At 44.5% G+C, this 115,343-nt stretch carries 106 protein-coding genes, 3 tRNA genes and 5 pseudogenes (1 of these 114 running past the window's edge); 64 read left to right on the top strand and 50 right to left on the bottom strand.

Annotation, left to right across the window (positions count from 1 at the left end; translation table 11 throughout):
- A protein-coding gene (locus RT422_RS08845) for an insulinase family protein (protein ID WP_313422002.1) crosses the window boundary here: on the bottom strand, positions 1–824 show its start. 2,143 nt of this gene lie to the left of the window's left edge; 824 of the gene's 2,967 nt are visible here — the first part of the coding sequence; the start codon lies at positions 822–824; the stop codon falls past the left edge of the window.
- 284 nt (positions 825–1,108) lie between these two features.
- On the opposite strand from RT422_RS08845, the gene RT422_RS08840 reads away from it, so the two are divergent.
- Positions 1,109–2,122: an adenosine kinase gene (locus RT422_RS08840; RefSeq protein WP_313422001.1), complete on the top strand. Its 1,014-nt coding sequence runs from the start codon at positions 1,109–1,111 to the stop codon at positions 2,120–2,122.
- A 106-nt stretch (positions 2,123–2,228) separates the two neighbouring features.
- Here RT422_RS08840 and RT422_RS08835 read toward each other — a convergent pair whose 3' ends face one another.
- From RT422_RS08835 to RT422_RS08785, 11 genes are all read right to left on the bottom strand, one after another.
- Entirely contained in the window at positions 2,229–3,404 is a 1,176-nt protein-coding gene (locus RT422_RS08835) for an isovaleryl-CoA dehydrogenase (protein WP_313422000.1), read from the bottom strand.
- A gap of 13 nt (positions 3,405–3,417) precedes the next feature.
- Positions 3,418–4,353 (bottom strand): hydroxymethylglutaryl-CoA lyase, encoded by a 936-nt coding sequence (locus RT422_RS08830; protein ID WP_313421999.1) that lies wholly within the window; start codon positions 4,351–4,353, stop codon positions 3,418–3,420.
- Complete coding sequence (locus RT422_RS08825) at positions 4,350–6,434, bottom strand: acetyl/propionyl/methylcrotonyl-CoA carboxylase subunit alpha (RefSeq protein WP_313421998.1); 2,085 nt, start codon at positions 6,432–6,434, stop codon at positions 4,350–4,352. The genes RT422_RS08830 and RT422_RS08825 overlap by 4 nt, the downstream gene beginning before the upstream one ends.
- Positions 6,435–6,544: 110 nt before the next feature.
- Positions 6,545–7,339 (bottom strand): enoyl-CoA hydratase/isomerase family protein, encoded by a 795-nt coding sequence (locus RT422_RS08820; RefSeq protein ID WP_313421997.1) that lies wholly within the window; start codon positions 7,337–7,339, stop codon positions 6,545–6,547.
- Between the two features lie 103 nt (positions 7,340–7,442).
- Positions 7,443–9,059, bottom strand: a complete 1,617-nt coding sequence (locus RT422_RS08815; RefSeq protein ID WP_050325262.1) for a carboxyl transferase domain-containing protein — start codon at positions 9,057–9,059, stop codon at positions 7,443–7,445.
- Positions 9,060–9,147: 88 nt separating this feature from the next.
- Positions 9,148–10,884, bottom strand: a complete 1,737-nt coding sequence (locus tag RT422_RS08810; RefSeq protein WP_100274279.1) for an AMP-binding protein — start codon at positions 10,882–10,884, stop codon at positions 9,148–9,150.
- A 442-nt stretch (positions 10,885–11,326) separates the two neighbouring features.
- Positions 11,327–11,719 (bottom strand): hypothetical protein, encoded by a 393-nt coding sequence (locus RT422_RS08805; RefSeq protein WP_198510440.1) that lies wholly within the window; start codon positions 11,717–11,719, stop codon positions 11,327–11,329.
- A gap of 32 nt (positions 11,720–11,751) precedes the next feature.
- Positions 11,752–12,117 carry a SirB2 family protein gene (locus RT422_RS08800; protein WP_076775523.1) on the bottom strand — a complete coding sequence of 122 codons (366 nt, stop codon included), beginning with the start codon at positions 12,115–12,117 and terminating at the stop codon, positions 11,752–11,754.
- A gap of 89 nt (positions 12,118–12,206) precedes the next feature.
- Complete coding sequence (locus tag RT422_RS08795) at positions 12,207–12,542, bottom strand: BolA family protein (protein WP_284034896.1); 336 nt, start codon at positions 12,540–12,542, stop codon at positions 12,207–12,209.
- A 203-nt stretch (positions 12,543–12,745) separates the two neighbouring features.
- Complete coding sequence (locus tag RT422_RS08790) at positions 12,746–13,201, bottom strand: DUF441 domain-containing protein (RefSeq protein ID WP_007116215.1); 456 nt, start codon at positions 13,199–13,201, stop codon at positions 12,746–12,748.
- 277 nt (positions 13,202–13,478) lie between these two features.
- Positions 13,479–14,303: a M48 family metallopeptidase gene (locus RT422_RS08785; protein ID WP_409520122.1), complete on the bottom strand. Its 825-nt coding sequence runs from the start codon at positions 14,301–14,303 to the stop codon at positions 13,479–13,481.
- Positions 14,304–14,661: 358 nt separating this feature from the next.
- Here RT422_RS08785 and RT422_RS08780 point away from each other — a divergent pair.
- Positions 14,662–14,737: transfer RNA gene (locus RT422_RS08780), tRNA-Gly, on the top strand.
- Between the two features lie 380 nt (positions 14,738–15,117).
- Positions 15,118–17,070, top strand: a pseudogene (locus tag RT422_RS08775) (ATP-dependent helicase); the annotation flags it as partial.
- 201 nt (positions 17,071–17,271) lie between these two features.
- Here RT422_RS08775 and RT422_RS08770 read toward each other — a convergent pair.
- Both RT422_RS08770 and RT422_RS08765 read right to left on the bottom strand, forming a co-directional pair.
- A complete protein-coding gene (locus RT422_RS08770) occupies positions 17,272–17,526 on the bottom strand; it encodes a hypothetical protein (protein ID WP_036599476.1) in 255 nt (84 codons plus the stop codon).
- Positions 17,523–18,152 (bottom strand): AAA family ATPase, encoded by a 630-nt coding sequence (locus tag RT422_RS08765; RefSeq protein WP_313421995.1) that lies wholly within the window; start codon positions 18,150–18,152, stop codon positions 17,523–17,525. Before RT422_RS08765 ends, RT422_RS08770 begins: the two co-directional genes overlap by 4 nt.
- A gap of 196 nt (positions 18,153–18,348) precedes the next feature.
- Between RT422_RS08765 and RT422_RS08760 the strand changes: the two genes are divergently transcribed.
- The 11 genes from RT422_RS08760 to RT422_RS08710 all read left to right on the top strand — a co-directional run bounded on the left by RT422_RS08760 (position 18,349) and on the right by RT422_RS08710 (position 26,034).
- On the top strand, positions 18,349–19,182 hold the full coding sequence (locus RT422_RS08760) for a protein phosphatase 2C domain-containing protein (protein ID WP_313421994.1): 834 nt from the start codon (positions 18,349–18,351) through the stop codon (positions 19,180–19,182).
- Positions 19,183–19,199: 17 nt separating this feature from the next.
- Entirely contained in the window at positions 19,200–19,709 is a 510-nt protein-coding gene (locus tag RT422_RS08755; RefSeq protein ID WP_284035299.1) for an opioid growth factor receptor-related protein, read from the top strand.
- Between the two features lie 13 nt (positions 19,710–19,722).
- Positions 19,723–20,487: an ADP-ribosylglycohydrolase family protein gene (locus tag RT422_RS08750; RefSeq protein WP_219300714.1), complete on the top strand. Its 765-nt coding sequence runs from the start codon at positions 19,723–19,725 to the stop codon at positions 20,485–20,487.
- A 93-nt stretch (positions 20,488–20,580) separates the two neighbouring features.
- Positions 20,581–20,727 carry a hypothetical protein gene (locus RT422_RS08745; protein ID WP_313421993.1) on the top strand — a complete coding sequence of 49 codons (147 nt, stop codon included), beginning with the start codon at positions 20,581–20,583 and terminating at the stop codon, positions 20,725–20,727.
- Between the two features lie 99 nt (positions 20,728–20,826).
- Entirely contained in the window at positions 20,827–21,039 is a 213-nt protein-coding gene (locus RT422_RS08740) for a hypothetical protein (protein ID WP_313421992.1), read from the top strand.
- A 12-nt stretch (positions 21,040–21,051) separates the two neighbouring features.
- On the top strand, positions 21,052–21,315 hold the full coding sequence (locus RT422_RS08735; RefSeq protein ID WP_036594453.1) for a hypothetical protein: 264 nt from the start codon (positions 21,052–21,054) through the stop codon (positions 21,313–21,315).
- 27 nt (positions 21,316–21,342) lie between these two features.
- Complete coding sequence (locus RT422_RS08730) at positions 21,343–22,206, top strand: Sir2 family NAD-dependent protein deacetylase (protein ID WP_313421991.1); 864 nt, start codon at positions 21,343–21,345, stop codon at positions 22,204–22,206.
- A gap of 56 nt (positions 22,207–22,262) precedes the next feature.
- Positions 22,263–23,036, top strand: a complete 774-nt coding sequence (locus RT422_RS08725) for a hypothetical protein (protein ID WP_036601676.1) — start codon at positions 22,263–22,265, stop codon at positions 23,034–23,036.
- A gap of 2 nt (positions 23,037–23,038) precedes the next feature.
- On the top strand, positions 23,039–24,274 hold the full coding sequence (locus tag RT422_RS08720; protein ID WP_313421990.1) for a PD-(D/E)XK nuclease family protein: 1,236 nt from the start codon (positions 23,039–23,041) through the stop codon (positions 24,272–24,274).
- Positions 24,271–25,356, top strand: coding sequence for a helix-turn-helix transcriptional regulator (locus RT422_RS08715; RefSeq protein ID WP_051500498.1), 1,086 nt, complete (start codon positions 24,271–24,273; stop codon positions 25,354–25,356). The genes RT422_RS08720 and RT422_RS08715 overlap by 4 nt, the downstream gene beginning before the upstream one ends.
- A 33-nt stretch (positions 25,357–25,389) precedes the next feature.
- Positions 25,390–26,034, top strand: a complete 645-nt coding sequence (locus RT422_RS08710; RefSeq protein ID WP_036601674.1) for a metallophosphoesterase family protein — start codon at positions 25,390–25,392, stop codon at positions 26,032–26,034.
- Between the two features lie 204 nt (positions 26,035–26,238).
- On the opposite strand, the gene RT422_RS08705 is transcribed toward RT422_RS08710, so the two are convergent.
- Complete coding sequence (locus tag RT422_RS08705; RefSeq protein WP_219300724.1) at positions 26,239–26,463, bottom strand: hypothetical protein; 225 nt, start codon at positions 26,461–26,463, stop codon at positions 26,239–26,241.
- Positions 26,464–26,851: 388 nt separating this feature from the next.
- Positions 26,852–28,156 (bottom strand): ATP-binding protein, encoded by a 1,305-nt coding sequence (locus RT422_RS08700; RefSeq protein ID WP_036601673.1) that lies wholly within the window; start codon positions 28,154–28,156, stop codon positions 26,852–26,854.
- Between the two features lie 250 nt (positions 28,157–28,406).
- Between RT422_RS08700 and RT422_RS08695 the strand changes: the two genes are divergently transcribed.
- Positions 28,407–29,108 carry an IS1 family transposase gene (locus tag RT422_RS08695; protein WP_313421989.1) on the top strand — a complete coding sequence of 234 codons (702 nt, stop codon included), beginning with the start codon at positions 28,407–28,409 and terminating at the stop codon, positions 29,106–29,108.
- A 38-nt stretch (positions 29,109–29,146) separates the two neighbouring features.
- Here RT422_RS08695 and RT422_RS08690 read toward each other — a convergent pair whose 3' ends face one another.
- The 4 genes from RT422_RS08690 to RT422_RS08675 all read right to left on the bottom strand — a co-directional run bounded on the left by RT422_RS08690 (position 29,147) and on the right by RT422_RS08675 (position 32,178).
- On the bottom strand, positions 29,147–30,445 hold the full coding sequence (locus tag RT422_RS08690) for a type II toxin-antitoxin system HipA family toxin (RefSeq protein WP_313421988.1): 1,299 nt from the start codon (positions 30,443–30,445) through the stop codon (positions 29,147–29,149).
- Positions 30,442–30,753, bottom strand: coding sequence for a helix-turn-helix domain-containing protein (locus RT422_RS08685; protein ID WP_036601666.1), 312 nt, complete (start codon positions 30,751–30,753; stop codon positions 30,442–30,444). Before RT422_RS08685 ends, RT422_RS08690 begins: the two co-directional genes overlap by 4 nt.
- 110 nt (positions 30,754–30,863) lie before the next feature.
- Positions 30,864–31,919: an ATP-binding protein gene (locus RT422_RS08680; protein WP_264755055.1), complete on the bottom strand. Its 1,056-nt coding sequence runs from the start codon at positions 31,917–31,919 to the stop codon at positions 30,864–30,866.
- Positions 31,920–32,037: 118 nt separating this feature from the next.
- Positions 32,038–32,178 (bottom strand): hypothetical protein, encoded by a 141-nt coding sequence (locus RT422_RS08675; protein ID WP_157819391.1) that lies wholly within the window; start codon positions 32,176–32,178, stop codon positions 32,038–32,040.
- Between the two features lie 814 nt (positions 32,179–32,992).
- Between RT422_RS08675 and RT422_RS08670 the strand changes: the two are divergent.
- A pseudogene (locus RT422_RS08670) lies at positions 32,993–34,537 on the top strand (ATP-dependent helicase); the annotation flags it as partial.
- 25 nt (positions 34,538–34,562) lie between these two features.
- Here the strand turns inward: RT422_RS08670 and RT422_RS08665 are convergent.
- Both RT422_RS08665 and RT422_RS08660 read right to left on the bottom strand, forming a co-directional pair.
- The gene (locus RT422_RS08665; RefSeq protein ID WP_313421987.1) at positions 34,563–35,705 is read right to left on the bottom strand and encodes a glycerate kinase; all 1,143 of its coding nucleotides are present in this window, start codon (positions 35,703–35,705) and stop codon (positions 34,563–34,565) included.
- 38 nt (positions 35,706–35,743) lie between these two features.
- The gene (locus RT422_RS08660) at positions 35,744–37,096 is read right to left on the bottom strand and encodes a GntP family permease (RefSeq protein ID WP_138018328.1); all 1,353 of its coding nucleotides are present in this window, start codon (positions 37,094–37,096) and stop codon (positions 35,744–35,746) included.
- A 179-nt stretch (positions 37,097–37,275) separates the two neighbouring features.
- On the opposite strand from RT422_RS08660, the gene RT422_RS08655 reads away from it, so the two are divergent.
- Positions 37,276–39,207: an acyl-CoA synthetase gene (locus tag RT422_RS08655; protein WP_313421986.1), complete on the top strand. Its 1,932-nt coding sequence runs from the start codon at positions 37,276–37,278 to the stop codon at positions 39,205–39,207.
- A gap of 58 nt (positions 39,208–39,265) precedes the next feature.
- Here the strand turns inward: RT422_RS08655 and RT422_RS08650 are convergent, their stop codons facing one another.
- Positions 39,266–40,216, bottom strand: coding sequence for a GlxA family transcriptional regulator (locus tag RT422_RS08650; protein ID WP_313421985.1), 951 nt, complete (start codon positions 40,214–40,216; stop codon positions 39,266–39,268).
- Between the two features lie 151 nt (positions 40,217–40,367).
- On the opposite strand from RT422_RS08650, the gene RT422_RS08645 reads away from it, so the two are divergent.
- The 15 genes and pseudogenes from RT422_RS08645 to urtE all read left to right on the top strand — a co-directional run bounded on the left by RT422_RS08645 (position 40,368) and on the right by urtE (position 57,361).
- Entirely contained in the window at positions 40,368–41,630 is a 1,263-nt protein-coding gene (locus RT422_RS08645; protein ID WP_313421984.1) for an aminopeptidase P family protein, read from the top strand.
- Positions 41,631–41,707: 77 nt separating this feature from the next.
- The gene (locus tag RT422_RS08640) at positions 41,708–43,015 is read left to right on the top strand and encodes an MFS transporter (RefSeq protein ID WP_313422011.1); all 1,308 of its coding nucleotides are present in this window, start codon (positions 41,708–41,710) and stop codon (positions 43,013–43,015) included.
- A 160-nt stretch (positions 43,016–43,175) separates the two neighbouring features.
- A complete protein-coding gene (locus tag RT422_RS08635; RefSeq protein ID WP_313421983.1) occupies positions 43,176–44,138 on the top strand; it encodes an EamA family transporter in 963 nt (320 codons plus the stop codon).
- Positions 44,139–44,266: 128 nt separating this feature from the next.
- A complete protein-coding gene (locus RT422_RS08630; protein ID WP_144918403.1) occupies positions 44,267–45,220 on the top strand; it encodes an urease accessory protein UreD in 954 nt (317 codons plus the stop codon).
- A gap of 50 nt (positions 45,221–45,270) precedes the next feature.
- Entirely contained in the window at positions 45,271–45,573 is a 303-nt protein-coding gene (locus tag RT422_RS08625) for an urease subunit gamma (protein WP_036599279.1), read from the top strand.
- A gap of 24 nt (positions 45,574–45,597) precedes the next feature.
- Positions 45,598–47,703: an urease subunit alpha gene (ureC, locus tag RT422_RS08620; RefSeq protein WP_313421982.1), complete on the top strand. Its 2,106-nt coding sequence runs from the start codon at positions 45,598–45,600 to the stop codon at positions 47,701–47,703.
- A gap of 242 nt (positions 47,704–47,945) precedes the next feature.
- Complete coding sequence (gene ureE / locus RT422_RS08615; RefSeq protein WP_313421981.1) at positions 47,946–48,509, top strand: urease accessory protein UreE; 564 nt, start codon at positions 47,946–47,948, stop codon at positions 48,507–48,509.
- A gap of 5 nt (positions 48,510–48,514) precedes the next feature.
- A complete protein-coding gene (locus RT422_RS08610; RefSeq protein ID WP_313421980.1) occupies positions 48,515–49,342 on the top strand; it encodes an urease accessory protein UreF in 828 nt (275 codons plus the stop codon).
- A gap of 36 nt (positions 49,343–49,378) precedes the next feature.
- A complete protein-coding gene (gene ureG, locus RT422_RS08605) occupies positions 49,379–50,080 on the top strand; it encodes an urease accessory protein UreG (RefSeq protein ID WP_100285263.1) in 702 nt (233 codons plus the stop codon).
- 27 nt (positions 50,081–50,107) lie between these two features.
- Positions 50,108–50,764 (top strand): HupE/UreJ family protein, encoded by a 657-nt coding sequence (locus RT422_RS08600; RefSeq protein WP_313421979.1) that lies wholly within the window; start codon positions 50,108–50,110, stop codon positions 50,762–50,764.
- A gap of 570 nt (positions 50,765–51,334) precedes the next feature.
- Positions 51,335–52,588, top strand: a complete 1,254-nt coding sequence (gene urtA / locus RT422_RS08595) for an urea ABC transporter substrate-binding protein (protein ID WP_060996033.1) — start codon at positions 51,335–51,337, stop codon at positions 52,586–52,588.
- A 312-nt stretch (positions 52,589–52,900) separates the two neighbouring features.
- A complete protein-coding gene (gene urtB, locus RT422_RS08590) occupies positions 52,901–54,538 on the top strand; it encodes an urea ABC transporter permease subunit UrtB (RefSeq protein WP_284035060.1) in 1,638 nt (545 codons plus the stop codon).
- 18 nt (positions 54,539–54,556) lie between these two features.
- Positions 54,557–55,606 (top strand): annotated as a pseudogene (gene urtC, locus RT422_RS08585) (urea ABC transporter permease subunit UrtC); the annotation flags it as partial.
- A 228-nt stretch (positions 55,607–55,834) separates the two neighbouring features.
- Positions 55,835–56,653, top strand: a complete 819-nt coding sequence (gene urtD, locus RT422_RS08580) for an urea ABC transporter ATP-binding protein UrtD (RefSeq protein WP_138018347.1) — start codon at positions 55,835–55,837, stop codon at positions 56,651–56,653.
- Between the two features lie 9 nt (positions 56,654–56,662).
- Positions 56,663–57,361 carry an urea ABC transporter ATP-binding subunit UrtE gene (gene urtE, locus RT422_RS08575; RefSeq protein ID WP_007116004.1) on the top strand — a complete coding sequence of 233 codons (699 nt, stop codon included), beginning with the start codon at positions 56,663–56,665 and terminating at the stop codon, positions 57,359–57,361.
- A gap of 116 nt (positions 57,362–57,477) precedes the next feature.
- Here the strand turns inward: urtE and fumC are convergent, their stop codons facing one another.
- A complete protein-coding gene (gene fumC, locus RT422_RS08570; protein ID WP_219333375.1) occupies positions 57,478–58,893 on the bottom strand; it encodes a class II fumarate hydratase in 1,416 nt (471 codons plus the stop codon).
- A gap of 398 nt (positions 58,894–59,291) precedes the next feature.
- Here fumC and RT422_RS08565 point away from each other — a divergent pair, with 398 nt between their 5' ends.
- Entirely contained in the window at positions 59,292–60,668 is a 1,377-nt protein-coding gene (locus RT422_RS08565) for an MATE family efflux transporter (protein ID WP_007116001.1), read from the top strand.
- Between the two features lie 80 nt (positions 60,669–60,748).
- On the opposite strand, the gene RT422_RS08560 is transcribed toward RT422_RS08565, so the two are convergent.
- The 6 genes and pseudogenes from RT422_RS08560 to RT422_RS08535 all read right to left on the bottom strand — a co-directional run bounded on the left by RT422_RS08560 (position 60,749) and on the right by RT422_RS08535 (position 67,182).
- A complete protein-coding gene (locus tag RT422_RS08560) occupies positions 60,749–60,883 on the bottom strand; it encodes a hypothetical protein (protein ID WP_313421978.1) in 135 nt (44 codons plus the stop codon).
- A gap of 145 nt (positions 60,884–61,028) precedes the next feature.
- A complete protein-coding gene (locus tag RT422_RS08555) occupies positions 61,029–61,685 on the bottom strand; it encodes a trimeric intracellular cation channel family protein (RefSeq protein ID WP_065253869.1) in 657 nt (218 codons plus the stop codon).
- Between the two features lie 271 nt (positions 61,686–61,956).
- Positions 61,957–62,694 (bottom strand): peptidase, encoded by a 738-nt coding sequence (locus RT422_RS08550; RefSeq protein WP_313421977.1) that lies wholly within the window; start codon positions 62,692–62,694, stop codon positions 61,957–61,959.
- A 45-nt stretch (positions 62,695–62,739) separates the two neighbouring features.
- Positions 62,740–63,591, bottom strand: a complete 852-nt coding sequence (locus RT422_RS08545) for a transglutaminase domain-containing protein (RefSeq protein ID WP_159676788.1) — start codon at positions 63,589–63,591, stop codon at positions 62,740–62,742.
- Between the two features lie 798 nt (positions 63,592–64,389).
- A pseudogene (locus RT422_RS08540) lies at positions 64,390–65,802 on the bottom strand (circularly permuted type 2 ATP-grasp protein); the annotation flags it as partial.
- A gap of 531 nt (positions 65,803–66,333) precedes the next feature.
- Positions 66,334–67,182, bottom strand: a complete 849-nt coding sequence (locus RT422_RS08535; protein ID WP_313421975.1) for a LysR family transcriptional regulator — start codon at positions 67,180–67,182, stop codon at positions 66,334–66,336.
- 180 nt (positions 67,183–67,362) lie between these two features.
- On the opposite strand from RT422_RS08535, the gene RT422_RS08530 reads away from it, so the two are divergent.
- The 5 genes from RT422_RS08530 to RT422_RS08510 all read left to right on the top strand — a co-directional run bounded on the left by RT422_RS08530 (position 67,363) and on the right by RT422_RS08510 (position 72,479).
- Entirely contained in the window at positions 67,363–67,767 is a 405-nt protein-coding gene (locus tag RT422_RS08530; RefSeq protein ID WP_060995992.1) for a DoxX family protein, read from the top strand.
- A gap of 54 nt (positions 67,768–67,821) precedes the next feature.
- Positions 67,822–68,628, top strand: a complete 807-nt coding sequence (locus tag RT422_RS08525) for a class III extradiol ring-cleavage dioxygenase (protein WP_313421974.1) — start codon at positions 67,822–67,824, stop codon at positions 68,626–68,628.
- Positions 68,629–68,976: 348 nt separating this feature from the next.
- On the top strand, positions 68,977–70,842 hold the full coding sequence (locus tag RT422_RS08520) for an ABC transporter ATP-binding protein (RefSeq protein ID WP_076774733.1): 1,866 nt from the start codon (positions 68,977–68,979) through the stop codon (positions 70,840–70,842).
- A 145-nt stretch (positions 70,843–70,987) separates the two neighbouring features.
- Positions 70,988–71,860, top strand: coding sequence for an alpha/beta fold hydrolase (locus RT422_RS08515; protein WP_076774735.1), 873 nt, complete (start codon positions 70,988–70,990; stop codon positions 71,858–71,860).
- Position 71,861: 1 nt separating this feature from the next.
- Positions 71,862–72,479: an alpha-ketoglutarate-dependent dioxygenase AlkB family protein gene (locus RT422_RS08510; protein ID WP_076774737.1), complete on the top strand. Its 618-nt coding sequence runs from the start codon at positions 71,862–71,864 to the stop codon at positions 72,477–72,479.
- 28 nt (positions 72,480–72,507) lie between these two features.
- On the opposite strand, the gene hisA is transcribed toward RT422_RS08510, so the two are convergent.
- Complete coding sequence (gene hisA / locus RT422_RS08505; RefSeq protein ID WP_050325620.1) at positions 72,508–73,257, bottom strand: 1-(5-phosphoribosyl)-5-[(5-phosphoribosylamino)methylideneamino]imidazole-4-carboxamide isomerase; 750 nt, start codon at positions 73,255–73,257, stop codon at positions 72,508–72,510.
- A 146-nt stretch (positions 73,258–73,403) separates the two neighbouring features.
- Between hisA and nhaD the strand changes: the two genes are divergently transcribed.
- The 5 genes from nhaD (at position 73,404) to rplS (ending at position 77,421) form a co-directional block, all read left to right on the top strand.
- Positions 73,404–74,867, top strand: a complete 1,464-nt coding sequence (gene nhaD / locus RT422_RS08500) for a sodium:proton antiporter NhaD (RefSeq protein ID WP_313421973.1) — start codon at positions 73,404–73,406, stop codon at positions 74,865–74,867.
- Positions 74,868–75,168: 301 nt separating this feature from the next.
- A complete protein-coding gene (gene rpsP / locus RT422_RS08495; RefSeq protein WP_007115987.1) occupies positions 75,169–75,426 on the top strand; it encodes a 30S ribosomal protein S16 in 258 nt (85 codons plus the stop codon).
- Positions 75,427–75,460: 34 nt separating this feature from the next.
- Positions 75,461–76,018 (top strand): ribosome maturation factor RimM, encoded by a 558-nt coding sequence (gene rimM / locus RT422_RS08490; protein WP_201665363.1) that lies wholly within the window; start codon positions 75,461–75,463, stop codon positions 76,016–76,018.
- A 127-nt stretch (positions 76,019–76,145) separates the two neighbouring features.
- Positions 76,146–76,916, top strand: a complete 771-nt coding sequence (trmD, locus tag RT422_RS08485; protein WP_313421972.1) for a tRNA (guanosine(37)-N1)-methyltransferase TrmD — start codon at positions 76,146–76,148, stop codon at positions 76,914–76,916.
- Between the two features lie 124 nt (positions 76,917–77,040).
- Positions 77,041–77,421, top strand: a complete 381-nt coding sequence (rplS, locus tag RT422_RS08480; protein ID WP_007115984.1) for a 50S ribosomal protein L19 — start codon at positions 77,041–77,043, stop codon at positions 77,419–77,421.
- Positions 77,422–77,562: 141 nt separating this feature from the next.
- Here rplS and RT422_RS08475 read toward each other — a convergent pair whose 3' ends face one another.
- From RT422_RS08475 to argH, 4 genes are read right to left on the bottom strand one after another with little or no spacing between them, the layout of a single operon-like run.
- Complete coding sequence (locus RT422_RS08475) at positions 77,563–78,861, bottom strand: MFS transporter (protein WP_284035040.1); 1,299 nt, start codon at positions 78,859–78,861, stop codon at positions 77,563–77,565.
- Positions 78,862–78,902: 41 nt separating this feature from the next.
- Positions 78,903–79,190 carry an oxidative damage protection protein gene (locus RT422_RS08470; protein WP_007115982.1) on the bottom strand — a complete coding sequence of 96 codons (288 nt, stop codon included), beginning with the start codon at positions 79,188–79,190 and terminating at the stop codon, positions 78,903–78,905.
- A gap of 21 nt (positions 79,191–79,211) precedes the next feature.
- Positions 79,212–79,556, bottom strand: coding sequence for a gamma-glutamylcyclotransferase family protein (locus tag RT422_RS08465; RefSeq protein WP_313421971.1), 345 nt, complete (start codon positions 79,554–79,556; stop codon positions 79,212–79,214).
- Position 79,557: 1 nt separating this feature from the next.
- Complete coding sequence (gene argH / locus RT422_RS08460; RefSeq protein WP_313422010.1) at positions 79,558–80,934, bottom strand: argininosuccinate lyase; 1,377 nt, start codon at positions 80,932–80,934, stop codon at positions 79,558–79,560.
- 81 nt (positions 80,935–81,015) lie between these two features.
- On the opposite strand from argH, the gene RT422_RS08455 reads away from it, so the two are divergent.
- From RT422_RS08455 to RT422_RS08440, 4 genes are all read left to right on the top strand, one after another.
- Positions 81,016–82,194: a histidine kinase gene (locus tag RT422_RS08455; protein ID WP_065253853.1), complete on the top strand. Its 1,179-nt coding sequence runs from the start codon at positions 81,016–81,018 to the stop codon at positions 82,192–82,194.
- 270 nt (positions 82,195–82,464) lie between these two features.
- Complete coding sequence (locus RT422_RS08450; protein WP_313421970.1) at positions 82,465–83,202, top strand: LytTR family DNA-binding domain-containing protein; 738 nt, start codon at positions 82,465–82,467, stop codon at positions 83,200–83,202.
- Between the two features lie 168 nt (positions 83,203–83,370).
- On the top strand, positions 83,371–84,330 hold the full coding sequence (gene hemC / locus RT422_RS08445) for a hydroxymethylbilane synthase (RefSeq protein WP_284035043.1): 960 nt from the start codon (positions 83,371–83,373) through the stop codon (positions 84,328–84,330).
- A 19-nt stretch (positions 84,331–84,349) separates the two neighbouring features.
- Positions 84,350–85,138, top strand: coding sequence for a uroporphyrinogen-III synthase (locus RT422_RS08440; protein ID WP_284035044.1), 789 nt, complete (start codon positions 84,350–84,352; stop codon positions 85,136–85,138).
- Here the strand turns inward: RT422_RS08440 and mutY are convergent.
- Entirely contained in the window at positions 85,121–86,362 is a 1,242-nt protein-coding gene (gene mutY, locus RT422_RS08435) for an A/G-specific adenine glycosylase (protein ID WP_409520123.1), read from the bottom strand. The genes RT422_RS08440 and mutY overlap by 18 nt on opposite strands.
- A 201-nt stretch (positions 86,363–86,563) precedes the next feature.
- Positions 86,564–87,304 carry a dienelactone hydrolase family protein gene (locus tag RT422_RS08430; protein WP_007115153.1) on the bottom strand — a complete coding sequence of 247 codons (741 nt, stop codon included), beginning with the start codon at positions 87,302–87,304 and terminating at the stop codon, positions 86,564–86,566.
- 204 nt (positions 87,305–87,508) lie between these two features.
- Here RT422_RS08430 and RT422_RS08425 point away from each other — a divergent pair, with 204 nt between their 5' ends.
- The 4 genes from RT422_RS08425 (at position 87,509) to RT422_RS08410 (ending at position 91,300) form a co-directional block, all read left to right on the top strand.
- On the top strand, positions 87,509–87,982 hold the full coding sequence (locus RT422_RS08425; RefSeq protein WP_101964392.1) for a YcgN family cysteine cluster protein: 474 nt from the start codon (positions 87,509–87,511) through the stop codon (positions 87,980–87,982).
- Between the two features lie 156 nt (positions 87,983–88,138).
- Positions 88,139–89,038 carry a CBS domain-containing protein gene (locus RT422_RS08420; RefSeq protein WP_201665372.1) on the top strand — a complete coding sequence of 300 codons (900 nt, stop codon included), beginning with the start codon at positions 88,139–88,141 and terminating at the stop codon, positions 89,036–89,038.
- Between the two features lie 52 nt (positions 89,039–89,090).
- Positions 89,091–90,665 (top strand): apolipoprotein N-acyltransferase, encoded by a 1,575-nt coding sequence (gene lnt, locus RT422_RS08415; protein ID WP_313421968.1) that lies wholly within the window; start codon positions 89,091–89,093, stop codon positions 90,663–90,665.
- A gap of 146 nt (positions 90,666–90,811) precedes the next feature.
- Entirely contained in the window at positions 90,812–91,300 is a 489-nt protein-coding gene (locus RT422_RS08410; RefSeq protein WP_065253848.1) for a hypothetical protein, read from the top strand.
- A 75-nt stretch (positions 91,301–91,375) separates the two neighbouring features.
- Here RT422_RS08410 and RT422_RS08405 read toward each other — a convergent pair whose 3' ends face one another.
- The 5 genes and pseudogenes from RT422_RS08405 to hisF all read right to left on the bottom strand — a co-directional run bounded on the left by RT422_RS08405 (position 91,376) and on the right by hisF (position 95,178).
- Positions 91,376–91,903 carry a dihydrofolate reductase gene (locus RT422_RS08405; protein WP_007115148.1) on the bottom strand — a complete coding sequence of 176 codons (528 nt, stop codon included), beginning with the start codon at positions 91,901–91,903 and terminating at the stop codon, positions 91,376–91,378.
- 43 nt (positions 91,904–91,946) lie between these two features.
- A complete protein-coding gene (locus tag RT422_RS08400; protein WP_313421967.1) occupies positions 91,947–92,807 on the bottom strand; it encodes a thymidylate synthase in 861 nt (286 codons plus the stop codon).
- Positions 92,808–92,838: 31 nt separating this feature from the next.
- Positions 92,839–93,738 carry a prolipoprotein diacylglyceryl transferase gene (lgt, locus tag RT422_RS08395; RefSeq protein ID WP_096489700.1) on the bottom strand — a complete coding sequence of 300 codons (900 nt, stop codon included), beginning with the start codon at positions 93,736–93,738 and terminating at the stop codon, positions 92,839–92,841.
- 95 nt (positions 93,739–93,833) lie between these two features.
- Positions 93,834–94,385, bottom strand: a pseudogene (locus tag RT422_RS08390) (cold shock domain-containing protein); the annotation flags it as partial.
- 34 nt (positions 94,386–94,419) lie between these two features.
- Positions 94,420–95,178 carry an imidazole glycerol phosphate synthase subunit HisF gene (gene hisF, locus RT422_RS08385; RefSeq protein ID WP_007115145.1) on the bottom strand — a complete coding sequence of 253 codons (759 nt, stop codon included), beginning with the start codon at positions 95,176–95,178 and terminating at the stop codon, positions 94,420–94,422.
- A 92-nt stretch (positions 95,179–95,270) separates the two neighbouring features.
- Here hisF and RT422_RS08380 point away from each other — a divergent pair, with 92 nt between their 5' ends.
- From RT422_RS08380 to RT422_RS08365, 4 genes are all read left to right on the top strand, one after another.
- Positions 95,271–96,257 (top strand): homoserine kinase, encoded by a 987-nt coding sequence (locus RT422_RS08380; protein WP_313421966.1) that lies wholly within the window; start codon positions 95,271–95,273, stop codon positions 96,255–96,257.
- 203 nt (positions 96,258–96,460) lie between these two features.
- Positions 96,461–96,724 (top strand): hypothetical protein, encoded by a 264-nt coding sequence (locus RT422_RS08375; RefSeq protein WP_313421965.1) that lies wholly within the window; start codon positions 96,461–96,463, stop codon positions 96,722–96,724.
- 18 nt (positions 96,725–96,742) lie between these two features.
- Positions 96,743–97,627, top strand: a complete 885-nt coding sequence (locus RT422_RS08370) for a class II glutamine amidotransferase (RefSeq protein ID WP_313421964.1) — start codon at positions 96,743–96,745, stop codon at positions 97,625–97,627.
- A 1-nt stretch (position 97,628) separates the two neighbouring features.
- On the top strand, positions 97,629–98,531 hold the full coding sequence (locus RT422_RS08365) for a histone deacetylase (RefSeq protein ID WP_284035052.1): 903 nt from the start codon (positions 97,629–97,631) through the stop codon (positions 98,529–98,531).
- A 90-nt stretch (positions 98,532–98,621) separates the two neighbouring features.
- Here RT422_RS08365 and RT422_RS08360 read toward each other — a convergent pair whose 3' ends face one another.
- The 5 genes from RT422_RS08360 to RT422_RS08340 all read right to left on the bottom strand — a co-directional run bounded on the left by RT422_RS08360 (position 98,622) and on the right by RT422_RS08340 (position 101,708).
- Positions 98,622–99,752, bottom strand: a complete 1,131-nt coding sequence (locus RT422_RS08360; RefSeq protein WP_313421963.1) for an aminotransferase class V-fold PLP-dependent enzyme — start codon at positions 99,750–99,752, stop codon at positions 98,622–98,624.
- Positions 99,753–99,883: 131 nt separating this feature from the next.
- Positions 99,884–100,429 carry a YchJ family protein gene (locus tag RT422_RS08355; RefSeq protein ID WP_313421962.1) on the bottom strand — a complete coding sequence of 182 codons (546 nt, stop codon included), beginning with the start codon at positions 100,427–100,429 and terminating at the stop codon, positions 99,884–99,886.
- A 1-nt stretch (position 100,430) separates the two neighbouring features.
- Positions 100,431–101,150: a metal-dependent hydrolase gene (locus tag RT422_RS08350; protein WP_313421961.1), complete on the bottom strand. Its 720-nt coding sequence runs from the start codon at positions 101,148–101,150 to the stop codon at positions 100,431–100,433.
- A gap of 371 nt (positions 101,151–101,521) precedes the next feature.
- Positions 101,522–101,597: transfer RNA gene (locus RT422_RS08345), tRNA-Glu, on the bottom strand.
- 35 nt (positions 101,598–101,632) lie between these two features.
- A tRNA-Ala gene (locus tag RT422_RS08340) sits at positions 101,633–101,708 on the bottom strand.
- Positions 101,709–101,912: 204 nt separating this feature from the next.
- Here RT422_RS08340 and RT422_RS08335 point away from each other — a divergent pair.
- The 8 genes from RT422_RS08335 to glmS all read left to right on the top strand — a co-directional run bounded on the left by RT422_RS08335 (position 101,913) and on the right by glmS (position 110,494).
- Positions 101,913–102,539 carry a DedA family protein gene (locus RT422_RS08335; protein ID WP_060994646.1) on the top strand — a complete coding sequence of 209 codons (627 nt, stop codon included), beginning with the start codon at positions 101,913–101,915 and terminating at the stop codon, positions 102,537–102,539.
- Positions 102,540–102,716: 177 nt separating this feature from the next.
- Positions 102,717–104,213: a glutamate--tRNA ligase gene (gene gltX, locus RT422_RS08330; protein ID WP_313421960.1), complete on the top strand. Its 1,497-nt coding sequence runs from the start codon at positions 102,717–102,719 to the stop codon at positions 104,211–104,213.
- A gap of 158 nt (positions 104,214–104,371) precedes the next feature.
- Positions 104,372–104,887 carry a 6,7-dimethyl-8-ribityllumazine synthase gene (ribE, locus tag RT422_RS08325; protein WP_007115135.1) on the top strand — a complete coding sequence of 172 codons (516 nt, stop codon included), beginning with the start codon at positions 104,372–104,374 and terminating at the stop codon, positions 104,885–104,887.
- A gap of 9 nt (positions 104,888–104,896) precedes the next feature.
- The gene (gene nusB / locus RT422_RS08320) at positions 104,897–105,457 is read left to right on the top strand and encodes a transcription antitermination factor NusB (RefSeq protein WP_313421959.1); all 561 of its coding nucleotides are present in this window, start codon (positions 104,897–104,899) and stop codon (positions 105,455–105,457) included.
- A 54-nt stretch (positions 105,458–105,511) separates the two neighbouring features.
- Complete coding sequence (gene thiL, locus RT422_RS08315) at positions 105,512–106,477, top strand: thiamine-phosphate kinase (protein WP_284035057.1); 966 nt, start codon at positions 105,512–105,514, stop codon at positions 106,475–106,477.
- 14 nt (positions 106,478–106,491) lie between these two features.
- Positions 106,492–107,070 carry a phosphatidylglycerophosphatase A gene (locus RT422_RS08310; RefSeq protein WP_284035058.1) on the top strand — a complete coding sequence of 193 codons (579 nt, stop codon included), beginning with the start codon at positions 106,492–106,494 and terminating at the stop codon, positions 107,068–107,070.
- 44 nt (positions 107,071–107,114) lie between these two features.
- Complete coding sequence (glmU, locus tag RT422_RS08305; RefSeq protein ID WP_144918438.1) at positions 107,115–108,473, top strand: bifunctional UDP-N-acetylglucosamine diphosphorylase/glucosamine-1-phosphate N-acetyltransferase GlmU; 1,359 nt, start codon at positions 107,115–107,117, stop codon at positions 108,471–108,473.
- 182 nt (positions 108,474–108,655) lie between these two features.
- Complete coding sequence (gene glmS / locus RT422_RS08300; RefSeq protein WP_313421958.1) at positions 108,656–110,494, top strand: glutamine--fructose-6-phosphate transaminase (isomerizing); 1,839 nt, start codon at positions 108,656–108,658, stop codon at positions 110,492–110,494.
- A 57-nt stretch (positions 110,495–110,551) separates the two neighbouring features.
- Here the strand turns inward: glmS and RT422_RS08295 are convergent, their stop codons facing one another.
- The 3 genes from RT422_RS08295 to RT422_RS08285 all read right to left on the bottom strand — a co-directional run bounded on the left by RT422_RS08295 (position 110,552) and on the right by RT422_RS08285 (position 114,530).
- Positions 110,552–112,339 carry an FMN-binding glutamate synthase family protein gene (locus RT422_RS08295; RefSeq protein WP_076774798.1) on the bottom strand — a complete coding sequence of 596 codons (1,788 nt, stop codon included), beginning with the start codon at positions 112,337–112,339 and terminating at the stop codon, positions 110,552–110,554.
- Between the two features lie 154 nt (positions 112,340–112,493).
- The gene (gene fghA, locus RT422_RS08290) at positions 112,494–113,378 is read right to left on the bottom strand and encodes an S-formylglutathione hydrolase (protein ID WP_076774800.1); all 885 of its coding nucleotides are present in this window, start codon (positions 113,376–113,378) and stop codon (positions 112,494–112,496) included.
- Between the two features lie 42 nt (positions 113,379–113,420).
- On the bottom strand, positions 113,421–114,530 hold the full coding sequence (locus RT422_RS08285) for an S-(hydroxymethyl)glutathione dehydrogenase/class III alcohol dehydrogenase (RefSeq protein ID WP_284035062.1): 1,110 nt from the start codon (positions 114,528–114,530) through the stop codon (positions 113,421–113,423).
- 267 nt (positions 114,531–114,797) lie between these two features.
- Between RT422_RS08285 and RT422_RS08280 the strand changes: the two genes are divergently transcribed.
- Positions 114,798–115,046, top strand: coding sequence for an AMP-binding protein (locus RT422_RS08280; RefSeq protein ID WP_007115126.1), 249 nt, complete (start codon positions 114,798–114,800; stop codon positions 115,044–115,046).
- The last annotated feature ends 297 nt before the right edge of the window (positions 115,047–115,343 follow it).

Below are 115,343 nucleotides of genomic sequence, written 5' to 3'. Positions count from 1 at the left end.
ATTGGCGCGGTCAATGATTTTTCGAGTCGTGAGGCGTGTTTTTGCCCTTTAGCAAACGCTTTGCCTGCCACCGCCAATGCATCCTCATGGATACGGGCTTGGGTCTCTGCTACAGGGATATTGCCAAAGCTCATCACCACCGCATTGCTTGGGTGATAGTGACTTTGATGAAACTTGACCAAATCAGCGTGAGTCAGCTCGGTAATGGCAGCAGGCTCACCGCCAGAATTGTAGTGATAAGTGGTTGTGGGGAATAAATGACGCGCTAACGTATGATACAACTGGTCAATCTCGCCACTCATCGCGCCTTTCATTTCATTAAACACAATGCCCTTATATTGTGGTTTGCCGTCATTATCAAGCTCTACGCGAATCCCTTCTTGGGCAAAATCGAGCGGATTTAAACTTGGGAAAAATGTCGCATCTAAATACACCGACAACAAGTTAAAATAATCTTGACGGTTTTGGGTGGCAAACGGATACGCCGTCCAATCTGCCGCAGTAAACGCATTCATAAAAGTATTGAGCGAGCGCTTAATCATGCTAAAAAACGGGTCGCGCACGGGGTATTTTTCAGAGCCACATAGACTGGTATGCTCCAAAATATGCGCCTCACCACGGTCGGTCATCGGCTGGGTGCGAAAGCCAATCATAAAGGCATTTTCATCACTCGGGTGGGCAAGATGATAGTGGATTAAGCCTGTGGCGTTATGTTCGCTCACCAGCACATCAAGCGATAACGCATCGATGCGCTCATGTGAGCGTAGGGTAAAATCAGGGTGTAGGGTCAAATCTAAAGCAGAGTCGTGAGAAGTTGCGGGCATGAAGTTACCTGTGTGTCATCATAATATTTGTCAGAATTTATCAGCAAAACCAACTGTAAAAAAACAGAAAGTATAGCAGTTTTGTCGGATTTATTTTGAGTTAAATGGGGTCAAAACCTGCTTTATAAAGGCAAAAAAACACAGATACCACAGATAACACAGCGCCACTCATTTGCCCGTGTCAGCCAATTTTCAGATATTAACTTTGACGGTTTTAATTTACAATGACACCACGTTGAATTTAACTCATCTATTTTTTCCAAAATCGTTAAAAAGGAACCACAATGGCAAAAATCGTCGCCATCGGCAACGCGTTAGTTGACAGTGAATTTGTCGTCACCGATGCACAGCTTAACGCCACAGGCCTGACCAAAGGTAACATGACCCTAGCCAGTCACAGTGAGCAAGCTGACCTCATCGCCTCGCTCACCACGCAAAACATCACCGCGACCAAACAAGCCGGCGGCGGCTCGGCTGCCAACAGTATTTATGCCGCAGCAAGCCTTGGCGGCGATACTTTTTACGCTTGCCGAGTCGGTGAAGACGAGGCAGGGCGTTTTTATTTGGCGGATTTAAATGCCGCAGGTATCAAGACGTCTACCAAGTCATTTGCTGATGGTACTACAGGCAGTTGTATGGTGATGGTGACACCAGATGGCGAGCGCACCATGCAAACGCATTTGGGCACTTCAGCAGAAATCAGCGAAACCGATATTGAGTTTGATGCGCTCAATGATGCTGATTGGTTGTATCTTGAAGGTTATCTTGCCATGTCAACCTCGGTACAACAGGCCATTGCCCAGCTAAAACAACAAGCCAAAGACAAAGGGGCTAAAATCGCAGTCAGTTTTGCCGACCCTGCCGTGGTCAAGTTTGGTCGTGAAGGACTTGATGCGATGCTAGAAGGTGGCGTGGATGCGGTGTTTTGTAACTGTGATGAAGCCCAGCTATTTACCAACCAAACCAGTCATTCGCAAGCGGCAGCAGCGTTATTGTCAGTTGCCAATATCGCAGTGGTGACCAATGGCGCAGCAGGGTCAATCATTGCCGTGCGAGACGATATTTCACGTGAAACAAAATTGATTGACGTGGCATCGCTAGTCGTTGATCAAGTGCTAGATACCAATGGCGCAGGGGATAATTTTGCGGGAAGTTTTTTATACGCGCTATCGCAAGGTCATGCGTTGGCAGATTGTGGCAAATTAGCCAGTAGCGTCGCAAGCCAAATTATTCAGCAGTTCGGACCCCGTCTCAAACCGGCACAATACCAAGCGATTTTACAATCAACCTTAACATAGCGCACAGCTGATCAGGCGGATTTTGACAACCTATTTTGACAATCTAATAAGAAAGCCCTAGTTTTAGCTAGGGCTTGTGCTGATAAAGCTAACCTAATCAATTAAGCTAAGCGGTTTCGTTGAACAGCTCACGACCAATCAGCATGCGCCGTACTTCGCTAGTACCTGCGCCAATCTCATATAGCTTGGCATCACGCCAAATACGACCCAGTGGGTACTCGTTGGTATAGCCATTGCCGCCAAAGATTTGGATACCTTCTCCTGCCATCCAAGTGGCTTTTTCCGCTGTCCACAAAATTACGCTGGCGCAGTCTTTGCGTACTTGGCGCACATGGTCTGAGCCTAACATATCCAAGTTTTTGCCCACGGTGTAAAGAAAGCTACGCCCTGCCTGTAACGTGGTATACATGTCCGCCACTTTACCTTGAATCAACTGGAATTCACCGATGGCTTGACCAAATTGCTTGCGGTCGTGGATATAGGGAATGACATTGTCCATTACCGCTTGCATCAGCCCGATAGGACCTGCAGCCAGTACCGCACGCTCGTAGTCTAAGCCACTCATCAAGACTTTGACACCATTATTTAGCCCGCCCAAGATGTTGTCGCTTGGCACTTCGACATTGTCAAACACCATCTCGCCTGTGTGACTGCCGCGCATACCGAGTTTGTCGAGTTTTTGCGCGGTGTAAAAGCCTTTCATGCCTTTTTCTACCAAAAACGCGGTGATACCTTTTGCCCCAAGCTCTGGGTTGGTTTTGGCGTACACCACCATCACATCGGCATCAGGTCCATTGGTAATCCACATTTTTGAGCCGTTTAATACATATACGCCACCTTTGTCTTCGGCACGTAGTTTCATGCTGGTCACGTCTGAGCCGGCACCGGGTTCACTCATCGCCAAGGCACCAATGAATTCACCGCTGATGAGTTTTGGCAAGTATTTTTGTTTTTGGGCGTCTGTACCGTTGCGTTTGATTTGGTTGATACATAAGTTGGAGTGCGCGCCATAGCTTAGCGCCACTGAGCCTGATGCGCGGCTGATTTCTTCCATGGCGACCATGTGCGCCACATAGCCCATATCCACGCCGCCGTAGGTTTCGGGTACGGTGATGCCATGTAGCCCAAGCTCACCCATTTTTTGCCACAAGTCCATTGGGAATTGGTCGGTGCGGTCAAGTTCGGCAGCGCGTGGGGCGATTTCAGCATGGGCAAAGGCTTTGACGGTTTCGCGTAGGGCGTTGATGTCATCGCCAAGTTGGTAATCGAGTCCTAAGTTCATAGTCATTCCTTGTTTATTCACTGACTGTTAGAGCTTTACGTTTATTTAAAATTGCTGTTGCCACCTTTGAGCCGTTTTGCCTGCCCAAAAACGCGCTGATTTTTTGTCCAACATCGACCAGTTTATCGAGGTCAATGCCCGTTTCAATACCCATGCCATGTAGCAGATATACCACATCTTCAGTGGCAACATTGCCGGTTGCGCCTTTGGCATATGGACAGCCGCCAAGCCCTGCCACCGAGGTATCAAACTGCCATACACCCATTTGTAATGCCGCTAAGGTATTGCTAAGTGCTTGACCATAGGTGTCATGAAAATGCCCAGAGATATTGTCAATATCAATATAACGTAAGGCAGCATCCAACGCTTTTTGCACCTTGATGGGTGTGCCCACGCCGATGGTGTCAGCAATGCCAATATGTTCAGCACCAATGGCAACGAGTTTTTCTGTCACATAGGCGACTTTATCGGGGTGAATCTCGCCTTCGTACGGGCAGCCTATGGTACAAGAGATGACACCGCGCACCTTGATGCCATGCGCTTTGGCGGCGTAAGCCACCGGGGCAAAACGCTCAATGCTCTCAGCGATGCTACAGTTGATGTTTTTTTGGCTAAAGGCTTCACTCGCTGAGCCAAAAATCACCACCTCATAATTGGCAAATTGGTCACGGTGGGCAAGGGCGGCATCAAAGCCTTTCATATTGGGTGTCAGCACCGAATAGACCACGTCATCGCGTTTGACAATGCCGTTTAATACGGCATCATTGTCCGCCATTTGTGGTACCCACTTTGGCGACACAAAACTGGTGGCTTCAAGCTTGCGCACCCCTGCATCAATCAAGCCGTTAATCAACTCGATTTTGACGTCGCTTGGCACAGTTTGTTTTTCGTTTTGTAGTCCGTCTCTTGCGCCCACGTCGATGATTTTGACAAAATTTGGATAGTTCATGATTGGCTGCCCGTATCAAGTTTTAATAGCTCATCGCCATCGGATACCAAATCCCCTGCTTTAAACAGCAACTCTGCCACCGTACCATCACTAGGGGCATTGATGGTATGCTCAATTTTCATCGCTTCAATCACTGCCAAGGCTTGACCTTTTTTTACTTCATCGCCCACATTGACCCGAAACGCCACCACTTGACCTGGCATGGGTGATTTGAGGCTACCGCCATCTTGGGCTTCCTCGCCCACATGCGCCATGCTATCCACCAAGGTGATGACATCACTGGCATGATTTGAGAACACATATACTTGCTCATTATGTCGCCATGCCTGCATCTGTTGGCGCTTGCCGGCTGTTTCTCCGTCATTTAGCCATAGCGTGAAGGTATCATCGGCAGTGGGCAAATAACGAACATCGCCTTGATAGATGGGCGTGACAACGTCCTCGCCTTGTTTTTCCGCTTTGGCAATGGTGTTAATCGTTAGATGAAATGCTTGCTCGTTAATTTGGCTGATAACCGCCCGCAATGGCTTATCGTGATACACCAAATCAAACGGACGCTCATACTGGCTATACGCGCGCCATGCATCGGTTTTGCTAAAGGGGTCGTGGTTTTGGATTTGCGCTTCTTGGGCAAGCTCTTTGACAATCGCGGTGGCTACCAGCCAAGGTAGCTCACCACGCTGCTGCCCAAACAGTACGTCTTTTTCACGTTCAATCAATGCTGTATCAAGATTGGCGTATTTGAACGAATCTGATTGCACCACGTGACGCAAAAACGCCACGTTGTTGGGCAGACCGACAATACGGGTTTCTGCAAGTGCTTGGTCTAGTTTGGCAAGCGCTTGCTCACGGGTTGGCGCATGGACGATGAGTTTGGCAATCATCGAGTCATAGTAAGGACTGATGACATCGCCTTCGCGTACCCCATCATCCACGCGCACATCTGACACACTAAACTCGCTGTGCGTTGGCGTGCGGTAAATATTTAGCGTACCTGTGGTGGGCAAAAAGTTGTTGTCTGGGTTTTCAGCATTGATACGCGCTTCAATCGCATGACCGTTGATGGTCAAGTCTGCTTGTTGTTTTGGTAACGGCTCGCCGCTGGCAACACGCAGTTGCCATTCGACAAGGTCAGTACCGGTAATTGCTTCAGTGACGGGATGTTCTACTTGCAGGCGGGTATTCATTTCCATAAAGTAGAAATTCATACCACCAAATTTGTCTTCGGGTGAACACTCACGTTGCTCTACGATAAATTCAACCGTACCCGCCCCTACATAATTGACCGCTTTTGCCGCCGCTATCGCCGCTGCGCCCATCGCCTCCCGCATTGCCACGCTGACATCGGGGGCAGGGGCTTCTTCGAGCACTTTTTGATGGCGGCGCTGTACCGAGCAATCACGCTCAAATAAATACACATAGTTGCCGTGGCTGTCGCCAAAGACTTGAATTTCAATATGGCGCGGACGTAGGGCGTATTTTTCGATCAATACGCTGTCATTGCCAAAGCTGCTAATGGCTTCACGTTGACATGAGCCTAGTGCATCAATAAAGTCTTCGGTTTTTTCAACTAACCGCATCCCTTTGCCGCCGCCACCAGAGCTGGCTTTGATTAGCACAGGGTAGCCAATTTTGTCGGCCTCGCTATGCAAAAATTCGGGGTCTTGGTTGGTGCCATGATACCCTGGAATGAGCGGTACATTGGCAGCTTCCATCAAGCGTTTGGATTCGGCTTTAAGCCCCATCGCGGTGATGGCAGACGCTGGGGGGCCAATGAACACCAAACCCGCATTCACGCACGTTTGGGCAAATTCGTCGTTTTCACTCAAAAACCCGTAGCCTGGGTGAATCGCTTGTGCGCCTGTCTGTTTGGCAGCCTCCAAGATACGCTCCCAACGCAGGTAGCTGTCTTTGGGCGCAGAACCGCCTATATAAATGGCTTCATCACACACGGCTACGTGCTTGGCAAAACGGTCAGCGTCTGAATATACCGCAACGGTACGCACGCCCAGTTTTTTGGCGGTGGCTGCCACGCGGCAAGCAATCTCACCCCGATTGGCTATTAAGATTTTTGAAAACATAATCGTCCCTTTTTATTTTTTCAAGACCGCATCACCGCGAATCTAACTTGGCATACTTATAAAATTTGGCTTATAAAATCCAGCTTTTTACCTCAGTTATTTTACCTGCGTCATTCAAGCCAGCTTGGTTGACGTTTTTGCAAGAATGACTGTACGCCTTCTTTACCCTCGGCAGATGCGCGGATATCAGCAATGCCTGCAACGGTATCTTTGATTAACTGCTCATTAATCTCCGCAAATGCCACATCCTGCACCAGTTTTTTACATACTTTGACAGCATTTGGGCTAGCATTAACCAAGTGTTTGACCAAGTTATCAAGGCTTTGTGTAAACTCTTCTTCATCCACCCGCTCATGGATAAAACCGATTTTTTTGGCTTCTTTGGCATCAAATACTTCAGCGGTTAAGAAGTACCGATGTGCGGCTCTTGCACCCATCGCACGAATCACATACGGGCTAATGGTCGCAGGAATCAAGCCAAGTTTGACTTCACTTAAGCAAAAATTGGCGTTTTTTACGCTAATGGCGATATCACAAGCCGCGACTAGACCCATACCACCGGCATACACATCGCCTTGAATGGCAGCGACAGTCGGTTTTGGACAGTGGTAGATGGTGGCTAGCATTTGCGCAAGCTTGCCAGCGTCTGCCAAGTTTTCATCGTGGCTATAATCCGCCATCGCGCGCATCCAGTTTAGGTCTGCCCCGGCACAAAAGGCTTTGCCATTGGCAGTCAATACCACCACACGCACTTCGTCTTGCTGAGCGCAAAATTGAAACACATCGGTCAGTTCTTGGATGACATCGTCATTAAAGGCATTGCGTTTGTCTGGGCGATTGAGGGTAATGGTCGCTACGTGCTGGTCAATGTCTAACAGTAGGCTGTCATAAGTCGGTAATTTCATCGTGTTTTTCCTTTTTCTTGTTGGGTAAAGTTGAAGCGTTTTTGATACTTGCTCAATGGTGACAGAACAAACAACCAAGACTTCTGATTTTACACGCTGAAAATTACATTCTAAATACACCAAAAGTGGTGTCTTCAATCGGTGCGTTATAAGCGGCACTTAAGCCGAGTGCCAATACTTTTCGGGTATCGGCTGGGTCAATCACCCCATCATCCCACAGTCTAGCCGAGGCATAATACGGATGACCTTGCTCATCAAATTGCTGACGCACTGGCGCTTTGAACGCTTCCTCGTCCTCGCTTGACCAGTGCTCACCTTTGGCATGGTACTGGCTGCGTTTGACCGTTGCTAATACCGACGCGGCTTGCTCGCCACCCATCACCGAGATACGCGCATTCGGCCACATCCACAAGAAACGTGGACTGTACGCACGACCACACATACCGTAGTTGCCTGCACCGAATGAGCCGCCGACAATCACGGTAAACTTCGGCACTTTGGCATTGGCAACCGCCATCACCATTTTGGCACCATGACGGGCAATCCCTTCATTTTCGTATTTGCGCCCGACCATAAAGCCTGTGATATTTTGTAGAAACACCAGCGGAATTTTACGTTTGCAGCATAGCTCGATAAAATGGGTAGCTTTTTGCGCTGATTCGCTAAATAAAATACCGTTGTTAGCGATAATACCCACTGGCATACCTTCAATATGGGCAAAACCACACACCAGCGTCGTGCCAAAACGGGCTTTAAACTCATCAAACTCACTGCCATCGACAATGCGAGCGATGACTTCACGGATATCAAAGGGCTTACGGGTGTCAGTTGGGATGATACCGTACAATTCTTTGGCATCGTATTTGGGGGGGCGCGGGGTTTTTTGCGCGGTAGCGTGGTGGATGGGTGTTTTTTGTTGGTTTAAATTGCCGATGATGTTGCGCGCCAGTGATAACGCGTGCAAATCGTTTTGGGCAAGGTGGTCAACCACGCCTGACAGACGGGTATGCACATCGCCACCGCCTAAGTCTTCCGCGGTCACTTCTTCACCTGTGGCAGCTTTGACCAGCGGCGGTCCGCCCAAAAAAATCGTCCCTTGATCTTTGACGATAATCGACTCGTCACTCATGGCGGGCACATAGGCACCACCTGCGGTACAGCTACCCATGACGACGGCGATTTGGGGTATGCCTTCGGCGCTCATATTGGCTTGGTTAAAAAAGATACGACCAAAGTGGTCTTTATCTGGGAATACTTCATCTTGGTTGGGTAAGTTCGCACCGCCAGAGTCCACCAAATAGATACATGGCAAGCGGTTTTCTCGCGCGATTTCTTGCGCCCGTAAATGTTTTTTGACCGTCATCGGGTAGTAAGTGCCGCCTTTGACGGTGGCATCGTTACACACAATCATACAATCAATGCCAGCGACGCGACCAATGCCAGCAATCACGCCTGCAGCAGGGATATCGGCATCATACATGCCATACGCTGCCATCGGTGAGACTTCTAAAAATGGCGTACCGGCATCTAGCAAGCGCTCGACACGCTCACGCGGCAATAGCTTACCCCGAGCCACATGTTTGGCGCGAGCAGACGCTGAACCGCCCTGAGCAATGACCGCAAGTTTGGCTTTGAGGTCATCAACGATAGTTTGCATGGCAGCGGCATTGGCTTGAAATTCCGCGCCATTTGGGCTTAATTTACTTTGGATAACCGTCATTGTAAATCCTAATTCTGTCAAAGGGTGCAGCTAAATTGCTATTAGATGCCCTCTGTATTTATGTTAAGTTTTTGCTGAAGTTGAAAATTTAGAGTCCCAATTCTTGTGTCATCGCTTCCACGATTTTGAATTTTTGAATTTTACCCGTGACGGTCATTGGGAACTCGTCGACAAACTTCATGTAAGTCGGTACTTTATAGTGTGCAATGTGATCTTTACAGAAATCACGGATGTCTTGTTCGGTTAAGTTGCTGTCTTTTTTGGGGATAATCCAAGCGGCGAGGACTTCACCAAATTTTTTGTCGGGTACGCCCACGATTTGGACGTCACGGATTTTTGGGTGGCGATATAGGTAGTTTTCGATTTCAACAGGGTAAATGTTTTCACCACCACGAATCACCATGTCTTTACTACGTCCGACGATTTTGACATAGCCTTCTTCGTCCATGGTTGCCAAGTCACCGGTATACATCCAGCCATCGACAATGGCTTCCGCCGTTTTATTGGTGTCATTCCAATAGCCGAGCATGATTGAGTAACCTTTGGTACACAGCTCACCTGTCTCACCGATGTCAAGCGTTTCACCCGTTTCTGGGTTGACGATTTTGACTTCTAGGTTAGGCTGTACCAGACCTACGGTTGAGACTTGTTTTTCAAGTGGCGTGTGCTGGTTGGTTTGACAAGATACCGGCGATGTTTCGGTCATGCCATAGGCAATGGTGAGTTCTTTCATGTGCATTTGGTCAATCACGCGGCGCATGACCTCAATCGGACAGCTTGAGCCTGCCATGATGCCGGTACGCAAAGTCGATAAGTCATAATTGGCAAAGTCTGGGTGGTCAAGCTCGGCGATAAACATGGTCGGTACCCCATGCAGACCTGTACATTGTTCTTTTTGCACGGTTTCAAGTACGGTGATGGGGTCAAAGCCATCATTGGGATACACAATCGTGCCACCGTGGGTCAAAATGGCAAGGTTGCCCAGTACCATGCCAAAGCAGTGGTAGAGCGGGACAGGGATACACAAACGGTCATCGGCAGTTAAGTTCATGGCTTCACCGATGAAATAACCGTTGTTTAAAATGTTGCGGTGGGTAAGCGTCGCGCCTTTGGGCGTGCCTGTGGTACCACTGGTAAATTGGATATTGATGGGGTTATTGGGGTTAAGTTTTTTGGCACGTTCCGCCACTGCCGGATCATCGGCATCGCCTTCGGCAATCCACGCTGAGAATTTTTGCATATAGCTAAAATCCTCAGTGGACTCTGGGCTGTCAATCCAGATGACCCGTTTGAGATTGGGTAATTGCACGAGCTCTAAATTTTGGTAGCTTTGGTGACGCGCTTCAGGTGCAAGCTCTTGAAGCATCACCGCATAGTCGCTAGATCTGAAGTGGCGCATCAATACCAGCACTTGGCAGTCGACTTTGTTGATGGCGTATTCAAGCTCAAAGATACGATAAGCGGGGTTAATGTTGACCAGTATAATACCGGCTTTGGCAGTCGCCAATTGCATGATGACCCATTCAACGTTGTTGTGTGACCAAATACCCACGCGATCGCCTTTTTGCAGACCCATACGAATCATGCTGCTGGCTAGCTGATTGACTTTACGCTGTAGTTCGCGGTAGGTGAGACGAATGTTTTGGTGCGCGGAAATTAAGGCGTCTTTATCGGGGTGTTGTTCCACCATCTGATCGAAAAAATCACCAATGGTCAATTCTATCAGTGGCGTGACCGGTCCTTTATCATAGCTTTGGGTGAGCGGGGCGTTGGCAGATTTCGCACCCATTACGATGCGTGGCAGGGTTAGCACGTCTTTGGTCATGGTAGCATCCTTACTATCGTGTTTTTTAGCGTGTTTTTCTATCGTTTTTTTGGGGGGTTTACTAAAGGTATTGACGAAAGCTAGTGAAAACTTCGTGTTTACCTGAGTAAAAATTTTTACCCACTGATTAATACCCAAGTATTCCTTGACTTAAAGTATTGTTCTCACACGCATTTTAATTCATTTTTTTAAAATTTTTACCGTGTTTAACCATCAATATGTGACATATTAATCAATAAATTATGGACTTGTCAATCTAAAACGAGACAATCTTTATCGAAATAAAAATTATCTTTAAGCTAAAAAAATATTCGATACATATTCAATAGGTATTCAATGACACTTACTACCCCTAAGCCAGCCACTGATTTGGTTGACCATAAAAAAACCCATCTCACTATGAAAGATGGGTTCTACACTCAACAGGGTAAAATGGGATAAATTATTTTTCGCTATAGAGTTTGATGCCGGTAGCAAAGGGACATTGTTTTAAGCGAGCGGCTTGTACCATCGCATCTCGTTGTCCCATAGCAATCGATAGATTATGACGGTTGCCGCCATTGATTGAGCCTAAGCCGACACTCACGGTAGGATAAATACCATGGCGATTGCCCGATACACCAATCCCGATACCTGAAGCTTGCAAGCCCGTGCGCTGATTGGCATTGGCATCAATGTATTGATTGACGCGCGTGTATTCATTGGCAAGCGCAACACAGTCATAGCTTTGGTAATTGTTGGCGGATACGTATTCAGGGGTAGGCGTGGTCATACACCCTGTCAAACCTGCCGTGGCGGCCGTCGCTAAAAGTATTGAGATAGCTAATTTTTTCATTATCCTACTCCCTTATGTTCACTGCTTTAGCCTTAAAATAGGTTGAGCGGTTTAACAAACGCCAGCGTCAAAATACCCATATAGGCAATAAAAGCAATCAACATACCTATTTTGGCTTGATTGGGCGTAGTCGTCTGGCGCGTGGCTTTGACAGTCGCCGAAATGGCAACAATGAGTAATACCATCTTGGCAATCAACCAGTGCGGCACTATACCTGCGCCAAACAATGGCATCGCCGTCACCGCGCCTGTTAAAATCACCAAGGCATACATCAGGTGTGCGCCGATTTTGGCAGATTTTGGCAAGCCTTGTCCTTTTGGTGCGGTAAATACCAACACGGCTTGCCACAAGAATAAGGCAATTAAAATCAATGCCATCAGCATATGTGCGTGTTTCATACATCAACCTTTTTTATAATAATATAGCGTAAATTAACTCAAGAGGTCTGTGGTTTTAGCTTATGTTGACACTCTTTTTTATCTGTATATTACCCTGCGTTTTGTCCTGCGCAATTGGGACTTTCGGGAGATTGTCCAACCGCTTGCCATTCTGCTTGTGTATAAGCATGAATTGAAAACGCGTGAATTTGCCCACCGCCTTGTGACAGTAACGCATGGATAAGTCCATATACCAACTGATGACGCTGTAACAAGCGTTTGCCTGCAAATGCCTCACTGACAATGGTCAGTTTAAAATGGGTTTCTTTGCCTTCAAAATAGCCAGCATGGCGCATCGACTCGTTTTCTAGCTGATAGACACTGGGCTGTAACGTTTGCAAACGCGCTGTCACGGCATCGGCAATCGGGGTAGCAAGTTGACTCATGTCGTCCTCGGTTCACTGATTTTATTCATCAAAAATGGGTAGTCAATGACAAACCTAACTGGTCACCACTTACCGCATTTTAGCCATTTTAGCATAGTTTTAAGGTAGCCTAATCTATCAAATTGGCTCGACTGGCAAAAATAATCTTGTGTCAATACCGCTCAAATTTTCTCTATGTTTGATGGCTCACTAGCTTCTATGGCTCACTTGGACCAATATAGCAAGGATAAAATACCCGCGGCAATTAACGGACCCACCGCCACCCCGCGAAACAATACCACCCCTGCTACTGTGCCAATCATCAGCCCCGTGACCACGTTGGGGTCAACTTTCATTAAATTCACCCCTCTTGCGCCCAGCCAAGTCACCAGCAATCCCACGGCGATGGCCAATAATGAGCGCCAACTGGCAAAAGAGGTCATCAAGGCTTTGCTACTGACTTGCTCGGAGGCGATAGGCGCAATGACCGCAATGGTGAGCAGCAAAATACCCAAGTTGAGTCCATATTGTTGAATATAAGAAAAGATAGGTTGGTTGTTGGGTAAAAATTTGATGATAATTAGCGCAGTCGCACTGACCCAAATCGTGGGATTGTGCACAAAAATACCGCAGCCCAAAATGACGAACAAGACTAGCAAATTAATATCAAGCTGATTCATGGATTTACCCTATAGCTGTGACCAAACGCTTATTATGCCACTGACAATGCCGCTGTGCTGTTGAGATATTTAAAAAACTTCAATCAATCGGTTTTTTGACAACTTGTTAGGCTTGCTAGATAAATTGATGGGTAGGTAAATTGTTGAGTAAATTGATGGGCAATGGATTATTGTGGATAAGCAAATTTTTAATCAACCCCAGGTTTTGATCACTAAATTTGCTCACTAAAAAAGCCAATATCAGCTAGATATTGGCTTATGACTTACGAAGTTAAAATTAACGGTAACGGCTTTGTTGGTACAACGGCATCACACGTGGTAATAATGATTGAATGGTGGCAATACGTGTTGAGCTCACCGGGTGGGTGCTTAAAAATTGAGGTGGCTCGCCGCGACCGCCCGCACTCTGCATTTTACGCCATAGGCTAACTGCTGCATTAGGGTCGTAACCTGCCCGTGCCATTAACTCTAGCCCCATCAAATCGGCTTCCGTTTCTTGGGTACGGCTATTGGGACGAGAAATACCCAAATCCCCAGCTAAGCCTGCTAACTGTGCCTGACCTTGAGATAAGCCTAAGACGCTCGCGGCAATACCAATCCCTGTTTGGGTTGCCACGTCACGCGATAGACGCTCACGGGTATGCTCACGTAATGCATGCGCCATCTCATGACCCATAATCGCAGCAATCTCAGCATCGGTTAGACTCAAGCGATCGATAATACCGGAGTAGAAGACAATTTTACCACCTGGTAATACGTGCGCATTGAGCTCATTACTTTTAATGACATGCACTTCCCAAGACCATTGTCTTGCATCGCTGCGATAGGCACCTGTCTGTGCAATCAGACGCTGAGAGATTTTCTCTAAACGTGCCAATTGGGCAGGATTAGTATCAAGCAGACCTTTGGCACGGGCAGCGGCAATTTCTTGTTGAAAAGCTTGATTTGAAAGTTGTTGCACCTGCTGGTTGGATACTACCAACAACTGATTGCGGTCAACGCCAATCGCACCCGTGTCAGTGGTGGTTGAGCAACCGGTGGCACCTACCGCAATGACCGATGCCGCCAGACTTGACATCATGAGTTTTTGTGAAATTTTCATCTTATCGTTATCTCCAAAAACAGCAAAAAAAACCAAGAAAAATAGGAAGTTTAGACGCATTATAGCGAAGTCGTTAAAAAACAATCTGCTGAGATTTGCAGTAATTGCGTAACGATAGATACATAGTGTGTTTCAGAGTGTGATGAAACAGGCTAATAATTATGGTTAGGAAGGGAAAAGGTCATACGAAAATAGGCAGCTAAAAAAGCTACTTTGCATTAAAAAAATAGTTAAAATTAAAAAAACGCATTTTTTTAAATTTTTTTTGCAAAAATGCTTGACGCAGTGTCAAAAATCCTTATAATACGCATCCACAACGACGCAACAAACATTAAAAATTGCTAGTTGACCACCTAATGCGGGAATAGCTCAGTTGGTAGAGCACGACCTTGCCAAGGTCGGGGTCGCGAGTTCGAATCTCGTTTCCCGCTCCAAATTCAAAAAAGCCACTTTACATTGAAGTGGCTTTTTTATTGTCTAAAAATCAATGACTTACCATTCATACTTCAAGATTTTTTCATTAATTTCAATGACTACTTTTTCTAAATTTGTCACACAAAAAAATCTGTGTGACAAAATTGTGCCAAATTTGTGCCAAGCCTAAATTTGAACCCCAAAATTTGTGACCCCGACCGTGAAATTATTGTTTAGTACTACTTTAAAAGGTACTAAACTGCTTTTTTATATGTGAACTAATTAGTCACAGCCTTAAATTATTAAAAAAACTATAGGTTATCTAAAAGTTTCTAAAACATTAGACAGTCTTTAAATAATTTGCTAGCTTAAAATCAAGCTATCAACTCCGAATTCTTCTATGACCATCAACAACCTCCTTGCCGAACTTAACCCAGCCCAGCGCAAAGCTGCCACCACTAATGCACAAAACACCTTGGTATTAGCAGGGGCGGGTAGTGGTAAGACCAAGACTATTGTGGCTCGGGCTGCCTATCTGATTAGTCAAGGCGTCCCTGCTAACGAGATTCAGATTGTCACCTTTACTCGCCGAGCCGCATCTGAGATTGTTAGCCGTGTTGAAAACCATCTAGGCGCACAAGCCGAAGGACTACGAGCCTCCACTTTCCACACCTTTTGTTTAAGTATCTTACGTCGCTATCCAAAAGTATTTGACTTAAAAGGCTTTAACGTCATTGACCGTGATGACCAAATCATGATGTTCAAACTGTTACGTGGCAAACTCGAAGACAAACGTAATAGTCAAACTACGTCAACCGGTAAAACCATCACCTTTCAAAATCGACGTCAGCAATCTGTGGGTGAAAAGCTGCCCAAGGCTAAAGAACTGGCTGACTTATACTCCTATGCCCGCAATACCCAAACCAAATTTGAAGATGCGCTGTATAAGCAGCTACCCGACTATCAGCCAGTGATGGATGAGATAAAACTTATCATGGCAGGCTATCAAAAACAAAAGCAAGAACGTCACTATCTTGATTATGACGATATCCTAGAATATGTCGCTAAATACTTAAATGCTGATGAATGGTTATTAGAAAAAGTAACCCAAACGACCAAATATCTACTGGTTGATGAAATGCAAGATACCAACCCGTTGCAGTGGTTACTGCTGCAACCCTTTATTGGACGCACGCAGCTATTTTGTGTTGGAGATGATGCTCAGTCGATTTATGGCTTTCGCGGGGCGGACTTTGAAAATATTCATAGTTTCAAAGAAAGAGTACCTGATGCCGAAGTGCTAACACTGGATTTAAATTATCGCTCTACCCAAGAAATTCTAGATTTATCCAACTGGCTGCTGGATCGAAGTGAGCTTGATTATAAAAAACGGCTTACCGCACATCGTGGTGAAGGGATTAAACCGGTACTGCATAGTTTTGGCAATGAGTTCGATGAAGCGCGTTGGCTAGTCAAAGATTTACAACAGCGCTATAACAAAGGCAATCCGTGGCATCATCATATGATATTACTGCGTTCCGCTTTTTCTGGCAGACAGCTAGAAAGTGCTTTGATTGAAACCAATATTCCTTATGTCTTTATCGGGGGTACTAAGTTACTGGAAGCGGCGCATGTGAAAGACTTAATTAGTTTGCTACGAGTGACGGTGAATTACCTAGATGAACTTGCATGGATACGTTTTCTCACCCTTTGGGATGGTATCGGTGATGCTGGCGCAGGTAAGCTCGTTAATGAGTTTTTAACCCAGCCTGATTTAACCGCTTGTATCGATATTCTAGATAAAAAAAGCAAAGTACCCAAACCTGCCATTGACGCGTTAAAGCAACTAAGCGAATTACAACACTTACCTGAGCAAAGTATTGATATTGCCTTTGCGGCGTTACATGACCAACTGCAAAAGAACTATGAAAAACGCGATTGGGAAGCGCGGGTAAGGGACTTTGATTTGGTTAAACAACTGGCTAGACGTCATGATACGTTAGCGGATTTTATCGAAGCTTATATTCTTGAACCTATTTCCCACAGTGAAGTCACTAAACAAGACAATGATGATTTGGTGACGCTGATTACCATTCACTCTGCCAAAGGCGCAGAGCGGGAAGTATGCTACATTATCAATGCTTCGGTCGGACAGTATCCGCATATGCGAGCGCAAGACAGCTTTGACGAAGTGGAAGAAGAACGCCGTGTGCTGTATGTAGCGATGACCCGTGCCAAAGATGAGCTGATTATCACCCGGCAAAACCTAAATACGTGGGCGACGAGTCGTGTGGATAGTCAAAACCGCATGATTGAAAGTTACTTTTTAAGTGATGTGCCTACTGACTTGCTACCGAATGATATGGGTATGCGTTCATTTACAGATAGAAGGGATAGCTTTGAAAGCCATCGACCGCTTAAGAATAGACCCGTGATTGGGCTGGATTTAGGCGATGACTCTGATGATGTTCCTTTTTAAGTGATTTTATCCAAAAATATACTATCTAATTTTAAAACCAATAGATAACTAATTTAGTTCTAAATTGAAATCTAATTAATTATCTTTTAATGCCAACTGCTTAAGTGCATAACGAATAATACCGCTATGGGTTTGCCCATATTTATCCGCAAGCTCAACCAACAAATTATACTCATACTCATTTAACGGCAGCGTATGTGACTTAAACTTACGCGGTGCTTTTGGGTTTGGTGCAGAATCTTTCTCATTTTGAGGGATTTCATTTGCAGCAATCCCATTAATAAAATCATCTTCAGAAATTGGGGCATCACTCACTCGACGTTTAATCATAATGATAACTCCTGCATCAAGGCTTTAAATTCAGTCGCCGCTTTGGCATTATTGGCTTCAATCACCCCTTTACCCTCAGCTAAAACATCACGGTAAATCTTACGATCATGAATCACCGTGGCTAACGGTTTTAATATAGGAAAGTCTGATAAGTAATCGTTAGCTTGTCCAATTTCTTTATTGGCTTTATTGGTGGGTGCTAAAGTTAGTAAGCCATAAGATTTTAACTTGTCATTAAAACTGCTAGCCTGATCAATCACTTCCGTCAAATGCGGCAGCGTATCTAAATCAAGCTGAGATGGTCTAAAAGGCACAATCAACATATCTGCTACTAACATCGCTGTGCGTAGTTCTTTGCTATCATGCCCTGCCACATCAACGACCACATATTCATAACGCTGTTTTAAATCTTTGAGCGTGCTTTTAATATCGCCATAGCGCTGAATACAGTGAACCTTTGGCAAAGTTGTTTCGTCTCTATCTCGCACCCAATTGGCAGCGTTTTGCTGAGGGTCGGCATCCACCAATATGACATCACAGCCTTTTTGTGCTAAACCGCAAGCTAAATTAATGGCAATGGTGGATTTGCCACAGCCACCTTTCTGACTGCCTAATAAAATAATCATGGTATAAATACTCTTAAAGCAATACTGATTTAGAACTAAATTAATATCACATCAGTAGTTAAACAATGTTGTAATGCAACTAATTATATACTGCTTAAAAAGTTAATCAAACATTTTTATAAACTTGATGAGATAGAAATTATTTTTCTAGGTAAGTTTGTATAATGAAATGACAAGACTAAAAGAAGGAAGATTCATGCCTCTATTATCTGCCCAACTTTGTGCAATTAGCTTTCAAGGCAATGCCAGTAATGGTTTGCAGCAAGATGCATTTTTTCTGATAGATGATTATTATCAAACGCCATTAGGGATTACTGAAATTCAGACATGTGAAAAGGATTTTTGTGTGGCAGTTGCCGATGGGGTGGCGCAGTCAAATCTTTCTCAGCATGCAAGTCTTAGCGCGGTAAAAGCCGTCAAAAAGCTTTGGCATAGTTATCACAACCAGAAAAATCCAACTGCTTTTAGGTCAATGCAATCAATCTATGAGCAAATTGCCAATGCACCGAGCAAATATTATGGTGCGATGACAACGTTAGCGCTGGCTTATCGATTAAAAGATAGTGATGAAATTGTGATAAAACATGTAGGTGATAGTCGGGTTTATTTACAGCGATCTGATGCTACAACTAACAACGGTTGGCGATGTATTACCCGTGACCATAACCTACTGAATCAACTGGTTGACGACAAGGCTGAAGCTGAAGGTAGAGCTGCTGATTTTAGTGAATACAATAAGCTAGGTATGGCAACGGCTTTATATACCATCACCGATTATTTAACCATTGATAGTGATGAGATTAGTAATCCAATGCCAAGCTATGATAGCCAAATTTTACAGGTTAAAGCAGGGGATTGCTTAGTGGTCTGTAGTGATGGGGTGCATGACTTAGTGTCATGTGAAGAATGGTCCACGATTGATGAGCAGACAGACTTACAGGATTGGCTAAAAAATCTTCGCAAGCAAATCTATGTCTCACAAGGTCGGGCTTATGATAATGTCACAGTTATTGTCATAAGATTCTGTTAATAAAAGATGATAAATCGATGAGTCAGATTACCCAATTTTTACAGAGAAAAGTGTCTGATAATAAAGGACGCCAATTGGCCGATATTTGGGCATTTAGCGATTTTCAGTTGGAACACACACATAACTACATTCAATGGTTATTCCCGATTGATAAACCGAGTGCCAATAACCGTTATGCACCTGTATTAACAGAAAATGATATAGAACTTTGTCGTCAAGATATGAGGATACAAGAAAATTTAATTTTTTCCTTCAATATGATGCTTAAGTTTTGGGGCATTGAGCGACAAAACTGTCAGTTTATCTTGATAGCTAATCAACCTCAAAATCATAAATTATGGCTAACTCGCTATAACCATAATCAACTACGAATCAGTCGTGTGATTAGAAGTTTAGGACTACTTGGACAAATTCAACTGGCGAAAGACTTTCAGTATTTTGTGATTAAAACCGCTTACGATTCGCAAAAAGTCAGCGAAGAAACGATGCAAAATTGGTTGATAGCCTTTGATGCCAGTAGTGTTTAAAGAGGATTAAAATATGTTAGGCGCAATTATTGGTGATATAGCAGGCTGTGTCTATGAGCGAAGACCGCCTAAAACACCTGAATTTCCACTGATGCATCCATTTAGTCGCTATACCGATGATACAGTATTAACGATAGCAATTGCTACGGCTCTACTCGATAATACTTCTTACAATCAAGCGCTTTATCAGTTTGCAAGAGCTTATCCAAATCGAGGTTATGGCAGTACTTTTATTCGGTGGTTTACATCATCAAATCCCCAAAGCTATAACAGTTTTGGCAATGGTTCGGCGATGCGAGTTAGCCCAATTGGTTTTATGGCACAATCAAGGGAATGGGCATTATCAGAAGCTGAAAAGTCGGCCAGTGTTACCCATAATCATCCAGAAGGGATTAAGGGGGCGCAAGCCGTTGCATTGGCGATTTATTTGGCAAGGCAAGGAGCATCCAAGGATGAAATTCGTGAGCAACTTACCTTACAGATTGGCTATGATTTATCAAGAAGCTATGAAGATATTCAACCCACTTATACGTTTGATGTGACTTGTCAGGGGTCAGTGCCTGAAAGCATTATCGCGTTTTTAGCATCAGAAAACTATGAAGATGCCATTCGAAAAGCTATTTGGCTTGGTGGGGATGCGGATACGATGGCTTGTATCGCAGGGGGTATCGCTGAAGCTTATTATGGAGAGATACCTGAGTATTTGATGGATGAAGCGATGAAAAAGCTACCACAGCAATTTAAAGATATTATTACCGCTTTTTACCAAGCGATTTAAAAACAGATAATGTCATGTAAAAAGATAAGACAAAGAATCTTTTCAGATTAACCTGCGATATCACGATTCATTTCAATAAAAGAAGAAGAAACAATGCAGAATAAATATAAGATTATGAGTGATATCTTTGCTAGGGAAAGTTTAAGCATTGACAAATATGAGCCAAATAAAGTTGCTAATGGTTTAAACCATGCGACATTTTTTGTTGTTAGCAATGATATTGATGTGACTGATTTATAACGTTATCGAGAACAGACTGAGTCGCAATTTCCGATAGGCATTAACACTACTGATAATGAATATGCTTGTTTAAACATAGCGGATAATGTATTGCATTGCTTGCCTGAAGAAATTGAACTCGCCATGCTTGCTTTTAAATTAATGATTAATGGGCAATGTTTTATCGGTATCGATTGGTATGACGTAGCCACAGCAATTTCTAGCGGACGTCATATTGATTTTATACATAGTCATGCAGTCGGTGCAAACTGTGTTGGAAACGCCTGTGATAACTTAATCCAAAAATTGCACGAGACAGAATTAGATAAGTAAAGAGTAGGCGCTATGATTAGCATTTTTGCTGATTCAAGTTTCACTTTTGAGCATCAAGAAATCATTACTAATAAACTCAATGATAGTTTAAGTGTTGATTTAGTGAATATTTATTATCAAGTCAATTTCTTTGATGAATTCAATCATTGGAAAACAGGCGAACAAGGTTGTTGCATAGGGATGTTTTTGATTTCTTCTGATAAGGATTATAAAGAGCATGATAGTAATGAAGCGCAAAAAGATACTGCAATTCAAGCCTATTTAAAAAGACAATGACGATAAAAAATGACGAAGGACTGTGATATGGATAATCAACAAAAACTCATACAATTCGCTGAACATCTCAAACAAGTGGATGGACTCCTCATCACCGCTGGTGCAGGGATGGGCGTGGATTCGGGCCTACCTGACTTTCGAGGCGACCAGGGATTTTGGAAAGCCTATCCACCACTAAAACATCTTGGCAAAAGCTTTGTGGATATGGCAACGCCACAGCTATTTCATACTGACCCAAAATTGGCTTGGGGATTTTATGGTTTAAGGCTTAATACCTATCGTGCGGTTGAGCCACATCAGGGTTTTTATTTACTTGAAGAATGGTCAGAAACCTTACCGAACCTAACGCATGGCGCATTCGTGTTTACCAGTAATGTTGATGGTGAGTTTCAGAAAGTTGGTTTTAAGGATGAAAAAGTCTATGAATGTCATGGTTCAATTCATTGGCTTCAATGCGTTGATAACTGTAAGCAAGATATTTGGTCAGTTGATGGTTATACGCCTGTGGTTGATGAAGAATATTGTCAATTAACCAATGATTTTCCAACTTGCCCACATTGTGGTGGTTTGGCTCGTCCAAATATCTTAATGTTTAGTGACTGGGAATGGCAAGACCAACTTCAAGCCGTTAAAGAACACAAGCTAATGCAATGGCTAGAACAAGTTAATAAATTAGCCATCATTGAGCTAGGGGCGGGTAAAGCCGTGCCAAGTGTGCGTAATTTTGGTGAGCAGTTAGTGAGATATTTAGATGATGACAATGTTAGCTTAATGCGAATCAATATGCGTGAGTCACAAGTTCCAAATAAGCCAAATTGTTATGGGGTGGATATGGGGGCTCTGGATGCATTAGTAGAATTGAATAAACAGCTAAAATTAATTGATAGTTAGAATATAATTTTCTAGGAATTGGCTTGTCATTTATATATCAATCTCAAGGAAAGCTAATGTCAAATACATTTACCATAGCAGAAGATCTAGCGTTAAATTACGCTGAAGTATGGACTTATCAAACATATGAATTAGATAAAGTAGCGGACACGCTTAATTATCTGACCTTTTTTGTTGCTGATGATGACATTGATATCAAGGATTTACAACGTTATGCCAAAGCAACACATACTGAATATTTGATAGCCATAAACGCCACAGGAAAAACGTATGACTGCTTAAAAATTGCTGATAACATCGTTTATTGTTTGCCCAATGAGATTGAAATGGCAATATCAGCTTTAGGCTCAATGCCTTTCACATCTGGAGCGATTGGAATTGATTGGAATGATATTGCAACAGTCATAGCAAATAGACCCAATATTCGCTTTATTCAAAGTCGAGCCGTTGGAAAAAACTATGTTAATCAAGCTTGTGACGATTTGATTCTAAAATACCGTCAAATACAATCAGATGAACAATTAGCAGGGGTTATGGTAAATACGATTGCAGGTTTGGGTTTGACTTTCGACCAGCTAGATGTAGTTATTGAAAAAACTGAGAAAAATTTGGGCATTGATGAAGGTCATATTTTTTACCAAATAAATTTTTCTGAAGAATTTGATGGAAACGGCTGTTGTATTTGTATGTATTTGACGTACTGTAATGGAGATACTGCTATTAAGCCGATGACGACACCAGAGGATACAAATATAAAATCCACTAGCTCATCACAGAAAATAGGCAACTCAATACAAGATTATTTAAGAAAGCAACGAAACAAGGAGTAATAATGCAACAAGTTCAAAATTTATTAAATGAAGTCAATTCAAAAATTCAATCGTTAGAAACCGCTAAAAGCTTGTATAGCGAACAGTTAGCACCTGATTTTCAAGTATTTGATTTTGTTAATACCAGTGAAAATGGTTTAAGTTGGATTATTGCCAATCTCCTAAATCCGAAAGGAACGCACGGGCAAAAAACTTTGTTTTTAGAACAATTTATTAGAATCTGTTTACCGAATATTCAAAACAATACTGTGTGGCAAAATTATTTGGAAAATTTAACTCAAACAGAAGTTGAAACTGAGGCCACAACATGGGCGAATCGAGCCTATCGCCGTATGGATATTTATTTATCTGCTAGAATTAATAGTGAAACATTTGGTATTTGCATTGAGAATAAACCGTATGCCAATGACCAAGAAAATCAACTTGCCGATTATTTTTTGGAGTTGGAAAACCGCAAATTGAGCCAAAAACATTTGGTTTATCTATGTGAATATGGTGAGCCTAGCAACTATAGTGTAACTAAAGATGTTTTAGAGAGTTGGATAAAAAATCAATTAATTAGCTTTGTCACTTATAGTCAGCTTGTAGTTTGGCTCACTGAATGTAAAAAAGACTGCCAAAATCATAGCGTTACTGAATTTTTAAACCAATTTATTAAGTTTATCCAAAAGCAATTTATGGGAGTTGACGATATGAACGAACAAGAAATGATATTAAACAGTATGTTGCAAGATCAGCAAACAATTACGTCATCAATAAAAATTAGTCTGAATATATTTGAGATGAAGAGAAGGCTTATTACTAAACTGCTAAATGAGCTTAAATTGATTAGTAATAATAAAAGTTATACTGTAGAAGCTGGTAATCTGACAGGTAATAATAAATATGAGAGTATACTTTTCAAGATACCAAATAATGAATTGTATATTAGTATTGAGTTTCAAGGCACATGGTTTAATATGCCTGCATTATGCATAATGGTAAATGATAAAGAAAAAATAAATATAGAGGAAAGAAAGCTCGTATTTGAAGCAATTAGGAATGAAATTAGAAATAAAAAAATTGCAAGTAGTGATAAGTACTATGCGTGGTATTCTATGGATATCAATGACTGGTGGTCAGAAACCAAGCCCTGGGAGATGATTCAAAATGGTGATATGGCAAAAATGATTATTGCTGAAGTAGACAAAAACTTCAAAGTCTTAACAGACTATAATTTTATAAGGAAAGAGTTTTGACTAACCTAATGGAACTCCCCCGAGGCGAAAGGCTCATCTCACTTTATCAGTACTTACCACGAGGTGAGCAAAATGCCAAAAGCTTAAGTGAACTCATCATGCAATTCAATCCAACTGGCGAAAAGACCAAAAGCCGAACTAAGTTGCTTGAAAATGATTTGCTTGCCTTATTCTCATTGCTAGGCGAAGAAGCCATTGTCCGCATTCCAAGTTGGTCCGCAGGCACAATTTCAGGTAAAACCCCAAAGTATTATATTAACCCCAATCATGCCCTTGGCAACTTTGACAATGAAAATCTATTTTTTTGGGAAATGCTTGATAAATTCACTGCCAACTTTTTACCCAAAACCATTCATCAAACCCTTGAACAAAAAATTAGCACCGTTCGAGAGCAACATCAAAAGCAATATCAAGCAAGTGAGCTAGGTAAATGGAAAAACCACCTAATTACATTACCAAGCTTACTGCAAGCACCGCATTACGATAGCCAACTACTAGCTACTATCCATCAAGCCATATTAACAGGTAAAGTCCTACAATTTGACTATCGTAAAAAATGGGAAAGTGAGATAGAGACCAAAACACTGTATCCTGTAGGTCTAGTATTTATTGATAACATGGTCTATTTAACAGGGTTTTACACGATTGGTGACAGCCCAACTTTGAGCGAGAAAATGCAATTAGAGAATCACCGCAATTTTGCGTTAACACGCATCTATGATGCTCAAGTAATCGATGAAGCTATCCCAAACTGGGTCGAAAAGCATAGCCTAGATACATTGCAGAAACTTGGCAAACTCGAACGCCATATTAATGATGAGCCTGAATGGATTAACCTAAAACTTAAAATAAACAACTTTGCTTGCGACCATCTCACAGAGCGTCCATTATCTGATAATCAAATCATCGAGCCTTTTGATGCTAACAATAAATTATTGACTGCCAAAGTTATGAATACAGCACGACTAGAGGAATGGCTGGTCGCTATGTCGCAATTGTCCGAAGTTATAGAGCCTAGATATATCAGAGAAAATGTTATAGAGCGTTTACAAGCTGGTTTATCGCACTATACTGCAAAATAATTGACTTACACCTAACACAAGGCAACGATTAACATGAGTAAAATCTATGCCATCGGCGATGTTCATGGCTGTAATAGTTTACTGATAAAGTTACTGGCAGCCATCAATCCGCAAAAGCACGACACGGTGATTTTCTTGGGTGATGTCATTGACAGAGGGGAGGATAGCAAAGGTGTGCTAGACACCATTATTCAATACCAAAGTATTTGCCAAGTCATCTTGATACAAGGCAATCATGAAGAAATGATGCTCGGTGCTGTACAAGAAAAAGAATATCTCAAATATTGGCTCAAATTTGGAGGTATCGAGACATTACAATCTTTTGATGTGGTAATTAGTCAGCAAGGACTACGGCAAATCCCTTATGAGTATTACAAACTGTTGAAATCAAGTTTACCCTACCATGAAACAGAAAATTTCATTTTTACCCATGCTACGCCACTCCCTCATTTACCGATAAATCAACAAACGGATGAAGGCTTGCGATGGCGATTTATCCCACCCGATGGACAAGAACGCCATATTTCTGGCAAAACCATTATCTGTGGACATTCAGCACAAAAAAGTGGCAAAGTTTATCATCAAGACGGATTAATTTGTATTGATACCGATGCTTATGGTGGTGGGGCTTTAACCGTACTTGAAGTGACTACCATGCAGGTTTATCAAGTGAAATAAGATTGAACTATGAATATAACTAAATCAATTTAATTTTAGTTCTAAATAAGTTTTATTTGAGTTTTAAATTGTTCCTATATGTGTCATGTGTCGATTGAAAGCAGTTCATGATTCAAAAATAGTTAAACAACAAGTTCGTGGGTATTGGAACAGAATGCATAGTAACTTGTCTTAAATTAGAACTAATATAAAACTTAGTTGATTTTATGTTAACTCCACCAAGTCAAAATTTTTCAAAGTTGCATCATTTTTAAACAGCACATAATATGCAATCCGTCCTTGAGACGGAATCCGCTCAACAAATTTCTCATAATGGCTTTTCGCCAATTTTTCAGCTATAGCAATTTGCTCATCTACCATCAAGTCCCCAAAATCACTTGGTAATGATACTCTACCAAATTGTGAGCTAATAGCACCTTTTGATAGCAAATTCGGCTGCTAGCTCTCAAATTTAATTTCTGCTCTTAACAAAAATTTATCTGGCAACTTTGGAATCCCTGTTAAAAGTTCAGGATGATTTGCCACTTTATTAAATTCTGAAAATTCCATATTAACGCATACCTTATAATTTGAAATTTATATCATAGACTATGATATTGACAGGTTATGTCTGAATAGCCACCAATTTTGTAGACATTTTAAAGTTAGATACAATGGTTAATTAACGAGGTGCTTATGCTTATAAGCAGTGAACGATACCGTGAAGAATTTAAAATCGAAGCAGTCAAGTAAGTGACATAGAAAGACTAGAATAAAGAGATATAGTATTAAAATAGAACTAAATAAATACTTTTTTTAGAACTAAATTAGTATTTTTTTATAATCGAATTTGATAGAGATTGTTGAACGCATACAAAGGCAAATTTATCATCCAGCCCTGCTCTCGATAATCCGATATAGACGTTCTGATAGTTAATTCTGGATTAAATTGGTCATGGTAAGAGCGTAAGCTTTTGGCTTTGAGATTTTCTTCCGCTTTGACTTCAATCGGCACAATATGGTTGGCAAGCTGAACGATAAAATCCACTTCAGCCGTTGAACGTTTATTTGCCCAATAAAAGACAGGATTGCTCTGCATCACCAAAAGTTGTTGCAGCACATATTGCTGAGTTAATGCCCCTTTAAACTCGGTAAATAACCGATTTCCCTCTAGCAACACACTCACATCTAATCCTGCTTTGGCAACCAACAAACCCACATCCAAAAAATACAGTTTAAATACATTATCTTGATAACTTATCAACGGCAGATTGGGCTTGGTAACTCTAAAAATTTGTTGCACTAAACCACTAGCGACTAACCAACCAATCGCCGACTCAAAATCCTTCAGCCTTGCTCCTGATTGGGCTTGATTAGCTACAAACTTTTTATTTTCCTTAGCCAGTTGTTCTGGTAGGCTTTGCCAAACGGCTCGGACTTTGGGGATTATTTTATGGTCATCAATATGTTTAGAAAAATCATATTCATAAGCCATTAATAAATTATTTTGCACTTGCCTAACTTGTGCAAAATTTTGGGTTTTGACAAAGATATCAACCGCTTCAGGCATACCACCGACAAAATAATATTGACGCAGACGTTCGATAAATTTAATTTTTAATGCCGTGATTAATTGCCAATCTTGGCTTTGTAACAAATCAACCAAACGGCTGTCACCACATGCCCATAAAAACTCAATAAAATCCATTGGATACATAGCAAGAAATTCAACCTTGCCAATAGGAAACGACAATCCTTGATGGACAGAAATGCCTAGGAGCGAACCTGCCGTAATAATGCTGTATTCAGGGGCATTTTCATAAAAGTATTTCAACGATGATAACGCTTTTGGTACTTCTTGAATTTCATCAAAAATCAATAACGTATCATTCGGCGTAATATCCACACCTGATTCAATTTGCAAACCCAAAAGCAGCCGTTGAATATCAAAATCCACATCAAATAAGGCTTTCATTGGTTGGTTGTTATCAAAATTGATATAAGCAATCTTTTTAAAATACTGTTCACCAAAATGCTTCATCGCCCATGTCTTACCTACTTGGCGAGTCCCTTGGATAACCAAAGGTTTGCGCGTTGGCCTTTGGTACCAATCTTGAAGTTTTGAGAGGATATGACGTTGCATTAATAGCACCTTGCCACTTTAATTCTAGTAATAATGTAAGATATTATACATTTTACCTATGAATAAAGTAAAAAATATGACATTTTACATATGAATAATGAAGCTGGCTACCAATTGTCTTGGGGACATATTAAAGGCAAAGGAGAAAAATTAGGGTGGTCGATTTTTAGATTAGGCGGTACTGGTCTGAAAAGTATGCTGAGGTGTAAATAAAAAAGACAACTTGGTAAAAAGATGATAATTTGAGGTTATGAAGACACAAATTCCAATCAGATGCCCAAGCTGTCTGGGCTTTAGTATAAAGAAAAACGGCTGGAAAATCTATGGCAAGCAGAATTACCAATGCAAAGGCTGTCATCGACAATTCATCCATGAAACGGAGTTAAGTTACCAAGGCTGTAAAAGCCATATTGATGACAAAATTCGCTTAATGTTAGTTAGGGGATGTAGTATTGCTGACATTGTAGCTATTGAAAAGGTTAGCAAATACAAGGTTCTAAGTGTTCTAGTACAATCTGACTATCAGATAAAACCAAAGAGGCGCTATTATCGTCGATTGCAAGTCGATGAGTTTTGGACGTATGTGGGTTGCAAGAGAAACAAAGTGTGGCTGGTTTATGCTTACGACCCAGATACCAATGAAATTGTTACCTTTGTATGGGGTAAGCGTAATTTAACAACAGCAAAACAGCTTAGAGCAAAGCTTGAAGAGCTGAGTGTTGATTTTGGCTATGTTTGCTGTGATAACTGGGATAGTTTTCTCACCGCTTTTGACTTTGATTTTAAAAAGGTTGGCAAATACTATACGGTTGATATTGAAGGTAATAATAATCTTTTTAGGCACAGAATGAGGCGAGCTTTTAGAAAAACTTGCTGTTTTTCCAAGAAGCTCACTAATCATTTTAAGGCTTTTGATTTACTGTTTCACTATGTCAATTATGGCTGGGTATAGTGAGCATACTTTTTAGACTATAGCCGATTAGGCAAAGTTTAAATACGAAAATCTGAAGGTAACTGTCGCCAATGCTCAAGCAATAAATTTTTTTGATTGTCTAACATCGGTAAATTCTTGAGTGTGTTTCGCCATTCAGTTCTTGCAATACTTAGCACCTCAGCTAGCTCTGACTTAACTACTCGCCAAGGAATATCGGCTTTTTTCGCCCAGTATTCAAAATCGGTTAATTCAATCTGATACCAATTTTTGCGTTTACCAAGATTGAGTGCCAAATTGGTTTCATTGGCGATATAAGCTTTGGTAAATACAATATCGTAAGCAGGGGACAAGCGTAAATGAAAGCCATCAGGGTAAATCACACTCCAATTTTTTAAATGAGCATCGCCATTGCCTAGCAAGATATTTATCAATAAGCGTCTAGCCAACTGCTTGATATCAGCAAGCCCATCTTGGCTATATTGATACAGAATTTGAGCGATTTGATTATAGTTGCCACCCTGATATTTATCATGGGGATATTTGCCCAAAATCTGTGCAAAATCTTCGCTATGAATGCGAGAGACATTCATTGTTGCATGATTTTCAATTACTTTATCACGGTCAAATCGCTCAATTGCGTAGGCATAAGGTTCATTAGGCAAATGAAGTGTTGGCAGATTATCTAATTGCTCTAAATCAACAAGCTTAATGTTGGGAATATCGACACCTGCCATTTTTGCCAATCGCATCATGCTATATTCATTTTCGGCAACGCCTTGATGGACGGCAGACGGTGTTTTAATTATCCAGTCGCCCAAATCCGAATTTTTAGCTGTATTAGGCAGTGTAAAACGTCCTCTCTGGTGAATCATAGAAAACTTCATCTGAACGCCAGCCAAAGAAAAATGGGCATAGATGGGTAATAAATCACTAGTCGGTAACAATGTCGCAGATTCACGACCATTAGCAATATCAAAGATGTAGTGTGGTATCGCTTCTGGCTCAATACTTTCTACCACCAATGCACCAGGCAAATCACGTCCCAAATATGCCAACAATTCAAACTCGTTATCGGGATGAATTTTTAACCCTTGTGTGAGTAATAGCCGTAACGCACCTTCTGGCAACAAATTAGACAGTATAGGATTGATTTTTTGGCGATGAACCCATTGTTCCATCAGTCGTCTATCGGCAAAAGGAAAATCAGGACGTGTGGTTAAACTTAGGGTGGGACGGTTATTATCCAGAGCAAATTCTTGTGCAAAGGTTAGCACATTTTTGCCATTGTCAAATCCTGCCAAATAGCCAACTAGACGATTGTGCAAAGAGAGTTTTAATACCCGAACCTTTGTCATTCGTCATCTCCTATTTCTGTGTCACCTAGCAGACCTTGCCAAGGGTCATCAATTAAGCTTTGAATCTCAGAAACAGCGTCATTATCTTCATTAAGAATGGCAAGCACTTGCCGTTTTTTCTCATCAGGGATTAGCATCAACTCACTATTTAAACCTTTGGCAATGAGTTCAAGTGTATCAAGTCGCGGATTGCCTTTGGACTCAATCTGTTGATACTGTTGTCTTGATACGCCAATTCGCTGTTGCATATCTTTTTGTTTAAATCCACGTGCGATTCGGCGTTGTTTGATGTCATCTAATAGGGACATGGTAAAGACCTAATAAAAAGAAATATATTAATTTCTTTTTATTAGAAAAGCTATATATATGTTGCTATTTATATTCTAAGCGGTAAAGTTTTTAGCCTATGGGGAAATTTTTAGCTATTTGAAATCAATTTACGTTTAATCACAGCTTTGAATAAATTACTATCTCTATCATCAATCAACTCAATGTCAGGATAAGCTTTTAATGCACGCAAGATACCACTGCCCAAACCACGGTAGGGCAGTAGTTTACTAGCAAAAGAAGCCAAAATGGGATTACGAATATTAGAGTTCCCCATTTTAATATTTTCAATCGTTAAGTTATTGGGCAGATGACCTGGGCTAATGATTTCAACCCTATCACTAAAAATCAACAAGCGAATGGGTGCGGACACAAAATAATCTCGATGAACTAGTGCGTTGGCAAGCAACTCCTCAAATAACTCCTCAAATACAATTTTCGGAATTTCAGGTTCACCAATAGAATTAAAGCCTTGATTATTTTGTAGATATCGGATATTCATCATACAAAAGCTCAAGGCTTGAGCAAACATCTCAGATAATTTACCTGTGATATCTCGACTATCAATATACTGCTCATCGGTGATGTCAGTACCATAAAATGCGACTGCTTTAATCAAAAAAATAGGTAGTTTAGTTTGAGGTTTTTTAGCAAATAACAAAGCCCCTGCATAATTCAAAGCTACCTCGTTAGATGACTTATTGACTTGTATTAAGTTCATATTTTCGAATAATTGGACAGCAGATAGGTTTTGCTCCTCAATACTTTCCCCATACTCTTTTTCAAAAAAATTGGCAAAGTAAGCCATATCAATATCTTGGGTTGAACTATTTGTTACAGGTAACTCATCTGCATGAATTAAGGCAGTCTGCTGAAAAATACGCTGCAACTCTTCTCTAGCAGTAACTTTACGTTTGTCTGCACCGCTTTTTACATAGACATGCAAGTTTTTATCCATATAGGGCTTACTGATGCCCTCAGGAATATGCACTACCATCACCATCCCATTTGGCAAGTTAAAGTTCTGAGTCGACGTAGCGATAGGAGGACGCATATGTTCAGTACTTGCATTAGAAACCAACTGGTTGATTCGTCCAATATCCTCTTTGGTTAATCCTGCAATCGAACCATTATCATTGACACCAATTATAGTGAAAACTAAATTATATTGAACAGGGTCGTTCGTAGTGAGCCTGTCGAACCATAACGACCGCTACCCTTCAACAAGCTCAGGAAGAACAGTGCTTACTATAATTTAGGATTGGCTATATAAGATAACCGCCCATGCTATTACTAAATGCAACCATCTCTTGAGCAAGAGCATCAGAACGAGTGACATCGGATTTAAATTGATGTTGGCTATCTTCACCTAAGGCAATCAAATTTAATAAATCGCTAGTTTGCATGTAAGACCATCCAAAATGGAGTAGGGGATTTCATTTACATTCTATCAATTAACACATATAGGTGTAAGTCTTTTTTATACTAGCTAAAACAAATAACATTAGTTAAACTTAAAATTTAGTAAAAATAAAATATTCTAAAGAAATATAAGCGATATCAAGCTATAAACTATTTAAAAATAGTTAAACATCTTCAAAAAATGGTAAAATAGTCATACAAAAAAATAGGTCATTTTCAGTGCCATATTTAAGAGTTAGAAGTATTAAATCACCTTAAATGATATTAAAATATAGACAATAAGAAAAGGCTGAAAGCCTTTGTTTGTAATAGATAGGGTATAATATTATTTAAAGTTATTTAGTGAAAATTAAGTTCCGCAACTTTGCCAAGGTCGGGGTTTCCCGCTCCAAATTCAAGAAAGCCACTTTATAGTAAAGTGGCTTTTTTATTGTCTACAAATCCGCCTGTATCAAGGCTTTCAAGCTTTGTGTCCCTTTTTTTACTAAAAATGCTTTGTTAATTTAACTAATCAATTTTTTGCAAATTTTTAGACCGTGACCAAAACGTGACCATTTTGTGACCACGCTTTTTTTACAAATTTTTAAACTAACCCCGACCGTGAATTTGAATGTTTAATGAAATTCAATATTTTTTTAAGTAAATCTAAGTCGCACATATTTATCGAATAGAAAAAAAATCCAATACGAATACGCCTATAAAAGTGATTTATCAATCTAACACCTCAAGAATATAATTAGACAACCTCTATATAGTTTGCTAGCCTAAACCAATGCTTATTAGCCAATTTCCTTTACTATGACCATCAATAACTTGCTTGAAGAACTTAATCCTGCCCAGCGCAAAGCTGCCACTACCGATAGCCAAAATACACTGGTATTAGCAGGGGCAGGCAGTGGTAAAACCAAGACCATTGTGGCTCGCGCTGCCTATTTGATTGATAAAGGTGTGCCTGCCAATGAAATCCAAATCGTCACCTTTACCCGCCGTGCTGCTAGCGAGATCGTCACCCGTGTGGAGAGCCATTTAGGATTGCAAGCAGAAGGACTGCGCGCTTCCACCTTCCATACCTTTTGTCTAAGTATCTTACGTCGTTACCCTAAAGTGTTTGACTTAAAAGGTTTTAACGTCATCGACCGTGATGATCAAATCATGATCTTCAAACTGCTACGCGGTAAGCTCGAAGATAAACGTGCTAAAGAGGCAGCGGCTAAGGCTAATCAAACATCCACAGGCAAAACCGTCACCTTCCAACGCAGCAAAGCTGTGCCAACTATCAGTGAGATATTACCCAAGCCTAAAGAGCTTGTTGATTTATATTCCTACTCGCGTAATACCCAAATCTCACTTAAAGACGCGCTATACAAGCAACTGCCTGATTTTCAGCCTGCGTATGATGAAATCAAAGTAGTTATGAAAGGCTATGAAGCGCAAAAGCAAGAACGTCATTATCTCGACTATGATGATATCTTGGAGTATGTCGCACGCTACTTAAATGCCGATGATTGGCTCCTTGAACGGGTCACTGAAAATACCAAGTATCTGCTCGTCGATGAGATGCAAGATACCAATCCATTGCAATGGTTACTACTGCAGCCTTTTATTGGACGCACGCAGTTGTTTTGTGTCGGTGATGATGCCCAGTCGATTTATGGCTTTCGTGGAGCAGACTTTGAAAATATTCATAGCTTTAAACAGCGCGTGCCTGATACCGAAGTGCTCACACTCGATTTAAATTACCGTTCTACCCAAGAAATCTTGGATTTATCCAACTGGCTACTGGATCGAAGCGAGCTTGATTATAAAAAACGGCTTACCGCACATCGCGGTGAAGGGATTAAACCGGTACTGCATAGTTTTGGCAATGAGTTTGATGAAGCGCGATTTATCGTCAGTGACTTAAAAAAACGTTATGATAAAGGGGCTCCGTGGCACCACCATATGATTTTGCTGCGCTCAGCGTTTTCAGGTCGACAAGTGGAAAGCGCACTCATTGCTGCAAATATTCCCTATGTGTTTATTGGCGGTACCAAATTGCTTGAAGCGGCGCATGTTAAAGACTTAATCAGTATGCTACGAGTGACGGTTAATTATCTAGATGAACTCGCTTGGATTCGTTTTTTAACGCTATGGGATGGCATTGGCGATGCTGGGGCAGGGAAGCTAGTAAATGAGTTTTTAGCCTTACCAGACTTGAATGCTTGCATTGAGGTGCTTGATAAGAAAAGCAAAGTACCAAAACCTGCGCTTGACGCGCTTAGAGAACTGTCAGACCTGCAAGAACTACCTGAAAAAAGCATTGATATCGCCTTTGATGCGTTAAGTGACCAATTGCAAAAGTCGGGGTTTATCACTATGTGGCTAAATACTAACGGTTTAATTGTTGACCCAATTGCATCGCCATCGCGATATTATAGGCAGTTTTTTCAACATTCTGTTTTGCTAAAGCAAGTGCCTCATCAAGCGAGCTTAAAGTTTGAATACTGGGAATCGCTATTGTAAAACCATCGTCTTTCCAATGGCTGTGGGGGTCATCGACTACGCCACAAATGGCGATAACGGGCACATTAACTGCTTTGGCAATTGATAGCACGCCTGATGCCACTTTGCCCATGGACGTTTGAAAATCCATCTTCCCTTCACCGGTGATGACCAAATCTGCTTGCTGAACCATTTGCTCAAGATTACTAAATTCACTTACCAACTGAAACCCGCCTGTCAGTGTTGCCGATAAAAACGTCATTAACGCAAAACCCAAACCGCCTGCGGCACCCGCGCCTGCTTCATTACGATTATCGGGGAAATTTTGACGGCTAGCAATATTGGCAAAATGGCTAAGGGCATTATCTAAAATAACGATATCGTCTAGCGTCGCCCCTTTTTGCGGGGCATACACATGGCTAGCACCGAGTTTGCCACATAATGGATTGGTCACATCACAGGCGACGGTAATACTAATATCAGCGATTTTATCGTTAACTGCATGGTTATCAATGAACGCCAATGCCGCTAAAGCTTTACCACCTTGCACAAGCTCATGATGCTGTGAATCCAAGAAACGATAGCCCAAGGCCTTTAGCATACCTGTACCTGCATCATTGGTGGCACTGCCACCGATACCTAGGATAATATGTTTTGCGCCTTTATCAATCGCATCAAGTAGCATTTCACCCACGCCATAAGTGGTAGCGATACTTGGGTCTCGCTCTGACTGTGTCAGTAGGTGCAAGCCAGCACAGCTTGCCATCTCAATAATGGCGGTTTGATTGGGCAGTAGCACATAGCTTGCCTCAATCGGGCGCATCAAAGGGTCATGTGCAATGATACTTTGCCATTCGCCAGACAGCGTTTCTTTAAGCGCTGCAGCCGTGCCTTCACCACCATCTGCCATCGGTATTTTAATGATGTCAGCTTCTTTAAAAACAGTGGCAAATCCTGTTTCAATGGCACCACATACTTCACTGGCAGTGAGACTTTCTTTAAATGAATCTGGGGCAATAACAATTTTCACGGTGCTTTTCCTAAAGTTATTTTATGATAGGGTATGACTTAAAGCAGAATAATCGATAATAACCAGATAAACACCATACTGACGACACCTTGGATACCTGTAGCGACAGTATGTGCTTTATAGGCTTGTGGTACACTCATACGACTAAATTGACTGACAACCCAAAAATAGCTATCGTTGGCATGTGATACGGTCATCGCGCCTGCCCCAATTGCCATGACACAAAGCACTCGGCCCATATCACTGTCCATCCCAATTTGCCCTAACATCGGTGCGACTAAAGCGGATGTGGTTACCAATGCCACCGTGGTTGACCCTTGAGCGGTTTTGAGTGCCGCTGAAACGATAAAAGGCATCAAAATCCCTAGACCTAAACTACTTAGCGTTTCACCCAAATAAGTGCCTACCGATGTGGCTTTTAACATGGCACCAAAGGCGCCCCCAGCCCCGGTAATCAGCAGAATTGGCGCCGCTACCGTTAAGCCCTCAGCGATACTATCGCTAATTAGTTGACTTTTATTATTGCCTTTAATGAGTAAAAACGATAAAAACAGACCGATAAGTAAAGCGGAAAGTGGATGACCAACAAAGCCTAATAGTTGAGCCAATAATCCACTGCCCAATGGTTTAGAAGGAAATGCTACGATAGACGCCAGACATATCAATATAATGGGTACAATAATCGGTAAAAATGCCATCGTGGCTGATGGCAGCTGACCATATTGCTGACGCGCTTGCATCACTGCGGCTTTGTCAGTTGACATGAATGGATTGTCTGCTTCAGGAATGGCCGTTAAAAAACGCTGGGACCATAACCAACCTGCGGTTACCGCCACTACCGACACCAATAGACCCATACCGATGACTAAGCCAAGATTGGTTTCCAGACCAAGATTACCTGCGGCAGCAATAGGGCCGGGGGTTGGAGGTACAAAAGTATGCGTGGAATAAAGACCCGTTGCTAACGCAACACTCATAGCGACGTTAGAAACTTTTAAACGGTTCGCCAATGATTCTTTTAGTGAATTTAAAATCACAAATCCCGAGTCGCAAAATACAGGAATCGACACCACAGCGCCGACAATTGACATGGTTAATGTTGGGAACCGTTCGCCAAGTAGCTTAATTACGGTTTCTGCCATCACGATTGCAGCACCCGTCTTTTCTAAAATAAGTCCAATAATTGTGCCAAATACGATGACCAAGCCAATATAACCTAAAATATTCCCAAAGCCCTCGGCAATCGTCTTAGGCACAGTGGCAATAGGAACTTGATAAAACAGTGCGACTAAAAATGCTGAAAGAATCAACACCAAAAACGGGTGCCATTTTAATTTTGCGGTGGCAACAATGATAAAGATAATAACAATAGCAAGCCAAAGTACAATCATCGGAACATCCTTTTTCCCGTAGTTTCATGAGTTAACTGAGTTTGTCCATCACATCAGCTAACTGTAGCAAATATGTACGAAACAATACCAGAACTTTTGACTGACATACCGTATTATTTCTAGAGGCAATGTTGGCGTATTGCGATAATTAATTTAATAGTAAAAAGGACTTTGACACGATGAACCAGCAAATAAAAAATCAGGATGACCTAGAGCAATATGAGCAAAATTTTCCTTTAAACCTGCCTAGCAGCACCTATCAGATGCTATCTGATAGTGAAGCTCAGTTTGCTGATAAAAAAGCCCTTACCTTTGTGTTAAATGCTACGCAGTATCAAAACAGCACAAGCTATAGCTATCGGAATCTATTGGCATATATACGTCAAACGGCCAATATGCTTTATTCATTGGGTGCGGATAAAGATACGGTCATTGCGATATTGTTGCCAAATTTACCTGAAACCCACTTTTGTATCTGGGGCGGCGAGGCAACGGGTATTATTTTTCCGATTAACCCATTGCTTGAACCTTCTGTGATTGCCGGCTTATTAAATGAAGTCAAAGCCACGCTACTCATCACGCTTGCGCCATTACCCAATCAAGATAACAAGCCGCAGCTTTGGGACAAAGCCATCGCGGTTGCCAAGCTTACCCCAAGTTTGCAGCATATCATTGGGGTGACGATGGCTCATCATTTCGCCCATCAACTTAATATAACCTTGCCAGATGCAAGTAAAGAATTTGTACAGCAATTACCAGAGAGGGTAACCTATCATGACTTTTACACTGGGATTGCAAACCAGCCCAAAGATAGATTAATTAACCCCCGTACCATTGTGTCTGAGGATCTGTCTTCATTCTTTGGAACCGGTGGTACAACTGGCATGCCCAAAATCGCCATGCGTAATCATAAAAATGAAGTCGCCAATGTCTTACAGGCACGGGCATTGTTTGGTGATGACATGCTAAATCAGGGCAATGTCGTGCTGTGCGGACTACCCCTATTTCACGTCAATGCCGTCATGGTTACAGGATTATTACCGTTATCGATGGGTGGTGAAATTTTGCTGGTTTCGCCAGAGGGCTATCGCGGCGATGGGGTTATGGCGAATTTTTGGGCGATTATTGCGCATTATCGCGTGAGTTTTTTTAGTGGTGTGCCCACGCTTTTTGCTGGATTATTAAATCTACCAGTTGGCGACCATGATATTGCTAGTTTAAAGCACTGTTTGTGTGGCGCAGCCCCGATGCCGATAGAAGTATTTAAGCAATTTGAAAAACAAACAGGGGTACAAATCATTGAAGCGTACGGTATGACGGAAGGTAATTGTGGTAGTTCAGCCAACCCAAGATTTGGGGAGAAGAAAATTGGTTCAATAGGGCTACGTTTCCCGTATCAGCCTATGCAAGTGATGATGCTTGATGATAATGGCAAGTTTGTGCGAGTTGCCAACACAGGCGAGGTGGGCAATATTTGTATTCGCGGCGATAATGTGTTTGTCGGCTATTATTTGGCGCAGCAAAATCAAGGGATTTGGGTAACTGACGCAGATAATCAGACTTGGTTTAATTCAGGCGATTTGGGCTATCAAGATGCAGACGGCTACTTTTTCTTGACGGGTAGAAAAAAAGAGTTAATTATCCGAGGTGGACACAATATTGACCCAAAAATGATCGAAGAAGTCGTTTATCAATATGACGGGGTAGCCGGCTGTGCTGCCATTGGTAAACCTGATAGCTACACAGGCGAGTTACCTGTTTTATTCGTTGCCCCTAAGCCGGGTGTCAGCTTAGACACTGATAAACTCATGCAATTTTGCCAACAAAACATTGGCGAAAAAGCGGCGATTCCTAAAGCCATCTACGTGATTGATGCATTGCCTTTAACGGCAGTGGGTAAAGTATTTAAACCTGCACTAAAACGTCAAGCGACGGTGATGGCGGTCAATGAGTTATTAAAGCACCATCAGATCCATGCTACCGTCAGCAGCAAAGACGACCCTACTTATGGGTTTATTGTGCTAGTCAAGCTAGATGGCGATGCGTCACATCAACCACAAGTCAAAACCGTGCTGGATCAATTGGCGATTCATTGGCAGTGGGATGAATAGGTTTTTAACTGATCAAAGCAACCACTTGATTAAGCGATGGTACAAGACGCATTAACCCTTACAGCGTTTTTCGAAAATCACTGGCTGACATATTAAACTGCTGTTGAAAGGCTCTGGAAAAAGATGCCAAATTGAAAAAGCCAGTCGCCATTGAAATGGTGGTCACTGGCATGGTGGTATGTTTGAGTAGATTTTTAGCATGGTCTAATCGTAAATTAAGATAATACTGTTGGGGTGAGACCCCTAGCTGTTTGGCAAATTGCCGCTGTAGTTGTCTTTCAGAGATGCCAACGTATTTAGCAATGTCCGCTAGCGTGAGCGGTTCTTCGATATTGGTTTTCATTAACGTGATAGCATCGATGACATGGGCGTAGCTATGACTGAGGGTTTTTGGTTTGGGTAGATGTTGGATGCTCGCTGGCTCTCGGATAGCGGTGATGACAAACATGTCTTGAATTTTTTCAACGATTTCTCGCCCAAAGTGCTGTTTAATGATGTGCAGGGTCATATCAAGCGCACATACCCCGCCAGAGCAGGTGTAGAGCCGATCACCAATGGTAAAAATATGGTTTAAGAATTTGACATTGCCAAATTGTTCCTGAGCCAGCGTAACATTTTCCCAGTGCAGCGAGGCTGATTGATTGGCTAACAACCCGGCATTCGCAAGCGCTATTGCCCCCGTACAAAGCCCCCCTAACGCAATATCCCGAACGGCTAAACGCTCCACAATCCCCTTTAGCGCGTCTGTCATTAAATTTTCGGCTTCATAGCCCCCGCAGATAAACACGAGTTCACAATCAAATAGATGTTTGATTTCAGCGGTATGAGTGACTTGTACCCCATTACTGGCACTGGTCTGATGACCTGCAAAACCACTAATAATCCAGCTATATACGGGCTGACTACTGACATAGTTTGCCATTCGTAACGGCTCGATGACATTGCTAAAAGCCATCATGGTAAAGCCATCAATCAATAAAAAACCAATTTTTTTAATATTCGCTGTCATAAATATAGTATGAATGGACAAGCCGTGTTGTCGTAATTAATCAAAAAAATGTCGTCTTATGAAAAACTGAATTTTTAAATTTGCGTATGATGAGGGATGTGGAGAGCAAAGATTTTCTTAACATCAACCTAAACCTCGTGAGGCGCAAACAATGAATCAGTCAGTTGAACATATGATAAATAAAGCGGCTAGCCTGGATACTGCACTTAGCATGCCAAGCTTAATCCAAATCAAAAATGGCGAGAAGGTCAAGCCGACTTTTAGCGCCCAAGAATACCAAAACCGTCAACAAAAGCTTAAAGCCTATATGGCAAAAAGCGACATTGATAGCGTGTTATTCACCTCCTATCACAATATCAACTACTACGCAGACTTCTTATATTGCTCATTTGGACGCTTCTATGGTCTGGTCATCGACCAAGACAAAGTAGTGACTATCTCCGCCAATATCGACGGTGGACAGCCTTGGCGACGTACCATGGGCGATGACAATATCGTCTATACCGACTGGCAACGTGATAACTACTTTAAAGCCGTCGCAAGTAAAATCAAAAATAAAGGCAGAGTGGGGATTGAATACGATCACTTACCCATTGAACGTTTGAAAAAACTACAAGACGCCTTGCCCAATGTCGAATTTGTCGATATCAGCCAAGCTTGTATGAAAATGCGGATGGTGAAATCAGCCGAGGAAATCGCCCTTATCAAGCAAGGTGCACAGGTTTGTGACATTGGTGGGGCAGCGCTCGTCAACGCCGTGCATGAAGGGGTTCCTGAGTATGAGGTAGCGTTAGCCTCTACGCAAGCGATGGTACGAGAAATCGGGCAACGCTTTGAGCATGTCGAGCTCATGGATACTTGGACGTGGTTTCAATCAGGTATCAACACCGATGGCGCGCACAATCCTGTGACCAATCGCAAAGTGCAGCGCAATGATATTTTAAGCTTAAACTGCTTTTCGATGATTGCAGGCTACTATGTGGCGCTGGAGCGTACGCTGTATTTTGGTGAACCTGATACGGCAACGCTCAACTATTGGGAAATTAACTGCAAAGTGCATGAAGAAGGCATAAAACTCATCAAACCTGGCGTTCGTTGCTGTGATATCGCCTTAGAGCTCAACAAAATCTATGCCGAATATGGCATTTTAGACCGCCGCACCTTTGGGTATGGGCACTCATTTGGCGTGTTGTCACACTATTATGGTCGTGAAGCAGGGTTAGAGCTGCGTGAAGACATTGATACGGTACTTGAACCAAATATGGTCATCTCAATGGAACCGATGATTATGATTCCAGAAGGTATGGCAGGGGCAGGCGGTTATCGTGAACATGATATTTTGGTTTTAACTGAAACAGGCGCTGACAATATCACAGGCTTCGCCTATGGTCCCGCGCATAACATTATCAGTTAGCTTACTTTAGCATGACTTACTACCAACCAAGGGGAAACTAAATGACAACTTTCGCACTTTCACCCACTGCCGTAGCAATGCAACAACCAGCTGCAGAGCCGTATGTTAAAGATCCTGTGTTACTCAAAAAAGCCGCCAAAGCCAGTTTTATTGGTAACTTTGTCGAGTGGTTTGATTACGCATCGTATGGCTATTTTGCCACTGTCATCGCTAGCGTATTTTTTGCTAAAACCGATGCAACCGTCGCATTGATGTCAACTTATGCAATTTTTGCGCTATCCTTTATTGTCCGTCCATTTGGGGGTATTTTTTGGGGACATATTGGCGATAAATACGGACGAAAAGCGGCTTTATCTTGGTCGATTTTGATTATGTCAGGTGCCACTTTCTTAATCGGATTGTTGCCAAGCTATGCCACCGTCGGTATTTTAGCGCCTGTGTTGTTGTTATTGTTGCGCATGATTCAAGGTTTTTCAGCTTCGGGAGAGTATGCAGGGGCATCAGCATTTATGGCAGAGTATGCGCCGCCCGACAAAAAAGGGTTTTATACCAGTATCGTACCTGCCAGTACATCCGCGGGTCTATTACTGGGCTCACTGATTGCGGCAGCTATGACCGCCTTTATGGATGCTGACTTTGTACAAACTTGGGGATGGCGTATTCCGTTTTTATTGGCTGCACCGCTGGGTCTAGTGGGTCGATATATGCGGTTGAATCTTGAAAAAACCCCGGCTTTTAAGGCGTTTGAAGAAAGCACCATTGAAAAACCGGTGCCAATCAAAAATTTGTTTGCCAACCATAAAAAAACCTTGTGCATTGCGTTTATGTTATGTAGTTTGAATGCAGTGGCTTTTTACTTAATCCTAAGCTATATGCCGACTTATTTATCGACCCAAATGCACATCAATGAAACGCAGTCGCTGCTAGCTGCCTCCATTTCATTAGTCGCTTATATCGGTATGATTTTCACCATGGGTAAACTGTCAGACAAATACGGTCGCAAAACCATGCTGATCATCGCATCTGTGTTGTTTATCGCGTTGACAGTGCCTTTGTTTCATATGCTAAGCCTGGGTGGGTTTTTAACCATTGTTTTGATTCAACTGGTGTTCTCGCTCTTATTATCCGTCAATGACGGCACACTACCGGCTTTTTTAAGTGAGATTTTCCCAGTCGAGGTACGTTATTCAGGTTTTGCTTTCACCTTTAACTCAGCCAATGCGCTACTCGGTGGCACAACCCCCTTGATGGCAACTTGGTTAATGAGCAAAACAGGCAGTCAAATCGCGCCAGCTTGGTTATTGGTGATAGCAAGCGTAATTGCACTGGCAGCAACGGTGATGTATAAAAAATCCGATAGTGTGTCGATGTTAGAAAAAGGCTAGAAAGACGTTAGAAAAACGTTAAAAAGACGTTAGAAAAATAGTGGATTAACCACGGTTATCAATAACCCCATGAAGTTAATTTAAGTTTTCCCAAAGTGGTTTTAGCCAACCTTGTTTGCTAGAATCACTTTTTTTATCCCCCGTTTTTTAGGAATTGCCAGTGACTCGTAAACCTGCTTTCGCTACCAACCAATCCCCTAACACGCGCAATCATGCGACGATGGGTGGCTTGCAAGTCATTGTGGCGGCTATCTGTTGGGGCACGCTGGGTATCTTTACTACCTATCTACATCAACTGGGTTTTGATAGTGTGCAAATTGCCATTTTAAGAGTGGTGACGGCTGCTATGATGCTACTGATGTTATTGCCATCGTTGTGGCCGTCTATTAGGCAGTTATCAGTCGGCGAGATATTACAGTTGAGCTTGCAATCGTTGATTGGCGTGCTAGGCATGACGGTTTGCTATTTTATCGCGGTAAATTTTGTGGGGGCGGGCATTGCGGTATCACTACTATGTACGGCGCCGATTTTTAGTTTGGTACTGGCATTTTTTTTATTAAAAGAACCGATAACAAAAAAATCCTTTACCTTAGCTTGCATCGCGGTATTAGGCGTGGCACTGACAACGCTGAGTGAGAACTTTACATTGAGTTGGGGGATTGTGTTTGGTTTATTGTCTGGGGTGTGCTATTCACTGTATGGCATTTTAGGGAAAAAAGCCTTACACAAACACTATCCACCAACCTTGGTGTTTTTTAGTTCGGTGGTGATTAGTGCTCTGGCTTTATTATTCCTACCGATGACCTATCAAACCTATGCCAAAGCCTTCACCATGCCTGCTATCACTTGGTTGTGGGTGATGGGGCTAAGCCTAGTGGGTACCGTGATTCCGTTTTTCTTGTATATGTCAGCCCTGCACAAACTCCCTGCGACCAAAGCCTCGGTATTCACCGTGTTTGAGCCGTTTACCGCGATTGTATTGTCGATCGTATTACTGCACCAATCGCTCAATGGCATGCAGTACTCAGGGATGATATTAATCCTTTTAGCCACCCTCCTAAACTCTATCAAATTGCCCTTGCAGCGTCATCGGCAACTGACAGAAGTCGATACTCAAGTCTAATAACAGCCCAAACCGTGTAAACATCCCTGATTTGGGCTTCACCATATTGGTATCAATGCTCAATACCTCAATGTGGCACAGCCCTTGCATTCTATAAAACCATATATTTTTCATATAGTTAGATAGATATGGCTTGGCACTCAGTACTTACCTTAGCTTTTAACGCCCAACATGCGGGTGAGCATGCGCGCACCAATTTGGTACAACGCCACCACCAAGGCGCCTTGCGGGTACAAAAAGCCTTGTATCCTGAAAGCGGTGAACAGCAAGGTATTTGTCATGTCATCATGCTGTATCCGCCCGCGGGCATCGCCTTAGGCGATAAGCTCGATATTGACATTGGCGTAAAACATCACGCCCACGCCGTGATTACCACGCCAGGGGCAAACAAATGGTACGGTAATTTACCAAGTTACACCGCTAACAAGCAAACCGATGATAGTGCACCAATCGAAAAAAATCAACAGACCCAAAAATCTAAAAAAACCCAAGAAAATTCAAATAGTTATGCTTCGCAAAATGTCACGGTTTATCTGCAAGATGACAGCCGTTTTGAATGGCTACCGCAAGAAAACTGTTTTTATAACGCAAGTTTTGCCCATGCCACCAATCAGTTTTTTATCAGCCCAGCTGCCAGTATTATCGCTTGGGAGATTAACCTGTTAGGGCGAGAGCATCATGGCGAGCGCTACAGTACAGGCGAGATGCGGTTATCAAACCTGTTTTGGCGCGTGGATGAGCAGCCCAAATTGCTGCTTGCTGATACCTTACATCACTGTGCCAAACACGATTGGTATCGCTCACCCGTAGGTCTCAATAACCACAGCGTCTTTGCCAGCTTATGGGTTGTGCCAAGTGTTGCTGCCCAAAAACAGCTGATTGACTGGGTCAAGCAATTACGATTATTTATCGACCATCATAGCTTGCCTGTCTCTTGCACCCAGACAGGGGAGGTGATGATTATTCGCTATTTGGGGGATGATGTCCGCCAATGTTTTGACAGTTTTGGTGCAGTTCGTGATGAAATTCGCACTTTAATGTGGCAACAAGCCAGTCATTTGCCCCGAATTTGGGCAACCTAATAGCAGTGACGGTCTAATTTTTAACACTAAAAAAATAATTGGAGTAACCCATGCATTTAACCCCCGCCGAAAAAGATAAATTACTTATTTTTACCGCAGGACTGGTTGCCGAGCGCCGCAAACAACGTGGCTTAAAACTTAACTATCCAGAAGCAATAGCCTATATCAGTATGTTGGTGCTCGAAGGCGCAAGAGAGGGCAAAACAGTGGCACAGTTGATGGGCGAAGGCACCACGTGGCTAACGGGTGAGGATGTGATGGATGGTATCGCCGAGATGATTGACGATGTGCAAGTGGAAGCCACCTTTCCAGATGGTACCAAACTGGTGACCATTCACCAACCGATTGTGTAATTTAAACAGTATAAGGGGTAAACCATGAAAGTTGGCGAATATAAGCTAAAAGACCAAGCCATTATCCTTAATGAAGGGCGCGCTGTCCAAACTATTTTGGTCAAAAACACCGGCGACAGACCGATTCAAATCGGCTCTCACTACCATTTTGCCGAAGCCAATGATGCACTGGCGTTTGACCGTGACAAGGCGCTTGGGTTTCGCTTAAATATCTTATCGGGTACGGCAGTGCGCTTTGAGCCAGGGCAAGCGCGATCAGTTGAACTGGTCGAGTTTGGTGGCAATAAGGCGATTTTTGGGTTTGCTGGGCGGGTGATGGGGCAAGCCACCACATCTGTGGATACCGCAAGTTTAGCAAAATCACAAAAAACCGTACCCCGCCAAATGTATGCCGAGCATTTTGGCTTAACCGTGGGCGATAAACTGCGTCTTGCTGATACCGAGCTGTGGCTGGAAGTGGAAAAAGACTTTACCAGCTATGGTGAAGAGGTCAAATTTGGTGGTGGCAAAGTGATTCGTGATGGCATGGGGCAAGGGCAGCGCCCGTTTGCTGAGGTGGCTGACACCGTGATTACCAACGCGCTTATCTTGGATTATACCGGGATTTATAAAGCCGATGTGGCGATAAAAGACAGCCGAATTTGGGCGATTGGCAAGGCGGGCAACCCCGATGTTCAATCCAATGTCACCATCGCCATTGGCGCAAGCACCGAGATTATTGCAGGTGAAGGCAAAATTTTGACCGCGGGCGGGATTGACACCCATATTCACTTTATCGCGCCACAGCAGGCGGAGGTTGCCTTGATGTCTGGGGTGACGACAATGATTGGCGGTGGTTCAGGACCTGCCCAAGGCACGCTTGCCACCACCTGCACCAACGGCAAATACCATATCGAAACCATGCTCAAAGCCCTTGATGACATTCCCATGAACATTGGGCTACTGGGCAAAGGCAATGTCAGCTTGCCTCAGCCGATTATCGAGCAAATCGAAGCGGGTGTGGTCGGGCTAAAACTGCATGAAGACTGGGGCACCACGCCGCAAGCGATTGATAACTGCTTGAGCGTTGCCGAAGAGTATGATGTGCAAGTGGCGATTCACACCGATACGCTCAACGAAAGTGGCTATCTAGAAAGCACGCTAAATGCCTTTAAAGACCGCTGTATTCATACCTTCCACACCGAAGGCGCAGGCGGGGGGCATGCCCCTGATATTTTGCGGGCGATTGGTGAGCCGCATGTGCTGCCGTCTTCGACCAACCCCACGCGTCCGTTTACCATCAACACTATCGATGAGCATCTCGACATGCTGATGGTCTGTCACCATTTGAGCCCTGCGATTGCCGAAGATATCGCCTTTGCTGAGAGCCGTATCCGCCAAGAAACCATCGCCGCTGAAGATATTTTGCACGATTTGGGGGCAATCTCGATGATGAGTAGCGACTCGCAAGCGATGGGACGGGTGGGCGAGGTGATTATTCGCACTTGGCAAACGGCGGATAAAATGAAACGCCAACGCGGATTTTTAGCACCCGATACAGTGAGCCAAAATGCGTCTAACAGTGAGCTTCATGACATTGACCCAGTGACAGAAGATACAGTGACAGAAAATGACAATTTTCGCATCAAACGCTATATCGCCAAATACACCATCAATCCTGCCATTACCCACGGTATTGCCGAGGAAGTCGGTTCGGTAGAAGTCGGTAAATGGGCGGATTTGGTGTTATGGTCGCCCAAATTCTTTGGGGTCAAACCTGACACGATTTTAAAAGGTGGTAGCATCGCCGCTTACCCGATGGGTGATATCAATGCCTCCATCCCAACCCCGCAGCCGGTGCATTATCGTCCGATGTTCGCAAGCCTTGGCAAAGCCACCCACCAAACCAGCATTACCTTTGTATCCAAAATCGCCTTTGATAATAACATCCAAGACAAACTTGGCTTGCAAAAAGTGATTCGCCCTGTGCAGGGTATTCGTAACATTCGCAAAAAAGATATGCGGTTTAATAGCTATTGCCCCGAGATGTTGATCAACCCAGAAACCTATGAAGTGCGGGCGGATGGTCAGCTTCTCACTTGTGAGCCGTCAGCTGTGTTGCCAATGGCACAGCGGTATTTCTTATTTTAAATGTGATTTTAGCTATGAATGCCAATGTGAAGACTAGAACCGAACAATCTCATCTACTCTGTGATGAATGTGGTAGTGAGTTTTTTAAAAATGTATCGCCAATGCAAAGCTTTGCCCAAACTGTTCGCATTTACTGTATGGGCTTAACAACTGTGAGCATCAATTTAAAGAGGGTGGCTGTCAACAATGCGGTTGTCATGGGCAAACTTCTGAGTAGGTAGAAAATTTAACAAAGGATAATAATGAAAATTTATAATCAACGGGTGCAGCAGTTAACTCACCAACAGCAAGCCGATTTGGTCAACCAACAAGCAAACGGGCAGTTTTTGCAGCTCGATTTTGACACGCGCCAGCGGTCACGGTTTCGTGCAACCCTGCAAAATGGTGAAGCGGTCGGTATCGACCTACCACGCACAGGTACGCTCAAAGATGGGGATGTGGTACAAAATGAGTCAGGCGACATCATACAAATTTTTGCCAAACCGCAAACCCTCACCAAAGTCACCGCCGACAATGCCTTTGAACTGATGCGCGGGGCGTATCATTTGGGCAATCGTCATGTCCCACTGATGCTCGTTGAGCAGGGTCAAGCGCAGCATGCCTTGTACTTTGAGCCCGATTATGTGCTTGCCGATATGCTGGTGAAGTTAGGCTTAACCGTGAGCGAAGTGGAACACGCTTTTGAACCCGAAACAGGGGCGTATGGGCATGGCGGTCATTCACATGGACATGATAATCGGTTAAGCCATGCAGATACGCAAAGCGCAATCGTCGGTGATTTAACCAAAGCCACGTTTTTTTTATGAAAACGATGACAACAACATCGCACCTCACACAGAAGGCGCCGCCACAACAATTGCTTAAGCTGATGATGCTGGCATCGAGCAATTTGCCGATTGGTAGTTATACCTATTCCCAAGGCGTGGAGTCTGCCATTGAGCAAGGCTTTATCCATGATGAAGCCAGTAGTTTGGCGTTTTTGCAGGCGTATCAGCAAGAGGTCTTACTCAATTTTGAATTGCCGCTGATGGCAAGTATGATGCAGCTATCAGGGAAAAAAACTCACGATAGCTTAGTGGATAGTCTAGCCAATTTTTATGGGGCAAGCCGTGATAGCCATGAGTTTTTATTAGAGAGTCAACAATTGGCGCAGGCATTTTGTGCTTGGCTCGATGGCGTGCTCGACCTTGCGATGCCACAAGATTGGATAGCGCAAGGCTATTTACCGTTATTCGCTCGCTTGGCGTATTTTTGGCAACTGCCGATAGCCGATAGCCTGACGACCTATGCGTTTGCTCAAATGGAAAATCTGACCTTGGCGATTGTCAAAACCTTACCGCTGGGACAAATGGCAGGGCAACGTATTATTTGGCAATTGGGGCAAGTGCTGGATGAACCGATTGCCAAGCTTTGCCAAACGCAAGCCAGCAAAGTCAAAACGGCATTGACAGCCATCCATCATCGGCAAGCGGTTGTGGCTAAGCTACAAGACATTGCGCCACAATTTTTACAGTCACAGCAGCATGCCCAAACATTACTGATTTTAATCAACCACTTGCAACTATCAGCGTCTGTACCGTCGTTGGCAGAATTATCCTGTCATCATGAACAACAATATAGTCGTCTGTTTCGTTCCTAAAACCCCTGTCTTTAATATCATTCACAAGGAAACCCCATGACTGGCTTTACCCAAAAAACCCCAACCCAACAGCCTCGCTTATCCCCGTTACGCCTTGGCATTGGCGGGCCTGTTGGCTCTGGCAAAACCGCTTTGACCTTAAGTCTGTGTCGCCGTCTCAAAGACGTGTACAACATGGCTGTGATTACCAACGATATTTATACCAAAGAAGATTCGGAGTTTTTGACCCGCCACGATGCCATGCCCGCTGAGCGGATTATTGGGGTGGAAACGGGCGGTTGTCCGCACACAGCGATTCGTGAAGATGCGTCGATTAATCTTAATGCCGTGGCTACCTTGCAAAATCGCTTTGACGGTCTTGAGCTGATTATCATTGAGTCGGGCGGTGATAACTTGGCGGCGACCTTTAGCCCAGAGTTGTCGGATTTGACCATTTATGTGATTGATGTGAGTGCAGGCGACAAAATCCCCCGCAAAGGTGGACCCGGGATTACCAAATCAGATTTGCTGATTATCAATAAAACCGACCTTGCGCCACTCGTGGGCGCGGATTTGTCGATTATGGATAAAGACGCCAAAAAAATGCGCGGCGATAAGCCGTTTGTGTTTAGCAACATGAAAACCCAAGACGGTTTGGATGACATTATCAAATTTATCCAACAACAGGGCATGCTAAGAGCGCTAGAGATTCCGTCACAGCCTGTCCAACATTTACCAAGCTCAAGCGAAAATATGTAAAAAATGCAATAAAATCAAGGAGACATAATGAAAACTTTAACCCAAAAAACAACCCAAAAAACGGCGTTGGCAACCGCGCTTTTTAGCCTTTCAAGCTTGGCAGTGGCGCATGTCGGTCATGGTTTAACCCAGCATGCAGGTGCAAGTTCGGTAGATTTAATGGCTGCTGTCACCGCAGGACTCATGCATCCTATCTCAGGTCTTGACCACGTGGTGCTTGCGGTTGGCATGGGCATGGTGTTTGCCCGTCACAAAAAACTGGGTTTAGGCTTATTGGTGACAAGCTTACTGTCAGGCTTTGCTTTGGTGCAACTAGCTCATGTGGCGATTGGCTCATCGATTATTGAAGGTGCGATTTTGCTATCGGTGGTGTTGACAGTGGTCGCAGTTTTGGCGCAGCGCACCAAGATAGCACAAGCCAATCAGAAAAGCTTTTCGCTCATGATGGCGATCAGCTTATTTGGTTTGACGCTATTTCATGGTATGGCGCATGCCGTGGAGATGCCAGTAGGTAGCGTGAGTCAAGGGTTTGGCTTAGGCATGATAACCGCGATGTCCGCCTTGTTTGCTGTGGGTGCAGGGGTGATGAATTGGGTAAAAGCACAAGCCCATGCGCATCCCAAGCTGTCTTGGCTACCTTCAATTATGGCGGCATTGGGCATGGCACTGGTATTGGCTAACTAGCGATTAACTAGGGATTAACAACATTTTTGATAAAAAGTGCAAGCTGTCGGGCATGCACTTTTTTTATGCAACAAATTGGCTAATGTCATAAAGACACTGGCGATAAAGCGTTGTTTAGCGTCAATCAATGTTAGGTGAATGCCAGAGGAACGCTAGATGAATGGTAATAGTGCAAAAAAATCCCCCAGTTCATCAGATTGGTGAAATCGCTAAGGTCGCCAAAGTTTGCCCATTTTTTACCAAGTAGCAGCATTTAGCCAATATGCGATTGTTTAAAATAACTTTTTTAACTATGCCAATTCAAATATTTGATTTAATTGATAAAATTTTCAAAAATAGCTTTTAACATGCAGATTGGCACACTAATTGAATTGTCATTATAGTCAGTTAAGACAACCAGCAACCGATAGCCAAAGCCTATCCGTTACGCCCTACCTTAAAACGGCAATCCATCTATTTTAGGAGTGACACATGTTAGACAAAAAAACCACCGAGCTAACCACGACTGAGCCTCAATTAAGCCGTCGTGCATTTGGCAGATCCTTGGTTGCCCTAGCGGTAACGGGCAGTATGATGTTGACAGGTTGTTCAAAACCGCAATCATCAAGTGATGCCAAACCAGCCAGTGGCACGTCAACCACAGCTGCCACCGGTAGTGCACCTGCCCCTAGCAATGGTGATACCATCAAAGTGGGTATCTTACATTCACTCTCAGGTACCATGGCAATCTCTGAAACATCGCTCAAAGACACCGCATTGATGGCGATTGATGAAATCAATGCCAAAGGTGGGGTGATGGGCAAAAAACTTGAGCCTGTGGTTGTCGACCCTGCCTCAGACTGGCCATTGTTCGCCGAAAAAACGCGCCAGCTACTGACACAAGACAAAGTCGCGGTTATCTTTGGTTGCTGGACATCGGTTTCTCGTAAATCTGTGTTGCCTGTGGTTGAAGAATTAAACGGCTTATTATTCTACCCTGTGCAGTACGAAGGACAAGAGCAGTCCAAAAACATCTTTTATACTGGCGCCGCGCCCAACCAACAAGCCATTCCTGCGGTTGAGTACTTGATGTCACCAGAAGGCGGCGGTGCCAAACGCTTCGTGCTATTGGGTACTGACTATGTGTATCCCCGTACCACCAATAAGATTTTACGGGCGTTCTTAAAGTCTAAAGGCGTGGCAGATAGCGACATCATGGAAGAATATACCCCATTTGGCTTTAACAATTACCAAACCATCGTGGGTAATATTAAAAAATTCTCAGCGGGTAAAAAGACCGCAGTTATCTCCACCATCAATGGTGACTCAAACGTTCCCTTCTATCGTGAGCTTGGTAACCAAGGCATCAAAGCGGCGGATATTCCTGTGATGGCGTTCTCTGTGGGTGAAGAAGAACTTCGTGGTATCGACACCACCCCATTAGTTGGACACTTGGCAGCATGGAACTACTTTGAATCGGTCAAAAACCCTGTAAACATCAAGTTTGTGAATGCTTACAAAAAATACGCCATTGATCACAAACTGCCAAATGCCGATAAAGTAGTGACCAATGACCCAATGGAAGCCACCTATGTGGGTATCAATATGTGGAAACAAGCGGTTGAAAAAGCGGGCTCCACCGACGTGGATAAAGTCCGTGCTGCCATGGCAGGTCAAAGCTTTGCCGCGCCATCAGGCTACACGCTAACCATGGATGCCGAAAATCACCACTTACACAAACCTGTGATGATTGGGCAAATCCGTGCCGATGGTCAGTTTGATGTGGTTTACAAAACCAAAGATGCCATTAAAGCTGAACCTTGGAGTCCTTATATCCCAAAATAAGTATCCCAAAGTAAGTATGACTAAATAAGCCTTTCAAATAAGCTTGAATGAAGTTAACAATCGATGTTGTGACAGCCATACCGCTTATCAATACCCCAGCTGGTATGGCTTATTTTTTTGCCAAAATTTTACGATTTCACCTTTTATTGATTTAAACATTGATTGATTTAAACATGGATCCGTCACACCACCAAACAGATGACTAATCATACAAACTAAGGAGCGACCATCATGCTCAATGGTAATCATTCTCTCGGGCAGTTTTTGCAAAAAAGTAAAAAAATTGTGCTCGGCATGTCGCTAGCGACCACGATGGGCATTGCGTTGCCAAGCGTGAGTAATGCACAGGCAAGTACCGCTTCGGCCACTACCATAACCAGTACAGTAACCACAGCAGCTCCAACTACCGCAGCCACAAGCTCCACAGCCAGCGCAGGCGATGATATTCAAAAATTCGTAGCCGCTGATTTTGCGGGGCGTCAAGCCATGCTCAACAACTGGACAGGCACGAGCCAATCCTATGACAAACTGGTTGAGCTGATTAACAAAGACGAGCTGTACCGTGATGATGCCGGCAATGTCTATACTTTAGAAAACACCGACCAACTCTACCGCTATCCTGCGCATACTTTGGTAAGTAATTGGCCAAGCGACCTAAACCAAGTCACACTCAATAACGCCCTGCGTTCGGCGTTGACCTTAGGGCAAACCAAAGCCAAACTCAAATCCGACGATGCCAGCGAGCGCCTTAAAGCGGTGGATATCCTAGCCGACAATATCGCCACGCTCGATAAAAAAACCGTTGCCGATATTTATGCCAATGAAAAAGACAGTACGGTAAAAGCAGCATTGGCGCAACTGCAAGCGCGTATGGATTTGCAATCGGGCGATGAGATGACCCAGATTGCGGCATTAAAAACTTTGGCGTCCAGTAACAGCCCTGATGTGTTAGCCGATATCGAAGGAATGGCAAAACAAACCAGCCATTCACCCGAGCTCAAAAAAGCCTTACAAACCACCCAAGACAAAGTCAAATCGCGTATCAAAGCCAGTGAGTGGACAGGACACGTGTTTTCTGGCTTCAGCACCGCCAGTATTTTGTTGTTGGCGGCGTTGGGACTTGCCATTACTTACGGTCTATTGGGTGTCATTAACATGGCGCATGGTGAGCTCATTATGATTGGTGCCTATACCACCTATGTGGTGCAAAGTTTTTTTAAAAGCCATTTGGCAGGCTATGTCGATTGGTACATGCTTGCCGCGATTCCGCTGGCGTTTTTGGTGAGTGCGGTCATTGGCATGATTATTGAGCGGGTAGTGATACGTCCGCTATATGGCAGACAGCTAGAAACCTTGCTTGCCACGTTTGGGGTGAGTTTGATTCTGATGCAGTTGGTTCGCATGATTTTTGGGGCACAAAACGTCGAAGTTTCCAATATTTCATGGCTAAGCGGTGCTGTCGCCTTGACCCCAAGCTTGATGCTGCCATACAACCGTATTGCCATTATCGGTTTTACCATTATCGTATTGTTATTACTGGTGTTTTTACTCAAATACACCCGCTTTGGTCTGTTTGTACGTGCTGTGACCCAAAACCGGCAAATGGCGCGTGCGGTGGGTATTCGCTCGGCGCGTGTCGATATGATGGCATTTGGGCTTGGCTCTGGCTTGGCAGGTTTGGCAGGCTGTGCTTTGGCGCAAGTGGGCAACGTCGGTCCTGATTTGGGGCAAAACTACATCATCGATGCTTTCTTGGTAGTAGTGGTCGGCGGTGTCGGTCAAATTTGGGGGGCAGTACTGGCGGCCTTGGGTCTAGGGGTGAGTGGCACCGTGCTTGAGATTGGCATGGGTGCGGTGATTGCCAAAATTATTTTGTTGGTGCTGGTGGTGCTATTTATCCAAAAACGCCCACAAGGTCTGTTTGCCCTTAAGGGTCGCTTTGTCGAGTAATCATTGGAGAGTTAAAAAATGCGTATTTTACAATTATTTGCAGATAAACCAGTGAGTCGCTTGGCAATTATGGGCTGTTTTGCGGTGTTGATGGTATTGCCTTGGTTGCACCTGCTGCCTGCCGATTCGGCGCTGCATTTATCCGCTTATTGGGTCACTTTGATTGGCAAAATCATGTGTTTGGCGATGGTTGCTTTGGCACTGGACTTGGTATGGGGCTATGCGGGGATTTTGAGCCTTGGGCATGGCTTGTACTTTGCCCTTGGCGGGTATGCAATGGGTATGTATCTGATGCGCCAAGCATCAGGCAACAGCTTGCCGGAGTTTATGCGGTTTTTGAGCTGGGATAACATGCCTTGGTTTTGGGCAGGCACAGATAACTTTGCTTGGGCGGCGATATTGGTGGTGCTGGTGCCGGCAGTGGTGGCTTTTATATTTGGGTTTTTTGCCTTTCGCTCAAAAATCAAAGACGTATATTTCTCGATTATCACCCAAGCCATGGTGTTTGCCGCATCACTTCTATTTTTCCGTAACGAAACTGGGTTTGGCGGTAACAACGGTTTTACCGGGTTTAAAACCATCTTAGGTATGGACATCGCTGCTCCCATGACGCGCACCTTGCTCTGTTTTGCCACAGCATTCGTGCTGATGCTTGCCTACCTTGGCCTACGTTATTTGATGCACAAGCCGTATGGCCGCGTACTGGGCGCCGTACGTGATAGCGAAAACCGTTTGCAATACCTGGGCTACCGTACCCTATGGTACAAGCTATCTGCGTGGGTGTTATCGGCGATTATCGCAGGGATTGCTGGCGCGTTGTATGTGCCACAAGTGGGCATTATCAATCCCAGTGAGATGAACCCTGTCAACTCGATTGAAATGGCGGTCTGGGTCGCCACAGGTGGACGCGGCACGCTGATCGGGGCGATATTGGGCGCAGGTGTGGTCAATGCGGTGAAAACTTACTTTACCGTGGCATATCCCGAAGCTTGGCTATTGATTTTGGGCGGGTTGTTTGTGGTCGTCACCTTGTTTTTACCCAAAGGCATTATTGGTCTATTGGACAAAATCACGCATGGCAAAAAAACGGTCGAGCCAAGCGTAAAAAATATGGAAACAGCCATGCAAACAAACATTGAAACAAACGCAGAAACAAAAAAAGAATCTTAGGCGGAAGGGGCTTTAGGGTCGGCAGCGGCGTTAGGCTGACCGCCTGCAACCCAGTAGTTATTTTGATTATACCCGATGACTAATACCCCATAAATACCCCATTAATAACACATCAAAGAGTCTGTTATGAATACAAACGATAATAATATTAATGACTTTGCTGAGAGCAACTACGGAAGGCTAAAGTCACAAGAAGCGGATTTTAGCAAAGGTATTGCCCTATATATGGAAGATGTCAGTGTGTGGTTTGATAAATTCCGCGCCTTAAACAACTTATCTTTGTACATCAAAGAAGGCGAGCTGCGTTGTATTATCGGACCTAACGGTGCGGGTAAAACCACGCTGATGGACGTGATTACCGGTAAAACTCGCCCCACGGAAGGGTCAGTGTATTTTGGACAAACCCACAATCTTGCCAGCATGACCACCGAGCAAATTGCCGAAGCTGGCATTGGGCGAAAATTTCAAAAACCCACGGTGTTTGAAAATTTTACCGTCATGGAAAACCTACTGCTTGCCGCACCCAAAGACAAGCGAGTCAAAAAAAGCCTGTTTAGCAAGCTTAACCCGGATGCCCAAAATGCCCTTGACCAGACTTTAGCGACGATTCGCTTGGGTGAGTTTGTCAATAAACCTGCAGGATTGTTGTCGCACGGGCAAAAACAATGGCTGGAGATTGGGATGCTATTGATGCAGCGTCCTAAGCTGATTTTGCTCGATGAGCCAGTGGCAGGCATGACCGATGCCGAAACTGAACGCACCGCCGAGCTATGTTTGGAGCTCAAAAAAGACCATACCTTGGTGGTGGTTGAACATGACATGAGCTTTATTGACACCATCAGTGAGCAAGTGACGGTATTGGCGCAAGGCGCAATTTTGGCAGAAGGCACGCTTGCTGAAGTACAAGCCAACGACGATGTCATCGAAAAATATCTAGGGCGATAGGGGATAGCGATGTTAGAAGTAAACACAATCAATCAATATTATGGCGGCAGTCATATTCTGCGCGATGTCAGTTTGACCGCGCCTGTGGGTGAGTGTTCTGTGGTACTCGGTCGCAATGGCGTGGGTAAAACCACACTGTTAAAGTGTCTGATGGGGGTTTTACCGATTAAATCGGGTCAAATTTTGCTCGATGGCAAAGACATCAGCAAATTGTCGCCTGAAAACCGCGTGCGCGCAGGCATGGCGTATGTGCCACAAGGGCGAGATATTTTTTCAACCTTAACCGTAGAAGAAAATATCTTGATTGGCATGGCAAAGTTTAAAGGCAGCAAAGCCAAAAAAGTCCCGAGCCATTTGTATGAGATTTTTCCTGTGCTCGATGAAATGAGCCAACGTCGGGGCGGTGACTTGTCAGGCGGTCAACAACAACAACTAGCGATAGCCAGAGCGCTGGCATCTGAGCCACGGGTGCTGATTTTGGACGAGCCGACCGAAGGAATTCAGCCATCGATTATCAAAGATATCGGGCGGGTGATTCGTCGCTTGGCTGACCAAGGCGATATGGCGATTATTTTGGTCGAGCAGTTTTATGACTTTGCCGAAGAACTTGCCGATAACTATACGGTTATGGCACGGGGGCAAGTCATTGCCCAAGGCATGGGCGGTGATATGCCAGAAAAAGGCATCAGAGAGCTAGTGGCGATTTAGTAAATAGCCAACGATGCGAGCGTTAGCTTTTAGCCAGAAGGTTGTCATCTGGCTAAAAATTTGCTGATAAAAATTGATTTATCAAACAATGGGATTATGCCCCATCAACGCTTATATCACTTTGGACTAGTCATGGCTTCAGGTTTGACCCATTCATCAAATTGGGCGTCAGTCAATAAACCCAGTTCAACGGCAACTTGTTTTAAGGTTTTATTTTCTTTATAAGCAGTCTTGGCAATTTTTGCTGCATTTTCATAGCCGACATGGCGATTGAGTGCGGTGACTAACATCAATGAGTTGTGTAGGAAATAATCAATTTTTTCTGTCACAGGCTCGATGCCTACCGCGCAATGGTCATTGAAGCTGTCACAAGTATCGGCAAGTAAGCGAATCGATTGTAGTAGGTTGTAGCCGATGACTGGCATAAACACATTGAGTTCAAAATTACCCGAAGCCCCCGCCATATTGATGGTGACATCGTTACCCATCACTTGCGCGACGACCATCGTCATGGCTTCAGACTGGGTCGGATTGACTTTACCTGGCATGATGGATGAGCCTGGCTCATTTTCAGGGATTTTAAGCTCACCAATCCCACATCTAGGACCTGAAGCCAGCCAGCGCACATCATTGGCAATTTTATTAAGGCTCGCTGCCAAAGTTTTTAGGGCACCTGAGGCAAAAACCTCAGCGTCTCTGGCCGCTAACGCTTCAAATTTATTGGGCGCCGTGACAAACGGCACATCGGTCAACGCAGCTAAGGTTTGCGCGACCTGCTCGGCATAATCGGGGTGAGCGTTTAATCCTGTACCGACTGCAGTACCGCCTAAAGGCAGTTCATACAGACCCTGTAGCGCGGCATCTAGACGAATGAGCGCATGATCTAACTGACTGACATAGCCGCTAAACTCTTGTCCTAGCGTCAAAGGGGTGGCGTCTTGCAGATGGGTACGTCCGATTTTTACAATGCCAGCAAACTGCTCAGATTTGCTTGTTAAGGTGTCACGCAGTTTTTGCACCGCGGGGATAAGCAGATAGACAATCTGACGCGCCGCCGCTACCCGAATCGCGGTGGGAAAGCTGTCATTGGTAGACTGAGCATGATTGACATCGTCATTGGGATGAATCGGCTGATAACTACCTTTGCCTTGACCGGCAAGTTCATTGGCACGGTTGGCAATCACTTCATTCATATTCATGTTTGACTGGGTGCCAGAGCCTGTCTGCCAAACCACCAAAGGAAATTGGTCACGCAGTGCTCCGTTGATGATTTCATCGGCGGCCTGCACGATAAGGTCACGTTTGTCATCACTGATACGCCCTAATTTGGCATTGGTGATGGCGGCGGCTTTTTTGACCAGTGCCATGGCTTCAATCAGCGGCTGTGGTAAGGTTTCGCCACCGATTTTAAAGTTATTGCGGCTACGCTCGGTTTGCGCGCCCCAGTAAGCATCTATAGGGACATTAACGGCGCCCATAGTATCTTTTTCGCTGCGAAATTGCTGGGTATCGGTTTGGTTGTCGGTTGTCATTATTGTTCTCTTGTTTAGTGAATTTTTTGATTCTCTCATTATCAAAGTGGCTTGTTATCGCCACTTATGCACCAAAGCACAGGGTAAAGTTTAACAGAGTTATCAACCAGAAAAGTTTGAGAATATGTGTCGTTTGTTATCTTTGTTAAAGTAAGCGGTAAAATGACGGGTGATAACGAAAGATAGTTAACATTTTATTGCGATATGTTGTTGAGCAATCGTTTACTATGAACGAAATTTTGCCAGCGTCAGTAGATTTTTGGCCTGTCGATACGCTTTGTTTTGCTATCTAACACTGTATAAAACTTACCTAGCAGGTCAGTAATAAAAAAATAATTAAAATAGCCATCGTTATCATTATCATCATTAAGCAATTATCATTAAGTAAATTTGACGGTATGAAAAAATCACAACAACTTCCAGATTTTAGTTCGGTCGGCACGCTATGGCGACCGTTTTTGTTTTTCTTGTTGCCTTTACTGCTGACCAACATCTTGCAATCGCTGTCAGGGACGATTAATACCATTTTTGTTGGGCAGATGCTAGGGGTACAAGCGATTGCCGCCGTATCGGTGTTTGCCCCAGTGCTGTTTTTTTTGATGGCGTTTATCATCGGTATCGCTTCAGGCTCATCGATTTTGGTAGGGCAGGCTTGGGGTGCCAAAGAGTTGGATTTGGTCAAACGAATTACCGGCAATAGCTTTGCAATTATTTTGATATTAGGGGTGATGATTGCGATTACGGGCAGCTTGCTCAGTCAATTGATTATTGTGCAGATGGGCGTCCCTGCTGAGATTCAAGGCTTGGCAAACCGTTATGCCAAATTGATGTTAGCAGGAAGTCCGCTACTGTTTTTATTTATCGCTTATACTTCGTTATTGCGCGGGGTGGGCGATTCGGTGACGCCCTTGTTTGCCGTGGGTATTTCTATTGTGATTGGGATTGTGGTGACGCCTGCGCTCATTCAAGGTTGGTTTGGGTTACCCAAGCTAGATATCCAAGCCCCTGCCATTGCGACTTTATTGTCACAGCTGTTGGTATTGCTGTTTTTGTTTTTTTATACCCGTGCCAAAAATCACCCCTTACAAATTGATACTCAATTACTCAAATATATACGCATCCAACCCGACATCGCGCGTAAAGTGATTCGGCTGGGGTTGCCTACCGCGTTTCAGATGGTCACGGGCGCGATATCTGGCTTGGTGATTATTGGGCTGGTCAATGGCTTTGGTACCAATGCTACCGCAGCTTATGGCGCAGTCAACCAAGTGTTGAGCTATGTGCAATTTCCTGCCATGTCGATTGCGATAGCGGCATCAATTTATGCCTCGCAAGCGATTGGCGCAGGTAAAGCGAGTGCCTTAAACTGCGTCACTCGCACTGCCATGTTGACCAATCTCATTATTACGGGTGGGTTGATTGTTTTGGCGTATCTTTTTTCCCGTTATTTGATGGCGATGTTTATCACGGTGGAAGGCGTGATTGTGCTGGCACAGCAGTTATTGCACATTGTGTTATGGAGTTTGCTTTTTTTTAGCAGTGGCATGATTTTTAGTGGCATGATGCGCGCTACTGGGATGGTGTGGCAGCCTATGTTTATCAGTATCGGCAGTATCTTATTGGTAGAGATTCCCAGTGCGATTTTACTCAGTCGTCATTTTGGACTGCAAGGCATTTGGTGGGCGTATGTGGCGAATTTTATAGTGATGAGCGTGTTACAAGGCTTGTACTACCAATTTGTTTGGAAGAAAAAAGCGGTCGAGCGATTGGTGTAAGTAGTATTTATTTCAATCTGGCAAAAGTAAGCCATCTAGATACCGACAGCGACTATTGTCCAAAACCGCATACGCTAAGCTTAGATAATGATATAACGAGATTTTGCTGTATCATTATCTTGCGGCTGCAGCACTTGGCATTCCAACAAACAATCATACCAACAGGCAATCATGCGTATCTGACTTACCAGCTTGACGTCATCAAATGCGAGCATCGGTATTATTTGCTTGATTTAGCCGCTTGATAAAACCTTGAATTCATTAACGGATTGCCGCAGTCAAGCCATATCCGATGACTGACAAATCTGATAGCTACCAAGTCTGATGGCTACCTAATCTGTTAACTACCCAATATATTGGCTAAGAGGCGCTTTTTTTCCAACCGGGTAAATGATAATTAAACGCCAGCGCGGCAATACGCAGCCCTGTGGTAGTGATGGTACTGATAAACATAATCACCCAAGCGGCAAGCGAGCTGTAAACTGCCAAAATCGCATACACCCAGCCGCCAACCAAGGCACACATGGCATACGGACGATGGTCAAAAAACGCGGTGGGCATCTCACCACAGGCGATATCACGCATCACCCCGCCAAATACCCCAGTAATAATCCCCATGATGACTGATACCGCCATCGGCATACCGCTTGCCAGTGACGCTTGTACCCCAGAGGCGACAAACAAGCCCAAACCTAACGCATCTGCCAATTGAATCGCCGCAGGAGTGATACGAAACGGGCGGCGGCTATTGACTAGCATCACCACAATACAAAGCGCAAACACCAGCCATAACATCAGCTCTTGGGACACCCAAAAAAACGGACGCCGCTCTAGCAAAATATCACGCAGCGTACCACCCCCATACGCCGATAAAAATCCCAGCACCGCTACCCCAAACATATCCATACGTTTGCGCACGCCTGCCAAGATACCTGACAAGGCAAAAGCAATCGTGCCAATAACTTCTACGGCGATTCTGAGTGATTCACCCCAAGGTGCCAAATCAGTTAGCTGCATAGCATAAAAACCAAACAATCATAAAAAATCACATCATACCATACCCACCGAAATTACCGCCTAGCAAAAACCCAAGGTATTTGCATTATCTATGGCAAGACAATTGAACTTATAGCAAAGCAATTGCCTAAGACAGGTCGATATAGACGGTAGCGCATTATATTTCAAGAGCGGTACAACCAAAAACGCTCTATAAATGGACAGGGGAGGACACAGTGAAGAACCGGCTAGATGGCTTGATATGGGTTGATTTTTAACTGTGTGACAGTTGCTATTGCCAATAGCTCATCGGTGAGTCTTCAAGTTCATTTAGAATTTTTCTCAGCCCATCTGACCAGTGTTGGCGGATGCTGGCAAAGTATTCATCGTTTTCATCAATGCGAAACCCTTGTGGCATCTGTAGGCTGTCATTGTGATAGACCAACACATCAATGGGCATACCGACGGATAAGTTAGAGCGGATGGTTGAATCAAAAGAAATCAGAATGGCTCGCATCGCTGATTTGAGTGATGCGTCATAATTCATGGAACGGTCTAAAATAGGTTTGCCGTATTTACTTTCACCTAACTGGAAAAAAGGCGTATCAGTTGTTGCTCTGATGCAATTACCTTCAGGGTAGATAAAATAAATTTCGGGGGATTGCCCCTTGATTTGCCCACCCAAAATAAAACTGCTTCTAAACTTGGTATCCGTTTCTTGTGCGATGGTTTGGGCATGGATGGTGGTTTCTCGCAAGCACTCACCCACCAATTGCGCGGCATCATACAGGGTAGGGACGGTATGCAAATTAGGCTCTTGCGCAAGTTTGATGGCGTTATCTAATTTGGTAAATACCGCTTGTGACGTTGCCAAGTTGCCGGCGGTTTGTAGCACCAAAAACCGCTCGCCTTCAATGCCGTATTGATACATTTTGCGAAACATCGATATTTGGTCGACGCCCGCGTTGGTGCGAGTATCACTGGCGAAAATCATCCCATCTTTGAGTCGGATACCCACACAATAGGTCATGGTTGTTCCTTTTTTAGCAAATATTGGTGAATCAATAGTGGCAAATTACTGCTGCGCTGCAAACTGCGCGTTAAGCTGCGGTATGTACTGGGGGCTTGTAGATACCATGACTTGACTATACAGTCGCTCGTCACCGCCCCCTGTTCGCACCCCGCGCACTGGCGCCGCATCGGCATAGTCACGCCCAAAGGCGATATAGACATGGGAGTTGGGGGTAAAATGTTGGTTAGAGATATCAAAGGTGTACCAATTACCCGCAAGCCAGACCTCTGCCCAGGCATGGCTTGCCATATGCGCTTGGGTTGCTTCATAAATATAACCCGATACATAGCGCGCTGCAATGCCTTTATCCCGTAGCAGTGCCAAAAATACATGGGTATGGTCTTGGCACACCCCAGCCGCCATCGCAAACGCTTGCTCTGCTGTGGTGCCGACATGGGTCACGCTTTTGGTATAGGGCATTTTATCGAGCAAGTCTTTTGCCAATGATTTGAGGATGGCTAACTGGGAATCGATGTCCTCACTTTGCAAAAACTGCTCAAGTGGGTCATGGGCAAAGTCACGCATGGCTTCGGAGCATTGGGTCAGCTTGGTGGGTACGGCAAAAATCTGATACGGCACTTGCTGATTGTCAGGGATAAATAAAGTATCAGCGTTAATTTCTACTTCACCAAAGGCTTGAATTTGCAAGTTGTTGTGCGGTTCGTGACGGCTTAGGGTGAGCCATTGGTTGCCAAAGCCGTCCGTTTGCATTTGTGCAACCTTAGGCAGCATCACTTGCCAGTTATGAATGGTTTGGTGTGGCAGTGTCATCGGCGTCATGCGGATGTATTGCACACTGCGTAAGGCAAGTTGTTCATAAAAATAATTGGTTTGGTGGCTGATTATAAGTCTCATTGTGCTCTCACTAACTGCTTATTTTTGTCAAAATGATGGTAGTCATCTAATAGATTTGGCTTATACACCTTGCTGTAAAATATTTGAAAACGCGCCCGATAGTGACTGAAAATCTTTGGGTTGATTAGACTTTAACAGTTGATTGACCAATCGATCTAGCTCACGCCAGCGGGTGTTTTCTGGCAAGGTATTAACAACTTCTTTAAGTTTTTGCACGCACTCACGGCAATCTTTTTTCATCAATATATGACAGTCGAGCGATTCAAAACATTGTCCGAGCTGCCAAAACGTGACCACAATCGGGTTTTCTTGCTGCATCGACGCATTGCAGGCATAGAGCTGTAGGCTGGCAGCGCGGTAGGCTCCCGTATTGGCTAACCGTTTGATGAGGTTATAGAGTTCAGCCGTATCTTTGCCAATAACGCCTTTGACATCTTGGACATTTTGCTCGATAAAGCCAATGGTTTCTGGCACCTTGTTGTTGGCAAGATAGTCATATAGGGCATCAGCATCGGCTGAAATCGGCAAGCCAAGATTGTGCACGATTGCATCGACATCTGTTTGGCTGCACTGGTCATTTGACAGCCGTGTAATGATTTGTTCATAGTAGCGTAAGCGCTCACTGTATCGCCCTAGCCACACTAAGTAGCTCGCTGTTGATAACAGTAAAATTAAGCGATTATGGTTGATATTTTCATACGCCAATAAAGTCGATGATTGCGATTTTCGTTCATGGTTGGTTTGAATGGTGCCCAAATGAGCGCTGCCTTGTTTGCCGCTGAGTTTGCCATTGACGGTATCGACCACCCAAGTGTCTTTTACCCCGCCGCCTTGGGATGAGTTGACCACCAATGAGCCTTCGGTCATTGCCACTCGTGTCAATCCGCCTGGTACAATATCCACTGTGCCATCGCCATGTGACAATACAAAAGGACGCAAATCAATATGGCGCGGTGCGATGCCACTGGCAACCGCGGTTGGGTTGGTGGACAAGCTAATGGTCGGCTGGGCGATAAATCCTGCTGGATTGTCTAGTAAGCGTTTGCGGTAAGCGGCAATTTGCTCTTTATTTGACGTCGGTCCTATCAGCATCCCATATCCTCCCGAGCCCTGTGTTTCTTTAATCACCAACTCTGGCATATGGTCGAGCACATATGCCAACTCATCGGCATCACTGCATTGATAGGTTTGCACATTGGGTAAAATCGGTTTTTCACCCAAATAATACTCAATTATCTTGGGTACAAACGGATAAAGGCTTTTATCGTCAGCAATCCCTGTGCCTGGGGCATTGGTTATCACCACATTGCCTGCGCGATACGCACTCATCAGCCCTGACACCCCCAAGATTGAATCGGGTAAAAACGCCAACGGATCCAAAAATGGGTCGTCAATACGGCGATAAATCACATCCACTTGTACCTTGCCGCGCACCCCTTGGATGTAGACATGGTTGTTTTCTACAATCAAATCATAGCCATGCACCAAGGGCACATTCATCTCACGCGCCAAAAACGCATGCTCATAATACGCACTGTTAAAACGTCCTGGGGTGAGTACCACGATTTGTGGGTCGTATTTGTTGGTGGTGCTCGATAGACACGCCTTTAACCGTTTTGGATAGTCCGCCACCGGTAACACCGATTGAGATTGGTAGAGCTTGCTTAGTAAGGTTTGCGACACATTGCGGCTCTCGAGCATATAAGAGACGCCAGAAGGGGTGCGCAAGTTGTCCTCGAGCACACAATATTGTCCGTGCTGGTCGCGAATCAAATCAATGCCGCTGATATGAGCATAGACGGGTTTATCCAAGTTGATACCCAGCATCCACGGCTCGTAGCCACTGTTTTTAAACACAAACTCGCTTGGCACAATGCCTTCTTTGACAATCGCCTGTTCGTGATAAATATCATGGATAAATTGATTGAGCGCGCGGATACGTTGTTGGCAGCCTTTTTCCATCACTTGCCATTCTTGGATGTCAATGATGCGCGGGATGATATCAAAGGGTATCATGCGCTCAATGTTGCTGGCATCGCTATACACAGTGAAGGTCACGCCGCGGCGATAAAAAATATCCGATGCTTGATTATTCAAACTAATTAACGTGTCTGAATTCATCTCTTGAAGCCAAGCACCCACCTGTTGTGCCGAGTGTCTATATTGCCCATCGGCGAGTTGCAGTTCATCAAATGCTTTGGCAATTGGCATTATTGGCTCCTTGTTCATGACAAAAGGTGGAAGAGTTTTTGCCTCACGATGGCAGTCATTTTTTGAAAAATTATCTTATAAATAATTTATTAGATAACTTACTTAGATGATTTATTAAATAATTCATCAAGTTTCATGCCAAAAAAACAAAGCAAAAGGCTGTTAAATAATTGAAAAATAGATTAAAAATCGCTCGATTTTGCACCAAAATTAGTCGAATTATTGAAGTTGGTGCAGTGTAAAACAAAAAATCTACGCCATAGGCGCATAAAAATCATGACATGAACCAAATTGATGCAAGAGAAATATTTTGGTGAAAAATTAAACGAATATTTTTCTACTAAATTGTTGTTATATGAAAAATTTTTTTATTAAAAATTATTGCAATACATAATCAGATAATGCGCATACTAATAGCAATAGTCAATACCCAACTTGTACAATTCAAACAACATGAACCAGTCGGATGCCGGCTCCGTTGCCCAATTGACGCTAAGGCTCGTGACTTAAAGGAGAGAAACAGTTAACAGGCTAATCGTTTTTTATTAAGTTCTCCCCCAAAAAATCAATTAATAAGCGTATTTTTAAATTTAAAAATGCCCGATTCATATAGACCGCATAAATCGCTACGCTGCTAAATGGCTGCTCAAACAATTTGACCAGTCGTCCTTGCGCAATTTCATCCTCAATCAGCCATTCAGGCAATATCGCAGCGCCCATGCCTGTCAGTGCCATCTGTGCCATCATCACGGTGTTATTACTGCTGTTATAGGGTTTGAGTGTGGTTGCCATGTGCGTATAGTTGGGTAAAATCCCTGGCAGGTTACTGAGCACCTCTGCAGACGTAGGCGGCTCGTGCCGCGCAAGAAAACGCGGACTTGCGACATAATAAAAATCTATTTTGCCCAGCGGTTTGACAATCAAATTATCTTGTGGCGTGTTGACCACCCGCAGCGCTAAATCATAGCCCTCAGCAATCAAATCGGTGAAGCGATTTTCCAAATCAACTGTTAGCTCAATTTTGGGATAATCCTGCTGGAATTTGGCAAGCAGATTGACAAAATACGGCGTGGCAAACCATACCGGTGCAATGATTCGCAGTTTTCCTTCTGGCAATACACTGCCATCGTGTGCCTTGGTTTTTGCCTGCTGCAAAATATCTAGGGCGTGTACCGCTTCTGCATAGTATTGTTGACCGACTTCAGTGAGGCTTAAATTACGGTTGTTGCGATGTAACAGCTTGGCTTGCACATAGGCTTCAAGGTGTTGTAAGTGTTTGCTGGCCATGGCAAGCGACATATCGAGTGCGTCAGCGGCTTTGGTAAAACTGCCTTTTTCTACGATGGTGCGAAACACTTGCAAGCTTTTGAGCGTATCCATGGGTATCCTTCAGTGAGTTAATGCTTCCAATGAATTAACGCTTGAATGCGTCATGTTAATTATCAATTAATAAGAAATAATATATCAATATTTTATGTATTTTTCTCTTAATAAGATATCACTATAATGGCGTCATCACATATATTCATGACTGTAATTTTAGACTAATAGGACACAACAATGAACAATGTTTCTCGATACCAACCTTATGTACTTGGCTTACTTCGCATTGTACTGGGCTACACCTTTATGCTACATGGTATGGCAAAATTATTTGGGGTGCCGCATGTAGCGATGTTTGATGGCTTGCAATTGTTTTCGCTGATGGGCTTAGCAGGCGTGTTAGAATTGGTCGGTGGCGTGTTACTGATTTTAGGGTGCTTTACGCGTCCTGTCGCTTTTATTTTGTCAGGTCAAATGGCAGTGGCATACTTTATGATGCACGCGGGCATTGATAATTTTTGGTTGCCACTGCTCAATCAAGGGGAAGCCGCTGTGCTGTATAGTTTTGCTTTCTTATACTTATCTGTCGCAGGCGCTGGTGCTTTCTCCCTCGATAATCGCGGACAAGCGGTCAGTGCCTAGTTAATCAAAATCTTAGGTAATAAAAATTTTAGCTAATAAAAATAGGAGGTCGCCATGAAGGGTTTAACATTAACTGATGTATTCGGCGCAAGCATTGACAAGCCAACGCTGCCGAGTTTATTTATCTCGCATGGGGCACCGACGATTGCGATCGAAGATACGCCATTTACTCAGGCGCTGCATCAGCTCGGTCCAGCTTTACCCAAGCCGAAGCTTATCATCATCATGTCGGCGCACTGGGAAAGTGGCGAGTGGCTGATCAATGCCAATCCCGCTCCCCGCACTTTACATGATTTTGGGGGTTTTCCTAAAGCGCTATTTGAAATCCAGTACCCCGCAGCCGGTCATACCGCGGCTGCGCAAAGTATAGCCAAGCAGCTAGCGCAAATGCAAGTGGCGGTTAAAGTGGTCGACAATCAACCATTTGATCATGGTGTCTGGACACCGCTGCTACACATGTACCCCAATGCCGATGTGCCAATCGTGCAGGTGTCGTTGCCACACGGGTTTAGCCCTAGTCAGTTGTATCAGCTTGGGCAGTTGTTTGCGCCGCTACGGCAACAAGGGGTGTTGATTGTGGCATCGGGTAGTATTACCCATAACTTGTATGGCGTGCGTTTTAACAGCCAACAGATTGAGCCGCAAGCCAAAACCTTTAAACACTGGATAATAGATCAGCTAAAAACCAATGACAAAACGATGTTTGATTGGCAGACGCATAGCTTGGCTCGCCACAATCACCCAACGCCCGAGCATTTATTGCCTGTATTTTTTGCGCGGGGCGCAGGGGATGTGATGTCGGTGGTGCATGAAAGCTTTGCTCACTATAATCTGGGTATGGATATTTATCGGTTTGATTAGTGGATAAAAAAAGGCGAATTAACCGCAGTAAATTTGCCTTATCATCAATCTATCGCACAAACTTTATAAGGCTTCATAAAAATATCATTTGTATTGCTTTATTTTAGCACTTTTACCCAATATTGTAGCGGTTGACTAAGCTTCAAAAAAAGCCTCAAAAAAAGCCATTATTCTAGAATAATGGCTTTTTTATGGCGATAAAAAAGTTTTGATAACTACCTCTTAGGATTAAGTTGAAAATTGTTTACTTGTATGTAAAGGATTGTAGCTAGCCGTCGGCAACCCTGCTATCAATCCTCAATATCTGCTAAAATAACACAGATAATTTTAAACTACTGATAATCAATTATGGGTTTATTTCGTTTTTTTGAAAATCGTCTGGAAGTCTATCCAGAAGACAATTACAACCTACCGACGGATAATTTTCTGAAGTTTCTGTGGGCGTGTACCAAGGGTCTGCGTGGTTGGATTTTTGCCTTCATGTTCTTGACAGGCTTGATAGGCGTGTATGAGTCGCTACTTTATAAGTGGATTGGCGATATCGTCAACTGGCTGGGTGCTTATACGCCCGCTAATCTGTGGGCAGAAAAAGGCGATAGTTTGCTAATGATGGCGGCCGTGTTGGTGGTCAGCCCGATTTTGGTTGGGTTAAGTTCGCTGATTCATTTTCAGACCTTGCAAGGCGTGTTCCCGATGCAGATGCGCTGGCGTTTTCACCGTCAAATGCTCGGTCAATCCATGCAGTTTTATCAAGACGAGTTTTCCGGGCGGGTATCTGCCAAGGTGATGCAAACCGCGCTTGCGGTGCGCGATACCATTATGACCATTGCCGATATGCTGGTGTATGTATTGGTGTATTTTGTCAGTAGTGGCATTATTTTATTTCACCTTGATGGTTGGTTACTCATCCCATTTCTGTTATGGATGGTGATGTTCTTTGCCACTGTGGCGTATTTTATCCCCAAGCTTAAAAACTCTGCCAGTCGCCAAGCCGATGCGCGTGCCTTGATGACAGGGCGGATTACGGATGCGTATGCCAATATCACGACGGTAAAATTATTTAGCCACTCTCGCCGTGAGCTAACTTATGCCAAAGATGCGATGAGCCAGTTTTTGGATACGGTGCATGACCAAATGCGCTGGGTGTCCCGCCTTGAACTGGTCAATCATTTGATTAATGTGGTGTTGGTCGGTACTACGGTAGCCCTCGGTTTGTACCTGTGGTATTACAACGGCTTGAGCGTGGGAGCGATTGCGGCAGCGACTGCGATGGCGATGCGTCTTAACGGCTTGACCCACTGGATAATGTGGCAAACGGCGGCATTGTTTGAGAATATCGGTACCGTGCAGGACGGCATGAAAACCTTGTCAAAACCGCATACCGTGGTAGATAAGCCGAATGCTAGGGATTTACTCATCACCCAAGGCGAAATCAACTTTAGCCATGTCGATTTTAATTATGGTCGCAGTGGCAATAAAACCAATGACACCGATGCCAAGCAAAAACTACTCGATGATTTTAACCTTGAAATTAAGGCAGGTGAAAAAATCGGTCTAGTGGGACGCTCTGGGGCAGGTAAATCAACCTTGGTGAATTTGCTACTGCGTTTTTATGATGTCGATGGCGGCGCGATTTTGATTGATAATCAAAACATCAGCGATGTCACCCAGGAAAGCTTACGCCAACAAATCGGCATGGTCACCCAAGACACCTCACTACTGCACCGCACCGTGCGAGAAAATATTGCCTATGGTCGCCCAGATGCCACCGATGAGCAAATTATCAGCGCCGCCAAACAAGCGCATGCGTGGGAGTTTATCCAACATTTAAGCGATGCCAAAGGCAATGTCGGCTTGGATACCCAAGTCGGTGAACGAGGGGTCAAACTCTCGGGTGGACAACGCCAGCGCATCGCCATCGCCCGTGTGATGCTCAAAAATGCGCCGATTCTGCTGCTCGATGAAGCAACCTCAGCACTCGATAGCGAAGTGGAATACGCCATCACTGACAGCCTTAACGATATGATGGCAGGCAAGACCGTGATTGCGATTGCTCACCGATTATCGACAATTGCGTCGATGGATAGATTGGTGGTGATGGATAGAGGGCAAATTGTCGAGCAAGGTAGCCATGCCCAGCTTTTAGCTCAAAATGGTGTATATGCCAAATTATGGGCAAGACAAAGTGGCGGGTTCTTGGGGGAAGATGATTAAATAAAGGTACGGCTAACTTACGCTAGATTTGATACCGCCCAACGGCAAGGGTGAATGGCAAGTCACAAAAGGGGTAGTTATAACTTTTCACTGGGTCTTATAATCAAGTGACTAAGTGATTAAGTGATTAATTAGGACAATTGGCATGGAAGAACAACGCATCAATCTAAACGGCAAAAATGCCAAATACTATAACATCAAAAACCCCACCGCCAGCCAGACTGCCCATTTTTACGGCGGCAACGGCTTTGCCCTAGGCGTGTACGAGCCACTCTTGAGCGACTTAGCGCAACATCTTAATATCACCGCGCTAACCATGCGGGGGGAATGGTACGATAAACCGACCGCGGACAAAATGACTCGTGAAGAAGATGCGGATGTCTTAATCGAATTTTTGCAAAAAACACAGGACAAACCAATCATCGGTATTGGGCATTCACAAGGGGCAACTGCCACCACTATCGCAGCCGCCAAACGCCCAGATTTGTTTAGCGCGCTTTATTTGCTTGAGCCTGTCACCTTTACCAATCAGCAAGGTAAGCTTTATAGCCTGGTGCCACGTATGGTGAAAATGACCCGAGAACCCTTTAAAAGTACCCAAGTCAAACAAGCTGACTGGCACAGTGTGGATGCGTATTATCAATTTCTTCGCCGTCATAAAGCGTACAAACGTATCACCGATGAACACCTTTTAACCTATGCCACAAATAGTTTAGAGGCAGGTGAGCAGGCTGAACTCACGCTACGTTTTTCACCCAAGCAAGAACTCGCCAATTATTTTGGTACACCGCTGATTATGAAGCCATTACAACAGCTTATTGCCGACAACAAAGTGCCTGTGCAGTTAATCATCGGTAAGCCGTCGATGTTTATCAGTCAACAAGTGCGCCAAATGTGGGATAAATTCGTGCCCAAGGAGCAAATGACGGTGCTCAATGACTATGGACATTTACTGCCACTTGAAGCACCAGAATTATGCGCCAAGCTCATTTTTCAAAAGCTGAAGTTGACAAGCTAACATGACATTATTTGCCGCCAATCCCAACGAGAATTTGTTGCCCTACGATGGCATTGTCAATGATTTTGGGCAGGTTTTTGACAACCCCGCTGATGAGCCCAATGCGCTTTATCGGCATTTTTTAACGCAGTTACCTTGGCAGCATGACGTTGTCACAATTTTTGGCAAAACCCATGTCACCCACCGCCAAATCGTGTGGATGAGTGAAAACGATTATCACTATTCTGGACAACGTAAGACGGCAACGCCTTGGACAGCAGATGTTTTGGCATTAAAACAGCACATAGAACTGCTGCTGGCTGAGCAACAGATGAGCGCAAATTTTAACGCTTGTTTGTTTAATTATTACCCCACAGGCGATGATGGTATGGGCTACCATGCCGATAATGAAAGCGAACTGGGTAATGAACCCATTATCGCGTCTGTCTCATTAGGGGCAACCCGTAAATTTGTATTCAAGCACCGTATCACCAAGGAAAAAGTCGAGATTCCCTTGCAAAATGGACAGCTAATTGTCATGCGCGGACAGACCCAGCGCCATTGGCTGCACAGCCTGCCTAAAACCAAAAAAGTAACGGAAGGTAGAATTAATCTGACCTTCCGTCATATAGCGAATTAAATATCATTTAGTTGTCGAGTAGCGCCTGCTAGCTATCGAGTAGCGCCTGCGCCGCAGCAATATCGAGAGTACCTTCATAAATGGCACGGCCTGTAATGATACCTTCAAGATAATCACTGTAGGGTTTTAGATTTTCAATGTCTTGTAAGTCCGTCACCCCACCTGAGGCAATCACCGGAATACCGCCTTCTTTTGCCAAGTTGACTGTTTGCTCGACATTGACGCCTTGCATCATGCCATCACGCGCAATATCGGTATAGACGATAGAAGATACGCCTGCATCGGCAAAGCGTTTTGCCAAATCCACCGCTTTGACATCGGTGACATTTGCCCAGCCATGTGTCGCTACCATGCCATCTTTGGCATCAATACCCACAATGATATGACCGGCAAATTCTTGACACGCTTGTTCAACAAATTCAGGCTGTTCGACTGCTTTGGTACCGATAATAATATAGGTCAAACCCGCTTCTAGATAATGACGGATGGTATCAAGGCTACGAATACCGCCACCGAGTTGAATGGGTAAATTTGGATAGGCTTTGGCAATCGCGGTGACGACGTCTTTATGCACCGGCACGCCATCGAAAGCACCGTTTAAATCCACCAAATGCAGGCGTCGAGCGCCTTCTTTTACCCAGCGGCTTGCCATTGCGACAGGGTCATCACTAAATACGGTATCGTCTTCCATACGCCCTTGTTTGAGGCGGACACATTTGCCGTCTTTGAGGTCAATGGCAGGGATAATTAAAGTTGGCGTAGTTGATAACGTCGTCATGGGGTTGTCCTGTTGTCGGTTGGCGCAAATTGAGCTAGGCTAGTCAAAATGCGTGTCGCTAGAATTTGGCGATAATTTTACCGTATAATGCCAACTAAGGTTAAGATATTTTGCATGTGGGTATTAGCATAACAGGGGTAGCGATAATGTTATACGTGGTGATAGCAGGGATTTTTATATTAGGGTATATGGCGATTGCCTTTGAGCACAACATCCATGTCAACAAAGCTGCCAGCGCGCTACTGACTGCGATTGCGTTATGGGTACTGCTGACCTTTGGTATCGATACGCTTGTTGCCAACCATTCGGTGACCGCCAGCCTTGCAAATCATCAAGATTCCTTGCATTTTGTCGGCGAGCAGTTACGTGAGCATTTGGCAGAAATCGCCGAGATTTTGTTCTTCTTGATGGGGGCGATGGCGATTGTTGAGCTGATTGATGCGCATGATGGCTTTCGAGTGATTACCGATAAAATCCATACCAAAAATGCCAGTAAACTACTCGCGATTATTACGATTATCACCTTTTTTCTCTCATCGTTACTCGATAACTTAACCACCACCATTGTGATGGTATCACTGGTATCAAAAATCATCGATGACCAAAAAATGCGATGGTATTTTGCAGGTCTTATTGTGATTGCGGCCAATGCAGGTGGCGCTTGGTCACCTGTGGGTGATGTCACCACCACCATGCTATGGATTGGTGGGCAGATTACCGCAACGGGCATTATGGCAAATGTGTTTATCCCAAGTATTGTATGTACATTAATCCCAATGGGTTTGGTGATGATGCGACTCAAAGGTCAAACCGTGAACGCGCCTGTACTGCCAAGCGGACAAGAATCTGACAGTGAATTGGCTAGCATGCCTATAGAGCAGCGTATTGAAAGCTTACGTGCTACCATCAAATCCAACGCCCAAGACAGCATCAGTCAAAAAACGCGCATGACAGTGTTACTGCTAGGTTTGGGTGCATTGGCATTTGTGCCAATTTTTAAAACCCTTACCCATTTGCCCCCTTATGTGGGCGTGTTGTTTGGCTTGGCAGTACTGTGGATGGTCACTGAAATCATGCACCGTCACCAAGATCATTATATTCGTGAGCGTATCGGGGTTGAAGGCGTATTAAGCCGTATTGATATTCCCAGTATTTTATTTTTCCTCGGTATTTTATTGGCGGTGGCAGCGCTTGCCACTGCGGGCATACTCGGTGACGTAGCAAAATGGCTGGATGCCACTTTTGGCAATGTGTATGTCATCAATGTCATGATTGGCTTGTTATCCTCAATCGTGGACAACGTGCCTCTGGTAGCAGGGGCAATGAATATGTATCCGCTGACCATCGATGCCAGTATCGCGCAAGCGGCGGCAGCTGAAGCCGCGCGCCTTGAGCTGTTTCGTCAAGATGGCATGTTTTGGGAGTTTTTAGCTTATTGTGCGGGGACAGGCGGCAGCTGTTTGATTATCGGCTCAGCCGCGGGCGTGGCAGCGATGGGTATGGAGAAAATCCCGTTTATGTGGTACATGAAAAAAATCACTTGGCTTGCACTGATTGGCTATCTGGTCGGGGCAGGGGTGTATGTGCTGATTGAAACGATGATAAGATAATACGATAATCGGCTATTAAATTGTAAAAAAGGCGCAAATAAGCGCCTTTTTTATGCACTGGTTTTATGGACTGGTGAGTGATGCTATCGCTTAAATTTGATTAAACTTGCGCTAAATATAAAAAGTCAAAATTTACTCCAAAAAGCTATTGATTTTGATAAAAATATGCTAAACTATTGCCCTTTTTGGTGTACCTAAACTTTGCTAAAACTGTATTTATGCCGTTTTTTCAATTGTTTGGGTCTTTTAGGCTCTAACCACTGAACTAGATTCAATTGATTGCATTCACAGAGAGAACATTATGGTAGTTATCCGTTTACAACGCGGTGGTGCGAAAAAACGCCCATTTTATCAAATCGTGGTAACCGACTCACGCAATGCCCGTGACGGTCGTTACATCGAAAACATCGGGTTCTTTAACCCACTAGCGCAAGGTCAAGAAGTGCCACTACGCATCAACGCTGACGCTTACCAAGCATGGATCAACAAAGGCGCACAACCTTCTGATCGTGTTGCCGCTTTATTTAAAGCAGCTAGCAAAGCACAAGCAACTGCTTAATTTTTTATAAAAATTAAGTAGAGCGGACTTTAATATGGCAAAACAACCGACAGACTTGCATACCAATGAGGCTAACGCATCGCTGTTTAAAATCGGCGAGCTAAAAAAGCCTTATGGCATTCATGGCTGGCTATGGGTATTTAGCTTTACTGAAGACCGTGAAGCGATATTTCATATGCAGCCTTGGGTCATCAATACTGCCATGGGTCAAAAGACCTTAACGGTAAAAAACTGGCGACAACAAGGTAAAGGCTACGTGGTACAACTTAACGAAGTACCCGACCGCAATATCGCAGAAACTATGTTTGGCGTGAGCCTTTGGGCAGAAAAAAACAATCTGTCTGAGCTTGCAGAAGACGAATATTATTGGTCAGATTTGATTGGTTTGACGGTGATTAGCCAGTCAGAAAATGTCATTTTAGGACGTGTAAAAGAGCTGTTTGAAACAGGGGCCCATGCCATTATGGTAGTCGAGCCGACTGCTGATAGTGTGGATGGCGAAGAACGACTGATTCCTTGGCACAAACAGACCATTGGCGAGGTAAATTTAGCCGAGCAGACCCTGATGGTTGATTGGGGCAGTGATTATTAAACATTGATAACTAGCATTGATGATTAACATTTGCGTATTCATCATTGACGGGTACCTAGCGTTTATTCGATGCGAGTTTGTCAATCAACAAGGCGTTGTTAATGCCAAGCTAAAGTGAGTGTAGCGTATGTTTTTTGCGGTGATAACCATTTTGCCCGAAATGTTTGCTAGTATTACTGATTTTGGCATCACTGGGCGGGCGCTGGCTCGCAAGCAAGCGGAAATCTTGCTGATTAACCCAAGAGACTTTACCACAGACAATTATCGGCGTATCGATGAGCGTCCGTTTGGTGGGGGTCCTGGCATGGTGATGATGGCAGAACCGTTACAAAAAGCCATCGACTACGCCAAAACGCAAGCCAATGCGCGCGGTAAAACCTGTCCTGTGGTGTATTTATCGCCACAAGGCAAGACACTGAGCGAAAGCAGGGTGCTTGATTTTTGCCAATATGACGGCTTGATTTTGTTATGCGGTCGTTATGAAGGCATCGATGAAAGACTACTGAGTCAGTATGTCGATATCGAGTGCTCAATTGGTGATTATGTGCTGACAGGGGGCGAGTTGCCCGCGATGGTATTGATGGATAGTGTGATACGCCGATTGCCCAATGTGATGGGCGATGATTTATCGGCGCAGCAAGACTCCTTCGTGGATGGCTTGCTCGATTGTCCACAATATACCAAGCCGACTGAATATCAAGGCATCAAAGTGCCTGATGTGCTGTTGTCAGGGCATCATGCCAATATCGCCAAGTGGCGATTTATTCAGCAGGCAACACGCACCCAGCTAAGACGTCCTGATTTGTGGCAAGCCTTTGTGCCCACCAAACAGCAACAAAAATGGCTGACAGAAGCAGCGCAATCTGCTAAAGACAGCAACCCAGATTCATCCACTTGACGGATGCCCTAATCGTGTCGATTGCTATCAAGGCACATAAAATTAGCGGGGAGTATGCGCATTTGCTGACATCAACCAACCTTAGTCAGCTTAGCCTCTGTCCCCAGTGAGAGGAGAAAATCTCATGAGTAACAAACATCCTTTGGTTCAACAAATCGAAAACAGCCAGCTTAAGCAAGACGTACCAAGTTTTGGTCCTGGTGACACTGTTGTCGTACAAGTAAAAGTGCGTGAAGGCGACCGTGAGCGTCTACAAGCATTTGAAGGTGTTGTTATCGCTAAACGTAACCGCGGCTTAAACTCTGCGTTTACCGTACGTAAAATCTCTAGTGGTGTAGGTGTCGAACGTGCGTTCCAAACCCATTCACCACAAATTGCAAAAATTGAAGTAAAACGTCGTGGTGATGTACGCCGTGCCAAACTTTACTACCTACGTGACCGTTCTGGTAAATCAGCACGTATCCGTGAAAAACTGTCAGTGCGTAAAGAAGAAGCGCAAGCTTAAGGCTTTAACTGCGTTATTTATTATTTGCCTAAATGGGTTAAACTTTGATTGTCATGGTTTAATCAACACCAAAAAAGCAAAAACCCCAAATAAATCTATTTGGGGTTTTTTGTTGGATAACTTTATCCGTTTATTAATGGGCTAGTCATGATTAATTAAGCTATGCTCTTTGGTATCTTTCATACGAGTATAAACAATCAATGAAATCCCAATCATAATCGTCACATACAAGAAAAACCATTCTTCATGACCTGCTTGCTTGAAGGATAGTGCCACATACTCCGCTGTACCGCCAAACAAAGTATTAGCAATCGCATAGGGTAACGCCACGCCCAACGCACGAATATGCGCAGGGAACATTTCAGCTTTGACCACCGCATTAATTGACGTATAGCCTGTGACGATTATCAGACCAAACAAACATAACGCAAACGCCATCCACGGGTCTGTCGTGCCTGCCAAGGTGTTAAAAATAAAGTAAGTAAATAACACCCCCATCACACCAAATCCTATCATCAGCGGTTTACGCCCGATTCTATCGGATAATGCCCCAGCGACAGGTTGCAAGAGCATAAAAATAAATAACGCAATAGCGGTGATTTGCGTGGCTGACTCTTTACTAAACCCTGACGTGTTGACCAAGAATTTTTGCAAGTAAGTGGTGTAAGCATAAAATGCCAACGTACCGCCTGCCGTCAATCCAATGACAGTAAATGCCGCTTTCGGGTGTTCTTTAAATAAAGCCAATGCGCCGGATTTTTTTTGCGAACTACTGGTATCAACTTTATTAAAGGATTCGGTCTCAAGCAAACCACGGCGAATATAAAATACAAAAAACGCCAACAAAGCCCCAATGACAAACGGAATCCGCCAACCCCAAGCTTTGAGTTCAGCAGGGGTTAAAACTTGCTGTAGAATAATCAGAAGTACCAGCGCTGTTAACTGCCCAGAAATCAGCGTAACATATTGAAAACTAGAGAAAAATCCGCGTCTATCTTTACCCGCCATCTCGCTAAGGTAAGTGGCGCTAGCCCCATATTCGCCACCAACACTGATACCTTGAATTAGACGAGCAGTCACCAACAGTATTGGGGCGAAAATCCCAATACTGTCATAACTTGGGGTAACCGCAATCATCAGTGAGCCTAAGCACATTAATGTTACTGATAGGGTAAGACCTGCTTTACGACCTTTCTTGTCCGCATAAACGCCCATTATCCATGCACCGATCGGTCGCATGACAAAACCCACCGCAAAAATCGCTGCGGCACTTAATAATTGAGCGGTTTGATTGCCTTTTGGAAAAAATACAGGCGCAAAATATAAGGTAAAAGCTGCATACGCATACCAGTCGTACCATTCGACCATGTTACCCGCTGACCCGCCTAAAATAGATTTTAAGCGTGTTTTTTGGTCAATAGTTTCAATCGATTGAGACATTGAAAATCCTTGTCAAAGACTTGTTGAATACATGCTAAAGGTTATTTTTGCGCTGTCCAGCCTTTTGGGCGTTCATAGTCTTCATTATCCAAAAATTTATTGCGCTGCTCGGTAATAAATTTTTTGGCTTCTGGGTCAATCATGCTTAAGTGATTCTCATTGATGAGCATGGTTTGGTGCTCTAGCCATTCGTTCCACGCCTTGGCTGACACGGTGTTTTGCAATTCTTCGCCAAGCTTGTTTGGGAACGGTGGTTTTGGCATTTTGGGTAGCTTTTGTTTGTATTTACGGCACATGACCATGTGGTCAGCGGGGTTATAAGTTTCCATTTGTTATCCTTTTAATAGTTGCTAGGCTGTGTCGCTAGCATCGGCATAAATCCAAGCAGTAGCACCACTGTCAAAGTGACCTTCTACTCGTGCGTAGGCATCGACTTCGTAGCGGTCGGCTTGGGCAAGCTCATCCTCGGTAATCTCAAAAATCACACCTGCCACTTTGTCGGTTGGGTTATTGGTTTTAAGTAGTATCGGATGAAAACGTTTGCCACTTGTGGCGAGCACATCGTCATCGGTAATTTCGATTTCACCCAACTGGTAGCCAATGAGTTGGTCTTTACTACCCACCAGTGTACGCCCAAAGGTAGCAAGCTGTACATTTTCTTGTTGTAATGTGCCATACGAGAACAGTTTTGGCATATTAATGACCTAATTGTTCGATACGCTGACGCCCACGCTCAATCGCCATTTTGACTTGATTGGGCGCTGTACCGCCGATGTGGTTACGGGCATTGAGCGAGCCTTCAAGGGTCAGATATTCAAACACGTCCTCACCAATTAAGTCGCTAAAGCCTTGAAGCTCATCGAGCGATAATTCACTCAAATCCACGCCTTTTTGCACACCTAATGCTACTGCTTTACCCACTACTTCATGCGCGTCGCGGAAGGCTAAGCCTTTACGCACTAGATAATCCGCCAAATCGGTGGCGGTCGCATAACCTTTCATGGTCGCGGCACGCATATTTTCTTTGTTTGGAATCAAGTTTGGTAGCATATCAGCAAAAGCAAGTAGAGAGCCTGTTAAAGTATCTACCACGTCAAATAACGGCTCTTTATCTTCTTGGTTGTCTTTGTTGTAAGCCAGCGGTTGGTTTTTCATCAATGTCAATAGGGTAATCATATCGCCAAACACGCGTGCAGCTTTACCCCGTACCAGCTCTGGCACATCGGGGTTTTTCTTCTGTGGCATAATCGATGAGCCCGTGCAAAAACGATCAGGGACGACCACAAACCCAAATTGCGCTGACATCCACAAGATGATTTCTTCACTCATACGTGACAAGTGCATCATTAACAGGCTTGCGCTACTGGCAAATTCAATGGCAAAATCACGGTCGGATACGGCATCCAGCGAATTTTGACAAATCCCTTCAAAGCCTAATAGCTGTGCGGTAAATTCCCGCTCAATCGGATAAGTCGTACCTGCCAGCGCTGCGGCGCCTAGGGGCATTTGGTTGATACGTTTTCGACCATCAATCAAGCGCTCGCTATCACGCATTAGCATCTCAAACCATGCCATCACATGATGACCAAAACTGACAGGCTGCGCGGTCTGCAGATGGGTAAAGCCTGGCATGATAGTGTCGGTATGTTGGCTTGCCAAATCCAGTAAGCCCGTTTGTAGACGTTTTAACAATCCTAAAATAATATCGGTTTGGTCACGCAGATATAAACGGATATCGGTTGCGACTTGGTCATTACGACTACGACCTGTATGCAGTTTTTTGCCGACATCGCCAATAATAGCGGTCAGACGAGACTCCACATTCATGTGCACGTCTTCAAGCGCCACTGACCAAACAAATTTACCATTGGCGATTTCTTGTTTGATTTGGGTCAAACCGCCAACGATTTGGTCTTTGTCTGCCTCGGTGATAATCCCCGCTTTGGCCAGCATGGTGGCATGAGCAATCGAGCCTGCGATGTCTTGATTGGCAAAACGTTGGTCAAATCCGACAGACGCGGTAAATTCAGCGACAAAACTGTCAGTGGCTTCGCTAAAACGTCCACCCCACATACTAGATGTGCTAGAATCAGCGGAAATTTGATTGCTCATAATACGTCCATTTTTTGTGTAAGTTTGAAAGGAATAAAGACAATGAGATTGCTAGAGCTGCTAATTCCCTCTGCAAAATCTAGGGCTAGTATAGCAAAAACTGAGGATGCCTCACAAATTTCACTCAAGCGGATTAAAGAGCCGCTCACCAGCACTTTTTTCCTGCCCAATCTGAGCGAAAAACAGACCATCAAACTGTGGGCAAGCTATATCGCTTTTTTTTCACTGGTTTCGATTTTAACGTATTTAACTTTTACCAATGATATCAGTTTGATTATCCGCCATAGCATTGAAACGGTGGTGATTACTATCTTAACTGTGACGGGTGAAATGGTTTTTGTGGCGAATTCTGCCAAAAAATTCAGAGAATTTAATTGGCGTTCAAAACAAATCACCGCCTATCTGCTATCGACTTCATTTATTATCGTGCCGGTACTGAGTTTGCTAGGTCGGTTGCTGTTATTTTTCACACTGGGCTATGAAGTCAGTTTAAATACGCTGATACTAGAAACCCTGGTGAATACTTTATGTGCCTTTTTGATGATAGCGGTGCTGCTCACCTTTTTTGAGATACAGTACCAAAATATTCGCCGCGCTGAACTGCGTAACCAACAGAAACTCATCGAGCAAAACGAGCAGTTAAAGGCGCGTATCACCCCGCATTTTTTCTTTAATCTACTCAATACTATGCAATATCTGATAGAAACCGATGCGTATGAAGCCGAGAGAATGATTTGTCATATCTCGAATCTGTATCGGGTGAGCTTTGATGAAACGCGTGAGATTGCGCTACTTGATGAGATGGAGCTATGCGAAAGCTATTTGAGCATCGAAAAATACCGTTTTGATAAAAAGCTGAAAGTAACTTGGCATTTGCCCGATGAAGATTTGCTCTATGACATGGTAATTACCTCATTATCGCTACAAATAGTGATTGAAAAACTGATCGTACTGATTGTTGAAAACAGCACCGACCCCATTCACATTATTATTAGTATCGATTGGCAAAACGATGTTGCCAAAATTGATATCGAAATTGAGCTACCGGCAACAACGTATCAGCTGATTTGTCAAGATATTCGCCAAAAACTGCAGTTTAATAGCCAAGTGGCAATTTTGCGTCAGTATTTTGGTCATGAAGCCAGTATTCACTTTGAATTATCTGGTCAATTGTTAATCACTCAAATTCGCTATCCCCTCAAAGATGTCGCAGCTTTTTAGCCCATTTATTTTGTTAGTCGGAATTGGCATAAAAAATTCACCAATCTAACGCGGCATTTTACATTTTATTTAACAAACTATGATATATTAATTTGCATCTACTTAATAAAATGCGTTTATTAGTTTATCTAATCAGTTAAGCGCTATTTTATAAGAGTTTGATTGCTCATAAAGAGGTTTTGTTGGATTTGGCATAAGATTTTGAAGTACGTAAGATTTGTAGGGTTAAAGGCATGTGTTTTTGACCTCAAAGGAGCAAAGGAGTAAACAGTGAGAATTGTGATCTGTGACGATGAGCCACTAGCCCGAGAGAGGTTGGCGCGTATCGTAAGAGAAGAGGGACATGAGGTAATTGCCCTGGCAGCCACCTGTATGGAGGCCATTGCAAAAGTCAAAGAACTCGCACCCGATGTAATTTTATTAGACATTCGGATGCCAGGAATGGATGGTATCCGCTGCGCCCAAGAGCTCAATGAGCTTAATAATGCGCCCGCCATTATTTTTGTGACCGCGTACGACCATTATGCGATTGCCGCATTCAAAGCACACGCGATTGGCTATTTGCTAAAGCCTGCCAACAAAGAAGAGTTGTTACAGGTACTATCAAGAGCGTCATTGCTTAGTAATGCACAGCTCAATGAAATCAGTCGATTAGAAGATCCGCTAGCACAGTCCAATCGTCAGCATATTGCGGCGCGTACCCATCGTGGTGTGGAGCTGATTGCGCTGCAAGATATTTATTACTTTACGGCTGACCAAAAATACGTGCAAATCCGTCATAAAGGTGGCACAGTTTTAATTGATGAAACGCTCAAAGAGCTTGAACAAGAATTTGGTGATGCGTTCTTTCGTATCCATCGCAATGCATTAATCAATCTTAACTACCTAGAAATGCTTGAAGCGATTGACCAAGGCCAGTACCAAGTGTGTTTCAAAGGCTTACCCGACAAGCTTGCCATCAGCCGCCGTCATTTGCCATTACTACGGGATAAAATCCAATCAATGTAGCGTAGGCTTTCGTATGTTTGCGTCTACTTCAATGAGCCGTAAGAGTAATTAGCCTGACATTTTGCTATACTGTTGCCTAACTCGCTGAATCACTGACAGATACCCATCTGACAAATGCCTAGCTTAGAGAGTTAGGCATTTTTATCGAATGCTAAAAAAGACACTGCTATGACTACATTAACCACTTTAAATATCGCCACTCGCCAAAGCCCGCTTGCCTTATGGCAAGCCGAACACATCCAAGCGCGTTTGCAAGCGCTGTACCCAAGCTTGACCGTCAATCTAGTACCAATGGTCACCCAAGGCGACAAAATCCTAGATACCCCGTTAGCCAAAATCGGTGGCAAAGGCTTATTTGTCAAAGAGCTTGAGCAAGCCTTATATGAAAAACGTGCCGATATCGCCGTACATTCGCTCAAAGACGTACCCATGGTGCTCCCTGAAGGTCTGACGCTTGGCGCATATTGTGAGCGTGAGCAGCCAACCGATGCCTTTATATCAAATCACTATGAAAGTATAGATGCGTTGCCACAAGGCGCTAAACTTGGTACATCAAGTTTACGCCGTCAATGCCAAATTCAGCAATATCGTCCTGACTTAGAGATTATCAGCCTACGCGGCAATGTAGGCACGCGCTTATCCAAGCTAGATGCAGGTGAGTATGATGCCATTATTTTGGCAACCAGTGGCTTGACGCGTTTGGGGCTTACCGATCGTATTCGCCATGAACTTGATACGCATATCAGTCTGCCTGCGGTCGGACAAGGTGCGCTTGCCATTGAATGCCGAAGTGATGATGCCGATGTGCTGGCACTACTAAAACCGCTCAATGACGAGCCAAGCCGTCTATGCGTGATGGCAGAACGCGCCATGAATCGTCATTTGCAGGGTGGTTGTCAAGTACCGATTGCAGGCTTTGCTACTATTCAAAACGGACAAATTTATTTACAGGGTCGGGTCGGCAGTGTGGATGGTAAAACCTTGTTAAAAGCCGAGCATCATAACGCGTTAGTTGATGACGTACGGGAGTCTGAGCAAATTGCCGAAGCCGTGGGCGTGGTGGTGGCTGAAGCGCTCATTGCACAAGGTGCGGACAAAATCTTGGCGCAGGTTTATCAAGACGGCTGATATTGAGATCCTCATACCCATGCAATTTATCAATACCAGACCCGATCAGCGAGCCAAGGCGCTAAGCCTATTTTTGCGCCAGCATGGCGTTAAAGTGATTGACTTGCCGCTGTTGGCATTGGTAGAAAAGCCCTTGACAGTGGCAGAGACAGCAGTTTTACAAAAGATTGACCGTTATCAAGTGGTGGTGCTAGTCAGTGAAGCGGCAGTAAAGTATGGCTTAGCGATGCTTGCCACCTTGGTCAAGCTAACGGAATTGTCCAAAAAGATTACATGGGTGGCGGTGGGTGACAAAACCGCAAATTACTTTAACCAAACCTGGCAGCAGCTCACAGAGTTGCCACCACCTACCATTATTTTTCCTGATGAAAAACGCGCGCAAAACAATGAAGGATTATTAAATTTGCCGGTAATCCAAGCGCTTGGTAAAGGCGATTATTTGCAGGTATGGCGCGGCATCGGCGGACGAGAATTATTGGCAGATACATTGGCGGCAAAAGATGTGCAAGTACATTTGCTAAACTTGTACCAACGGGTTCTACCAAGCACAACCACCCAAACATTTGCGATTTGGCAACAAACGCAGAGCCACAACCAACCCATCATTGTACTCATCTCAAGTTTGACTGCCTGGCAAAACTGGCAACAACTAACAGCAAACACTCAAATGGTTGCCAATTGTTATTATTTGGTCTTGCAGTCGCGTATTGCACAGCAAATGCTATTACAGCAGGCCAATCTTAACATAACTATTATCCCTGACTTAATGCCTGCGACAATTTTACAAGCTTTAACCACTCACCAATAGCTGCATGGCTTTCGGTTTGGCTAAGCTGTTTTGCGCTGAATCATCTACCCATGACAGCGTTTGCAGCGCTTGTTGCAGTGTTTGTGTCAGCCGCATACCCTGCTCAATCGTCAGCGTCATGGTGAGGGGGGTCAAAAACCAATGAAAATGGGTGAGGCTATGTTTGACAGTATCAGTACTATCTAAATTAACCTGCTCGATATTTAGCAGCTGCTCGGCTTGTAAAAACTCAAAAATAATCTGCTCAGCGATATTGTATTCTGCTTCAAACGTCGCCTCTTGCTGCCAGGTTGCCAGTAGCGGCGCGCCTGTATCTTTTGCCCCCTGTTGTTTTTTGACAAAGGCCAATGGTAAACACCACAGTCCACCCCAAATCCCAGTGTCAGGACGTTGTAGCCACAAGGTTTTGTCATCGCAAACCAGCTTTAACGCTAGCGAAAACTTAGACGGATTGGGCGATTTTTTACTTTTTACCGGATAAAAACTTTGCATGCCTTGGGCATTTGCCACGCAGTCGGCTTGCACGGGACACAGTAGGCAGGCAGGTTTGGCTTTGGTGCATAGCGTCGCCCCCATATCCATCATCGCTTGGGCGTAGTGGCCGCTGTCACGGGTCGGTGTTAGGCGCTCGGCAAGTTGCCAAAGCGCTTTGGTTGTGGCAGTTTTGGTGATATCGCCGTCAATACCCGCCCAACGGGTCAGCACACGTTTGACATTACCATCGCAAATCACTCCTCTGTCACCGCCATATTGGTCAGCTCTGACACCCATCGCCACAATCGCACCTGCCGTAGATTTACCTACCCCTGAAATCTGCTCCCAGTGGGCAACCGTTTGCGGAAATTTGCCAGTTTGCTCGATGATATCCACCAGCTGCTTGGCACCTTTATGCAGGTTGCGCGCACGTGCATAGTAACCCAGTCCTGCCCAGTGCTCAGCGACTTGCTCCCAAGATGCGTTTGCCAAATCCTGCACCGTGGGAAAACTTGCCATAAAGCGCTCAAAATAAGGAATCACCGTCGCCACTTGGGTCTGCTGTAGCATGATTTCAGATAACCACACAGGATAGGGGTCTGGCGTGTCAAGCTGATGCTGCTGCCACGGCAAATCATGACGCCCGTTATGGTCAAACCAGGTCAAAATACGCGGTGCAAAACTATCAAGCTGCGTTTCGGTATGCGCTTGGGTATGGTTGTGGCTTAAGTGCTGATTGGGACTTTGCATCGTTGAGGGGTTTGTATTCGGATGTGCGTTCAAGATTCACCATCGGGTTACTATCGTGATAGCTATATAAGACTTTCTATTTGGGATTCAATACTGACTGATAAGATGGCTAAAAATCTTGACTAAAACTGGGACATAGACATAAAAAAAGCAATATCATGAGGGATATTGCTTTTGCTGTTAGGATGCAACTGGCATATGTTATACAAGATTGTCTTGCATAAACGCAATCATTTCATCCCAGCTGGCTTTTGCCGCATCCGCATCATAGCCCAAATCCACGCCATTTTCTTCGGCGCGTTTGTCAGCATTAGGATTGGTAAAGCCGTGTTTGGCGCCTTCGTATACATCGACTGTGTACTCTACATCGGCGTTATCCAACTCTTTTTTTAGCCCTTCAATGGCATCCATTGATACCATGCTATCGGCTTCACCATGTGCCACCAATACTTTGGCAGTGAATTTGCCTTTTTGTGCCGGTTGTTTTGGTGTAGGGTTGCCGTGGAAAGTCGCCACTGCTTTAAGCGGGAAACCTTCACGCGCCATGTCTAAGGCGATTTTGCCGCCGAAGCAAAAACCAATCGCGCCCAGACGGTTTGTGTCAACAGCTTCAAGGTCGGTAAAGTCATCCATAATGAGTTTACAGCGCGCCATTAACATGTCTTGGTCAGCGAGCATTTGGCTCATCCATTCATTGGCTTGGGCGGCATCTGTGGTCAGTTTACCCTCGCCATACACATCCATGGCGACGGCAGCAAAACCCGCTTCGGCTAAACGCTCAGTGACTTTTTGTGGGTGCTCAACCACGCCCCACCATTCAGGCGCCACTAAAATCGCTGGGGCAGGATTGTCGTGGCTCGCTGATTCTGGTAGACAGACATAGCTTTTGAGCTCCACGCCATCGGTGGTGGTAGATTCGAGTTGTAAAATTTGAATTGGCATCATGGATCCTTATGTTATGGTAAATATATGATTGGTTGCTATTGTTATAAGACACTGGCGTTATAAAAACGCTGGATTCATACGCTAATGAGAGCGTGGCAAGTCAGTGCAACGGTTAATACAGGCATTACTGTATACTGAAATCATCGTATTTTCCGTTATAATACTGTCACTGTTTTATACAAGCCGAAAGTTGGAAACATAATGAGCCAATCTGTTACCTTACGCCCGCAATTTTGGGAGCGATTTTCGTTAGAACAATTGACCCAAGCTGAATGGGAAGCCTTGTGCGATGGCTGTGGGGCGTGTTGTTTGATTAAATTTAAAGACGATGACACCGATGAAGTTGAATACAGTGATGTCGCCTGTCGCCTGCTTGATTGTGCCACAGGGGCTTGCCAGCATTACCCAACAAGGCGCGACTATGTGCCCGATTGCATCAGCCTAACCATCGATAACATTGGCGAGATGTACTGGCTACCGGCAAGCTGTGCCTACAAGCGCTTGTACTACGGGCAACAACTGCCAAGCTGGCATTTATTGCTCACTCAGGATGCCGCCATGACACAAACCATGATGCGCCAAAAAAATATCAGCGTGGCGGGACGCTGTCAGTCTGAAACAGAAGTTTCTGAGCTAGAGCAGGAAGAACGGGTGATTCATTGGATTCGCCAATAGCGCTTGGTTATTCGAGACTTTACTAGCACCGAGCAAGCTGATGGGTGAGTAAAATCAGCCAAAAAATACAATAAAATTAAGAAAAATACCATTGCAATCATCATGGGCTTAAGGTAAGGTAAAAAAATCTTTCGCCATATGAGGGTCTCGTCGGCTATGTCAGACGACAATTCGAGTTCACACCTGTCAAACAAACAGCAAGGCAGTAGCTGGTCACGCGGTCTGAAACGCTGGCTATCTACCGCCCCTGAAACCCGTGATGAACTAGTCAAATTGGTACATGATTCGCGTCGATTTTTGGCGCCCGACACCGTCGATATGTTAGAGGGCGTGCTAGATTTACCCGCTATTCAAGTGCGAGAAATCATGACCCCTGTCAGCCACGTTGCAGGCATCACCCAGCACCAAAACTTGCAAGATATCATGTCGCTCTATATGGAAACCGCCCACTCGCGTTATCCTGTATTTATCGATGACAACAAAGACACAGTGATGGGTATCTTACTTGCCAAAGATTTGATTCCGTTTTTGGTCGCCAAGGCGCAAGGTCAAAATATTGACCATTTTAATCTTGAAGCGATTGTACGTCAGCCGATTTATATCAGTGAAACTGCGCGTTCTGACAACCTGCTGCGTCTATTTCAAAAAAACCAAATTCATATGGCAATCGTCATCGATGAGTTTGGGGTGACAGCAGGCGTGGTGACGATGGAAGACTTACTCGAAGAAATTGTCGGTGATATCATCGATGAGCATGACGACATCGAAGAAGATACCGATATCAATCATATAGTGCCTGTGCCCAACCAGCCTGACACATGGATTGTGCAATCCATCACCTCAGTCTCAGACTGTAATGAACAGCTAGGTACCCATTTTGATAGTGAGGATGTCACTAGTATGGGTGGACTGGTCATGCAAGAGCTTGGCGAAGTCAATGAGGTATTGGGTCAAACCGTCTTTATTGACGATTGTCGTTTGACGGTATTGTCAGCAGATGGTCGATTTATCCAAGAAATTGAACTGGTTAAAAGGTATAATCAGCTCGACGATTAGTCCAATTACTTATGTTTGCAAAACCGTTTAACCCTAAAGGCAATACCCGCCAATGCGTCTTACTACCCAGTCCCTAAAAAAGCAACTTTCTGTACAATCTCATCACGATAGTGCCAAATCTGCAAATACCAAACAGCCCCTATTACCCAAACTGGTGCTGGCTTGGCTTGCGGGTGCGGCATTTATCTTTGCGTTAGCGCCTTACGATTTTTGGCTAGTGGCACTGTTGTCGCCACTGGTGCTGTATTGGCTATTATTGCCCCCAATGTCAAATTGGCGGGCGTTTTGGCTCGGTGAAATGTATGGTATGGGATTGTGGAGCGTGGGCGCGTTTTGGTTGTTTACCTCCATTCATACCTATGGTGATACCCCTACCTTGTTAGCCTTGCTGATGATTGGTTTTGTTGGCTTAGGAATGGGATTGTTTCATGGTGCCTTGGCGGTCATTTTTAACCGCTTTGTGGCAAAACAGCCGCTAAGCTTTGCATCATTATGGGTGGTACAAGAGTGGTTAAAAACCTGGCTATTTACAGGTTTTCCTTGGCTATTTGTGGGCTATGCTTATACAGCGCAACCTTGGCTGACGAGCCTTGCCCCAATTTTTGGGGTGTTGGCGCTGAGCTTTGTATCGGTGTTTGTCTCAGCAAGTCTGGTGGAAGCGGCGCGAAAAAAATACCGTTTTTTAATTCCCTCATCTGTGATGTTACTGGCAAGCGTGGCGCTGTGGCTTATTGCCCCGCAATGGACGACCCCCAAAGGCACACCAAATCTAAAAGTTTCGTTAGTGCAAGGCAATATTCCGCAGGACTTAAAATGGCTGCAAGAGTACCAAGTCCAAACGCTGGGTATCTATGCAGGTTTAAGTAAAACAGAATGGGGGCAGGACATTATCTTATGGCCAGAGTCGTCAATTCCGATGTTTCAAACCGACGCCATGCCCTTTATCAGTCAAATTGCTGCCCAAGCCCGCGAAAGCAATAGCGCATGGCTCACCGGTATCCCGTATGTGGATGTCAATGAATACGACCCAAAAGTTGATAAGTACGAGCCATTTTACAACAGTGTGATTGCTTTGGGCGCCGATGCCAAAGGCTTATACAAGAAGCAAAATTTGGTACCCGTGGGCGAATATATCCCGTTTGAAGGAATGTTAGATTGGGCATTGCCAAACTTGATGAGCGGTACCATGAGTTTTCGTAGTGGGTCTGCGCACCAAGCGCCCTTGCAAGTCAAAAACCACCCAGTCGGCGTGGCAATTTGTTATGAAGTCGCCTATCCTGATACCACCCGCCGCAATGCCAAAAATACCGACTTTCTATTGACCGTATCCAATGATGCCTGGTTTGGCACATCGGCAGGTCCATTGCAGCATCTACAAATGGTGCAAATGCGCTCGATTGAAACCGGTCGCTGGTTTATGCGCGCCACCAATACAGGCGTGACTGCCATTATCAATGATAAAGGCGATATTGTTGCCAAAGCGCCAGCCTTTGAACGCACGGTGCTACGGGGTGAGATCCAATCGCGCGTTGGTAATACGCCATTTATGCGCTGGGGTAGTTATCCTATCTTGGTACTGGCAGCGCTATTGCTACTGATTAGTTGGCTGGTTCGTAAAACACGTTAAAAACCTTAGATGCAGTAAGGTTTTGTCACCAATTGCAAAAATTTAGTATATAATGGTTACAAAGTTCCGTATAATAGTTAAAAATTAGATTTGAATTCATTTAGATTCAACAACTCTTGCCCCAATGATTTACAGTGAGGTTTACGATGGCTCATCATGAAGTCGTGGAAAACAATGTCAAAAAAGAACTTAGTTACTCTTTAATTGGCGTTTTAGCGTTTCTAGGCGTGGTTTTATTAATCCTTATTTCAGCAATTGTTCGCCCCGCTGGTAACCACGTTGACGTTGCAAAACTCAATGCTGAAGTGGAAGCCAAAGCCGCTGCATCTGCTGCTGCCGCTGCCAAACCAGCGGGTTCGACGCCTGCGGCAACCTCACCTGCGGCGGGTGAAACCACCACCGCCACTGCCAATGCAGACACCGCAACAGGTCCAAACGCCACAGTTGCTAGCCCAGACAATGCCTCTATGACGCCATCTTCTGCACCAACGGCTACTGCAAAAACATCGACCATTGAAGCGCGTAATGCCTCAACGGCTGAAGCCAAAGCAGAGATTAAAGCAAAAACAGGTGACACCCCAAATATCGCACCACCTGTTGCCTCAGCGGTCAAGTCTCAAGAACAATCAAAATAAGACATCGATACCTACATAAAAAAACCACGTTATCTAACGTGGTTTTTTTTGTGCGCTAAGTCGTCACTGTCAAGCTTAAGCTTTTTGGTAAGTGACAAACTGATAACTCAACCCGCTTTGTTCATCCGTGAATTTTTCACTTTCTGATGTTTTGACAAAATCACTGGTAATCTCTGGATAAAAGGCTGCTGCGTTGTCAATCACGGTATCGACCTGGGTGATTTCTAATCGATCACTAAACAGTAGGGCTTGTTGGAAGACTTTTTCGCCACCAATCACCCAAATCGTTTGTAAACCTTTACCATGCGCCAGTGATGAGGCTTGGGTCAGTGCGTCATCTAGATTGTGCATCACAATGACGGCATCATCATCCACTTGGTAATCCAAGTTGGTGGTAATCACAAAATTGGTACGGTTGGGCAAGGGTTTTGCGCCCATAGATTCAAAGGTCTTGCGACCCATAATCACAATACCGCCATTGGTATGTTTTTTAAAATGTTTCAAGTCCTCAGAGATGTGCCAAGGCAATTGATTGTCTTTGCCAATGGCGCGGTTTTGGCTCATCGCCACGATTTGGGCGACTTCCACATTAGAATAACTCATGATTTATCCTTATTGTTGTGAGTTTTGGCATTGGGTTGTAAGCTTATACAGAGACTTCAGCCTTAATTGTGGCATGGCTTTGATAATTTTCAATTTTTATATCGTTAAAATCAAAGGCAAAAATGTCAGTAATGTCAGGATTGAGCCAAAGTTTGGGTAGGGCAAACGGCTCGCGGCTAAGCTGCTCATTCACTTGCTGTAAATGATTGTTATAGATATGACAATCACCACCCGTCCACACAAACTCACCGACGCCAAGCCCCGTCACATGGGCTATCATATGGGTAAGCAAGGCATAGCTGGCAATGTTAAAAGGTACACCCAAAAACAAATCCGCCGAGCGTTGGTACAACTGACAAGATAATTTGCCATCGGCGACAAAAAACTGAAACAGGGTATGACAAGGGGGCAAGGCGACTTCGTTGGCCTCCAAAGGATTCCAGCCAGAGACAATCAAACGGCGCGAGTTTGGGTTGTTTTTGATTTCATTGACCACCCAACTGATTTGGTCAAAACCGTCTGAATGGTAGCTGCCGTCCGCTTTTTTGCTTGCCCCGAAGTTGCGCCACTGGTGTCCGTATACCGCGCCAAGTTCGCCTTCAGGCTTGCCAAAGCGGGCAGTTTGCTCAGCGGTTGCCCATTCATTCCAAATGCGTACCCCATTGTCCTGCAAGTATTGGACATGGGTATCGCCTTTTAAAAACCAAAGCAGCTCATAAATCACGCTTTTGGTATGGATCTTTTTGGTAGTCAGTAGTGGAAAACCCTTATTCAAATCAAACCGCATCTGCGCGCCAAAATAGCTGATGGTGCCGGTACCCGTACGGTCGCCTTTTTGTATGCCGTTATCTAGCACCAGTTTAAGTAAATCCAAATAGGCTTGTTCGTTTTTTGACGTAATCATGGGTAATGAATTCCTTGGTTAGTTTTGTTTGTTAGTCCACATTCTTTTGACTGCCCCAATCATAGATTTGGTTTTTATACGCCCAAATTAATAAAACCAAACCGCCGATAATCATCGGTAGGCTTAAGATTTGCCCTTTTGTCATCCACCCTAACAAAATAAAACCTTGGTCAGCATCAGGTTGGCGGAAGAATTCGGTAATAAAACGTGCAATACCATAGCCCATCACAAATAAACCACTGACTGCCATACGCGGACGCGGCCGGCTGGCAAACCACCAAACCAAAACAAACAGTACCACCCCTTCAGTAAAAGCCTGATACAGCTGTGAGGGATGGCGGGGGAGTAACAAATAATTGTTGCCATCAATCATAAAGGTTTGCGCAAGGCTTTGCAGGGCAGGGGTTTGTTTGAGCAGTTCATTGTCTTCATTGACCGCTTGCGGGAACAGCATCAGCCAGTTGTAACCCCCATCAGACACGCGACCCCACAATTCGCCATTGATAAAATTGCCAATACGACCAAACAGCAGTCCGGTTGGCACGCAGGGAATAATAAAATCTAGCACATTCCAAATATTCTTTTGATATTTGCGGGCAAAAAATAGCATTGCGATGGCGACACCCAAAAATCCCCCATGAAACGACATGCCGCCTTGGTTGATTTTGAACAAATACATCGGATTGGCTAAAAATTCGCTCAATTGATAAAACAGCACATAGCCGATACGACCGCCTAGAATCACGCCCATCGCCCCGTAAAACACCAGGTCAGCGACCATGTCGGCATTCCAGTCTGGGCGTGATTTAGTGCGATACCAAGCCAACGCATAAGCGGCAGCAAAAGCCAGTAAATACATCAGCCCGTACCAGTGGGCTTGGACAGGTCCCAAATGCAGAGCGACAGGATCCCATTGCGGGTGAGTTAAAATTAGTGGAAACATGGCAGTTTAGTCATTATCGAAAATGCCAATATCATAGCAGTTTTGGCTAGTTTGGGCTATTTTTTGCTGTGCCCTTTTAGTTATTACCAACGGCTATCGTTCTCACAAGGCTCGCCATCATTATCACCATCCATTTTAGTGTTGGGGCAGTTTTTGATAAAGAACTTTGCTTCTTCAAGCGAATTCATCTGAGAGCAATGTTGGCGACCATCACATTTAAAATTACTTGATGAGTTTAAAGTAGATGTGTTAGAAGTGCTTTCTGCATAAACAGGTTTAGTATAATCCGTTAGTCGAATTTTTTGTTGATATTGAGTATAAAAGTAATAGCTGCCAATTATCAAACCCACTAATATAATTAATTTCAGTAGGAAAGACGAAACACTACTACTAGCACGCGTATTATTACGATGATTGCGAGGCAAATTTGAAGTGGTTAACAGCTGAGAGGGTTGGTTAGGATAGCAGACTTTTTTAGCTTCTAACCCTCTATGGCTCTGCTTTACTTCAAATGTTACCTCATCCCCAACCGCTGGACGAAGACGCTTATCGACAAAACTTGATGCGTGTACGAATATGTTCTCAGCATTGTCAGGTACTTTGATGAAACCAAACCCTTTTTCATCGTCCCATTTGATAATACGGCCTTTTATTGACATAATTTTTCCTCTATAAGCGCATTTCAATGCCTTGCTGTGCCATAAACTGCTTGGCTTCCCCCACGGTATATTCGCCAAAATGGAAAATACTCGCCGCTAGTACCGCATCAACACCGCCTTGCAGCACCCCATCTGCCAAGTGTTGCAAATTACCGACACCACCCGATGCAATCACTGGTACATTCACGCTATCTGTAATGCGTTTCATCAAGGCGATATCATAGCCGTTTTTGGTGCCATCTGAGTCCATCGAGGTCACAAGCAGTTCACCCGCCCCAAAACCTGCCATTTTTACCGCCCATGCCACCGCATCAATGCCAGTCGCTTTGCGTCCCCCATGGGTAAATATTTCCCATTGATTGTCAGCCACTTTTTTGGCATCAATCGCTACTACGATACACTGACTGCCAAAACGCGCTGCCGCTTCACCGACAAATTCAGGGTTAAAAATTGCCGCTGAATTAATCGATACTTTATCCGCACCCGCGTTTAGCAAGTGACGAATGTCATCGACTTTACGCACCCCGCCGCCCACGGTCAGCGGTACAAATACGGTTTCTGCCATGCGTTCAACCGTGTGATAGGTGGTGTCGCGTCCATGATGGGTAGCGGTGATATCCAAAAAAGTGATTTCATCCGCGCCTTGTTCGTTGTAGCGCTGCGCCACTTCAACAGGGTCGCCCGCGTCTTTGATGTCGACAAATTGCACACCTTTGACCACCCGACCATTGTCAACATCAAGGCAAGGGATAATTCGTTTTGCTAACATATTCGATTTCCTTCTATAATAGCCGTAAGTTTATCAAATTTACTTTGCCATTACCGCAGTTTTATCGGTGTGCTGCGCTTCAAGGATGCCTTATGTCTGTATATACCCAGTTGACTGACCAACAATTTAGTGATTTTTGCCAACAATTTGGCGTGGATTTTGCCAAAGCCATACCTATCACACAGGGTATCAAAAACAGTAATTGGTTTATTGAAACAACCACGGACAAAGCCGGCGAGCCGTCTTATGTATTTACCTTGTTTGAAGAACGCAAACCGCATGAAATTCAAAAAATGGCGATTATCCTAAACCGCTTAAAAGACCAGCTACCTGTAGCAGCACCGCTAGCCGCCAAAAACGGCGAGTATTTGCTGTATTTTGACAACAAAGCCATTGTGGTATCCCCAAAACTCTCGGGCGGTCACCCGAAAGCAACCACACCTGATATGTGCCGTCAAATGGGCGAGGCTTTAGCCGTTCTTCACCAAACCTTGCAAACCTTGACCCCCGCGCAAAACTATGGCGTTGAGTTATATCCTTGGCATCTGGTGCGTGACCGTGAAACCAAGTTTATGCCAAGCGATGAAGCCAAGCTGATGAATGATATTTGGCAAGCGTACGAAACCGTAGCGAGCAAAAATTTGCCAACAGGTTTATGTCATCTGGACATGTTTGCCGATAACACGCTGTGGGATTTTAGTAATGAAACCCAGCCAACACTCACAGGTTTGCTTGATTTTACCGAAGTCAGTGTTGAACATTTTGTGATGGATGTGGCGATTACCATTAATGATTTTTGCACCACTTGGGGTAACGCCAACGATGGTGAAGCGGTAAATTTTGATGACGCCAAGATGCAAGCGTTTTTACAAGGGTACGAGAGCAAACGCGCTTTGAGCGATGATGAGAAAAAGGCATTGCCGATCATGCTTGCTATGGCGGGCGTGACGTTTTGGCTGCTGCGTTTGAATGTGATTTATTATAACCGTCAGCAAGGTCGTACGGGCGATAATATTATGGTAAAAAATCCTGATTTGATGAAACGCCTAGCCAGCTTTCATTGGGGGAAGGTTAAATAAGGCATTGCAGTGTTTTTATCGCATGGCATAATTTACCAAATCGTCAATAGGTACATTGGTAAAACAAATAGATTGGTAAAACAAGGACAAAAAAACGCCCCGATTACGTTTATCCTAAAAAGAATAACATAGGGTTGGGGGCGTATTCACTCTAATTGTTATACTATCTTTACTGTCAAATCCATGCTTACAGGACAATAGAAATGAACGATAGCAATCACTGGCAAAAACTTGCCCAATACCCGACCAACTTATTGGCAGAAACCCACGCCATCTATTTACAAAACAACGGCATCAACGTACAGACCCAACTCATTGATTTGATGGGATTGAACACAGGCGGTGTGCTATGGGTTGCGCCTGAAGATGTTGAGCAAGCCAAAGCTTTGCTCGATAATATCGATGACACCTCGCAACTAGCGGATGACGACTTGTTAGCCAATAACGACTCAGCAAAATTGCAGTAGAAAGGAACCCTAATCACCATGTGCCAACTTCTGGGTATGAATTGCAACACACCCACCGATATTCATTTTAGCTTTGCGGGGTTTCGCAAGCGGGGCGGGCAGACCGATATCCATACCGATGGGTTTGGTATTGTGTTTTTTGAAAAAAACCCCGACCCATCAAAGGGTAATGGTAAAGCTGGTATACGTCAATTTCACGATGACAAGCCCAGTTTCTGCTCACCGGTGGCGGATTTAGTCAATAGTTATCCGATTAAGGCGATGAATGTGATTAGCCATATTCGCAAAGCCACGCAAGGCACAAATTGCTTGGCTAATACCCACCCATTTGTCCGTGAGGTATGGGGCGAGGAATGGGCATTTGCGCATAATGGGCAATTACAGATGGATTTTATTGACCAGCTCAGCCCTGTGCCCACCCACTATCAGCCCGTAGGTACAACCGATTCGGAGATGGCGTTTTGTTATCTGCTCAATCGCCTCAAATCACAGTTTAGTGAGCCGCCCAGTTATGAGGTGTTATTCCAGTTTTTGACCACGATTTGTCGTGAGTTATCGGCGTTGGGTTTGTTTAATTGTCTCATTAGCAATGGCGATTGGCAGCTAGCCTATGCAGGAAGCTTGCTGTTTTTTATCACCCGTAAAGCGCCATTTGGTGAGGCGAAACTCGCTGATAGTGAGCTGTCGATTGATTTTAGCGAAGTGACCTCGCAGACCGATAAAGTCACCTTGATTACTACCATTCCTTTGACTTACAACGAACACTGGCAACAGCTGTATGTGGATGAATGTTTGATGTTTCGGGATGGTGATATTTTATTTAAAGATACGCCTGATAATCCGACCTGCTTAACCATTGAAGAAGGCATTGCCATCGCCCGCAAAGTGGGGGCGAGCTTATAATATGATAAAAGTCGCTTATTCTGATATTTTTAAATATGACGTCCCCGAGCGTCACCGTTTTCCCATGCAAAAATATCCGATGATTGCGGAGCGGTTATTGGCGGAGGGTACATTCACCCAAGCCAATTTTTTTGCCCCGCAGCGATTGAGCGAAGACGAAATTCTCACCACACATACACAAACGTACTGGCAGCATCTAAAACAGCAAACATTGCCCGCCAAGGACGCGCGTGCCATCGGCTTTGAGATGACGCCCAGGCTCGTTGAACGGGAACGTGTGATTGCCCACGGCACTTATGAATGTGCGTTATTCGCCAAACAATTCGGTGTCGCGCTCAATATCGCAGGCGGTACCCACCATGCGTTTGCCGATCATGGCGAAGGGTTTTGCGTGTTTAACGATGTGGCGGTGGCGAGTAATTTATTGTTGGCACGTGGACAAGCGACCCAGATTCTGACGGTAGATTTGGATGTGCATCAAGGCAACGGTACAGCGCATTTGATGGCAAATGAACCTCGGGTATTTACCTTCAGTATGCATGGCGCAAAAAACTATCCGTTTCGCAAGCAAGCATCTGATTTGGATATTGATTTGCCAAACGAGACAGGCGATGAGGCGTATTTAGCAATATTAATGGAGACGCTGCCAGCACTCATCACAAAAGTGAAACCCGATATGCTGTTTTACCAGTCTGCTGTGGATGTGCTCTCCACCGATAAGCTCGGTAAACTCGCGCTCACCCGTGACGGCTGTGCCAAGCGTGATGCGTTTGTATTTAGCCAAGCCAAAGCCCATGGAATTCCAGTGGCGGTGGTGATGGGTGGCGGCTACTCAGAAAACATCGACGATGTGGTGGAAGCCCATTGCAATACCTTTCGCATAGCAAAAAGGCTGTATGAGTGAGTGTTAAGAGATAAAAAAAGCCCTGTTTCACAGAGCTTTTAAAACAAACCGTTGTTCTGCTAATCAATGCGCTAACACGTACGTTGATAATTAAGCTAATACTTTCTCAAGCGCTTGCTTAAAACGGCTGACTGTACCGTCTACATCTGTTAATTTATCTAACCCAAATAGCCCCAAACGGAATGTTTTAAAGCTGTCGGGTTCGCCAACTTTCAGTGGGACGCCGCCTGCAATTTGTAAGCCTTGGGCTGCAAATGCTGCACCTTTGTGCATATCATCACGGTCAGTATAGACCACAATCACACCGGGCGCTTGGTAGCCTGCAGCTGCGACGCTGATAATATCGTGTTGATTGAGGACAGAGAGCACTTTTTGACCCAATTCAAATTGAGCGCTTTTGAGTTTATCAAGTCCAATCGCTTCGGCTTCTTTGACGGTATCGCGGAATTTGGTCAGACCATCGGTTGGCATCGTCGCATGATACGCATGAGCGCCATTTTCATAAGCGCGCATGATAGTGAGCCACTGTTTGAGATCCAGCCCAAAACTGGTCGATTCGGTGGCTTCCACTTTGGCAACGGCTGTTTCATTCATCATCACTAGCCCCGCACATGGCGTGCTTGACCAGCCTTTTTGTGGCGCAGAGATGAGCACATCAATGCCCAACGCTTTCATATCAAGCCACACGCAGCCTGAGGCGATACAGTCAATGACCAGTAAACCACCGACACTATGTACCGCATCGGCAAGTTGTTTGATATAGTCATCAGGGAGCATCAAACCTGCCGCGGTTTCGACATGGGGGGCAAATACCACCGCAGGTTTTTTGGATTGAATCTCAGCGACAGCCGTCTCGATTGCCACTGGCTCAAACTGCTGTTGTTGGTTGCTGTCACCGATGTGTGCGGTCAGGACGGTCACGTCATTCGTGATACGACCTTTTTCAAGGATTTGCGTCCAACGAAAACTAAAAAAGCCGTTACGGATGATAAGCACTGTTTGGTCAGTGGCAAGCTGGCGCGCAACCGCTTCCATACCATAACTCCCTGTACCCGGCACGATTGCCACCGCATCGGCGTTGTACACGTTTTTCAAACTTGTGGACAAATCATTCATCACGGTTTGGAATTTTTTGGACATGTGATTGAGCGAGCGGTCGGTGTAGACCACAGAGTATTCTAATAAACCGTCTGGATCAATATCTTGGCGTAGCGCTGGCATGGGACTCTCCTTTAATATCGTTATCTTTATCGCAAAATCGCAAATAAAATTAGTCTAGCAAAAAAGCCCTTTTAAAAAACAAAAAAATTGTAGAGCGGTTGTTAAAGTTTTTGTTATCAATGGCGCAGCGATTAAGTCAAAAACTGTCCACAGCAGCGTTTGTATTTCTCACCACTGCCACAGGGGCAAGGCTGCTTTTGGGTGACAGACATGACCACTGTCGGATCCAAAAAATACCAACGGCTGTTGTCATGGGTGGGTATATTCACAAAAGTTGATAGCTCATGATGGACGCCTTTACTGTCTAAACCTTTGTTGTCTAGAACAGCTAAATCCAAACCAGCGGAGTGCACAGCTGATGCAGGCAAGTGAAAGTAGGCTTTAAACTCCACTTGTGCATGGCGTTTGCCAAGGTTTGCTAGATGGTTGATGACTTCAAGTCCTGCCCAGTCAGTCTGCTGCGCCCAGTCGCTAATTGCTTGGGTGTCGAGCAGCGGCTGCTGAAAAGGCGCGGTGGTGGCAACGATATACTCGACATGTTGAAGCACAAACGCACAGTAGCGTGAGCGCATAAGCTGTTCGGCGGTGTCGGCGATTTTTTGCCCCGCATGCAGGGGCGCACAGCAATCAGCATAAGACAGTGTAGAGCCGCACGGGCAAGGTGACGTATGTATCATGTTAATGAATGTTCGGTAGGTTGATGGTGGTAGGCAAGATATTTTTCTTTAAAATAAGCCAACTAATCGGGTCTTGTAGCGTCTGCCAAAATACTTTAAACGGCGGGGCAAACACAATCAGGGCAGCCAACACGGCATATAAGCCCAAATACCAGCCTACTTGATCGAATTTAAACACTTTAAACGCGGTACCAAAAGATTTTTTGACACTCAGCCCTAACAGGTTGACGCTAAACATCTCATCTAACAGCAGATGAACAATGGCGCCAAACATCAAAAACAGCCCCAAAAACCAACTGATAACAGCGCCTTGCTTAAACCCATAAAAGCTGGCGTACACGAGGGTCATCGCCATAATTCCCAGATAGGGAATCGAGTGCACGATACCGCGGTGCACCGTCAATTTGCTATATAAATTAAACACACCGTAGCGCATCAGCAAATAAGATGCTAACCATAATCCTGCCAATGCAACCAACGAAAACTGCCCGACACACAAGATAACAATAAAAAATGCGCTCAACAGCGATACGACATTAAATCCTACGGTCGCGGGTACCGAGTGGTCCAAATCAATATCGGGCAGCAATCCACCAATGGTACCAGCCACCACACACATCAAATATTCAGGCGCGGTCAGCATCCCTGCCTTATAAATCACCAAGCCAGTGACGCCACTTGCGACAAAAGCCACGCTTATGTGGGTGTTAAAATTTGCCATAGTCTTCGCCCAGTTTCCCAATAGCTTAAAATCAGCGAGTCAAAACTCAAGTGGTAAAATCTTGAGTGGTAAAATTTAGTGGCTTAAATCAAGTAGCTTAAAGCAGATAGCCAAAAAGTCATTTATCACATACGCAATTGCGCGCTCAATTATATGCTAATTTTGATGACAAAGCGTCAACTGAGCGCAAGGAAAATTGATTTTGTAGGGTGAGGCATGCGGCATGGAGAAAAGCAAAACATTGTAAGCTATTTAACCTATTTAACCTAGGATGTGGCAAAGCAACACTACATACCACAAAAGCCTACGACAAACAGACAGCAAAAACAAAAAAGCCATCGTCCGTCAGACAATGGCTTTTTTAAAATAAGTGGCGTCCCCACGGGGATTCGAACCCCGGTTACCGCCGTGAAAGGGCGATGTCCTAGGCCTCTAGACGATGGGGACGCAATCGCACGAGGTGCTCTAAGCAGACTTAATAGTGGTGGAGCTAAGCGGAGTCGAACCGCTGACCCCTTGCATGCCATGCAAGTGCTCTACCAACTGAGCTATAGCCCCATTTTTGGGAATTATTTAGACTGCTTTGCCTAAGAGTGCGCGTATTTTATTGAAAACTGATTTTGCTGTCAAGATGATTTTTGCCTAAAAACACAAAATTTTTACCCATTCTTGCTATAATGTTGTCTGCTTAATATTGCCTTCATATAACGACTGTAGATTAGTTATATTTTGTTGTTTTGTCTAAAATTATAAGGATAGCCCATGTGGTTGGTAAATTTTATTTTGCATATCGGTGATCATTTACAAGAGCTGGTCAACAACTATGGTAATTGGATTTATGCGATTTTGTTTGCCATTGTGTTTTGCGAGACGGGTCTGGTGGTGTTGCCATTTTTGCCAGGGGATTCGATGTTGTTTGCCGCAGGCACCATTGCCGCAGTGGGCGATATGAATATCTTTGTGCTAATTGGTTTATTGATTGTGGCGGCAGTATTGGGCGATTTTGTCAATTTTGAGATTGGCAAACACTTTGGGCAAAAGTTATTTTCCAATCCCAATTCCAAGATTTTTAAGCAAAGCTATTTGCAAAAAACCCACGATTATTATGAAAGATACGGCGGACGCACCATTATTATTGCCCGTTTTATTCCCATTGTACGCACTTTCGCGCCGTTTGTAGGCGGGATGGGCAACATGAATTATGCCCAGTTTGCTCGCTATAACATCGTTGGCGCGGTATTATGGGTCGTATCTTTTACCACGCTAGGCTATTTTTTTGGTCAATTACCCTTTGTCAAAGAACATTTTTCGTGGATTATGATTGCGATTATTGTGTTTTCGGTGGTACCAATGATTGTCGAAATCATTCGCCATCGCAAGGATAAATAATTGAAGTAGTCTTCAAAAATAACGCTAAATGCCAAAGTCAATCTAGCATTTAGCGTTGCCTTCCAAATTTAGATTTTATCAGCTACCTATCATCCATCGCTAGGATTCAATTTATAAAACTTCGATAGTCGGCTATAATAGCCGCTAATTTGAAATTTTTGTAAAATTGAGAAATCCATGTCAAAAGTCCGTACTCGTATTGCCCCAAGCCCCACTGGCTTTCCCCACGTTGGCACCGCCTATATCGCACTATTTAACCTTGCCTTTGCCAAAGCGCATGGCGGCGACTTTATCCTACGCATTGAAGACACCGACCAAACGCGCTCCACAGCTCAATCTGAACAAATGATTTTGGACGCGCTGCGCTGGGTCGGTCTTGACTGGGCAGAAGGTCCAGACGTGGGCGGTCCACATGCACCGTACCGCCAAAGCGAGCGTAAAGACATCTACAAACAATACGCCGAAGAACTGTTGGACAAAGGTCATGCATTCCGCTGTTTTGCCACAGCCGAAGAGTTAGATCAAATGCGAGCCGAACAAATGGCGCGGGGCGAAACGCCAAAATATGACGGTCGCTATGCGAACCTTACGCGTGAACAATCGGACAAGCTCGCCGCCGAAGGCAAGCCATTCGTCATTCGTATGCGTGTGCCAGACGAGGGTGTATGTAAATTTGACGATATGCTACGTGGTGAAGTCGAGATTCCTTGGTCACAAGTGGATATGCAAGTGCTACTCAAAACCGACGGTCTACCAACCTACCATTTGGCAAACGTGGTCGATGACCATTTGATGCAGATTACCCACGTCATTCGTGGCGAAGAGTGGATTAACTCTGCTCCAAAGCATCAATTATTGTATAAATATTTTGGTTGGGATATGCCAGTGCTATGTCACATGCCACTGCTTAGAAACCCCGACAAATCCAAACTATCCAAACGCAAAAACCCAACGTCTATCACTTATTACCGTGATGCAGGTGTGTTGCCAGAAGCCTTGCTTAACTACTTGGGACGGATGGGCTACTCCATGCCAGATGAAGCCGAAAAATTCACCTTGGATGAAATGATTGCCAGTTTTGACATCAAACGGGTGTCGCTTGGTGGTCCGATTTTTGATGTGGAAAAACTCACTTGGCTCAATGGCGAATGGTTGCGTTCACTGTCACCCGAAGCCTTAAAAACCAAAATTCTCGATTGGGCCAATGACAGCGACAAACTTACCGCGATTGCCAAAGCCATCCAGCCACGCATTAACTTGTTGTCAGATGCGGTGAATTGGTCGGGCTTTTATTTCCAAAACTTGCCAACGATTAGTGAGGTGGACTTTGAGCATAAAGTGTTATCCACTGAGCAAACCGTGGAGATTCTGCAACTTGCGCAATGGCAGTTAGAAACCCTGCCTGTATGGACGGAGGAGAATATCCAAGCGGTATTGTCTGGTTTGGCAGGCGAGATGGGCATTAAGTTGCGTGATTTTATGTCGCCATTTTTTATTGCCATCGCAGGTAGCAAGTCAAGCACGCCTGTGATGAATTCAATGTATTTGATTGGGGCAGATATGACATTGCAGCGCCTGCGTCATGCCATTGAGGTGTTGGGCGGTGTCAGTAAGAAAAAAGCCAAAGAATTGGAAAAACGTCATAAAGCATTACCAAGCTTTTTGACCCAATAAGCTTAATTGTTTTGTATAAAAGTCCGTCGCTATGGCGGATTTTTTATTTTAATGGCAGTAACCTAGGGTCATGCTAAATAACATGAATAAACCTAACAAAAATGGTATCATACCTAGCAAAATCAGATTCTAATTTTTACAATTTAAAGGTAATCATCATGGCAAATCTTCAAAACGAACTCGCCCAAGTACAGCATATCAGCGGTGAACTACACACCAATGCCCACGCCAAAATCGGTATGGTGGTAGGACGTTTTAACAGCTTTGTGGTAGAAAGTTTGGTCAGCGGCGCGATTGATACCTTACTGCGTCATGGTATCGCCGGTAGCAATATTACTGTGGTGCGTGTACCGGGTGCTTGGGAAATTCCATTGGCGGTTGCTCGTATGGCACAAACCGATAAATTTGACGCTATCATCGGTTTAGGCGCGGTGATTCGTGGTAGCACGCCGCACTTTGATTTTGTCGCTGGTGAATCTGCCAAAGGCTTAGGCGCGATTGGGTTGGACTATGACGTGCCTGTCATTAATGCAATTTTGACCACAGACAGCATCGAACAAGCCATTGAACGCTCTGGCACCAAAGCAGGTAACAAAGGCTCAGAAGCAGCCATGGTCGCGCTTGAGATGATTAACGTGTTGGGTCAAATTGACGCACAAATGGCTGGTGAATAAGGTAGCGATATGACTGATAATTCAACCCACACCACACCAGAGCAGGCGAGTCAAGACAACGCCGTCAATTATAAAACCAGCCTGACCGCGATTCGTAAAGCACGCCGTTTTGTGGTGCAAGGGTTATATGAATGGCTGTTGACAGGTAACCCATCGCACGAAATCGAAGCCCATACCCGCAGTGAGAATGCCATGCACACGGTGCATTTGGGCTATTATCACGAGCTACTGAGCAAAATCATTGAGCAAAGCGATGACTTAATCTCCTATATCGACAGCCTACTTGATCGCCCTTGGACACGTCTAGATAAAGTTGAGCAAGCGGTACTGCTTGTCGGTGCGTATGAGATGAAGCAGCACTTGGAAGTGCCTTACAAAGTAGTGATTGATGAAGCGATTCAGCTCAATACCCATTTTGGCTCATCAGATGGCTATAAAATGATTCATGTGGTGATGGATAAAATCGCCAAAGACGCGCGTATGCCTGAAGTAGAGGCAGATGCTAAAAAAGCCAAAACAGAGGATGCGCCGCAGCCGCCATCGCAAGCGACCACTGAAGAAGAAAAATAATACCGTAAAGGGCGTAGCCAATACGCCCTTTTATGCTTGATACGGATGGCTAAGATGTCCGAATTTTCTTTGATTTATCAATATTTTCAACACTGCACACGCAACAATCCTTTGACCCAAGTGGGTATCGGGGATGATTGCGCGATAAGCAGTATGCCAAATGATTGCGAACTGGTGAGTTGTATTGACACGCTGGTTGCAGGTCGGCATTTTCCCCTATCAACATCCGCTTATGCCATCGGCTATAAATCGGTCGCGGTCAATTTATCCGATTTAGCAGCGATGGGGGCGACGCCCTATGCGATATTGCTGGGTATTAGCTTGCCTACTAAGCTTGCACAGGATGACTGGCTCAAACCATTCGCCCAAGGTATCGCGGACATTTGTAACCGATTTGATGTCGAGCTTATCGGTGGCGATACCACCCAATCAAACACCTTAACTATCTCTGTCACTGCACTGGGGTTTGTGCCAACTGGGCAAGCTATTACCAGAGGGGGCGCAAAAGTCGGTGATATCATCTGTGTGAGCGGTGAAATTGGCTCAGCAAGTTTTGCCTTACAGCAGATTTTAAACGCTGAAAAATCTGAGCGGCACAATATTACTTTACAACCAATCGCTTTACAGCCGACACTCGATTTACCTGTTCCGCAAGTTGAGCTCGGGCAAAAATTACGTGGGTTTGTCCATAGCATGATTGATATTTCAGACGGGCTAGGGCAGGATTTGGGTCATATCCTAACCGCATCGAAGGTGGGCGCGGTGGTCGATTTAGCCAGTATTCCCACGCATCCACGATTACAAGCCTTGCCAAATTCCGATAAGTGGCAACATCAGCTCAACGGCGGTGATGATTATCAGCTGTGCTTTACCATGAGTGAGCAAAATTTTGTCAAATTTAATCAACAGTTTTCGGATAAAATTTTTGCCATTGGCAAAATTGTCACAGAAAACGGCTTGAGGCTGACTTATAATAACCAACCCATTGAATTTTCGATCACTGGCTATCAGCATTTTTAGCCAAAGAACTTCCTATGACTCAACTGCATAAACCCGACGTCCGTAAAGCCAATGTTTGCCCGCCTTGTCCACCAACCGTGAGCGTTTGGGAAAAGCTGATTTATTGGCTCGGTATCGGCTTAGGCTCAGGATTGCCAAAGCGTGCTGCTGGGACGTGGGGCACGGTGGGCGGACTGGTGGTTGCCATTCCGATGTTATGGCTGGGGTTCTGGGGGTTCTTGGCGGTTACGGTGGTGGGCGCTCTAGTCGGTAGTTATATCTGCGGTAAAACGTCTGATTTGATGGGTGTACACGATGACCCGCATATCGTATGGGATGAATGGGTCGGCATGTGGGTGTCACTCTTGCCAATTTTATGGCTGCATTTTTACGATGATGCTTTATTGCAAGGTCATCAGTTAAGTTTACTGCTACTATATTTTGCTGCATTTGTCGCATTTCGTTTTTTTGATATTTTAAAACCCTTTCCGATTAAATGGGTGGATAAAAATGTCAGTGGCGGCTTTGGTATTTTGATTGATGACATTTTGGCGGGGCTGATGGCAGGGGTTGTGCTAATAGTCTTTGTGAGTGTGCTCGTTACTTATGTTTGACCTGTTGTATCGTTAAAATTAGTTTAAAAAAATAAGGAATTCCCATGACCAACTTAACCACCATCATCATGGCAGCGGGCAAAGGCACTCGCATGAAATCGAGCAAGCCAAAAGTCCTACAACCGCTGGCAGGCAAGCCTTTGCTACATCACGTACTCGCCACTGCCAAACAATTGGGTAGCCAAAAGAATATCATTATCTATGGTTTTGAAGGTCAGCAAGTCAAAGATGCCTTTGCCGATGAACAAATTGACTGGGTCGAGCAAGCTGAGCAATTGGGCACGGGTCACGCGGTGCAAATGACTTTGCCGGTGTTGCCTATGGATGGGAAAAGCTTGATTTTATCAGGGGATGTGCCACTTATTGGCGTCGATACCTTAGAGAAATTGGCAAATACAGACAGCCGTTTTGCCATGCTGACCCTAAACTTAGCCAACCCGTTTGGTTTGGGTCGTATTGTGCGTGACAACAACCAAGTAATCGCCATTGTCGAAGAAAAAGATGCCAACGATGAGCAAAGAAAAATCACTGAAATCAATAGCGGTGTGTACTGTGTCGCCAATGATATTTTGCATCAATATCTCAATAACTTGACCAATAACAATGCCCAAGGCGAATATTACCTGACCGATATCGTCAAAATGGCGGTGGACGATGGCATCGAAATCGCCACTGTATCGCCGACCCATCAATTTGAAATCGAAGGCGTGAATGACCGTCTGCAGTTGGCAAATCTAGAGCGTACTTGGCAAACGCATCAAGCCCAAGCGCTGATGCAACAAGGCGTACATTTGATTGACCCAAGCCGTTTTGATTTACGCGGTTCGCTCAAAGTTGGCAAAGATGTGCAAATTGATGTTAATGTCATCATTGAAGGTGACTGTGAGCTAGGTGATAACGTCAAAATCGGCGCAGGTTGTATCATCAAAAACAGCAAAATCGCCAGTGGCACTGTGGTGCAACCTTATAGTCTATTTGACAATGCGGTAGTGGGTGAAGATAACCAAATCGGACCATTTGCCCGTCTGCGCCCCAATGCGGTCACTGACAAAGAGGTGCATATCGGTAACTTTGTGGAGCTTAAAAACACCCAAATGGCAAGCGGCGCTAAAGCCAATCATTTGGCGTATTTGGGCGACGCCACCATTGGACAAAAAACCAATATTGGCGCAGGCACCATCACTGCCAATTATGATGGCGTCAATAAGTTTAAAACCGAAATCGGTGATGAAGTCAGAATTGGCTCAAATGCGGTGCTGATTGCCCCTGTGACCATTGGTGACCGTGCCACCATTGGTGCAGGTAGTGCCATCAGTAAAGCCTGCCCTGCCGAAAAACTGTCCATCGCCCGTGGTAAACAAGTCACGATTGAGGGTTGGCAACGTCCTGAAAAAAAATCTTGATATTTGAATTTTTGACTAAATTTAACAAATTCTTGCTTAATACGATAAACTTGCTTTATACGATAAAGCAGTTTGGTTAAGCAACAATAAAACAATCTAACGACTGTGTAAACGGGGGGATTGTTTTTCACAGCAATCAAATTTGATTGCTCACACCAAAACCTGGATACTAAGGAACAGTTATGTGCGGTATCGTTGGCGCCATTCGTGCGCAAGACAATGTGGTAGATTTTTTAACCGATGGCTTAAAACGCCTAGAATATCGGGGTTATGACTCATCGGGTATTGCAGTGCAAACCAATGAAGGACTCAAACGCGTGCGCCGAGTGGGGCGTGTTGCCTTAATGGAAGCCGCTGCCAAAGAGCGCGGCGTGTATGGTCACACGGGCATCGGTCACACACGCTGGGCAACTCACGGCGGCGTCACTGAGCCAAACGCGCATCCGCATATCTCGGGTGATTTGATTTCGGTGGTACATAACGGCATCATCGAAAATTTTGAAGCCGAGCGCGCTCGCCTTCAGCAAAATGGCTATCATTTTGAGTCACAAACCGACACCGAGGTCATCGCCCATGCAGTGCACCAGCACTATGTACAAAACGGCGGTGATTTATTCAAAGCGGTGCAAGCGGCGACCCAACAATTTCATGGTGCATATGCGATTGCGGTGATTGCCAACGATATGCCACAAAACATGGTGGTGGCGCGTATGGGCTGTCCATTACTCGTTGGCTTAGGTGAGCATGAAACCTTTATCGCATCGGATGTCTCAGCAGTTGTCGCCTTTACCCGTCAAATCATGTATCTTGAAGATGGTGATATTGCCCAGTTGACGGCAGATGGCGTGGCACAAATGATTGACAAACAAGGCAATCCAGCGACCCGCAAAGCCACCACTTCGCAAGTGTCATTAGCGTCTCTTGAACTAGGGGCTTATAGCCACTTTATGCAAAAAGAAATCTATGAGCAGCCAAAAGCAGTGTCAGATACCGCCGAAATCTTTTTGGATGCCGGGTTTATCGCCAACAACTTTGGTGAAAATGCTGAAGCCGTTTTCAATGATATCGACAGTATTAAGATTCTTGCCTGTGGTACGTCCTATTATGCTGCATTGACCGCCAAATATTGGTTGGAAAGTATTGCCAAAATTGCCACCGATGTCGAAATCGCCAGTGAATACCGTTATCGTGAGGTGATTGCCAATCCAAAACAATTGATTATCACCATTTCGCAATCAGGTGAAACGCTAGATACCATGGAGGCGCTAAAATACGCACAAGCTTTGGGTCACAAACATAGTCTATCCATCTGTAACGTGATGGAATCCGCCTTGCCTCGCGCCAGTGAGCTAGTAGTCTACACCCGAGCCGGTGCGGAGATTGGGGTCGCCTCAACCAAAGCCTTTACTACCCAGTTAGTGGCTTTATTTGGTTTAGCGGTGACACTCGGTCGTGTGCGTGGCTATGTGGATGACACTAAACTGGTCGAATACACCAATGCGCTGCGTAGCTTGCCCAATGATATTCAATATGCGCTCAATCTTGAGCCACAGATCAGCAGCTGGTCAAGCAAATTTGCTGATAAGCCAAGCGCGCTGTTTTTGGGACGGGGTATTCATTACCCGATTGCATTAGAAGGCGCATTGAAGCTCAAAGAAATCACCTACATCCATGCAGAAGCCTATCCTGCTGGCGAGTTAAAACATGGACCACTGGCATTGGTTGATGAAAGCATGCCTGTGGTAGTGATAGCGCCAAATGACAGCCTACTTGATAAAGTCAAAGCCAATATGCAAGAAGTCTCGGCACGTGGCGGTGAGTTGTTTGTATTTACCGATCTTGACAGTGATTTTTCCGATAGTGAAGGCGTACATGTGATTCGTACCCCACGTCATATTGGCGTGTTATCGCCCATAGTACACACCATTCCCGTACAGTTGTTGTCTTACCATGTTGCGCTTGCCAAAGGCACAGACGTTGATAAACCCCGTAACTTGGCCAAGAGCGTCACGGTGGAATAAGCTAAGCTGATACGAAAAAAACCGCTAATCATTAGCGGTTTTTTTGTGGAAAAAGTATTAAGAAGGGTCATCATCGTAGGTATAATAGCTATTTGCGGTTTCATCAAAGCTGTCGATACGTTCAGGGTAATTGCCTTCATTAAAGCGCTTTTCGTTGTGCTCATGGGCGTGACGCACATCGTGATTGTAAGCAATTAACGCCTCATTATTTGCCAAAAAGCTATCAGGATTTGCCATGACCCACATTTGGTTAAAAACATCTGAGCGCGCCGACAGATTCAGTAAAACGCCAGGTTCCGTAAAATAATAAAACTTGGATAATAGCTTAATCTGCCCATTTTCCAGGCGTCTGGCGATATGATACGCTTGTAAATCTTTTGGGTGGTGTAAACCCACTGCACCGACAATCGCTGCCAATGATTTAAGCGTGTTTTTATGAAAATTATAGACCCGCTGTGCCTTATCAGGAATATGTAATGCCCGCTGACGATACGGGTCTTGGGTGGCAACCCCAGTTGGGCATTTGTTGGTATGACATGCGCGCGATTGGATACAGCCCACCGCAAACATAAAGCCACGCGCGGAGTTACACCAATCTGCACCCAGCGCTAGCATGCGAGCGATATCAAAGGCAGAGATGATTTTACCACTGACACCAATTTTGATTTTGTCACGCACCCCCGCACCCACTAGCGTGTTGTGCACAAGCAAAAAGCCATCAAGTAGGGGCATGCCAACATTATCCATAAACTCAACAGGCGCAGCCCCCGTGCCGCCTTCTGCACCATCAACCACGATAAAATCAGGGTAATTATCTGCTTCAATCATGGCTTTGACAATCGCCATAAACTGCCAAGGCTGCCCGACACACAGCTTAAAACCAACCGGCTTGCCCCCTGATAGTTCACGCAGCTGTTGCCAAAACTGCACCATCTCACGCGGGGTGGTAAAGGCTGAGTGGCTCGCTGGGGAAATGCAGTCTACATCCATCAGCACATCACGGGTTTCGGCAATTTCGGGGGTAATTTTTTCTTTGGGCAACACCCCGCCTTTACCAGGTTTTGCCCCTTGCGACAGCTTGATTTCAATCATTTTGACTTGCTCAATGCGAGAGCGTTCAGCGAATTTTTCAGCGCTAAACGTGCCATCATGATTACGGCATCCAAAATACCCGGTACCCAGCTCCCAAATCAAATCGCCGCCGTGTTTTTTATGGTACGGACTAATCGCACCTTCACCTGTATCATGAGCAAATCCACCGAGTTTTGCGCCCTGATTGAGCGCTTCGATTGCCGCGGCTGACAGGCTGCCAAAACTCATGGCAGAAATATTAAACACCGACATCGAGTAGGGCTGTAGGCATCGTTCACCGCCCACCAGAATACGAAAATTGGTTTCTTTGAGGGGATAGCTAAGGGTGGATTGTAAAAACCATTCTTTGCCAGACTGGTATAGATTTTCTAAGGTACCAAAGGCATTGGTATCACTGACGTTTTTGGCACGTTGATAGGCAAGCGCACGCTGCTGGCGCGAAAACGGCACGGCGGCTTGGTCATCTTCAATCAGATACTGGCGCAGTTCAGGTCGGAACTCTTCCAATAGATAACGAATATGTCCCGAAATTGGGTAGTTACGCAAGACGGCATGGTGGACTTGCATCAAATCATAAATGCCCACCACAAAGCCCACCAGACCAATTACTATCAGCCACCATTTAAGTAGCACAATCCCCAGGGCAAGGATGGCAAATGCAATGGCAAACACGCTGTAGCGAAACACAACGCCTTGCAAATAGGGCTCTTTATGGGTAGGGGTTACCGTGATATCAGTGCGCTTGTCAACCATGACAATCTTCCTTATCAGATAGGATCGCGGACAAAATGATCATCGCAAATTTGTTGTTATTTTAAATAATGGAGGGGGTAATGCGATGGCAAAATGGTCAATCACTTGTCAGCCGTATGCGCTGACAAGTGATTTTGTGATTAAAATTGTTTGATTAAGCTTGAAGGGCAGCGGCGTGGTGCGCAAAATGGTCAGCGATAAAACTACTGATAAAATAGTAGCTATGGTCATAACCGTCCTGCATACGCAGTGTCATCGGATAATTGGCATCTTTGGCAGCTTGCGCAAAGAGCTCAGGCTTGAGCTGCTCAGCCAAAAACTCATCCCCGCTACCTTGGTCAATCAATAGTGCTAATTTTTTGCTATGCGCAGACTGTTTCATCCACGCTAAGCTATCGTAGCTTGCCCAGGTGCTTTGGTCATCGCCTAAATAAGCGCTAAAGGCTTTTTGTCCCCAAGGCACTTGTGACGGTGCGACGATGGGTGAAAAAGCCGACACGCTGGCATAGCGCTCAGGGTTGCGCAGGGCAATCATCAGCGCGCCATGTCCCCCCATACTATGACCAAAAATACTGCGCTGGCCACTGGCAGGGAAGTGCTGTTCGATGAGATTAGGCAACTCATCGACGATATAATCATACATCTGAAAATGCGTTGCCCAAGGCGCTTGGGTGGCATTGACATAAAAGCCTGCCCCTTGCCCCAAATCATAAGCGCTGTCGTCAGGCACATCGTTACCGCTGATATCGACACCCCTAGGACTGGTATCGGGTGCCACCACAATCACATTGTGACGACTGGCATACTCAGCAAACCCAGATTTTTGAATAAAGTTTTGCTCAGTACAAGTCAGCCCTGACAGCCAATACAGCACAGCAAATTTTTGAGCTGTGATTTCAGTAGTTTTGGTTTCTTCATTGACGATGGCTTTGGGTGGCAAATAGATGGCAAATTTCATCTCCGTGTGTGTGGTCGCACTGGTATGCTGCCACACTTGTAGGTCTCCACCGTGCAATTTACGCGATTCAATTTTTTTCATGGTGAATTTCCCATTCTTTATAATGCCAAGTTTGGTAATGGTTTAGTAATGCAACACTGAACGAATGGACTCACCTTTATGCATCAAATCAAATGCGGTATTGACATCTTCAAGACCCATAGTATGGGTGACAAAAGGTGCCAGTTGGATATCACCGTACATGGCTTGCTCCACCATACCTGGCAGCTGCGAGCGACCTTTCACCCCACCAAATGCAGAGCCTAACCAGCGGCGACCTGTCACTAGTTGGAACGGACGAGTGGAAATCTCTTGACCTGCAGCCGCGACACCAATAATCACGCTTTGACCCCAGCCACGATGCGCGCATTCAAGTGCCGAGCGCATGACATTGACGTTACCAATACATTCAAAACTGTGATCCACACCCCAACCTGTCATCTCAACAATCACTTGTTGAATGGGTTGGTCATAATCTTTTGGATTGACAAAATCGGTCGCGCCAAACTCACGGGCTAGCTCAAATTTGTCGGGGTTGGTATCAACCGCAATAATGCGTCCTGCTTTGGCAAGTTTGGCACCTTGAATCACAGCAAGCCCAATACCACCAAGCCCAAATACCGCCACGCTGTCGCCTTCTTGTACTTTAGCGGTATTTTTTACCGCACCTAGTCCTGTGGTGACGCCGCAACCTAATAGACAGACTTGCTCAGGATTGGCTTCAGGATTGATTTTAGCAAGCGATACGTCAGCAACGACAGTATATTCACTAAACGTCGAACAGCCCATGTAGTGATAAATTGGCTGACCTTGATAGCTAAAACGGGTAGTACCATCAGGCATCACGCCTTTACCTTGGGTGGCACGCACTGCGACGCATAGATTGGTTTTGTCACTTTTACAAAATAAACATTCACCACATTCAGCCGTATACAGCGGAATGACATGATCACCAGGTTGTACACTGGTTACCCCTTCACCGACTGCCATCACAATACCTGCGCCTTCATGACCCAAAACCGCTGGAAAAACCCCTTCAGGGTCATCGCCACTCAAGGTGAATGCGTCCGTGTGGCAAACGCCCGTATGGGTAATTTTGACGAGTACTTCACCTTTACGCGGTGGCTCGACGTCGATTTCGACGATTTGTAATGGTTCTCCCGCAGCAAAAGCTACCGCAGCACGCGATTTGATAGGTTTGGTAAAATCTAATGGCGCTGTGGCCGCAGTCATATCAGTCATCGGTTTATCCTTGTTATATTGGTTTTATTAAAAATGCCTTTGGTCGGCATTATAACATAACCCATTATCGCATGATTAAGCTCAAAATTGTAAGCAATTGGGTTTAATTAAATCATCATTAAAATTAAAAATTTGAATTGGATTTTTAAAAATATTTAACAAGAAAATTTTGCCCATACCTTACAAAAAGTCATCGATAAAACGCCCGTTAAAAGAGTAGTGATTATCACGTTGGGTGATTTGCTAGGCGTTAAAGGCAAGTTTGTCAATCTTGGCGTCAAATATGTCAAAAAACTGGTAGCACCTTACCAAATTGACAACAACTATCAGCCGTTACGCTTAAGTCAGGTATTAACAGCTGCTCAAAATTTACCTTATCAACCGCCAAATAAATCACTGGATGATGTTGCCTTTATTCAATACACAGGCGGCACCACAGGCAGGCCCACGTCATTATGCATTTATTGAACAATTGCCCAAAACCGCGGTTGGCAAAATTCAAAAGACTCAATTACGACTGATTGATCAATAGGGCTTTTTACCGCTTTTTACGCCATTTTTCTTTATACAACCGCTTAATACAAGCGCTTAGATAAGCTGGGGCAACCTGATAGACTAGAACAGGCTGGGCATTTGATGGCTAGTGTAAATCACTTGTCACTATTTTATCAACTTTTCAGCCTGTTTTTTCAATCATCACTTTTTTATTCAATGATACTTTTACATTTAACAATCATCCATAGGGTTTTTTAAGCAACCCTATGA

Source organism: Moraxella sp. CTOTU49803 (genome assembly GCF_032097965.1).
Taxonomy (GTDB): Bacteria; Pseudomonadota; Gammaproteobacteria; order Pseudomonadales; family Moraxellaceae; genus Faucicola; species Faucicola tetraodonis.
The sequence above is the reverse complement of the archived record's forward strand: the minus strand, read 5'-3'. Positions and strand labels throughout refer to the sequence as shown.

Excerpts from the sequence above, each read along its gene's own strand:
- RT422_RS08405 (WP_007115148.1), bottom strand. The coding sequence starts at position 91,903 with ATGAGTTATTCTAATGTGGAAGTCGCCCAAATCGTGGCGATGAGCCAA.
- glmU (WP_144918438.1), top strand. The coding sequence starts at position 107,115 with ATGACCAACTTAACCACCATCATCATGGCAGCGGGCAAAGGCACTCGC.
- RT422_RS08375 (WP_313421965.1), top strand. The coding sequence starts at position 96,461 with ATGAACGATAGCAATCACTGGCAAAAACTTGCCCAATACCCGACCAAC.
- RT422_RS08535 (WP_313421975.1), bottom strand. The coding sequence starts at position 67,182 with ATGGATACGCTCAAAAGCTTGCAAGTGTTTCGCACCATCGTAGAAAAA.
- RT422_RS08645 (WP_313421984.1), top strand. The coding sequence starts at position 40,368 with ATGAATCAGTCAGTTGAACATATGATAAATAAAGCGGCTAGCCTGGAT.
- RT422_RS08650 (WP_313421985.1), bottom strand. The coding sequence starts at position 40,216 with ATGACAGCGAATATTAAAAAAATTGGTTTTTTATTGATTGATGGCTTT.
- RT422_RS08750 (WP_219300714.1), top strand. The coding sequence starts at position 19,723 with ATGTTAGGCGCAATTATTGGTGATATAGCAGGCTGTGTCTATGAGCGA.
- RT422_RS08470 (WP_007115982.1), bottom strand. The coding sequence starts at position 79,190 with ATGGAAACTTATAACCCCGCTGACCACATGGTCATGTGCCGTAAATAC.
- RT422_RS08745 (WP_313421993.1), top strand. The coding sequence starts at position 20,581 with ATGCAGAATAAATATAAGATTATGAGTGATATCTTTGCTAGGGAAAGT.
- RT422_RS08545 (WP_159676788.1), bottom strand. The coding sequence starts at position 63,591 with ATGAGACTTATAATCAGCCACCAAACCAATTATTTTTATGAACAACTT.
- RT422_RS08770 (WP_036599476.1), bottom strand. The coding sequence starts at position 17,526 with ATGATTAAACGTCGAGTGAGTGATGCCCCAATTTCTGAAGATGATTTT.
- RT422_RS08785 (WP_409520122.1), bottom strand. The coding sequence starts at position 14,303 with ATGAAAATTTCACAAAAACTCATGATGTCAAGTCTGGCGGCATCGGTC.
- RT422_RS08440 (WP_284035044.1), top strand. The coding sequence starts at position 84,350 with ATGCAATTTATCAATACCAGACCCGATCAGCGAGCCAAGGCGCTAAGC.
- RT422_RS08795 (WP_284034896.1), bottom strand. The coding sequence starts at position 12,542 with ATGAGTCAACTTGCTACCCCGATTGCCGATGCCGTGACAGCGCGTTTG.
- RT422_RS08410 (WP_065253848.1), top strand. The coding sequence starts at position 90,812 with ATGGCTCATCATGAAGTCGTGGAAAACAATGTCAAAAAAGAACTTAGT.
- RT422_RS08815 (WP_050325262.1), bottom strand. The coding sequence starts at position 9,059 with ATGACGGTTATCCAAAGTAAATTAAGCCCAAATGGCGCGGAATTTCAA.
- RT422_RS08525 (WP_313421974.1), top strand. The coding sequence starts at position 67,822 with ATGAAGGGTTTAACATTAACTGATGTATTCGGCGCAAGCATTGACAAG.
- rpsP (WP_007115987.1), top strand. The coding sequence starts at position 75,169 with ATGGTAGTTATCCGTTTACAACGCGGTGGTGCGAAAAAACGCCCATTT.
- RT422_RS08335 (WP_060994646.1), top strand. The coding sequence starts at position 101,913 with ATGTGGTTGGTAAATTTTATTTTGCATATCGGTGATCATTTACAAGAG.
- RT422_RS08790 (WP_007116215.1), bottom strand. The coding sequence starts at position 13,201 with ATGAATCAGCTTGATATTAATTTGCTAGTCTTGTTCGTCATTTTGGGC.
- thiL (WP_284035057.1), top strand. The coding sequence starts at position 105,512 with ATGTCCGAATTTTCTTTGATTTATCAATATTTTCAACACTGCACACGC.
- RT422_RS08455 (WP_065253853.1), top strand. The coding sequence starts at position 81,016 with ATGAGATTGCTAGAGCTGCTAATTCCCTCTGCAAAATCTAGGGCTAGT.
- RT422_RS08695 (WP_313421989.1), top strand. The coding sequence starts at position 28,407 with ATGAAGACACAAATTCCAATCAGATGCCCAAGCTGTCTGGGCTTTAGT.
- nhaD (WP_313421973.1), top strand. The coding sequence starts at position 73,404 with ATGTTATACGTGGTGATAGCAGGGATTTTTATATTAGGGTATATGGCG.
- hisF (WP_007115145.1), bottom strand. The coding sequence starts at position 95,178 with ATGTTAGCAAAACGAATTATCCCTTGCCTTGATGTTGACAATGGTCGG.
- hisA (WP_050325620.1), bottom strand. The coding sequence starts at position 73,257 with ATGACGACGTTATCAACTACGCCAACTTTAATTATCCCTGCCATTGAC.
- RT422_RS08720 (WP_313421990.1), top strand. The coding sequence starts at position 23,039 with ATGCAACAAGTTCAAAATTTATTAAATGAAGTCAATTCAAAAATTCAA.
- RT422_RS08355 (WP_313421962.1), bottom strand. The coding sequence starts at position 100,429 with ATGATACATACGTCACCTTGCCCGTGCGGCTCTACACTGTCTTATGCT.
- urtD (WP_138018347.1), top strand. The coding sequence starts at position 55,835 with ATGAATACAAACGATAATAATATTAATGACTTTGCTGAGAGCAACTAC.
- ureE (WP_313421981.1), top strand. The coding sequence starts at position 47,946 with ATGAAAATTTATAATCAACGGGTGCAGCAGTTAACTCACCAACAGCAA.
- RT422_RS08400 (WP_313421967.1), bottom strand. The coding sequence starts at position 92,807 with ATGATTACGTCAAAAAACGAACAAGCCTATTTGGATTTACTTAAACTG.
- RT422_RS08685 (WP_036601666.1), bottom strand. The coding sequence starts at position 30,753 with ATGTCCCTATTAGATGACATCAAACAACGCCGAATCGCACGTGGATTT.
- RT422_RS08730 (WP_313421991.1), top strand. The coding sequence starts at position 21,343 with ATGGATAATCAACAAAAACTCATACAATTCGCTGAACATCTCAAACAA.
- urtE (WP_007116004.1), top strand. The coding sequence starts at position 56,663 with ATGTTAGAAGTAAACACAATCAATCAATATTATGGCGGCAGTCATATT.
- RT422_RS08640 (WP_313422011.1), top strand. The coding sequence starts at position 41,708 with ATGCAACAACCAGCTGCAGAGCCGTATGTTAAAGATCCTGTGTTACTC.
- RT422_RS08565 (WP_007116001.1), top strand. The coding sequence starts at position 59,292 with ATGAAAAAATCACAACAACTTCCAGATTTTAGTTCGGTCGGCACGCTA.
- ureG (WP_100285263.1), top strand. The coding sequence starts at position 49,379 with ATGACTGGCTTTACCCAAAAAACCCCAACCCAACAGCCTCGCTTATCC.
- urtA (WP_060996033.1), top strand. The coding sequence starts at position 51,335 with ATGATGTTGACAGGTTGTTCAAAACCGCAATCATCAAGTGATGCCAAA.
- lnt (WP_313421968.1), top strand. The coding sequence starts at position 89,091 with ATGCGTCTTACTACCCAGTCCCTAAAAAAGCAACTTTCTGTACAATCT.
- RT422_RS08655 (WP_313421986.1), top strand. The coding sequence starts at position 37,276 with ATGAACCAGCAAATAAAAAATCAGGATGACCTAGAGCAATATGAGCAA.
- RT422_RS08510 (WP_076774737.1), top strand. The coding sequence starts at position 71,862 with ATGACATTATTTGCCGCCAATCCCAACGAGAATTTGTTGCCCTACGAT.
- rplS (WP_007115984.1), top strand. The coding sequence starts at position 77,041 with ATGAGTAACAAACATCCTTTGGTTCAACAAATCGAAAACAGCCAGCTT.
- RT422_RS08710 (WP_036601674.1), top strand. The coding sequence starts at position 25,390 with ATGAGTAAAATCTATGCCATCGGCGATGTTCATGGCTGTAATAGTTTA.
- fumC (WP_219333375.1), bottom strand. The coding sequence starts at position 58,893 with ATGACAACCGACAACCAAACCGATACCCAGCAATTTCGCAGCGAAAAA.
- RT422_RS08515 (WP_076774735.1), top strand. The coding sequence starts at position 70,988 with ATGGAAGAACAACGCATCAATCTAAACGGCAAAAATGCCAAATACTAT.
- RT422_RS08430 (WP_007115153.1), bottom strand. The coding sequence starts at position 87,304 with ATGCCAATTCAAATTTTACAACTCGAATCTACCACCACCGATGGCGTG.
- RT422_RS08840 (WP_313422001.1), top strand. The coding sequence starts at position 1,109 with ATGGCAAAAATCGTCGCCATCGGCAACGCGTTAGTTGACAGTGAATTT.
- RT422_RS08660 (WP_138018328.1), bottom strand. The coding sequence starts at position 37,096 with ATGATTGTACTTTGGCTTGCTATTGTTATTATCTTTATCATTGTTGCC.
- RT422_RS08805 (WP_198510440.1), bottom strand. The coding sequence starts at position 11,719 with ATGAAAAAATTAGCTATCTCAATACTTTTAGCGACGGCCGCCACGGCA.
- RT422_RS08370 (WP_313421964.1), top strand. The coding sequence starts at position 96,743 with ATGTGCCAACTTCTGGGTATGAATTGCAACACACCCACCGATATTCAT.
- trmD (WP_313421972.1), top strand. The coding sequence starts at position 76,146 with ATGTTTTTTGCGGTGATAACCATTTTGCCCGAAATGTTTGCTAGTATT.
- RT422_RS08550 (WP_313421977.1), bottom strand. The coding sequence starts at position 62,694 with ATGACCTATTGTGTGGGTATCCGACTCAAAGATGGGATGATTTTCGCC.
- RT422_RS08600 (WP_313421979.1), top strand. The coding sequence starts at position 50,108 with ATGAAAACTTTAACCCAAAAAACAACCCAAAAAACGGCGTTGGCAACC.
- RT422_RS08690 (WP_313421988.1), bottom strand. The coding sequence starts at position 30,445 with ATGACAAAGGTTCGGGTATTAAAACTCTCTTTGCACAATCGTCTAGTT.
- RT422_RS08810 (WP_100274279.1), bottom strand. The coding sequence starts at position 10,884 with ATGACCAAAGACGTGCTAACCCTGCCACGCATCGTAATGGGTGCGAAA.
- ribE (WP_007115135.1), top strand. The coding sequence starts at position 104,372 with ATGGCAAATCTTCAAAACGAACTCGCCCAAGTACAGCATATCAGCGGT.
- RT422_RS08735 (WP_036594453.1), top strand. The coding sequence starts at position 21,052 with ATGATTAGCATTTTTGCTGATTCAAGTTTCACTTTTGAGCATCAAGAA.
- nusB (WP_313421959.1), top strand. The coding sequence starts at position 104,897 with ATGACTGATAATTCAACCCACACCACACCAGAGCAGGCGAGTCAAGAC.
- RT422_RS08420 (WP_201665372.1), top strand. The coding sequence starts at position 88,139 with ATGTCAGACGACAATTCGAGTTCACACCTGTCAAACAAACAGCAAGGC.
- RT422_RS08625 (WP_036599279.1), top strand. The coding sequence starts at position 45,271 with ATGCATTTAACCCCCGCCGAAAAAGATAAATTACTTATTTTTACCGCA.
- RT422_RS08380 (WP_313421966.1), top strand. The coding sequence starts at position 95,271 with ATGTCTGTATATACCCAGTTGACTGACCAACAATTTAGTGATTTTTGC.
- RT422_RS08765 (WP_313421995.1), bottom strand. The coding sequence starts at position 18,152 with ATGATTATTTTATTAGGCAGTCAGAAAGGTGGCTGTGGCAAATCCACC.
- RT422_RS08555 (WP_065253869.1), bottom strand. The coding sequence starts at position 61,685 with ATGCAGCTAACTGATTTGGCACCTTGGGGTGAATCACTCAGAATCGCC.
- RT422_RS08295 (WP_076774798.1), bottom strand. The coding sequence starts at position 112,339 with ATGGTTGACAAGCGCACTGATATCACGGTAACCCCTACCCATAAAGAG.
- RT422_RS08610 (WP_313421980.1), top strand. The coding sequence starts at position 48,515 with ATGACAACAACATCGCACCTCACACAGAAGGCGCCGCCACAACAATTG.
- RT422_RS08760 (WP_313421994.1), top strand. The coding sequence starts at position 18,349 with ATGCCTCTATTATCTGCCCAACTTTGTGCAATTAGCTTTCAAGGCAAT.
- RT422_RS08630 (WP_144918403.1), top strand. The coding sequence starts at position 44,267 with ATGGCTTGGCACTCAGTACTTACCTTAGCTTTTAACGCCCAACATGCG.
- RT422_RS08360 (WP_313421963.1), bottom strand. The coding sequence starts at position 99,752 with ATGCCAGCGCTACGCCAAGATATTGATCCAGACGGTTTATTAGAATAC.
- RT422_RS08835 (WP_313422000.1), bottom strand. The coding sequence starts at position 3,404 with ATGAACTTAGGACTCGATTACCAACTTGGCGATGACATCAACGCCCTA.
- RT422_RS08825 (WP_313421998.1), bottom strand. The coding sequence starts at position 6,434 with ATGTTTTCAAAAATCTTAATAGCCAATCGGGGTGAGATTGCTTGCCGC.
- RT422_RS08350 (WP_313421961.1), bottom strand. The coding sequence starts at position 101,150 with ATGGCAAATTTTAACACCCACATAAGCGTGGCTTTTGTCGCAAGTGGC.
- RT422_RS08700 (WP_036601673.1), bottom strand. The coding sequence starts at position 28,156 with ATGCAACGTCATATCCTCTCAAAACTTCAAGATTGGTACCAAAGGCCA.
- RT422_RS08465 (WP_313421971.1), bottom strand. The coding sequence starts at position 79,556 with ATGCCAAAACTGTTCTCGTATGGCACATTACAACAAGAAAATGTACAG.
- urtB (WP_284035060.1), top strand. The coding sequence starts at position 52,901 with ATGGGCATTGCGTTGCCAAGCGTGAGTAATGCACAGGCAAGTACCGCT.
- RT422_RS08425 (WP_101964392.1), top strand. The coding sequence starts at position 87,509 with ATGAGCCAATCTGTTACCTTACGCCCGCAATTTTGGGAGCGATTTTCG.
- argH (WP_313422010.1), bottom strand. The coding sequence starts at position 80,934 with ATGTGGGGTGGACGTTTTAGCGAAGCCACTGACAGTTTTGTCGCTGAA.
- mutY (WP_409520123.1), bottom strand. The coding sequence starts at position 86,362 with ATGCAAAGTCCCAATCAGCACTTAAGCCACAACCATACCCAAGCGCAT.
- RT422_RS08675 (WP_157819391.1), bottom strand. The coding sequence starts at position 32,178 with ATGCAAACTAGCGATTTATTAAATTTGATTGCCTTAGGTGAAGATAGC.
- RT422_RS08830 (WP_313421999.1), bottom strand. The coding sequence starts at position 4,353 with ATGAACTATCCAAATTTTGTCAAAATCATCGACGTGGGCGCAAGAGAC.
- RT422_RS08475 (WP_284035040.1), bottom strand. The coding sequence starts at position 78,861 with ATGTCTCAATCGATTGAAACTATTGACCAAAAAACACGCTTAAAATCT.
- RT422_RS08800 (WP_076775523.1), bottom strand. The coding sequence starts at position 12,117 with ATGAAACACGCACATATGCTGATGGCATTGATTTTAATTGCCTTATTC.
- RT422_RS08560 (WP_313421978.1), bottom strand. The coding sequence starts at position 60,883 with ATGCTCGCATTTGATGACGTCAAGCTGGTAAGTCAGATACGCATGATT.
- rimM (WP_201665363.1), top strand. The coding sequence starts at position 75,461 with ATGGCAAAACAACCGACAGACTTGCATACCAATGAGGCTAACGCATCG.
- hemC (WP_284035043.1), top strand. The coding sequence starts at position 83,371 with ATGACTACATTAACCACTTTAAATATCGCCACTCGCCAAAGCCCGCTT.
- RT422_RS08310 (WP_284035058.1), top strand. The coding sequence starts at position 106,492 with ATGACTCAACTGCATAAACCCGACGTCCGTAAAGCCAATGTTTGCCCG.
- RT422_RS08725 (WP_036601676.1), top strand. The coding sequence starts at position 22,263 with ATGTCAAATACATTTACCATAGCAGAAGATCTAGCGTTAAATTACGCT.
- glmS (WP_313421958.1), top strand. The coding sequence starts at position 108,656 with ATGTGCGGTATCGTTGGCGCCATTCGTGCGCAAGACAATGTGGTAGAT.
- RT422_RS08755 (WP_284035299.1), top strand. The coding sequence starts at position 19,200 with ATGAGTCAGATTACCCAATTTTTACAGAGAAAAGTGTCTGATAATAAA.
- RT422_RS08520 (WP_076774733.1), top strand. The coding sequence starts at position 68,977 with ATGGGTTTATTTCGTTTTTTTGAAAATCGTCTGGAAGTCTATCCAGAA.
- gltX (WP_313421960.1), top strand. The coding sequence starts at position 102,717 with ATGTCAAAAGTCCGTACTCGTATTGCCCCAAGCCCCACTGGCTTTCCC.
- RT422_RS08365 (WP_284035052.1), top strand. The coding sequence starts at position 97,629 with ATGATAAAAGTCGCTTATTCTGATATTTTTAAATATGACGTCCCCGAG.
- RT422_RS08530 (WP_060995992.1), top strand. The coding sequence starts at position 67,363 with ATGAACAATGTTTCTCGATACCAACCTTATGTACTTGGCTTACTTCGC.
- fghA (WP_076774800.1), bottom strand. The coding sequence starts at position 113,378 with ATGAAAAAAATTGAATCGCGTAAATTGCACGGTGGAGACCTACAAGTG.
- RT422_RS08820 (WP_313421997.1), bottom strand. The coding sequence starts at position 7,339 with ATGAAATTACCGACTTATGACAGCCTACTGTTAGACATTGACCAGCAC.
- ureC (WP_313421982.1), top strand. The coding sequence starts at position 45,598 with ATGAAAGTTGGCGAATATAAGCTAAAAGACCAAGCCATTATCCTTAAT.